Origin of the sequence: Pelosinus fermentans DSM 17108, assembly GCF_000271485.2 — a bacterium.
Lineage (GTDB): Bacteria > Bacillota > Negativicutes > DSM-13327 > DSM-13327 > Pelosinus > Pelosinus fermentans.
Genome location: NZ_AKVN02000001.1, coordinates 2,776,544 through 2,891,886 on the forward strand (window position 1 = coordinate 2,776,544; position 115,343 = coordinate 2,891,886).

Genomic DNA, 115,343 nt, shown 5'->3' on the forward strand with positions numbered 1-115,343 from the left:
CCCCATGACCAGCCTCTGCCATAAACCATTTTAACATCTGGATGCTCTGCAATAAACTTCTTTACAGCCTCCACATATCCTTCTATGCTATTTATATTAAATAGCTGAACTTCGTAAAGCTCTGATAAGGATAAACCAGGTGGATGAATGTGACTATCGATCAAACCAGGCAGTACCATCTTCCCTCCCAAATCAATGATTTGAGTTTTATTACTTATAAAATTCTGCACTTCCTTATCGCTGCCTGTAAACAAAATTGTATTATCCTTAATTGCCACTGCTTGATGTATCTGATCTTGCTCATCAGCGGTATACACTACGCCATTTTTCAATACGATGTCAGCTACCATACAATTAGTCAACTTTATATTCACCTGCCTTTTTTCTGCCCTTTCGCAGCATTTTATATAAAGAAAAAAAAGACTTACCCTATGATAAGTCCCTTTTCAATAGAAAAGATAAAGCCCATAATATCGTCTCTTTGATATGTCCAAACCTGCAGCTCGCAGGTGGGCATCCTAGATATGCTTTTGCCTTCCACTCAATGATGGCTCGGCAGCCAGATATCATTAGATTCCCCAGTTATAAAAGTAGGTTGGACATAAAAAAGATAACGTGCATTTCAGGCATTTTTTTTACTACGATGTATACATAATATCATATGAATCGTACTAGTGCAAAGTCCTTTATAATTTAGTTTTAGGAGCATTTTTCGGTTTAGGAAGGTTAATATACAGGATACGTGCTTATTCTTTAAAATTCGCATTTTTGCGTTTCAATATATGAATTTTTTCTATCCTAAACATTGTGTTCTCTCAATATTTTAAATTGATCAAAAAACATCTGATAATAGACTCCTTCAGTGTGGATTAAGAAATCATGATTACCTTCTTCCACGATTTCACCATGATCAATTACTAAGATATTATTTGCGCCCCGAATGGTATTTAATCGGTGAGCAATGACAAAACTTGTGTGTCCCTGCATTATTTTTAGCAACGCATCCTGTATATGTATTTCGGTACGAGTATCAATGCTGCTTGTAGCCTCATCCAAAATAAGAATCGACGGTTTAGCTAAGATCACTCTTGCAATCGCTAGAAGCTGTCTTTGACCTTGACTTAAATTTGCGCCATTTTCTGATAGCTGAGTTTCATATTGCTTCGGAAGCATTGAAATAAAACGATGTGCATTAGCCATTATTGATGCTTCTTGCACTTCTTCATCAGTTGCATCAGGCTTTCCATATTTTATATTTTCTCTAATTGTACCAGAAAACAAATATGCATCCTGCAGTACAATACCAAAACATCGCCTCAGGCTATCTCTGGTATACTCTCTGACATCAATTCCATCAATTAATATCCTTCCATCAGTTACATCATAAAATCGGGTAACTAGGTTTACAATCGTAGTTTTTCCTGCACCTGTAGGCCCTACAAGCGCAGTACTACTACCTTCTGCCGACAAAAAGCTTACATTTTTCAATACTGAAACATCTGGTCGATAACCAAAACTAACATTTTCAAAAACAACATGCCCTTTAGGATTGTTTAATATTATAGCGTTTGGCAGATCTGCGGTTTCTTCTTTCTCATCAAGAATCTCGAATACTCTCTCTGCACCAGCAACACCAGACTGTAAAAGATTAAATATATTTGCCAAATCATTTAAAGGTCTGGCAAATTGTCTTGAATAGCTTAAAAAACTAGCAATAACACCAATCGTAATTATACTTTTTATTGCTAGAATACCACCTATAACAGCAATCAGAGCAATTCCAAAATTATTAATTACATTCATAAGCGGCATTAAAAATCCTGACCAAATTTGTGCTTTCAAGCCTACTTCACATAATTTCATATTTACATCATCAAATGCTGCAATTACCTTATCCTCACGATTAAACGCCTTTACTAACTGTATGCCTGAAATTGTTTCTTCAATATGACTATTTAATCTCCCGAGTTCTGCCTGCTGCTCTTTGAATAATTCACTTGTTTTATTAGCAATAACACGAGCAAGTAAAATCACCAAACAAGCAGTAAGTAAATTGACTACAGTAAGAAAAGGGCTCAACACAATCATCATCGTCAGAGAACCAATAATCATAATGGAGCCAGATAATAATTGTGTCGTTGACTGAGATATCGTTCCGCTTACATTATCAATATCATTCGATAATCTGCTCATTAATTCTCCATGAGGATGAATGTCAAAAAAGGCAACAGGAAGATGTTGAAGTTTTTTAAATAAAACCCTTCTAATATCTGCAATAATCCGCTGAGACATCCCTGCCATAAGCCATCCCTGTAGAAAAGTCAAAACTCCACTAGTTACATATACAAAAATTAAGGTCATCACCAATATTTCTAATGCATTAAAATCAACAAAGCCATTGGAAGCAGACATCGTATCAATAGAAAGACCTATCAAATAAGGTCCTAATAGAGTAAGTAACGACTCCGCTATTAGAAATAACAAAATATAGGTTAACACATTTTTTTCCTTACCTATGTAATACCATAATCGCTTAAAGGTTGCTAAAAAATTTTTAGGTTTAACAATTGGGCCTCTTCCACGGCGTCCACTCAGACTTCCACGTATTCCTCCCACGTTATCAGAATTCAGTGAATTACGCACTTGCTTCTTACCTTCTGTTTTCTGCTCATCTTTTTGAGACATACCACTACATCTCCTTACCTACTTGTGAGTAAAATATTTCTTGATAAATTTCACAACTTTCCATCAGTTCACGATGCTTGCCAATACCCACAATTTCCCCTTGATCAAGTACTATTATTCTATCTAAATCCACAATGGAGATAATCCGCTGAGCAATAATAAGACAAGTAAGATTTTTGGCATATTGTTTTAAGGCTTCTTTTATTTTCTCTTCTGTAAGCACATCAACAGCACTTGTTGCATCATCTAAAATAAGAATTTCCGGCTTTTTAACAAATGCTCTTGCAATCGCCAGCCGCTGCTTTTGTCCACCAGAAAAATTGACGCCACCCTGCCCAACTTTTGTTTGATACCCTTCAGGTAATGCAATAATAAAGTCGTGTGCTTGCGCAACCCTAGCTGCAGTTTCAATTTCCTCCATCGTAGCATTTTCTTTTCCCCATTTTATATTATCCATAATGGTACCAGTAAATAGTATTGATTTCTGAGGCACAATACCTATTTTCTCTCGTATCCACTTTGGGTTTATGTCCTTCACATCTTCCCCATCAATTTTGATAGAACCAGAAGTTACATCATAAAAACGAGGAATCAACTGAATAAGACTACTCTTGCCTGAACCTGTAGAACCAATGATCCCAATCCGTTCTCCTGGCATACAGGTCATCGTAACATTTTTAATAACTGCCTCTTCCTTCATTTTTCCATAAGAAAAATATACATTTTGAAAATCAATTCTACCTTTAATAACTGTCATCGAACTAGGACAACAATCCCATGTCATCCGATCTTCTTGAGCAAATACCTCACTAATACGCTCTGTTGATGCTTTTGCTCTCACGAACATATTAAAAACCATAGAAATTAACAGCAATGAGAACAACATTTGTGTCATATAATTAATAAATGCAATAATATGGCCTGCCTGCATTTCTCCTAAATGTACATACTTTCCTCCAAACCAGAGCACTGCTGCAATACCAAAATTTACTGTAAGCATAATCCCCGGCCCAAAAATAGAGATCATCCGCATCGCTTTAACAGATTTGAATTGGAGTTCTTGATTTGCTTTATTAAATTTCTCTACTTCATAATCAAATCGATTAAACGCCTTTACAATCCTGACACCAGATAAATATTCTCTCATTACACTATTTAACTGGTCAAGAACCTGTTGAACCTTTATAAAAAAAGGAAAACCAAATTTCATATTAATAAGGATTAATATCCCTACAATCGGAATGACCACTGCCAAGATCAATGCTAATTTAGCATTGAGTTGTATCGCCATAATAAGACTTCCGATGCACAAAAAAGGCCCCTTGATAAAGATTCTCATGAGTCCATTTACAAGATTCTGGATTTGCGTAACATCATTTGTTAAGCGCGTTACCAAAGAAGCTCTATCAAAGTGCTCAATATTTTCAAGAGACAATGTTTGAATTTTTTTATATAAATCCAATCTCAGCTCAGTCCCAAATTTTTGCGAAACAGTACTTGATATAATATTGCGGAAAGACGCTGCAATGGCTCCTAATGCTGTAATAAAGAGCATGAAACCTCCTTTTAAAAGAACATATTCCATATTCTTTCCGGCTATCCCCACATCAATAATTTGCGACATGATCGCCGGCAATATAAGATCACACACCGTCTCACACATTACAAAAAATACAGCCAGAAAAAATTTTTTACCATATTTTCCTGTGTAACGACTAAAAAAGTTCATGCTTTCAATCTCCTTGAAAGTTCCAAATTAATGCTAAAATTATAAGATAAGCAACTATAGTACATTATACACTATATCGTATAGTTGTTAAGAATCGCTGCACTGAGTATTTCAAGATTCTTTTATATTTTTTTCTTTTATTCTATTGACAAGAAGTGTTTTAATGATTAGAATAAGTAACAATATAGTCAAAGGTAATGACTGGGAATAGTAGATGTTTAGAAATTTTCAGAGAGCCGAAGGTTGGTGCGATTCGGTAAATTTTAGGCATTGAACTCACCCATGAGCTGCAGCCCGATAATGTAGGGTGAGCCGGAATTCCACCGTTACAGGGATAGATGGTGTTTGCCATCGAAAAAGGGGGTTCATTTTTGAACCAATTAGGGTGGTACCGCGAGTTAACCTCGTCTCTATTATAGTAGAGACGAGGTTTTTTAGTGTCTAAATCCGGATTAGTCACTAAAAATCTCCATGATTATATAGAATAAACTTAGGAGGTATTTTTAATGAGTAGAAGAGTATTAGTATTGGATACAACCTTACGAGATGGCGAACAAGTGCCTGGTGCAAAACTCAATATATACGAAAAACTTGAAATTGCTCATCAATTAAAAAAATTAAATGTAGATATTATTGAAGCTGGTTTCCCTTCTTCTTCTAAAGGTGACTTTGACTCTGTACAAAGAATTGCCAAGGAAATTATAGATGGTCCGATGATTACGGCTTTGGCAAGAGCTGTTAAAGCAGATCTTGATGCAGTCTATGAAAGTATTAAATATGCGCAAAATCCCCTCATTCATATTGTTTTAGGAACCTCTGCCATTCATGTTGAGAAAAAATTTAATAAATCTAAAGAATCAATTTTAGAAATGGGCATTGACGCCGTACGATATGCAAAGACATTACTTCCTAATGTTCAATACTCTACAGAAGATGCCTCCAGAAGCGATTTTGAATACCTTTGGAAAACGATTGAACAAGTAGTAAAAGCTGGAGCCACCATGATTAATATCCCTGATACGGTTGGATATGCGGTCCCTGAAGAATTTGGCGAACTAATTAATAAAATTAATTATAGATTAAAAAATTTAAATGATAAGGTAATATTAAGTGTACATTGTCACAATGATACAGGTCTTGCTACGGCCAATACCTTAATTGCTGTCAAAAATGGAGCCACTAAAGTAGAATGTACCTTAAATGGTATTGGCGAACGTGCAGGCAATGCAGCATTAGAAGAAGTAGCAGTGGGTCTTAAGCTACGTTCCTCCTATTACAATGCCCACACTAATGTGGTGCTTAAAGAAATAAAAACAACCTCAAAGCTTGTCAGCACTTTAATGGGATTAGATATCCAGGTTAACAAAGCAATTACCGGTGACAATGCTTTTGCTCATTCCTCTGGTATACACCAAGATGGTCTGCTAAAATCTCGTGATGCCTATGAAATTATTAGACCCGAAGATGTTGGCGTGGAAAATATGGAACTCATTCTAACAGCCAGATCGGGAAGACATGCCTTTAAAGATGCTATCAGCAAAATCATACACAAAAACATCGAAAATAAGGACTTCGAAAATCTTTTCAATAATTTTTTGAACCTTGCCGACTTAAAGAAAGAAGTCTATACTCATGATCTCTATTACCTCGTTGACCGCTACTATTTTGAGCAAGGCAATACCCAAGCAGAAGTACACACGGTAAGCGGAAAGTTATATGAACTCGTGGCTTCCCAGGTAATCAGTAATGATATTTTTCCATCTGCAAGTGTACGCTTAAAACGTGGTGAAGAATTTTTTAAAGACAGCGCAGTTGGAGATGGTCCTATTGATGCGCTTTATACAGCCATAAAGAACATTGTAGGTTTTGACATCGAATTAGTGGAATATAAGATCACTAGTGTTTCAAGAGGCAAAGAGGCTCTAGGACGCGTCAATTTACAAATTCGATATAACAATAAAGTCTATTCATCTAAAGCAGTCGACACAGATATTATAAGAGCCAGCGCTTTAGCTTTTCTCAATGGCGTAAACATGATTATCATTGAAGACATTGGTAACGAAAAATAACGCACAATACTTGATAATTTACTATTGCCAAAAGGCATACAACTCCTTCTTCTATTGAAGTAAGAGTTGTATGCCTTTATGGCAATATGATACGGATTATCCATCTTCAGCTACTGGCACCCTTCACAGCCTTCCGAAATCGTCTTCTTACCGTGATTCTTTACCCTAGGCACTGCATAGGAGGCAGGCTTTGATGCAATACTTTCTAGCGTCGCTATATAAAATTCAGGCAATCCCTGCTCTTTTGCCCCTTGAACAATTATATCTAAATACTCGGTGCTAGGCAGCTTAGGTTTTCCCAATCTGGCTTTCTTATAAATACTTGCTTCTCTGACCCTACTTTGCTCATCAAGTACTTCTACCGGATAATGAAAATACTCCCCAGTTCCATCTAACCTAACGTCTTCGCAATTATCTAATTGTTCCCAATCATAAGATTCTAATTGATACAACACTCCCCACACTTCCGATTGAGTATCAGGAATAACAGTTTCTACAGCTCCATCCCAGATAACAGAATTTTCATAAAACCCTATTTTATGCTCCGGTAATCGGGCTATGCAAAGTACACGTGGCTTAGTGCATTTTTGCTTCATTCTTTCAAAATCGAGATTAAACCCATAAGCAAAATAAAGACGACTTGGATTGGTTGTTCCCATATGATTACACCCCTTTTATTTTCTACTCATGATCTGCAGGTTATTTAAGCCGCTATCAGTGCAGCCGAACATCCTTCAGCAGGAAGCATAGCAATAAATAAAAAAGCGCCAAAAACAATACGAATTGTCTTGGAGCGCCATTGCTTCACTACTTTATTCTCTTTTGAGTTCCTTTAGAATATCATATCTCAAAGTAAGAGATATGTCTAATAAAATTTTAATCAATATATAATAATAGCAGCTGCAGTTTTTCTATTTTATGATTTTTGATGAATATATCCTGCTAGCTGCTACAAATCACTTGCAGGAAGATCTCCATTGTACCACCGCAAACCATACCTTCATCAGCAGCAGTATCATCGAGTAACGACAGAATATGAGTAAACGACACCCCCTCATCCAATGCTCGAAGAGCTTGTAACTTAGCTTCTGACTCTGTACAACCACCACCAATCGTACCTAGTATCTTTCCATCAGGATAGACAAGCATCTTGGTGCCAGCTTTACGAGGCGTCGATCCACGAGTATCAATGACCGTGACTAATACAGCCCTACTCTTTTCCTCTTTAACTATACAAATAGCCTTAAAAATTTTCGCATCCATCTTATTCCCTCCTTTTACCGCTAAGCGGTAAGCAGGTAGCATTTCGAGCTGATGCTAATATCTCTGCAACAATACTAAGAGCAATTTCCGCTGGTGTCTGAGCACCAAGGTCAAGACCAATGGGAGCTCGCAGACGTGATAAATTCTCTGCTGCGATACCTTCTTCAGTCAGTTTGTCCCTAATCCCTTTCACCCTTCGTTTACTACCGATCATCCCTAGATACGGTACCGGATAATTAAGTACAGCCCGTAAACATTCTAAATCATAACGATGCCCTCTAGTAACTATGATAATTGCCGAATAATCGTTACTTTCTACGTCTTTTAAAGCAGTTCCAAAGTTTTCACAAATAACTTTTTCTGCATTGGGGAAAGAAAGGGTATTGGCAAACTCTGGACGGTCATCTATTACTGTTACAGCATAACCAATCAGATGCAACAATTCTACTACGGGCTGACTGATGTGTCCACCACCTAGCACTAAAGCACTCAGACGAGTGCACAAACAATCCCAAAAAAGGCGGTAAGCCCCCTCATATTCTATTTCTATGATAGTGGGCCTCTGCCAATTTGCTGTTTCTATCTTATTAACAACCAAAGCTGTAAATTCTTTGTCAATAAGCATTCCTTCAAACTCATTTCCCTTGGATATAGTCAACATTTTTCCTAAGTGAATTGTTTGATCTTTCGGAGTGCCTACTATTGTTATAATTTGCGTCGATTGAAAATGATTGAATTGTTGTAAAATATTTGAGAAATGATCCATATCTTCTCCTTTCCACAAACCTTAGATAAGGCCGACTAAGGGTAATCTTGATTCCTTCATCATATCAACTTACGTAGCAAATAAATCCCCTTAGGGTCTTCGTCACACAAATTGCCATTTTGTACAACCTGCTGCCCTCGCAAAAAAACGTGTAAAGCTTTACCTTTTTGTTGAAACCCTTCATAAGGTGTATAGTCAACTCGCTGTTGCTGGACTTGGGCGCTAATTACTGAGACATCACTTATATCCCATACTACAATATCAGCATCACTGCCTGGTGCTATCGTTCCTTTGCGAGGAAATAGTCCAAAGATTTTTGCTGGCTGAGTTGCAGTTACATTAACAAATGTATTTATACTGATTTTTCCTGGGACAACACCATAAGTATAGAGGAGTCCTAAGCGATTCTCCACTCCTGGAATACCATTTGGGATCATACTAAAGTCATGCAAACCAGCATCTTTCTGTCCATGAAAATTGAAAGAGCAATGATCTGTGGCAACAACATCAAGCATTCCATCATGTAAACCTCGCCAAAGAAAATCCTGATTTTCTTTCTTGCGCAAGGGAGGCGATATTACATATTTGGCGCTTTCAAAATGATCTTTGCTATAATAACTTTCATCCAACAATAAATACTGAGGACATGTCTCAGCATAAACTCGATTACCCCTACATTTTGCCTTCATCACAATTTGCAAAGCATTATTTGAACTTAAATGTACAATATAAACTAACGATTGGGCAGCATGTGCTAAAGCAATAATCCTGTAAACAGCCTCCTCTTCTGCCACAATAGGGCGCGATAGAGGATGATAATAAGGCGTTACATTCCCTTGACTGCGATAACGCTTTACTAAATTGTAGATCATATCCCCGTTTTCACAATGGACACAAACTAGCACGCCGCACTGTTTACTCTTAACTAAGGCTTGAAATAAAATATCATCATCAACCTGCAAAAAATTTTTATAAGCCATATATAATTTAATAGAAGTCACCCCAGCGCTTTGTGATAACCAACCTATTTCCTCAGCTATATCATCATTCCATTCCGTTATAGCCATATGGAAGCCATAATCCACATAACAGTTTCCTTGAGCCTTAGCGTGCCAGTTGGCCAAAGCCGCCTTAAGAGTTTGACCTTTAAATTGAGTTGCATAATCAATAATCGTCGTTGTCCCACCCATGATTGCCCCTTGTGTACCACTGATAAAATCGTCAGCAGTGGCAGTATTGCCTACTGGCAAATCAAAATGTGTATGGACATCAACACCTCCGGGAAGTAAAAGATGCCCTTCTACATCCAAGATTCTATCCTCAGGTAAAATAATTTCCTTGCCGATAGCAACAATTTTTTCACCTTCAATACGAATATCGGCTTTATAGTAATCAACAGCTGTTACAATAGTTCCACCACGCAAAACAATCCCCACAGCAGCGCCTCCATTAAAACTACAGTGATACTCATCTTTTTAGTATCTCTGTAGTCTATCTATTTGTGCAAAACAATTACCAGTTTAACAACTATGGATATATATGTGTACCGGTTTTTCCAGATACCGCTGCTTCCAAAGACTCAGTATTAGTAATAATAGCTTTTTTACCGCCACTTTCCAAGAAATTTATTACAGCTTGAATTTTAGGTAACATACTGCCAGGAGCAAAATGATTTTCTTGAACATATTGCTTCAATTCATGTAAAGTCACTTTCTCCAATGCTCTTTCATCCGCTTTACCATAATTCAGATACACTAAAGGTACACTTGTTGAAATAATAAGTACGTCTGCATTGATTTGTGCTGCCAGCAAGCTGGAAGCGAAATCCTTGTCAATAACTGCATCAATTCCTTTTAATGTGCCATCATCCTGTTGAATAACAGGAATACCACCACCGCCAACTGCTACAAGACAATATCCTTCTACAACCAACTTTCTAATAATATCAATTTCGACAATTTTCTTTGGGAAAGGGGACGCAACAACACGACGATAACCTCTGCCGGCATCACTTACCAACACCCAAGTAGGGTTTTCCGATTTAATCTTTTGAATATGCTCTTCTGTATAAAAAGAGCCAATTGGCTTTATTGGATTTTCAAAAGCCGAATCCTTAGCATCAACAATTACCTGGGTGACAATGGTAACGGCAGACTTATCAATACCTCTTCTATTAAATTCATTATCCATAGCCTGCTGTATCTGATAACCAATAGCACCCTGCGTATCTGCACCGCAGCTTACCAAAGGCACAGGATGCATTCCTGCTGCCTCCGTGGCAATTTCGGATCGCCTTAAAATAAAGCCTACTTGAGGGCCATTACCATGAGTGATGATTACATTGTAGCCTTTTTCCATCATGCCAGTAATACTTCGTGCAGTTTCACAAACAGCATTATACTGATCTTCAATCGTTTGATGGGAATTGTCACTAATCAAAGAATTACCTCCGATGGCTATAACAGCAAGCTTATTCATCCTTATCGGCCACCCATTAAGAGAGTCATAACGGCTTTTGCAGTATGAAGGCGATTCTCAGCTTCATCATATACGATAGAATGAGGACCATCAATCACAGAATCCTCAACTTCATTATTTCGATCAGCAGGCAAAGCATGCATATACATTACAGTTTTATCTGCAGTTTCCATCTTAGCCTCAGTACATTTCCAAGATTTTTGCGCTATAAGTTTATCATCAACAACAGAAACAGCACCAGAAGCAGCAACGCCTGTTTGGTCATTAACCCAATTTCCCCAGTTTTTAGGAATGACAATTTGTGCTCCTTCATAAGCTGCGGCCTCATCATTCGTGACTGTTACAGTACCGCCATATGTAGCAGCATTTTCCTTGGCCTGTTCAATGACCCAATCAGGAAGTTCCCAACCTTTAGGATGAGCCAGCCATACATCCATGCCATAACGAGGGAATGCCAACAATTGTGATACAGGCACAGAAATTGGTTTCTTATGACTTTCCGCATACGCCCAAATGATAGCAACCTTTACACGTTTTAAATCACCAAGTTTTTCTTTCATGGTCATTAAATCCGCTAATGCTTGGAACGGATGGTAGAGGTCACACTGTAGGTTCATGATAGGTTTATGGGACCATTTCGCCATTTCATTCAGATATTTATTACCATAACCCCAGTTGCAATAACGGCAAGCAATAGCATGACCAAAACGAGAAAGGATAATGGCTGTATCTTTCGCACTTTCACCATGTGCAATTTGCATACTGCTAGAATCAAGAAAACCTGCATGCCCACCAAGTTGAGCAAAGCCAGCTTCCATAGAATTCCTAGTGCGAGTTGATTGCTCAAAGAACATTAAAAACATAGATTGATTTGGTAAATAATTCGTAGGAACACCCATAGCAAATTTTTTCTTAAGATCAAATGACACTTCAAGCATAGTATCTACTTCTTCTCTAGTAAAATCTTCCAGGTTGATGAAATGTCTCCCACGAAAAATGGTTTGCATAATAATAATCCCCCTAAATTTTTTATATTTATAGAAAAATGATTTTTAATAAAAAACAAACATTATTTATTTACAAGATTTGCAGTATGAGCAGGCATTTTGGCAGCATATTCGGTAGTATAAATCATGGGAATAACTGCATATACTGCGGCACAATTGACTAATTCTTTCTTCCAAGTTCGCTCATTTGGTGCATGAGCCTGATCTTCATGTCCCGGTCCAAAACCAATACAAGGAATACCATAACGCCCCATAATCGAAACCCCATTGGTTGAGAATGTCCATTTGTCTACTTTAGGTTCTTCTTTAAATAAGCCTTTATAAGAATCAACTACGGCGTGACAAACGGGATGTTCATCTTCAATCAACCATGTTGGGAAATAACACTCAGTAGGATAAACCAAATTCGTATAAGAAGGTCTTTCATATTGATACATTGTAACTTCTGCATTTGCAGCTTTTACAGAAGGAAGATTTTTAATCTGCCCAATTGCATAGTCACCTGTCTCACCCACAGTCAATCGTCTATCTATAGAAATCCAGCAACTATCAGCCACAGCACATCGGGAAGGTGAAGTATGGAATATTTCCGATACTGTCAGGCTGCCTTTACCTAAGAAATCATGGTCCACTAGATTTTCATGAAGAGCTTTCAATTCATTTAGAATTCCAGCCATTTTGTAAATTGCATTATCCCCGCGTTCAGGAGCTGAACCGTGACAGCTTACACCTTTCGTTGCTACTTTGATTTCCATACGCCCTCTTTGCCCTCTGTAAATCTTACCGTCTGTTGGTTCGGTAATCACAACAAATTCTGGTTTCAGCTTATCTTCATTAATGATATATTGCCAGCAAAGTCCATCACAATCTTCTTCTTGCACAGAGCCAACTACCACTAATGTATAGTCCTCTTCCAACTTGAGATCTTTGATGATTTTTCCCGCATACACCATGGAAGCCATACCGCCTTCCTGGTCACTGCCGCCACGGCCAATAATAATTTCGTCATCTTCATAACCTTCATAAGGATCATATTTCCAATTTTCAGGATTGCCAATACCCACAGTATCAATATGAGCATCCATTGCAATCAAATGTGTACCATGACCCATATAACCCAGAATATTTCCCATAGGATCAATTTCTACCCTGTCAAAACCGACTTTTTCCATTTCTTCTTTAATGCGGAGTATCACTTTTTCCTCTTGGCAGCTTTCGCTGGGAATAGCAATCATATCCCTCAAAAACTTACTCATATCAGGTTCATACTTTTTTGCTAATTCTAAGACTTTGTTAAAATCGACTTTCAAAATGTCAGCCCCTCTCTAACTATTTTTATAATATGTATCACTATTTTGGCTACCCTTAATTCTTTATGTAGCAGAATTAGAGGATAGAAATGGCAACGAAGTGATAATACCTTGGAATATGAGCGCCATCTGAACTGCTTCTCGCAAGGAAAGTATCTCTGTGAAGTCTTTCTTCAACGCCATCTCCTTGATTGCAAAATCAGGAGATAAGTGAACCGTAACGAATGGATTTTCAAATACTACGCCATCTTTCGTTACAGAAAGTTTCGACTCTATGCCGTCTGCCCGTCTATAAATGATATTTCCTTGAATGTAAAACGCATTATCTTTCTCTTGTTTAAAATCATTTTCTCTGAGAAACAACCTTGGTTTATCCATATATGGCTTACCATTATGGACACAAAAGGAAGCACAATTGCCGCATTCATTACAAAAATCATCAAGATGAATAATTTGACGATGCTGATTAACAGTAAAACTTTCTTTCCCTACCACCATCAATGTGCCATTTTGACAAGCAAGTGTGGATAAGATTGTTCGTATTGGTGAAATAATGTAGGTGTAATTAGCCCGATTAGGACAGACTTCAACGCACTTATCACAGAAAGTAGAACACTGCATACATCGAGCTGCTTCCTGACGAGCAGCTTCTTCTGTAAAGGTTTGCTCAATAAGGTTGAAACCAATGCGCTCAGCCACTGGAAGCCGATTAGGCATAAGTTGGACTTCTTTTCTGGCGCGAACTTGTTTTACTTTTAAAATATCTGCTTCAGAAAGTATTGTTCCAGGACAAGTCCCTTGTTCAAAAACAATACCAAGCTCTTGGCAAATCGATTCCGCTGCTCGGCGTCCATCCTCACAAGCTTGAATCACAATAGCTGGTCCACGAGTAGCGTCACCACCTGCATATACACCCTTCTTACCTGTTATGCCTGTTTTAGCATTAACAGCAATCCTACCGTTTTTATGTTGAAATACGGAACTACCATTCAGAAAGGTAACATCTGGACTTTGCCCAATTGCGACAATAATAGAATCTGCTTTTATTACAAACTCACTACCTGGAATATGTACTGGATTTCTTCTACCGTCAGTATCGGCTTCACCTAACTGATTACGCAAGCACTCCAGGGCCACCACCTGGCCATCTTTTACAATCACTTGCGTTGGCGTAGCAAGTGCTTCTAATCGGTTGCCTTCTTCAAAGAGTTCTTCCTTCTCCTCATCCGTAGCTGGCATTTCCTGCTTAGTTCGCCGATAAACAACCGTTACTGGTTTACCTGTAATTTGCTGGGCGGTACGAGCTGCATCCATGGCAGTATTGCCACCGCCAATTACCAGAACATTGGAACCTAAATCCGGCTTTTCACCTTTGACTACAAGCTCTAGCAGTTCAAGAGCAGAATAGACACCTTTTGCTTCCATTCCAGGAATGTTCAAACGAGCATCTTTCGAGAAACCACAAGCTACATAAACGGCATCAAAACCATCTTTTAACAACTCCTCTGGAGGGGTAGTAATTGGATGAGAAAGTACTATTTTTACACCCATATCTGTTATACGATCAATATCATTTTGTACTACATCCTGAGGAATCCTAAAAGCTGGAGCTATCGCTGGCATGCCGCCTGCTTTATCCTTCCCTTCATAGATAGTAGTCTGAATACCATTTAATGCTAAGAAAGCTGCTGCTGCCAGCCCTGAAGGTCCTCCACCAATGATTGCTGCCTTTTTGTCAGTCTTAGCTTTTAGCAGTCTATTAACCCTGCCTTTTTCAACAGCAAATCGTTTCAAGGCTCTAATCGCTACTGGTTCATCATAGTTATTCCGAGTACAGCGGGTCTGACAGAGATGAGTACAAATATACCCGTTGATTGCTGGCAGAGGATTACGAGCTAAAATTACCTCCAGAGCCTTATCATATTCGCCATTTGCAATCAGCCAAGCATATTCGGGAACATCTTGGCATACTGCACACTGTTCTATACAGGGAGCTGTTACACAATCAAACATATCAAGATTAGATGAAACTTTAGGTAGATCATATGGATGATAACTTTTTTTATAACGTTTATTTATTAGTGCCTCTGCAGCTGCATTCTCTAAATTAACCATTTTATTGCCAGCAAGTTCCTCTAGAGTTCTCGCGCCACGCTTTGCCATTTCATTTTTCAAGTTCTCTAAATATTGGACAAATCTAGAATAGCCGCCAGGTTTCAGTAAGTCAGAAGCAACCGTTACGCTTTTTGCACCAGAAGCTAAAATATCTGTCAAATTAAAAGCATCTGCTCCTGCAGAATAAGAAACATTTAGATCACCACGAAACTCTTTTAGAATTTCATTATATAGATTCATTGCAATAGGATATAATGCCCGACCTGACATATACATCTCATCACCGGGCAAATTACCCTTGTAATTCTTCATAGCTAATGTATTGGTCAATTTTATTCCAAATATTAATTTTTGCTCAGCAGCAACCTTCTGTAACATTTTGATCAATTCTAACGCACGCTCATATTGCAAGTCATGGGCAAAGACGGCATCGGGAATGTCAATATCCTTATAACCTAAATCATCATGGATAATGCTCATTAACCTTTCTTTACCGAGAAGGGTAGGATTCAGTTTAACGGTGGTATGCATTTTTCTCTCTTCCATTAAATAGCAGGCAATTTTCCCAATTTCATCAGGAGGACAGCCATGCATGGTAGAAAGAGTCACATTATTGGTAAGCTGAGTAGGAATTTCAAGATCTGCGAACTGTGGAAACTGATCTTCAAGAACAGCCTTAATCTGAGCAATTTCTTCCGAGGCGTCTGCCATACGATTCATAAAGCGAGTCATAGCCGGACTTTTTATTCCTTCCAGATTATAACCTACACTCATATTAAAGATAGTACCAACAGGGAGATGTGTAAAACCAAGCATGTTGTGTAAAATATGAATTAATGCCCAAGCTTTTATGTATTCATTAGCAGATTGATCCAGTTTCAATTCCTGAGACCACTCGACGTTATAGCCCTCGTCCTCCATATCAATACAGGGCCTAGAGATTTCTAGCTCATCCATAATCTGAACTGTCTTAAGTTCAATAAAACGCCCACCGGACAGCCAGGTACAAATAATGTTTTGAGTCAATTGCGTATGCGGACCTGCTGCAGTACCAATGGGTGTTGCCAGATAACTTCCAAACATATTTTTAATAGTATAAGGATTCTCTTTGGAAGGAGTGTAGAACAAAGATTGATGTATCCCAAAAATAGACTGCTTTTCCTCAAACTCCTTTAAAATCCATGTTAATATAACTTCAAAGGGCTGAACTTTCATGGTGTGAGACATGTAGCTTTTCCTCCTTGCTCCATTTGAATTTGATAATAAAATAGTACTTACACAATCCTAGACTCCTGTTTTTTTATAATGGTACCAAACTCATTGAAGAAGGCATTTAATAGAATCGCGGCTAAGGTACCTCCAGTAATACCACTATGTAAAACAATTCCTGCCCACTCTGGCAAGGTATGGTAGAAGCTAGGAACAGCTAATGGAATCATACTCACTCCCACACTTACTGCCACAATCAGAGAATTTTTATTCCCTTCATAATCGACTTTTGCTAATGACTTAATACCACTGGCAGCGACCATACCAAACATGACAATTCCAGCACCGCCAAGTACAGGGCTAGGAATAGCAGCTACAAGAGCAGCAGCCTTAGGTAAAAGCCCCAAGACAATCAATATAAGTCCACCAGAGGCAACAACAAAACGACTTTTAATGCCTGTCAAACTTACAAGGCCAACGTTCTGGGCAAATGCAGTATGAGGGAAGGAATTAAATATTCCGCCGATCAATGTGCCAATACCATCTGTCCGAAGTCCCTTGGTTAAATCATTCGGTTGAAGAGGTTTTTTTACAATTTCAGCGATAGCAACGAGATCTCCCGTTGTTTCTGTCATTACTACAAGCATAACTACAGTCATGGCTAAAATGGAGGAAAATTCAAAGGTAGGCACTCCAAAAGCAAAGGGCATTGTCACTCCGATCCAGTTAGCTTGGGATATTTTTGATAAATCTGTTATTCCTAGAGGTATAGCAATGATAGTTCCAAAAATCAGCCCCAGGAGAACAGAAATATTACTTAAAAAACCTTTACAATAACGATTTAATAGCAAAATAAAGGTCAATACCACAAAAGCCAAACAAATATAGGTACCATTTGCATAATTCGGAGCAGAAGGATTACCTCCAGCCGACCAGTTCACGGCAACTGGCAATAAAGAAATACCAATGATGGTGATGATAGTCCCTGTAACAACCTGTGGAAAGAAACGCAGTAGTTTACTAAAATATGGGCTCAGCAGATAGGTTATAATTCCTGCTGCAATGGTTGAGCCAAAAATACTTGTTAAACCATGAGTCTGTCCGATAATAATCATGGGTGTTACCGCAGCAAACGTTACACCTTGCATCAAGGGAAGTTTACTGCCAATATGTCCAAACCCGATACACTGAATAATGGTTGTGATGCCTGCCACAAATAGATCTGCATTAATAAGATAAATAAGTACATCATTTGGTAATTTAAGTGCATTAGCAAGAATCAGAGGAACCGCGACTGCCCCAGCATACATTGCCAAGACATGTTGCAATCCATAGACAAAGGTCTGCCCTAATGGCAATTTTTCATCTACTGGATGACACACGTTTTCTGGCATTTTAATCACCCCATTATTTATTTCACCAACGCCGCTAATAGCAAAATACAATACATTCTTCTGCGATTATAATCTAGACCATAACTTAGAACTTAGCTCCCTTGCTTTACTGCAGATCTCAGTCTCATCCAGACCCACTAGTTTTCTTTCAAGCATAAGGATCTTTCCATTGATAATTGTTGTAACAACCGCTCTGCCTGATATGCCAAATAAAATATGACCATTAACGTTATTTTCGTGTAAGGCAGTGGGCGGATCATAATCTACGATAATGACATCTGCATAACAACCGGGAGCTAATTTGCCAATCGGATGAGAAAAATACTGGCTGCTGATTGCAGGATTATTTTCAAATACCATGATTGGTATTTCCCCCCATGCTACGCTTGGATTACCTTGGTTATGCTTATGTAAGATATTGGCGACTTTATAAGACTCAAACATATCACTGGTGTAACCATCTGTACCCAAACCAACTGTAATGCCTTTTTTCATTAAAGTGAGAACAGGGGAACAGCCTACTGCATTTCCCATATTTGATTCGGGATTATGAACTACATTGGCACCTTTCAACCGTAAAATATCCATTTCACGTTCATCTATATGAACGCAATGTATCGCAAGGGATTTGGGACCAATCATCCCAAACTCAGCCAAACGTTCTACAACTCTTTTGCCATATTTCTTTACTGAATCTACTTGATCAGCAGCGTCTTCAGCCACATGAACATGAAAACCCATTTTTGATTCATCATTTACTTTAGAGCACTTTGCAAGTGTCTCATTACTTAACGTCATGGAGGCATGGAGACCAAACATACCTCTTGTCAAATCATCGTGCTGCTTAGCAGCATAATTGATAAACTCGATATTTTCCTGTATCCCTTGTTCCATAATTTGCTTACCATCTCGGTCGGATACTTCATAGCACAAACAGCTCCGTATGCCGGCAGCCTTAGTGGCCCTCGCCATTTCAAATAAACTCTGCCGTACAGCACCTGGACTAGCATGATGATCAAAAATGGTGGTCGTACCATTTTTGATACAATCAATCAATACAACCATTGCACTATAATAAATATCCTCTAATGTCAAAGCCTTATCTATCCGCCACCATAAACGTTCTAAAATCTCTACAAAATTTTGTGGTGGAGCATCTTTAGATGACATTCCACGAGCAAAAGTACTATATAAATGCATATGAGTATTTATCATTCCAGGCATGATCACTCTGCCTTTAGCATCCATAAATTCAGCATCAGGGTATTTCTGCCGCATCTTTTGAGTCAAGCCAACTTCCATAATCATATTTTCCTGAATTACTACACAACCATCAGCCAAATACGGCTGACACGTATCCCTCGTTATCATTTTGCCATTGCCAACAAGCAGCATGCCTATCCCCTCACTTACTTTTATATTTACTCATCTACAGGAAATTTACCATCCCACACAATATCACGATACTTTTCAGGATCGGTATCGCCTTCTGTACTAAAGAGAAGTACTTTGGAGTTTTCATTAAGACCAAACTCCTTTTTTATCTCTTTCATCTTTTCATTGACCATGATTGTAGCTAGTAATCCAGCTGTAACCGCTCCTGATTCTCCTGAGATAACCTGATCATCTCCCTTTACTGGGTTTCCTAAAATACGCATTCCTCTTGCTGCTACCCAATCAGGACAAGAAACAAAACTATCACTATAATCTCTTAAAACATTCCAACTAATCGTATTGGGTTCACCACAAGCCAAGCCAGCCATAATCGTATTAAGATCGCCTGTGACAGCATGGGGTTGACCATCATTCGCTAGAATGGACTGATATAAGCAATCCGCTTGATCTGATTCAACTATGATTGTTTTCGATCGTTCTTCACCAAATACAGAGGAGAAATATCCTTGTACGGCACCTGCTAACGAACCAACACCGGCTTGAATAAAGATGTGTGTAGGTTTGTCAATTTTCATTTCCTGTAATTGTTCCAAAGCTTCAGCAGCCATGGTACCATATCCCTGCATAATCCAAGCAGGGATTTCCTCATATCCTTCCCATGCAGTATCTTGAACAACTACCCAGCCATTTTTTTTTGCATTTTCAGATGTTAATCGCACAGCATCATCATAATTTAATTCGGTTATATATGCTTCTGCCCCCTCTGCTTTAATGTTGTTAAGTCGTATAATGGAAGACCCTTTAGGCATGTATACTACGGACTTTTGTTTCAATCGGCTCGCAGTCCAAGCCACCCCCCGCCCATGATTTCCGTCGGTTGTCGTAGCAAAAGTAATTTCGCCTAGCTGCTTACGTGTTTCATCCGAAACTAAATTTCTATAATCTAATTGGCTAATATCCTTGCCCAGACATTGTGCTAGATAATTAGCTATGGCAAAAGATCCTCCCAGTACCTTAAAAGCATTTAAGCCAAAACGATAGGATTCATCTTTTACATATACCCCTGCCACTCCTAAATGAGCAGCCAAATTTTTTAAATTACGTAATGGTGTACGACTGTATTCAGGAAAGCTCTTATGAAAGTTTTTAACTTTTTCTATTTCTTTTTGACTCAAAAAATTAGTAGAAACCTTTGCTGTTTTTCCGCACAAATCATTCATAGCCCATTTTATTTTTTGTTCCATATACCTCTGCTCCTTTTCCACTCTTATCCTATACGTATCATGTTGCAAGAAATATGCCAAAATTCAGAAAACAACGTAAATACTTTTTCATATTAAGGCACCCATGGAAAGAAGCAGCTAAATACTTAAGAATGTACATGTAGTACCTAAAACTCGTCAAACAATATAAAATAAATTCCTTCCTATGATATAAGATAATTACTGTTTTTCTTTATCAATATGATATTTTTTATCATATTGATAAATATCGTATTTTACATTTTTTTATTCTCTCACCAACCTCTAATGAGAGCTCTCAAGAGGTATATATCAATTAAAATTTTAAATTTTATTATCATTATGATAATAAAATTCCATATATAAAAAGATTCACTTTGCCAAGGCTCCCTAACACCTTTCCCCTAATAACTCATTCAATTTTCGATATAAGGTAGCAACTCCAATTCCTAACTGTTTTGCAGCTACCTGCTTACCTTTTGTAGTATTGCCATATAAAGCAACAGCCTTCACTATATGATCCCGCTCCACTTCCCGCAAAAGCCGAATATTTTGACCCTCGGCCTGTCCTATATCATTTTTATATTCACGGATATTGCGAGGTAATGTGTCCTCAGTTAGTGTCCCTAATTCGTCTGCCATGTTAATCATAAATTCAATAGTATTTTCTAACTCACGCACATTACCAGGCCAAGGATAATGAATTAGAATATTCATAGTTTGCTGATCGATAGCCTGTACTTTTTTATGAAATAAACCACAGTATTTTTCGATAGTACTAGCTACAACCAATGGGATATCTTCTATTCTTTGCCCAAGAGCCGGTGCTTCTAGTGGAATCACATTCAACCTGTAATATAAATCCTCACGAAACTTATTTTCTTTAATTAAAGCTTTCAAATCCTTATTTGTGGCAGCTATAACCCGAACGTCAAATGATATTAACTGATTAGAACCAATTCGCACTAGCTTTCGCTCTTGTAAGACCCTTAGCAATTTAACCTGTAAGTAAATTGGCATATCACCAACTTCATCTAAGAAAATAACGCCTTTATTAGCAAGTTCAAACTTGCCAATTTTCCCCCGTGGATCAGCCCCAGTAAAAGCCCCTTTTATATAACCAAAGAGTTCACTTTCTAATAAAGTATCAGGTATAGCTCCACAGTTTACAGCAATGAAGGGTTTATCACTTCGATTACTTGTAGCATGAATGGCCCTGGCAATCAATTCTTTACCTGTGCCACTCTGTCCTGTAACAAGTACTGTTGATGTAGAGTCAGCTACCTTGCGTATTTTATTTTTTAGTTGTTTAATTGCTTCTGTTTCACCAATAATATTGTCTAAACTAACCAATTTAGATACATTTGTTAAGCCATAAATATCTGATTTTACACTTTTCATTTCGTCAAAAATAAAAATTTTATCGTAAACTGCTAAACCTGGAGATACGCTTAATAAATTTCCCATTAAGTAGAACTTTTTGTTTGCAATCAGGATTTTATATTCCTCTACTCCTAACATGGAATCACCAGTAGCCTCAATGATAACGTTTTTGTTGATACAAGATGAGGTTAATTGCAATTGCTTTAAAGCACTCTCATTAATTTGAATAATTTGATTACTTTGATTTAAGATCAGTACACCTTTATCTACATTATTAATCACTTGCAGTAATAAATTAGTTATGACTTGATTTCGTTCGTTCTCTCGCTGCTCATAAGCTTTCGCTCCAATAAATCCTGCAATTTGCAGTATGAATAGTTGATAAAAATCTATGTCATCTAATAATCTTTGTTTTTGCTCTTCATCAAAACAAATAAGTCCAATTACCCCAATAATTTCATCATTTAATTTAATAGGAGTACATAACTCCATTTTTTCATCACAGCATCTCTGTTTGGAGCACAGCTTACAAAATATATGTTCACCAGGTTCTTTAATTAATTGGGTTTCACCCGTAGCCAGCACTTGCTGATAAACAAAGCCTTCCTTCGACATATCAACATTTATTTGGTTAATGTATCTTCCTGTACCAGAAATACGAAATAAATTACCATCAACAATCTCCACATCCACTTTAATCACATGAGAGATCATATTTCCATACTGAATTACTACATCCTGAATTTCTTGTAAAATTGTTTTTTTCACAACAGCCTGCCCCCTCTTTTCTCAGTAACTGCTAGAGCTGCTTCCTTGTTGACTATGAGGAAAAAATCCATAGGCAATAAGAATAATTCCACATAGTAATTGCTTCTCCTTATAGTAATTGCTTCTCCTTCAACTAGTCCTAAAGCCTTAATAGCATGGATCTGTCTGCCTTAAAGCAATTTACTACTATAAGAAAAGGACTTGATCTGGAGGAGCTTATACTCTACTTGATCAAGTCCTTTTAGGCTACGAAGCAGATTACGGATGATCGACTTTTTTACCAGCCACATATCTAGCAACAATATCTCGATCCTCGCCAATATAAATAAATTGATGCAGTCTTTCTTCCAAAGAGCGTTGATTCCGATCAACGACATGGTGATTATGAATGACTAATGCATCAAATTCGTATCCTGCCTCAAAGCTGCCTATCTTACCAAAAAAGCTGCCGCCGCCCTTGGTTGCCAGATAAAAAGCTTCTCGCATATTGATAAAATCATCCGTCTTCTGCGTTTCCAGCCATTTCAATTTGGACGCTTGCACAGTTGCTACCATCACCTGCGCTATAGACACCTGGTGTCCGCCTGCGACGTCGGAACCCAATCCAACCGAAACCCCTTGTTGAATAATCCTGCGAATAGGTGCTATCCCGCTGGATAGGTTAGCATTGGAAGATGGACAATGAGCCACATATACATTATTCTTCGCCATTAGTTCTATTTCGGCAGCATCACTATGGACACAGTGCGCCATAATAGTTGGCTGCTGACCGAATAATTCAAATTGATTATAGACGTCTCCATAGTTCTGGCATTTCCGATGCAATTCTCTGACCCAGGTGATCTCAGCAGTATTTTCCGATAAATGGGACTGGACCGGCACCTGATACTTCTTGGCTAGATAAGCCAGTCCCGCCATCAGTTCCGGTGTACAGGAAGGCACAAACCGTGGCGTGACAATCGGCTTTACCAATGCATACCGACTGACAGTGTCTTGCAGAAATTCCTCCGTATCGGCCAATGACTGCTTTGTTGTTTCTATCAATGCCAGCGGAGAATTTCGGTCCATATTGACCTTTCCCACATATCCTCCTAAACCTGCCCTTGCCAGCAGTTCCAGCAATTTAGCCGTAGCCTCTTTATGAATGGTACCAAACAGTACAGCACGCGTGGTCCCCCATCTCCAAAGCTCTACAACAACCGCCTTATAAACTGCTTCTGCATATGCCAAATCCTTAAATTTAGCCTCTGCTGAAAAAGTATATTTTTCCAGCCATGGAAGTAATTCCAGATCAAGTCCTAAACCTCGGTTAACAAATTGCGGTGCATGGGAATGCAAGTCCACAAATCCCGGAATGATCAGATCATCTCCATAATCGATTACAGGCAACCCTGTAAATTCTTCAGAAAGCTCAGCATACGTTCCTTTAACCCACTGTCCTTCAATTATAATATAACTATTTTCCAGAACTGTTAATTGACCAAAACTGGGTGTAAAAATGAAATTCCCTTTTATAATCATCACATCATTACTCATTATTATATTCACTCACCTTTTTTACTTAGAACTGCCAAAAAGTAAAATGTTTCATAAAATCATTACTTCATCCAAAGGTGAATTGCGAAAATAATGGATAAAACATACATTAAGGGATTAATCTCTTTCATTCTGCCAGTAACCACTTTGAGCAGTGTATAAGCAATGAAACCGAAAGCCATGCCTTCCACAATACTAGACGTTAACGGCATTAGAATAATCGTTAAAAACGCCGGCAGCGCATTGGTAAAATCGGTAAAATCAATGTGTACAATTTCACCGATCATTAAAGCTCCCAGAATAATAAGGATGGAGGAAGTAGCAGCCCCTGGAACCAAAGCAGCTAAAGGGGTTATAAAAAGAGTGGCTAAAAATAATATCCCAGTAATAACGGATGCCAAGCCCGATTTTCCTCCAGCCCCAACACCTGCTGCACTTTCCAGGTAAGAAGTCACTGTACAGGACCCCAGAAAGCTTCCCATCATAGCCGCCAATGAACCCGCCAGCAAAGCTTTATTAATATCAGGCAGATTACCGTTTTTGTCGAGTAATTTAGCCTTACCGGAAATAGCAATTAACGTGCCGATGTTATCAAACAAATCCACAATGGTAATTGTAAAAATAATAGATATCAGGCCATATCCAATGGCTGCCATAATGTCCAATTGCCCCATAGTTTCAACCGGCATTGGCGGAATAAAAGAAATTAAATCATTAATGCTTGTCGGCACTTTGGCAACCCCCATAAACATGCCGATTACCGTGGTCGATAAAATGCCAATCAGGAAAGCACCTTTTACCTTGCGTGCCAATAAAACACTGTTTATAATCAGACCAATAATCGCTAAGAGTACCCCAGGTTGTTTTAAACTGCCCAAGGTTACGATGGTGCCCGGGGATGGAACAATAATGCCGGCCCCTTTAAAGCCAATAAAGGCGATAAATAAGCCAAGGCCTACACCGATGGCAGATTTAAGCATGGTAGGGATTGCTTCAATGACCGCCTTGGTGATATTGGTTATGGCCAGTATAAAGAATAACACCCCCGATACAAAAACCGCGCCCAATGCTGTTTGCCAACTTAGGCCCATGCTGCCCACCATAACGAAAGCAAATACAGCGCCCAGGCCTAATCCTGGCCCCATCGCAATGGGTAAATTAGCATAAAGACCAATCAGTAAAGTGGCAAATGCCGTGGAAAGAATGGTAGCCGCCGTAGCGCTGGTGTGGGGCATGCCAGCTGCAGCCAGAAATTGTCCCGGAATGACAAAAATCAGATAGGACATAGCAATAAAGGTAGTTAAACCAGCTAACATTTCAGTCCTTATATCCGTTCCTCTTTGCGGTAATTTAAAATATCGGTTCAAGAAAACTTGTACATTGCCTTGATTTTCCGTTATTTGTGTTTTCAACATGTACTTACGCTCCTTATTTTAAAATATGGCTATTTTCATGCTAGATTTATGAATTACATTAGTACTCTTTAAAATTCACTAACTTCCTTTGCCAAAAGCACAAGTGGGATATCGGCACTCGCCGCAATTGGCACAATAAACCACCATGGGCATCAATTCATCGTGTCATTTTGAAGTCAGATTCCATTGCTTTCTAGAAAATCACGAAGCAAATTCATACAAACAGCTTTTCTGTATTCTGCCGAAATTCTACCTTTGATAGGAATAATTGCCTGATCATACGCTGCCATATACTCTTTCTTAACAACCTTGGCCTCTTTCGTCGTTTTACCGACTAACATTGCATCAATATCTGCCCTTCTGATGATAATATCGCTGACTGCGCCAAATGCAGTCTTACAGTTCACAATCTTACCATCCGCTACATTCAGAATGGCAGCAAAGGAGACTCGAGAAATCGCCAACGCATCCCTGGCCCCCACCTTCTTATAATAATAATTACTGAGATTAATTCGATCTATCAGAATTTCAACAAGTAGTTCATCCGACTGCAAAGCAGTCTTCTTTCTACCCAGATAGAACTCTGCAATCGGAAGAACTCGTTCTCCCCTGCTGCTGACAAGGCATAGTTTAGCATCTGTCGCAAATAAGATCAGTGCACTGTCCCCTTTAGCTGAACCATTGCAGATATTGCCGCCAATCGTAGCCAGGTTTCGGATTGCCGGTGCTGCAATCTGTGCTGCTGCTTCCTTTAAAATAGCAGGTACCAGCTCATTTTCAATAATATCAGTAAAAGTGCATGCAGCACCAATTCGGAGATATTCTGTATCTTCTACAATATTTTTCATCTCAGGTATTCTAGCAAGAAACAAAAATGTTGCATTTTCCTCTGGATCAATCATCAAATCAGTACCCCCGCTGTAAGGAGTTACCGATTCTTTGGCAAGGATCTGCAATGCTTCTTTCAAAGACGTTGCCTGATAGCCATTTACCATAAACCTTCCCCCTCCTTTGCTGCAATACTAATCGCTTGTACGATGGCATTATAACCAGTACATCTGCAAAGGTTGCCGGAAATCCCTTCACGTATCTCTGCCTCCGTCGGGTTTGGATTCTTGGCAAGAATACATTCGGACGCAAGTACCATACCCGGCATACAAAAACCGCACTGTACTGCACTAACCGAGGCATAGGACGTATCAAGGGCTGCAAAACGCTCTGTTTTACGATAACCTTCAATGGTCATAACCGTACAGCCTTCAACATGCCCCATTGCCACCATACAGGAATTAACTAATCTGCCATCAAGAATGACAGAACAGGCACCGCATTCCCCTTCTTTGCAGCCGCACTTTACTCCCGTGCAAGCAAATTCAGTGCGAAGTATATCGAGCAGACGCTCGTTTGCCTTGGCTGTTGATGCAACCTTTTGATCATTAAGAATAAAGTTTATCATCATGTATTCACCCCCTGTAAAATTTTCATAGCATCTTCTGGTGTGAATGGCACCTTATTTAAATTAGCACCAAGAGCATTTTCCATCGCTTCCACATAAGCAGGAGCCGCACCAACCAGAGGAAGTTCACCTGCCCCTTTGGCTCCATAAGGACCATGGGTATATGGATTATTCATCATTTCAGCCACAAGATTTGGCACATCTACCGCCGTAGGAATGATATAATCGCTAAAACTATTATTACGAATAATACCTTTATCGTTATAATCCATCTGCTCCATGGAAGCATAACCAATTCCTTGCAGAAAACCGCCTTCCATCTGTCCCACGACAATATTCATATCAATGGGTACACCCACATCAAAAATACCCCATGCCCCAAGGATTTTTGTCATGGCGGTCAATGTGTCTACTTCCACTTCAATCGCGTTCACCGACCAGGAATACGTTGGATAAGCGTCGCCACTAAAGTTCTTAAGGTTAAAAGGAATTACAAAATCAGGTTCAACAAAATGCTCTTCTATCACTTGTTCTTTTCCATCCTGCCATTCTTTCTTAAGTTTCTCTGCTGCACGCTGCAGCAATCCTCCAACGGTCATTAAAGAGCGGCTGGCTACAGTCGGACCTGAATCAGGCACACGATCAGTATCCGGATTATCAATGTATACCTGATCATAAGAAATACCAAGGGTGTCCGCAACGATTTTACAAAACGTAGTTTTAAGACCTTGGCCGATATCCGAGTTACTAGCGAGAATCTCTACTGTATTATCTGGATTCTTCCTGATCTTGGCCACGGCCTTAATAATGTCTCGTTCACCACTGCCGGTAAAACCACAACCATGAAAGAACATCGATAGACCAATGCCCTTGCGGTACCGTCCAATCTGCTGCTGGTATTGCTTACGCTTAGCACGATAATCAGTCAACTCATCAATCCGCTGAATCATCTCAGGCAGTGGTACATGGAAATGATATTTGCCGCTTGTGGAAGTAGAATCCCCTTGTTTAACCATATATTTTTCTTTCAGCTCCAGAGAATCCAGCCCCATTTCCTTGGCAATATGATCCATAATCATTTCTACAGCAAAGAAGGTTTGTGGCGCACCAAAACCACGGTAAGCACCGCAAGGTACCGTATTTGTCTTAACCGCACGTCCCCCAACACGAAGATTATCAATGCGGTATACACCATTTGCACAAATCAAACCACGCTGCAAAACAACTGCTGAAAGTGTAGTATAGGCACCGCTATTAAAAAGAACATCAATATCCATACCTGTAATTTCACCATTTTTAATCGCTACTTTATAGGTACTAAGAGAAGGATGGCGTTTTGAAGTAAACTCCATATCTTCCCGTCGGTTAAAAATGACCTTAACTGGCTTATTTGCCTTTTTTGCTGCAACTGCGACCTGACAAGCGAGTATCGAAGGGAAGGCTTCCTTGCCGCCGAAACCGCCGCCAGTAACATCTTGGATAATCTGAACGTCTTTTCCCTCACAGCCAATCGCGTTGGCAACTGCACTATGCACATAGTATGGACACTGCATCGAACCACGCACCGTCATGCGGCCATCCTGAGGGTAGGCAATAAGCCCCTGTGTTTCCAGATAAGCCTGTTCCTGATAACCCGTCTGAAATGTTTCAATAAAAACGCGATCCGCTTCCGCTAAAGCCTTATCCATATCTCCTTTTGTATACTTGTAATCAAAGAAAACGGTGTCCGATGTCAGCATATCAAGAACTGGGATTTGCTCTTCATACACTACCACAATCTTATGCAAAATTTTCTCAACAACTTGATTATCCGGACCAACAACCATTAAAATTGGCTCACCTATATACTCTACTGCATCATCGGCATAAACCGGTGTGTCATGAATTATAATTGCAACACGATTTACACCTGTTACGTCGTTTTTATCCACAATCAAATAACCCTCAGGCAATTCAGGAAGAATAATCTTGGTAATACGTGCTTTTGCCTTGGCAGAGTGTAACAGTCTGCCATAAAGCATGCCGCCCATCACATGATCATCTACATAAAGAGCACTACCGTTTATTTTTGCTTCATGGTCTTTCTTCTTTATCGATCCACTGATATTTTCCATAGTTTCCTCCCACACATTTTAGCAATAGACATTTTCAAAAGCGCCAAAACCATACATTACGGTTTTGGCTAACAAATGAATCAGGATGAAATCAAATTCTCCATATAGTCTGCTAGTCGATTGTAATCTTCCTGGGTATCTGCATCTAACATGCAGCCCATATCCTCAACAGGAACAGTTATAATTTGGCTTTCCAGCTGGTGCCATAATTCTCGCAAACCACCCTCGCCAGTAAAAGCAAGGATGCGCTCAATACATTTGAACGAAATCAAGGGCGGGTGTTTTCGGTATCCGTCTATAGTAGGAAAAGCGGCTAAGGCATGCTTTTGTAACATGGCTTCTCTCACTGCAAGAAAAGTACGCGTATGAATGGCTGGCATATCTCCAGGAAGAAGATAAACGGCTTCGCAGGGGCTTGATGCTGAGATGCCAAGCTTAACTGACGTTAACATATCCGTTTCTGCATATTTGTCATTATATTTAAATACTAAACGGGAAGGATCATATGTATTGCGCAGCAATGATTCTACCTCTTCCCCACGATATCCCAATACCATAATGACTTGATTTACACCCGCACGAAACATACTATCCACACTATGTTCAATCATCATTTTTCCTTTTATTTTTAAAAAAGGTTTAAACACTTTCATACGGCTGGATAAACCAGCAGCCAGTAGAATACCATTGGTTTTCAATAAAATGTCACCTTCTCCACTTCGAACATTACTGCCATCTTTTCTTTTACAGCTGTTTGCGTTTTACTTCTTATAAAAGGTATCTTGTAATGGCAGCTGCGTACGGAATTTGCTGTCTAACCGATAATAAGCATGAGAACAAGCTGGAGCCGTCGGAATCAAACATAATTCTCCGCAGCCTTTTGCTCCATAGGTTTCAGGAATTTTGCCCTTCCCCTGCACTAGAATGGTTTCCAATTCAGGAGCTTCCGTTGCTCTCATAAGGCCTAATGTGCCAAGTTTGGTCTTTGGATAACCACATTCCACTTTAAACTCTTCCGTCATCGCATAACCCAATCCCATGATGATGCCGCCTTCAATTTGACCTTCTACAGACTGGATATTAACAGGTGTCCCCACATCATAGGCCGCCACTACTTTTTCAACTTTTCCCTCTTTATTCAGGACAACAACCTGTGCTCCATAACTATAACTAACATGACTGATGGGATTGTCTTTAAAAGCCCCCATTGGATCCGTCTTGACAGAATACTCTCCAGAAAATTCCCGACCTTCCAAATCCGCCAATGTTAATCCTTTATCCATTTCTGCTTTCAATTTTTCGGATCCTCGTCTAACCGCTTCACCAGTTACTACCGTTTGCCGGGAAGCTGTACTTGTTCCTGAGTTAGGTGTTCGTATCGTATCGGCTCTTTCGTGTACGATGCAGGAAGGATCTAAGCCCGTTGTTTCGCACAACACCGTCACACACATGGTTCCAAGACCCTGCCCCATACAAGCTGCCGAAGTTCGAATGTGAACCTTGCCTTGTTCAATGGATAAAATACAGCGCCCAATGTCCTTCTTGCCTACACCCGTGCCGCTATTTTTAAATGCTATAGCAATCCCTGCATATGGGTTGGATTCATATACATCCTTAACTGCTTCCAAACATTCTGCCATGGCGACACTTTCATCGGCAATCTGTCCATTAGGGAGCACCTGCCCGGGCCTTATTGCATTGCGGTAACGTATTTCCCACGGGGAAATACCCGCCATTTCTGCCAATAAGTTAATATTATTTTCCGTAGCAAAGCAGCTTTGTGTTACACCAAAACCCCGGAATGCTCCAGCAACCACATTATTGGTATAAACAGACATGCCAAAAATGTCAATATTCTGATAATTATAGGGACCAGCAGCATGAGTACAGGCACGATGCAATACAGGTCCTCCCAGGGATGCATAGGCACCTGTATCTGCAATAATAACCGCTTTCATGCCTGTTAAATAACCATTTTCATCACAAGCTGTCGTAAATTCCATTTCCATGGCATGACGCTTAACATGATAGTCCAGACTTTCCTGCCGTGAAAATTTTACTTTAACTGGCTTTTTTGTGTACCATGCCATTAATGCGGCAAGATGTTGAACACTCATATCTTCCTTACCGCCAAATCCACCTCCCACCAATTGAGTCTGACAATGTACTTTTTCCAGAGGGATCTGAAGCATCAATGCAATTTCACGCTGTTCATCATACACAGACTGAGCACCAGAATATAAGAAAATGCCGTCTTCTCCTTCTGGCATGGCAATGGCACATTCCGGTTCCATGAAACCATGTTCTTGAAATGGTGTTTTATATTTTCTAGTTACGACATATTTAGAATTTTTAATGGCTTCATCCGCATTGCCTCGTTGAAGAATCGCACGACTCATAACATTTCCATCCGCATGGATCAGAGGAGCATCTGCCTTTAGCCCATCAGTGGGACAGGTAATCGGTGTTAACTCTGTGTAATCAACTTCTACCAAGTTACAGACTTCATCTAATTTTTCTTTATGATAGGTTGCTACCAATGCCAATGAATCCCCTATATATCTAGTTGTTTGCCCCTCAGCAATCATTACGTCCCAATCTTGCTTGGCATGACCGATCACATTATGGGGAACATCCTTCGCCAATAAAATTTTTACACAGTCTGGGTGCACTTCTGCCTTACTAATATCTATTTTGTTAACGATCGCTCTTGGATATCGGGACCGAACTGTTTTTGCATAAATCATGCCGGGTAATTTAAGATCATCGACAAAAATACCAGTTCCATTTACTTTTTCTGCTACATCAATGCGCTTAAATTTCTGGGCCACCTTTAATTCACTTGAAGAAATGGGAAGGGGCAGCTCATTCCTGAAATATGCCGCTGCCAATAAAATGGCTTCTTCTATTTTTTTATAACCGGTACAACGGCAAAGGTTTCCTCTAATTGCTTTCTTTACCTCTGAAATCGTTGGATTTAGGTTAACATTCAATAATGCCTTTGCAGAAATAATCATACCTGGAATACAAAATCCACATTGAACTGCACCTGCTTCGCCAAAAGAATGTTCATAAACAGCCTTTTCCCGTTCGCTTAATCCTTCTACTGTTACAATTTGTTTGCCTACAAATTTTGAAACTTTTTGCACACAGGCTTTCACTGCTTTTCCATCCACTAACACAGTACATGTTCCACAGGCTCCTTCACTGCAGCCATCTTTTGCAGAAGTAATTTGCAAATCCTCTCTTAAAAAAACCAATAAAGGTTTGTCAATTTGGGAAACTACCTCTTTACCATTGATATGCAGGGTAAACATAAATAACCTCCTATTCTATAACAATTCAACGATTTATTGTTAAATTTATTATAAAATGGAAGTTATTTTTCATCAAATTCTTTATCAAAAGAACTTGCTTCCTATTCAGTTCCAACTGCTAAAATAATCGGTCAAATTCGCTTTTTGCATATTGACGTACATTGTGTTCAAATTCCTGATATTTTTCCAAAAAATCAATACCCTCTTTAGTCAAATATGTTTTTCCGCCCTTGCTGCCGCCATGTTTTCTTTCCACCACGGCATAACCTAACTCTTGTTCTAATTCATTTAGCATGTTCCATGCTTTACTATACGACAAAGCAATATGTCTGCAAGCGCTTCGTACCGAGTGTGTATCCTGAATCAAAATCAAGAGCAGCTTTGTTCTTGAATTAAAAAACAGCGCTTCTTTTTCAATACTAATCCTAACAAAAGGATGTAGAATCTGATGATTATGTTTTTTTAAAAGTTGATCTAATCGACCAATAGCATCCGTATCATGAAGGATGCCCTCATCTTCTATCGCTATCCATTTCCTTTCCACTCCAATACTTTGAATGGCTCCCCGCATTCCCAGATTCCCCTCATACTTTAGAATTCCAGGAATCAATTCAGAAGATACCAATAGAGGATGACCAGCTTTTCCATGATAAGATGGAGAAATTAACTTTTCACCACGTTCCATCATTCTTTGAATCGTATCGGGCGTAAATAAGGAAATATTTACTGGATTGAAGATTACCTGATCACATTTATTCTGTAAAAACTCAAGTCCGATTTTTGCAGAATCAAACATTTGTGAATTTTCATACTGTGAATTTCGCAAAAATATGACCCCATAATCTGCTAAATCATGTTCAATTTCTTCAGCTCTATGCCCTGTTATAACTACAATAGGCGAAATTCCTACTTGCTGAAAGGTTAATACAATTCTTTTTACTATTGTAATAGAGCCAATCTTCAATAGCGGATCTAGTTCGTTTCTTACTGATGCCTTTCCTGCTGCAACAATTATGCCACCTGTTGTTTTGTTTTCCTTTTGTTCATACTTAAGCGACTTACTCTGTCCAGGTAGTGTCAAATTTGACACCTCCCTTTTTTAAACTCTCATGAAAACGTGCGTAATATAAAAGTCTAATAAAATTTTGACTTTATTCTATTCTATTTTGTGATACTATAGTACTAGTACCTTGACCGCATTAAATTTTGGTTTATCTTGAGGATCGTTTTCCGCCCTAACCTCAAATCTAATCCGGTCAAGGTACTAGAATATATTTGTTACTAAGGTGGTAAATAAAATGGATATTAAAAATGCATATTGGTTTTTATTTCATGATGATGAGCTTTTAGTCAAAGAAGTGGAAGGAATCAGTACGATCCTTTCAAGTTCTGATATAGAATTATTAAGACTTAATCCCATCAACATCCAGTGTATTGGTACTCTTCATGAACAAGAATGCTTTATTGCTCACTTAGATGATGAGACAATACCGGAAGATTTCTTTTGGAAAAAAGTGCGTCCTTTATATGGAAATATGGAAGACGAATGTTTTGGGTATGCTTGCCGCGCGCTTCATATCATAAACTGGATGAAAACCAGTAAATTTTGCGGTTGCTGCGGAACTCCCATGAAGGTATCCCAGCAAGAACTTGCCATGCAATGTTCAAGCTGCGGTCATATTGTCTACCCCCGCATATCTCCGGCTATTATTGTAGCAGTTACAAGAGATGATCAAATCCTTCTAGCACGTTCCAATCGATTCCCGCCTAACCGTTATAGCGTTATTGCAGGTTTTGTGGAGCCAGGTGAATCACTAGAAGATTGTGTTCAACGAGAACTAAAAGAAGAGGTCGGAGTTGAAGTACATTCTATCCGTTATTTTGGAAACCAACCGTGGCCTTTTCCCGATTCTTTGATGATTGCCTTTACAGCTCAATGTTCAACAGAAAAAATAACCATTGATAACCAAGAAATTGTAGAAGCCGGCTGGTTTTCTGCTCATAACCTTCCCGATATTCCGGATAAATTAAGTGTAGCAAGACGACTCATTGACTGGTTCGTAGAAAAACAAACAGTGATTCACACCTAACCTGACGCCGATTTAAAGTCCCCTGCCTTCACTCCTTTCGTGCAATCATTTCAATTTCAACTTTTGCATTAAGAGGTAATTCAGCTACACCAATGGTTGTCCTTGCAGGATAGGGTGTTTCAAACTGCTTTTCATACACTTCATTCATAGCAGTAAAGTCACTCATATCCGTTAAAAATACATTCACTTTCACAACATGTTCCGGCGTTAAGTTCGCAGCGGACAACACATGAAATAAATTTATAAAGCATTGTTTGGCCTGCGCTCCAATATCACCATCCACCAACTTTCCCGTCTTGGAATCAATGGGAGTCTGTCCGGATAAATACACCATTTCACCACATTCAACAGCATGAGAGTAAGGACCAACTGAAACGGCGCCTGCAGCGCTAAAGGCTTTTCTTTTCGTCATACTATTTGCAACTCTCCTTTTTGTAATCTATGTACTTTGTGACTTATACATTTCAAGTTCCACTATGATGATAAAAATCCTTTAGTCTTAAAAAAAACAGTACGTCTATTTTATTTTTTTCACAAAATACCTCTTTAAGTAGCTTGTATTGGACTCCAAGTCCATATGCTAATCTTAATGAGGTATTCTATTTATCCACGACTCTTAATTTTTTTCATTTTCTACATGAAGAAGTATCAACACAATAATTATAACATCGAAACGCAATGAGAATAATTACCCAAATTACATTATCAGATCTACAGAATCCCATGCTGCATTCCTCCTACAACCAGATATACTGATACAATATCTTATGTTTGATCTCCTCATTAGGTCATTGATTTTATGCAAGCTATGCACTATCATCCGTGTAAAAACTCGGCTTGCCTCAAATACAAATCGCTGTCAACGTCTCTGCTATCCAATTCCAAGAAAAGCATTTTCTTTCTACTCTGCAAGAAATCTTAAGAAATTATAATATGAATCCCGCTTACCTGGAACTTGAATTAACAGAGGGAATATTAATGAGAGATGCCAATACTGCAACCAGAGAACTCCATTTATTAAAAGAACTGGGTGTAAAATTATCCATCGATGATTTCGGTACCGGATATTCAAGTTTACAATATTTAAGCCAGTTCCCTATTGATAAACTTAAAATTGACCAAACTTTTATTCGAGCAATGGCTACACATGCTTTTCAAGTCTTGCAATTGTAGAATCAATTGTCTCTCTTGCTGAAAAACTACATATTAAAGTAATTGCTGAAGGTGTTGAAAATAACGAGGAGATAAAGATTTTACAAACATGCGGCTGTACTGAAATACAGGGATATTATTTTTCAAAGCCGTTATCTGCTGACAAATTCTTCGAATGGTATTATACTAGATAATAAAAACATAGGTGACGAAAATTATTATAAAGAGAAAACCATAGCATCATTGCCATGGTTTTCTCTTATGACTGAATCTAATACGAATTCATAAATTTTCTTTTAAAATCTACATTATCAAAGCACAAGGAGTTAATATATATGTACAATATAATCAAAACGATTCTATCTTCCCTGCAGCAAAAATGGCCTGGATTGTATATTTTAATTGGATTCTTGATTAGTGGGTTCATGTTGGCAGAATTTGCTGAATTGGCATGGAAAACGTTATTTGTACGCCAAATGGATCTTTTTGATCAGCTAATCATTGCTCTTGTCCGTTATTATGCCAATCATAATCTTGACATAATCATGATTCATATTACAACGCTAGGTTCAGCTCCTTTCTACGGAGCATTATCAGTATTGATTCTGATCGGTCTTGCTTTTTTTCGAAAATGGCTGGAGGCTTCTGCATTAACCATTTGTCTGCTAGGCGGCGGACTGCTTAATTATTTATTAAAACATCTCTTTGTACGTGCTAGACCTGATATGTTCCATGTTATTAAAGAAACAGGGTATAGTTTCCCCAGTGGGCATGCCATGGTTTCACTATGCTTTTATGGTATGCTTGCATATTTGATCAGCCTTAAGATCTCCTCATGGACTTGGCGATTTATATTATTTATAACAACAGCCATCTTTATTGTAATTATTGGAATCAGTCGCATCTATTTAGGAGTACATTATCCCACAGATGTATTAGCAGGATACGCTGCAGGTTCTACCTGGCTATTTTTTTGTATATCCTTACTTATGTGGTGGGAACACAAAAATAATACATAATCAAGTCTGCTTACTATAAATCGATTGATTTATACATATAAACCATTTCTATCTGTTTCCTTTTATAGCTATTCTGGGTTTGCATTTTATGGAAAAATGATATAAAATCCAAATGAGCTATTATTAAAATATTGTATATGAAAAGAGAGGAAGTTCGTGGTTACCAGACGTCAATTTTTATTCGGTTGTGCAGGCACTTTGGCCGCCCTCTCTGGAGCATCATTTGCTTCAGAATACAAAAAAATTAATAAAAGCATACCTATTTTACTATATCATAGAGTGGGTTACCAATTAGATAATTATACCGTTAGCCCTGCACGGTTTGAAGACGATATGAGAACACTAAACAGAGAAGGCTACACCTGCTTATCCCTCGCACAAGTTAAACAATATCTACAGTCTAGCCGATCTACACCCCTACCAGATAAATCCATCCTCATCACACTGGATGATGGTTATCTAGATAATTACATCAATGTCTTTCCAATTCTTCAACAATATAATATGAAGGCTAGTTTTTACATCATTACAGGCATGATTGGAGAAGATGATCGATTGACAGCTTCTCAAATACGAGAAATGCAAGCAGCAGGTATGGATTTTGGCTCCCACACTGTCACTCACCGATTCCTTAGTGATTTAACTCCTGCAGAAATGAAAATAGAGTTAACCAAATCTAAATTTACCTTAGAGCAACTTTTAGGAAAGGGTATAGACTTTATCGCTTATCCTGGCGGCAGCTATAATCCTCAAACACTTACCATTGCTAAGGAAGCCGGATATGAAGCAGGTCTTTCAACCCACTATGGCTATGAAATGTTTCATAGTCCGTTTGAAATGAAAAGGATTCCGCTTTTTCATTATGATCGGTCTATTACGTACGTAATGCTGCGCAAAGGTCTCCTTCCGACCTTACTTCAATAGATTGGCCTTTTGCTATCAAAATCGTTCCACTAATGAGGGAAAGAGTAGCTTACCTTTAGTAAAATCAATTTTAACCGATGCAGCCTGCTATCATTTTTCTAAATGATAGCAGGCTGCACTGCTAGGTTTACGAAATATCTATATTTTTTACAAATTAAGTAATTTCCAGAAGGAGTTCATCTATAAAATGTGTAATATTTAATAGTATTGGGTCTTAATTGATGAAATAAATATACGTTTCAAATCAATATTCATATAATTCTGAAATATGATTTAACAATAAAATCCATAGTTTTACATACTGCTACTTAAGGAGCTAATGCATGAAGGCACAGACGCTACAGCACCAAATTAAATTATGGACAGTTTTGCTTATTGTTGTTCCAAGCTTACTGATCATGACGATTTATACGGTTGGTCAAATTTCACTAGCTAAACAACAAAATCTAGAATTAATTGAGCAGCGAGTACATGCTCAAAAGCGATTAATTGATTACTGGCTGGAAGAGAGAACTGAAAATATTCGTGACCTAAGCCGGACAGAAGCTTTTCGAACTTTAGACGAGTCACAAATGGAACGTGCTCTATACTTTAAGCAGCAGCTTGATAATTATTTTGATTCATTTTCATACATTGATAAAAAAGGTTTTTTTAAAATTTCTACTTTCACTTTAGAGCAGCGCAATTCTCCTGCAACCGACAATCCCTATTTTGAAGCGGCGAAGGCAAGAAAATCATATGTATCAAATGTAGTTATTGACCCGAATAGTGGTCAGCCCATAATTAATATTTCTTCCCCGATCTATGATTATAATGGAGATTTCCAAGGGCTAATACTTGGATCAATCAAAATCGTAACATTAGAAAAACTCTTACGTGAGAATTGGATTGGTCAAACAGGAGAAATCTTTTTGATTAACCGAGAAGGCACCATGCTTACCGATCCACGACACCTTAATTTGCAAGTAGACAAAGACATGGCCAGAGATGCAGCGAAAACGAATTTTAAACTCACAGAAAATACCTTTCGCTCTATAGCACCTGGCGAGTCAAGTACAACAACTTGGATTGATTATTTAGGAAATAAGGTTCTAGGTGCTTACTTAGACGTACCTGAACGAGGCTGGACGCTAATCGGCAAGATCAACGAAGACGAGGTTCTATCCCCTATTTATAAACAACTGGCAATGATGGCTAGTGCTACAGTCATGTTAATATTACTAATTCTCCCCCTGGCTAAGAAGATAACCAATCAGATTAAATTACCCATTGACTGGTTGATTCAGCAATCGAATCAAGTAGCAACTGAGAACTATCAACTAGTTGCTCAATATAACGCCTCAAAAAATATGCCCTATGAATTAGACATCTTATGCGAAACATTCTTCAATATGAGTCACAAAATAAAAAACACCGTGAGGCTGCTGAAAAAAAATGAAGCGAAACTAGGAAATCATATGCTGGAAATACAAGAAATTAATGCTACCCTGGAAGAAGAAATGATGGAACGGCAAGCAGCCCAAGCTGCACTCGTTAATCTAAACACTGACCTGGAAAACAAAATTAATGAGCGAACACAAGATTTACAAGATATGAATGCAGCTCTCGAAGAAGAAATCATGGAGCGTCAAGCAGCCCAAGAAGCTTTGAATGAAAAAAACCAAGTCATCAAGAACATTGCTTATTCTGATAGTCTCACCGGCTTACCCAACCGCGCACTTTTAAACAAGCGTCTAAAGAAAGAAATGGAAAGAACTCGCTGTGGTGAATCAGTTGGCGCTGTCTTGTTCATTGATTTAGACGATTTAAAAATGGTAAACGATACTTTTGGCCATACATATGGTGATGCCCTAATCACCATGGCCGGAAAACGGATCGTGGAAACCGTTAGTGATCATGGTTTTGTTGGCCGCATTGGCGGAGATGAATTCATGGTTATTTTATCTGGTGAACATGATCGTAAAAATATCATTCATAGCGCTGACATGATTGTTGAAGCTTTCAATCAGGATATGGAAGCCCTTGGAATTCGCTTTCATACATCTGCCAGCGTTGGCATTGCTGTATATCCTGCTGATGGAGACACAACAGAGGAAATTTTCAAAAATGCAGACAACGCGATGTATGCAGCCAAAAAAGCAGGGAAAAACTGTTGGCGCTTCTACGAAACAACAATGCAAATAGAAGCCTATGACAAAATCCTGCTCATCAATAGTTTGCGTCATGCAATCGAGAATCAAGAGCTATCATTGCATTATCAGCCACAGGTAGACATGAACGGCTGCACGGTAGGATTTGAAGCACTACTTCGGTGGAATAGCCCAGAACATGGTGCAATATCACCAGCCCGCTTTATTCCCCTAGCTGAGCAAAACGGTCTCATACAAAAAATCGGAAATTGGGTTCTCAAAGAAGCAAGTCATTTCGCACGTAGATTAGTCGATAAAGGATGGGGGCATATTCATGTTGCCGTTAATGTATCTCCCTACCAATTATGTGCCGATGACTTTATCGATGTAGTAAGAGAAGCACTCGTTAACGCAGGGATTGAACCTAACCAGCTGGAAATTGAAATAACTGAAAATGCATTAATCGAATCATTAGAAGATAGTACTCATATTCTTGAAAAAATTCAAGCAATGGGAATACGTTTGTCCCTGGATGATTTCGGTACCGGCTACTCTTCCCTAACCTATCTTCAGCGCTTACCAGTAAAGACCTTAAAAATTGATAAAGCTTTCATCGATATGATATTAACGAATAAAGCACAAAAAGCCATTATTCGAACGATCATAGACATGGCTCACATTATGAAGATGAACGTGATTGCTGAAGGTGTAGAAACCCAAATACAAATTGCATATTTAGCAAAATGTCATTGCGATCTTTTGCAAGGATATATAATCAGCCCTCCAGTACCAGAAGTTGAAGCGATCGATTTTCTGTCTTACTGTAAACAATAAAAAAAGCTGCCCTCTTGTGATTACTTCAATTATGAAATAAACAAGGGGCAGTTTTTTACTATACAATAGTAGAGATATTTAATCAATTTGCGCAATGAGGAAACGTTTCGGCAGTTATAAGAGATAATTTTAATTGTTCAATTTAATAGACTTTAGTATAATCATTGATATAAACAATGATTGGGCGTGAGGATAATGGAGCTTCGGCATTTAGAATATTTTATGGCCATGTATCAAGAACTTCATTTTACAAAAGCAGCTGAAAAATTAAATATTTCTCAACCTACTTTAAGTCAGCAAATTCGTATTTTAGAAAGTGAAGTAGGCTCTCCCCTCTTCGATCGAATTGGCAAAAAGGTTTTCGTTACCAAAGCGGGTGATATTCTCTATCATCATTGCCTGCAAATTTTTGGAGAATTAAAACAAGCACACACTGCGATTGAAGAATTAGAAGGATTAAAGCGAGGTCATCTTGTTGTTGGCTGTTCTGGAAGTCATGTGCTAATCTCTTCTGTTGTAAAATTTCATACCCGCTACCCTGGTGTCAAAATATCCATTGTGCAACTATCAACAGAAGAAATAAAAGATCAATTACTAACAAATGAATTGGATATTGGCATTGCCTTTCTTCCCTTAGATGATCTTCTACTACAAAACCTTCATCTCTATACCGAAGAATTGTGTATTGCAGTGCACAAAGACAATCCACTTGCCAAGAACTCAAACATAGCTTTGGAAGTACTAAAATCCATCCCCATTGTTTTACTCCCTCCAAAATATATCATCAGACAATTTATTGATCAAGCTACAGAAAAACTCGGTTTTCTATTCAATCCTATGATAGAAATAATGCCTTTTGAGCATTTATTAGAAATTGTAGGCCGTGATATTGCAGTAACAATTCTTCCTCGTTCTTATATTAATAGTTTTGGAAATGACAATATAATCTCCATTCCCATTGATGACCCTCACATGAAAAAATCCATGGGCGTTATCTATCGAAAAGACATCATTATTCCTGCAGCCACGGATAGATTTATAGAAGAATTAATACTTGGATTCAGGAATTTCCATTTCTAACAAATTCCAAAATGCCTCTTCCCCTTTCAGCAAAGCTATGATAAGATAAACAAATATTTATTTTTTGCAGAGGATGACGATATTGAAAAACATAACAAACAACCGCCGCATATACCTGCTACTGATCCTAGTTGTGATTCTCTGGGGGGTTAATGTGGTATCTATCAAGTATCTCACTCACTTTTTTCCACCATTAGCATTAGCTCCAATACGCTTATTTCTGGCAAGCGCCCTACTACTGCCCCTTGCGTGGCGACAACATGGCTATAAGAAACTATCGAGCAGAGAATGGATTCCTATTGTTGGTGTTTCAATGTTCTGTATTTTTCTTCATCAAATAGCGCTCACCACAGGATTGACCGCTACCAGCGGAATACACGGGGTTCTTATCCTGGGACTCAATCCTTTATTCACAACTATGTTTGCTAGCTTGCTGTTAAAAGAAAAATTTACCTGGGCAAAGGGAATTGCAATACTATTCGGATTCAGCGGTTTACTATTAGTTGTTTCCGGCAGCTCACAAGGCGATTCTACCCTGCTTGGCGACGGAATTATGTTTATTGCAACCATCACCTTTGTCATAGGATCTTTATTGGTGAAAAAAGCTACTTTGTTTGTCCCTCCCTTAATCGTTACCGCCTATAGTCACAGCTTAGCCGCCATTGGTTTACTGTTCTTGGGTCTCTTTGTAAATCCGATATGGAACTATCCTAGTGCTTACGACTTCTGGCCGATTGCAGTTTTACTATTTTCCAGTTTCTTTAGTACGGCATTAGGAGCATTATGGTGGAATACAGCAATACAGCAAGTAGGTGCTTCTACATCCTCCCTCTTCCAAAATGGCTCCCCTATAATAGGAGTACTTGCATCAGCTATTTTCCTGGGAGAACAGCTATATTGGTATCACTTTGTGGCTCTTTTACTTGTAATCTTAGGAGTCAGCTTAGGCACAGGAGCCATTCGTATTCCAGCCCGTTTACTACTGTTAGGCAGCAAACTTCGCCATTAAGAAAATATGTCACTAGAAAGAAGAGCTTACGCTATCGCGGTTAGCCCTTCTTTTTTATTTATTATTGCCCGAGTTAATTTTCTAGCATGCTGCAGTCATTAATTTTATAATATACATAGAGGTGATGGAATGAAAAAACTAGGTGATTTTCTTATTTCGCCAGATGGAAGTACCGAGATTGTCATGGGTAATACGGCTATCGTCCGTGGAATGATTGAATCAGGTGTTAGAGTTGTCACATCCTATCCTGGATCCCCCACACCAGAAATTGCTGCAGCCATAACAGCAATTCCCAAAGACAAAAACCCTCTTTATTTTGAGTTTTCCACCAATGAAAAGGTCGCTACAGAAGTTGCCTTTGGTGCTTCTATCAATGGGCATCTATCAACCGTCTTTTTCAAAAGTGTAGGACTAAACGTCGCTGCGGACACCTTTGTTCAGTTAGGACATATGGAGATAATCGGCGGCATGGTGATTATACTAGGTGACGACCCAGGAGCTAATTCATCGCAAAACGAACAAGATAATCGTCATTACGCCCGCCTTGCCTATGTTCCTATGTTAGAACCATCAACCCCCACTGAATCCTATACTATGTTTAAAAAAGCCGCTCAACTATCCATAGAGCGTTGTATGCCAGTGATTCTAAGAATGACTACCCATGTCTGTCACGCAAAAGAAAAAGTTACCTTTTCCTCGTGGACGCCCTTGCCCCTTGATCATTCATCCCGCTTTAATGTAGACAATGGTCCCTACATACCATTAACTACAAAGCTGGTCCTGCCTTTAAAACGGCGAGCCTTAGAAAAATTAGCTCAATTTGCTGCCGATGCAGACACCTCCTCTCTAAACACTGTTATTAACAATAATAACCCTCTTTATGGAATCATAACTATGGGAGCACCCTTTCAATCCTTACAAGATGTATTAGAGGAAGCAGCGCTAAAGCCCGATATCCTAAAACTAGGTATCATTCATCCTCTGCCGAAGCAGCTAGTTGCCGATTTTCTTCGCCAGCACAAGGAAGTCAAAATCGTAGAAGAATTGGATGACTTTATCGAACAGCAAGTGAAGGCACTCGCCTATGATATGGATATCTCTACGAAAATAATCGGGAAACAGGACTATGAAGAATGGCTGAATGAATATACTCCTGAAAAAGTATATACAATTCTTCAAAAAGTATGGCCTCACTTACTCCCGAATAAAAAGCCGCCTACCCCTCTTTTGCACTGGTCCCCCAGGCCAGCACAGCTATGCCCAGGGTGCGGGCATCGTTCCGCATTTCATGCTATCAAGCAGGCTCTTGATCCAAATGATATTACGGTTGCTGATATCGGCTGCCACACCCTTGGTATTATGGAACCTTATAATATGGGGCAAGTACTATTGTGCATGGGGCATAGCAGTGGTACTGCTGCCGGTCTTTCCCTCTTTAATAACAGCCGTAAGGTAGTTGCATTCCTGGGAGATTCCACCTTCTTTCACGCTGGTTTACCGGGAATTATTAATGCAGTTTTTAATCATCATAACTTCACTCTGATTCTCTTGGACAACGGAACTACCGCTATGACTGGTCACCAGAGTCATCCTGGTGTCGGTTACAATGTTAATGGTTCAACAGAAAAAATCCCAATACGACGTGTATTAGACGGTATTGGGATTACGAATATTCGTGAAATCGATGCCTATGCACAAGGGCAGTTAACAGAAGCAGTCAAAGCAGCCCTTACTGAAAAAGGATTTAAAGTAATCATAGCCAAACACCCCTGCATGCTAAAAGCAATGAGAGAGCGTAGTGCCGCAGGGAAACCACTGCCTCCCTCTGTAGAAATTACAACCGACTGCAATCAAAACTATACCTGTGTGAGTACTTTCGCATGTCCGACTTTTCAGCGTAACGAAGACGGAAGTATCATTGTCCATAAGGATCTCTGTATTGGTGACGGTTCCTGCAAACAAACCTGTCCCACAAAGGCCATCCTTCATAAACGTCCAAAAAAGGAGGACAATAGCTGATGCCTGACATAAAGATGGATATATATATTATTGGAGTCGGCGGACAAGGCATTGGCCTATTGAGTGAAGTAATAATCAGAGCCGCTGACTATGCCGGATTTCCGGTGCGCGGAACCGATACCCATGGTCTTGCCCAACGCGGCGGTACCGTATCATCCTGTGTTCGTATCGGCTCACATGCTCATTCTTCTCTTATTCAGACAGGATGTGCTGATATGGTTATTGCATTGGAAAAAACTGAAGCCTTACGCGGTCTTTACTCCCATCTAAGAGATGGTGGAACACTGATATATTACGATACCCAGTGGCAGCCTCTGCTGGTCAGACTGAAAAAAGAATGTCTTTTAAAATCAGAAGATATCAGCGCTGTATGTCAATGCCGCAACATACTGGAATACCAGATAGCACCTACAAAATTAAGTAACCCTAAAATGCAAAACATTGCCCTTCTTGCTAGTATTGCAAAACACAGTAAAATTCCTGGTATAACCCCACTCCACTATGAATTAGCCCTCAATGATCTTCTGGAAGGAAATAAACTAGAGAACAATCTCTCCCTTTTCCGCTCCCTAATAGCAGCATTATGAAAAAATCGGCTTGCAGTACCCCAAAAGGGTGCTGCAAGCCGATTACATGCAGTTATTCTTCTCTTGATTTGTATTAAGCACTGGCTCCTACTGTGGTAGTATAAATTTTCTCTAACAAGGTAAGAGCACCTCGATATCCCACATAAGATCTTGAAAGCACTACTTCATAGGATGCAGGAAATCCAACTTCTATAATCGCTCCCTTTAATTCTTTTGCTAAATCTCGTTCCCACGTTGTACCAAATATTTTTCCTCTAAATGTTTCGCTGTCTGAAGACCTAGCCAAGGTGAGAGTACTAGATTGAATTGGGCTTTGGGAATGTCCTTCCATTCTGTCACGCCCTTGGATTCCTGTCCAAAAAGTATATTGACGTTAAGACCAATCCCCTCTAATATCCGCTTAATCTCAGTGAGGTCACCACGCCAAAATGTATTGTGGTAAGGAAGCAGGGACCAAACGTTTACAGAACCTTGCTTCTTTGGACCATCATAATCCCCTACATATTGATCAATGATGGCTCTCGTCACCAGCTCATGCCCCGTAAAATTGTTTCCTTTAAATCCCCCTGTTTCCGCATAAACAATCGAAATACCTTGATCCTGAAATTCTCGAACGATAGAACCCACATCATCGCCAACTAAATCAGAAATACAACCAGTTAGTACAACAAATAAATCTGCATCGAGAATTTTGATCGAGGCTTTGATGAGTTCACGCAACCGATTTCCCCCTCAAAACACCACATCTAATTCTCTAGAATTTGTGCTGGGTACGACTGCACCGCCTCCATATCCGCCCCCTGAAAACCATTATAGAAAGCAAGATTCATAAACTGTTTGTCTGCACATCCAGGACCACAATGAGCAATCGGAATCACTCCTGGAATAGCAGAAGCACTATGCATGGCTGCTATAGCGCAAACATAGCGAATTTGTTGAATCGAATTCGTTTTATGTGAAACTTCAAGATTAGACATATGAATGTTCCTCCTTATTGCCTGGTTTGCTTTCCTTTGCCAAAACAAAAGGATCTTTCTGATCCAGCCACCATATGACTTCCTCCTATTTATTTGCTCTTTTAGCAAGTTGACCGATACAGTTTTTATAATTACCATCATGATTCCTATAGTAACAAAAAGAGGCGAAACTTCTTTTGGTCAGTTCCACTAGAAAATCAATATGCATTTAAATTATTATACTTAATATAATCTTACCGTAAAAAAATGTCAATAGTTTATTTTAACCTTTGCTGCAAAAGCTACTTGATGGTTTGTAATTGATCTATTATTATTTTAAATCTTGTAAAAAACTAGTACCGTATTCCGGCATTTTCACCTGAAAATTCTCTGCAATGGTTGCACCAACATCTGCAAAAGATGTTCGTAGAGGCAGTTCCTTGCCCTTAGCAAAACGAGGAGAATACGCAAGCAAGGGCACGTACTCCCGCGTGTGATCAGTGCCATGATAGGTCGGATCATTCCCATGATCGGCGGTAATAATCAACAAATCTGCATTTGTCATCTTCGCAAAAACTTCTGGTAAACGAGCGTCATACTCTTCTAATGCTTTGCCATATCCTTTAGGATCACGGCGATGTCCGAAAGAAGCATCAAAATCCACTAAATTTAAAAAACTAATTCCAGTAAACTCTTTGCCCAAAATCTCAATCCACTTATCCATACCATCCATATTAGATACGGTATGAATCGATTCTGTAACTCCCTCACCATTATAAATGTCAGATATCTTTCCCAGGGCAATCACATCAAAGTCTGCATCCTTCAACTCATTCATCACAGTCCGGCCAAAAGGCTTTAATGCATAATCATGACGATTAGCAGTACGAGTAAAATTACCTGGCTCTCCCACAAATGGACGAGCAATGATACGCCCTAACTTATAAGGTTCTTCTAGAGTAATTTCTCTGCAAAATGCACAAATCTCATACAATTCCTTCACTGGAATAATATCTTCATGTGCGGCAATTTGCAGCACGGAATCAGCAGACGTATAAACAATAAGCGCCCCTGTTTTCACATGCTCCTCACCTAGCTCCTGAATGATTTGAGTTCCGCTTGCAGGCTTATTGGCAATGACTTTCCGTCCTGTTTTTTCTTCAATTTGGCGAATCAATTCATCAGGGAAGCCATTGGGAAATACACGAAAGGGTTTGGCGGTATAAAGTCCCATGAGTTCCCAATGTCCCGCCATGGTATCCTTTCCTTTTGATAATTCCTGCATTTTTGTATAATAAGCAAGTGAATGATCTACAGGTTCAATGCCTTGAATGTTCCTAATATTAGAAAGACCGAGTTTACCCATATTTGGCATATCAAGACCTTCGCATGCTTTAGCAATATGCCCTAAAGTATCTACATTAACATCACCAAAATCTGCTGCATCAGGCGCTTCTCCAATACCAACAGAGTCCATCACAACTAAATGAATTCGTTTAAAACTTGTTGTAAGCATATTTTCCTCCTGATCATATATTCTCTAAGATCATTCATATCATGATGAAAGTAAAACATATAATAGTACTATTCATATATTTATCAGAATATAAAACCTTCAACATATTATCTAAAAATTCCTCCTTTTTTTGACAAGGCAGCAACCATCGACTGCACGTAAACTATGAAATATCATTTTTATCCTTTCCCTCTTTTGCTTTTTGCAGCTCTTCCTGTTCAATCCCCAGCTCTCTTGCCGCTTCAAACTGCAAACGATTAACGAAAGGTCTTTTTTCTGCTAACCTTTTCTGGTACATACTTTGACCTGCATAAATTCCAGAGAATAAAACAACTAATAGTACTCCTGCTAACAGGCCAGCCCCTTGTCCAGGAACTAAGGGCATACTAGAGATAACCAGAAGAATGCTGATGAATGCCAGCCAAGAAGTAATCGGATATCCTGGGAGCTGACATTTTCCTTCAGGTGGGCAATCATTGCCTCTTCGCAATTTATGATGAGTGGCAACAATTACTGCATAGGAAAAGAGCAATGCGAAACCACCGGAACTGACTAAAAAAAGATATACTTGCTGAGGCAGCATAAAGCCAAGCCCAAGCCCTGCAAGCATCGCAACCCCAGAGAAGAGGATTCCACGATATGGTACATTGCCCTCATCCTTGATCCATGAGGGAGCATGGCCTTCATCGGCTAATGAACGAATCATCCGACCTAGCCCAAACATAGCAGCTAACATAGTAGAAAGTATGGCTGTCACCAATACAATTCCAATTGCATTTCCTGCCCAGCCCAAGTTCCATCTGAGTAAAGCTAAAGCCATAGGGCTTTCCTCAGCCGTCAAAACATTCGTTGGCACTAAGGGGAGTAATACAAGAATGGCAACGACATACAATCCCACTAATCCGAAGACCGTATATGTGATGGCTCGCGGCACAACCCTAACGGGATCAGTCGTTTCTGATGCCGCCAAGCCAATAATCTCGAAACCAGCATATGTAAACATCACAATGAGCATACTTCCAGCAATGCCCCATATACCCGTCGGAAACAACGGTTCATTTGCTATTGCTCCCAACCCTATAGGTTCAATTCCTGGCATAAAGCCGCCAATCAAAGCCACTCCCAATGTAATAAAACCAATGATAGCAAATAGTTTGACTGCTGCTAACCCACTCTCCAGCTTACTAAGCTGATTGGCTCCTAATAAGTTGAGCAGTGATACCCCGATAATGATGACAGCCCCTAATAACGGCAGAGAAATATTAGGAAGCCATCTACGCAAGATGATCGATACAGCAGTAGCTTCGCTGGACATAGCTAAGACCAAACCGCTCCAATATACCCAGCCAACAACAAACCCTGCTCCAGGACCAAATGCTTTTTGCGCAAAAGTTCGAAAAGAGCCAGGTGCCGGATCAGCTACTGTCATTTCAGATAAAGCAAACAGTATAACATAAACAATGGCACCTCCCAATAGATAAGAGATAATAATTCCTGGTCCCGCTGTACGAATTGCTACTGCAGATCCTAAGAAAAATGATCCCCCAATCACAGTTCCAAGTGCCATCATGGCTAATTGCCAAGCTGATAATCCATTTTCTCTTTTTTCCAAATTCAGACCTCCTAATTCGTAAAGAACATATCACATTATCAGTATCTCCCTCACCCATTTAAGTTATGAACTTTATATGAAAAATTTCATAATCAAAATAACTCTTATGGTGGCGAGCAATATATTCATACTAAAATGAAATAGTATGATAAATTTTTCAACTTCTTGTGATTCTTATGAGTCATAATCAATATAATAATAGAAAAACATAGGAGGTGCTTTATGGATATTGTCAAAAACATATTAGAAGCCAGTCACTTTGCTCATGAATTCATTTATCACAATCAACCTCTGCTTACTGCTCAGGAAGGTGCTGATTACTTTAAAATTGACACTGGTCAAACTGCACCTACCCTAATTATTAAAACGGATAATAATTTTTTTGCCCTTATTATTTCAGGTAGTTCCAGACGTATTAAATTAGAAGAACTCTCTTTTCTTTTAGGCTGTAAAAAAACTAGGATGGCAAACCGGGAAGAAGTTAAAGAACAAACAGGTTTCGATGCAGGGAATCTTCCGCTGATCGGCATACCACTCCCCCACATTTTAGATAAACAGCTGTTTTCCTATCCTTGCGTCTATGGCGGTTCGGGCCAATTAAATCGAACCCTGAAAATTACACCTCTTGCCTTAACAAAACTGAATACGGTGATTGCAATTACAACCGTGTTCAGATAAATAATCACCTCTGTGGTGATTCCATCGAAACAAAAAACTACTCACATTTTTTTAACATGAGTAGTTTTTGTCATCTTACTGCTTCACAAGAGCCAGCTTCAGCGATTCGCCATTAATATTTACATCCGTATACTCCCTTGCTTCATCAAATATAATTTCCACAGCCAGGGTTTCACTTATAATGTAGTCTTTATACTGCTTTACAACGTCTTCCAGAAGAGCATTTCCCGTCATATAGATCTTAATTTTATCCATGACTTCAAACGAACTGTCCTTTCTCATATTCTGGAGCTTACTAATTATTTCTCTGGCATATCCTTCAATTCGTAACGTTTCAGAGATATGGGTGTCGAGAACAACACCAACGTCACCTTCCCCTGCGAAGGCAAAGCCTTCCAAACCACTCATGGTAACCAATAAATTTTCAGCATTCAATTCAATAGGCGTACCATCAATTTCGATTACAATAGACTGGCCACTTGCGATTTTCAATGCTAGCTCCATTTGATCCATATCTGAAATTGCTTTTCTGATCCCAGGTATAAATCTACCGTGGGTTTTGCCTAGTACAGGTGAATTTGGTTTTACATTATAACTTACATAGTCGGACATATTAGCATTGACTTCTACGTCTTTAAGATTCAATTCTTCCTTAATGATAGCAATGTAATAGTCAGGCAATTCCTTGGTGCTCAGCAGCATTTTGGAAAGAGGCTGCCTATTTTTTATATTCGCCAGATTTCTCGCGCTCCGCCCAAGACCGCAAATCTTGTAAGTCAATTCCATCTCTTTTTCCAGCTGCTTATCAACAAGCTTTTCATCGTATTCAGGCCACCTGCACAAATGAACACTCTCTGGCGCCTTTTCATCAAGCTGTACTACAAGGTTTTGATAAATTTCTTCTGTTATAAAAGGGACAAAAGGTGCTGCAACAATTACCAGATTTTTGAGCACGGTGTGTAGCGTTAGATAGGCATGGATCTTATCATCAATCATATCCATCGCCCAGTAACGAGCTCGATTTCTTCTTACATACCAGTTTGACAGTTCATCGGTAAACTCTTGGATAAGCTCTGCGGCTTTCGTTATATCATAGGCTTCCAAATTTTCGTCCACTTTATGGATCATGGTATTTAACTTGGATATAATCCACTTATCCATGACATGACTGCTTGTTTTTTCTTGGTACTTGGCAGGGTCAAACTGGTCAATCTGTGCATATAGCACGTAGAAAGAATATACATTCCACAAAGTATTCAAAAATTTGCGCTGCACTTCAATTACTGCATCTTCATAAAACCGTGAAGGAAGCCAAGGAGCACTGGCAGTATAAAAATACCATCGCAATGCATCAGCACCTTGATTTTCTAAGACTGTAAACGGACTTAGAACATTCCCTTTATGCTTTGACATCTTAATGCCGTTCTTATCCAGTACATGCCCAAGAACAATACAATTTTCAAAGGAACTCTTATCAAATATGGCCGTAGATATGGCAATCAGGGTATAAAACCAACCTCTCGTCTGGTCCACAGCCTCTGATATAAATTGTGCAGGGAAGTTTTGCTCAAACAATTCTTTATTTTCAAAAGGATAATGATGCTGCGCAAAAGGCATAGAACCGGAATCATACCAGCAATCAATTACCTCACTCACTCTTTTCATTTCTTTACCACAAACGCTGCATTGCAGCAGCACATGATCGATATAGGGCTTGTGAAGCTCAATATCGTCAGATACCTGGATTGCTTTTTCCTTTAATTCGGCAATACTGCCAATACAATCCCGATGCCCGCAATCGCATTCCCAGATGGGTAAAGGAGTACCCCAGTAGCGTTCCCGGCTTAGCCCCCAATCGATAACATTCTCCAGAAAATTACCAAAGCGGCCTTTTTTCACATTGTCAGGATACCAATGAATCGTATCATTATTCTCTAGAAGTTTATCTCTTTGAGAAGACATCCTTACAAACCATGAATCCCGTGGATAATATAACAGCGGTGTATCACAGCGCCAGCAAAATGGGTAGGAATGAAGATACTTTTCTGCTTTGTAGAGAATACCTCTCTCCTTCATGGTCTCAATAATTTTTTCATCGGCTTTTTTAACAAACATTCCCTGCCATGGAGTAACTTCTTCTACAAAATTTCCCTGAACATCCACCAAATTAACCAAGGGAAGATCATATTTCTGCCCTGCCCGGTTATCATCTTCACCGTAAGCAGGTGCAATATGAACCACCCCTGTACCATCGCTGAGTGTTACAAAATCTCCATGAATAACATAATAAGCTTTTTTCTCTGGAGTAACAAACGAGAACATAGGCTCGTATTTCTGATCAAGAAGCTCTTCACCTTTAAACTCCCTAACGATCTCATACTCACCTTCAATCCTGCTAAGCAAATCCTTGGCAAGAATCAAATGCTCTTCTTGATTGATAATTTCTACATAGTCATATTTCCGGTTAACAGCAAGAGCTACGTTACTTGGCAATGTCCAAGGAGTTGTCGTCCACACCAGAATAGAAGCATTTCCGTTCTTCAGTCTGAATTTAACATAAGCAGAACTGTCTTTCACATCTTTGTAGCCTTGGGCAACTTCATGAGAAGACAAAGAAGTGCCGCATCTTGGACAATAAGGGACAATCTTATGTCCTTTGTATAACAATTCTTTATCCCAAAGCTGTTTCAAAGACCACCATACCGATTCAATATACTCATTTTGATACGTAACGTAAGGATTATCCATATCAATCCAGTATGCTACCCGCTCAGACATATCCTTCCACTGACTGGCATACGTGAATACGCTATCCTTACACTTCTTTATAAAGTTTTCCACACCATATTTTTCAATTTCTGGCTTGCCGGATATACCCAAGGTTTTCTCAACCTCCAATTCCACGGGAAGACCATGGGTATCCCACCCTGCCTTACGTAGAACCTTATACCCTTTCATGACCTTGTAACGAGGAATCAAATCCTTAATGACCCGGGTTACGACATGACCAATGTGAGGAGCACCATTAGCCGTTGGCGGTCCATCATAAAAGGTGAAATATTCATTGCCCTCATTCATTTGGAAATTTTTTCGGATAACATCTTTTTCATTCCAAAGAGTAAGAATGGATTTTTCCATTGCTACAAAATCATTTTTAGGATCAACCTTTTTATACATAGTAAAAACTCCTTTTGTCAATATACTATAAAAAAACTCCGCCCTGTTCAGGACGAAGTTTCATCTTCGTTATACCACCTTTTAACAATCCATTCAGGTACTGCCATACCCTATCCTTTAACGCAGGATTACGAATTGACTTACTAAGAAGGTTCAGTCATCAGCTCTCAGGTGATTTTCTTCTGATTATCCTGGCAGGTTCTCAGCACTCCCTACTCTCTGTACATTCAACATCATGAATACTCTTCCTGATCATAGCTTTTTAAGTATCTATTAAAATCTTACTAAGAGTATACGTCCTGATTTTTATAATGTCAATAGTCATATAATCAACCGTACACCGCCTAATTCAGCAGAACTATATTTGAACTCCTCTGCACTAGCTTTTACACTAATCATATTCTTAGTCCCTATTATAGCACTTATCACACCGTAGTATCCACGGCACCATTTCCAGAACCGTTTCACTATTCTTTTGTATTTCTAAAAAAAATGGTTATAATACGGAATATAATGAAACGCTATAAATGAACAATTATAAATAGGTTACTAAAAATAATCCAAATGACACTTAAGGAGGTACAGCATGATGGAAGAACCTAAAAACCCCTCAACAACTGAGCAGGAAAAAGAACAAAGCAGCGAGCCTTCTGTTGAATCCAGCGATACAAAAACAAAACAAACCGTTCCTACTCTTTATCCTGACATAGAGTTCATCAACAGAACGTTACCATGACAGAATACTCTATGTGATCAAAAAAAAATAAGTGGAGAAAGCCTAAAAAGGCTTTCTCCACTTATTTTTTTTGATTTTACTTTTCTCTTTGGCTTAATAGTCTCTGGTAGATAATAATCAAATCATCTAATTGCTGGCTTATTCGAATGACTTCTGCGTCTACCAGGCATTGTTTTCCTCCCATCTCATTTAATTGCCGGCGTGTTCGTTCAATTTTTTCAACTATTTCACCAATTCTCATCTTTATCCCCCCTTTCCTTGTTAAATTTATCAAGAAAATGAGGGGATTTGTTTATTTTTCGACATAAAAATTACTTATTTTTTACATTTCTCTATCTTTCGATAGAGGCAATTGAGGAAAAAGCACATTATGATATAATTATTGCAATAAATAGGTTAAAAATGTAAAATTAGAAAAAGATTGGAGTAATGTATATGGCAATATGGAAAATAAAAATGGACTCTAGAGATTTCGAACAGTATCGTAAAAAACTAGTGAACCGAGGCTTTATTCCTACCAATTACTTCTCTGCTAATGGCTTTAACATAAAAAAGATGAGAGAACTTGCTTTAGCCGGAAAGATGGACGCTATGCAATGTGTTGTCGGAAACTCCATCAGGTGGTATTATTGCGAAGATCAAGCTGAGTTAGCTCGCCTCAGAGGAGAACTCTCATAAGAGCAACATCTTTTTCCCCTAGATATTGAAAAGGCTGCCTGATTAAGACAGCCTTTTCAATATCGTCTTATGCATATTACTCCGAATCACAATCTCCTATCACTAAAGGGAGTTCCCCTTCCATTGCCAATCTAAGACGATTCTCAACCTCATACCAATTAATTAATTTCAACCATTCTTTCACGTATTCCTCGCGGTTATATTGATAATCAAGATAATACGCATGCTCCCACACATCAATTACCAAAATAGGAATTGATCCCCATTGAGTAAGATTCTGATGCTTTTCTGCAGTAAGCATCTCCAAGTGGCTCCATGCCGGATTCCACACGAGTATTCCCCAACCGGATGCTTCTACTTTAATAGCTGCATTGACAAACTGATCGAGAAAAGCATCAAAGCTGCCAAAGTATTTAACAATTTCTTTGACCGTACATCGTCCTGGCTCACTTTCAAACCCTGGCGGTGCCATAATCGTCCAGTAAACACTATGCAAGATATGTCCAGAACCGTTAAATGCCAGCTCATTTTCCCAATATTTTATAAATGTAAAATTTTCTTTTTTTCTTGCATCTACTAAAGCTAATTCAGCCCTATTAAGACCATCTACATAGGACTTGTGATGATGATCATGATGATACCGAAGTGTTGTGGAGCTAATAATTGGCTCTAAGGCATCATATGGGTAGGGCAATGGGGGCAACTTATGTTTCCCCGCCGGAGTATACGCACGCAAATCTGTGTCAGACACGATTTTCAACCTCCCATTCAATCTCTTACCGCTGTGTCGTATTATATTTCTACAACGAGAGGTGGGTGACAAAAATCAGTTGAAAATCTCCATATTTTTATTTTCGACCAGCATTTGACGATCAACCGCTTGCGGCGGTTCCTCAAACCATCCATATTTAATCATCAGGTTTGCTCCATCCTCTGCGAAAAGAGCTACTTCTGCCATTAATCTAGCATAGTCAATTGCCAAATCATAACATTGGCTTGTCGAAATCGCTAAGCCATAATTACCTATGCCCATCTGTATTAAGGCTGAAACATGAAATAACATTAATTTTTCTGAAAAGGGCGACTGCGTTACTGTCGTAATTAAAGGTTCCATCGATGATCCTCCAGCCAAATCATCCGCACCTAGTCTTTTTGTAAATAATTCGATATGTTTTTGCGCAATTTCTTTACCTCTTAAAAAATGAGACCGAATATCAGGCGAAGAGGCTATTTGCCAAAAACCTGTTATCACTGCTTTTCCCATAATATTAGTTTGAATGTTCATAAAGACATGCATAATCTCTACAGCTGTCAAAGGGCGGCTTACTTTAAATACATTCCCTAAAAAAGCTTGCTGCTTTGCAAATTCCACATGCTTACTGGCTGGAATATATGGAGATCTAGCATAAATCCCCTTTTCTAACATCAGTTTAACAACTCTTTCGTTAAGCTCGATCGACTCATGCAATGTCTGCGTGTAAAATTCTCTGATGTCCTGACGAGAAGCTGTGCTTAATGCCAATCCATAAGCAGCCAGTCCCACTCGGGACATATTATTGAGATAATGCAATGTAAAAATGTCAGCAAACAGTCTTTCCGCATTGGTATCTACATCTTCATTCGTAAATCCTACAGGACTAGCAAACTGTTCATTTTGGTACGTGCTGCGGATCCATGCGACATGATTTTGCGATAAAGATAAAGCAAACTCCAACAATGGACGAATTTTTTCATCCTCAACCTTTGCTAAAAAATATTTCAATACACACTTTGCTAAACTGTCACTTTGATACTGAGTCCACATAATTGCAATTTCTGCAGAGGTTAAACGGATATGGCTGATGTTAGACATATATACACCCCATTTTTTTACTTATTATAACCCTCGCTCTTTATTATTAATTATTTATTTTAAAAAAATAATTAAAGGGGTTACACATCTTCTATATGATGAGGTGAAGGTAGACTGCATGTCCTAATAGAGATTAACAAACAACCTGTGGTACTTTTTTAAAAAGACTTACAAATAGATCGACAACCAATGGATGATAATCAAGTCCTTTGCCGCTTCGTATTCGGTCAATTGCCTCCGTCGGAGTAAGAGAATTCCTTTGATAAATACCACTTGTTACTCGATCAAATACATTTGCTACGCTGACAATACATGCATTAATATTGATTGTATCCTCTTTGATTCCATAAGGATACCCACCACCTGAATATTTTTCATGATGTTGCTGAACCGTTAAATAAATACCCAAAGGTAATTTATCCGCTGCCAATAAATCAGCTCCAATGCGGGGGTGCTGCTGATAAAGCATCTCCTGCCCATCATCCATTCTTGAAACCTCTCTTAAAACATCTGGTGGTAATAACATTTTTCCTATATCATGAAGTAATGCGCCTATAGAAACCTCCTGTAATGACGCTTGGGGAAGCTGCATTTTTTCTGCAATCGCAACCGATAGAATGGCAACATTTATAGAATGGGAATATGTCGCACTCTGTCCTTGGGATAATGCTTTAAGATTGTTTCCTAAAAAAGAGTCATTTCGCATCTCCTTTAACAGAATATTCAAGTACTTAGATGCATTCATTACACTTTCTAAATTGAAGTTTTCAAATTTTTTATCGATCTTCTCAGGAACCTTAAACGGACTATTACTATCATTAACAGGTAAATGCTGCAATGTGTCCACAGTTTTACCCGCATTTTCTTCAGATAGGCGAAACGAAATTCTTCTATTTTTAAGTTTCTGGATCATATTATCAGTCATAGGCGCACCTTCTACTAATAACAATCGACCAAATTTATCGGTAACATTATGAGCAAGATAACCTACAATATATATCTTAGGTTCTGTATTATCATACATAACGATTTCCCCCATTATCCCCTTATATTGGAACTTTACAAAATTCCTTGAATAATTTATAATCCATAATTCATATTTAACTCAATTGTAAACATTTAACCGATTTGCAGGATGCAATAATGATACAAAAAGGAGTGATTTTAAAGAATAACTTTATCCTCATGAAAATTCCATAATTAGAAAATCTTTCTAACGCTTACTATCATAGTTATTATATAAGTTAATTTTGGCACCGTCAATGCCTTTAATAAACTTTTGAGTTATTTTTAACACTTTTCCATAGAATATACAGTATAAAAGGAGTTGAAAAACGATGCCTAATTTCAAAGACCAAATTAATCAATTATGGGAAGAAGCAAAAGACCGCGACTACCAAACGACTCAAGAGGACTTCGCAAATCTATTAGGAGCAACCAAAAATCAACTAAAAGGCTGGTTACGCGGGTCCGGCGAACCTAACACTGAGTTGATTAAAAAGATTGCACAAGTTTGCAACGTTTCAGTAGATTGGTTAGTAGGAAATTATGAAACCAATGTCACAGTCTCGCACTCTTATGATGAAAAAATTAAGAACCTTCCGCCTGAAATGAAACGCATAATCGATTTTATCATTACCTCTCACGTGAAATCATAAGCCTATTTACATTTCCTCAGCTTGAAACTTTTACAATATCAGATGATTGGGCAACTATATCATTGCGCTGATCATCTACAGATATTGGCTTATTTTATGTTAAAATTATATCTCTTTATCACCCGACAATGAGAAGGTATACCCTAATAGGCATCCTCTCAATTGTTAGGGTATTTTTTTAGTCAAGCCATTTTGCATTGCCTGGTTTATTTATATCGGACGGTTATGTACCGTATTCGCTGGATCATCATACCATTCAAAATAACGTTCTGCACATTCGCGTCCAGATTGAATGAGAGCCTTTTTCTTTTCATCACTTAAATGGAACTCAGTCGTTTTCACATGCAGTGTATTGATATAAATCGTTCTATGCCAATCATCGCTGTGCAGGTGCTGATTTTGTTGACTCTCCATATAAATATCAACAAGACTCTTTGTAAACTCAATCAAATCTTTTATTTCTTTTCTGGCAGGATCAACCAGCTCGCGAAACATAGCAATTTCACGGCCAGAGTCCAAACGAAATCCAAGAGTCTCTTTATTAAATACATACAGACCTGCAGCTTCATCATATTCTTTTAATTGTTCATTAAATTGCTTATAATATTCCGGTTCGTTAGAATGCTCATAGACATATTTTTCTCGATCGAATAATTTAATAGGATAATTATCAAGAACTCCACCATCTACATATATATCATTGTACTCACCTCTTTTTGCTGCAAAGAGCAATGGGATCGACATCGATATACGGACAGCATCTGCTACACAAAGATCAGGAGTATGTTCCACGGAGAAAACTTGCGATCGCTTGGTGGAAAGGTTTGTGCCAATAAAAAACATCTCTCTGAATTCCAATTCCTTTCCTGCTTCAAAAATCTCTTTAAAAGTGGCATCAGGATTCCCAGTTTTGATTTGAATCAGATTGCCTATCCAATTTCGAAAATAATCTCCTTTATACCAGCCGAATTCTTTAAATAATCTCGTCGTATCAAATGCTACCCCTAAAGAATCATCTAGGAATCTTGTAAAATCTAAGCTTAGTAGAATATCTTCAATTTCTTTGAAACTAAAATTCAAACCAATCAAAAGGCCCATAATAGCGCCTGCTGATGCACCACCGACTCGTTCAATTTTCGGCAGAATTTCTCTCTCCTGCAATACGCTAAGAGCTCCAATATACGCGATTCCTTTCACGCCTCCCCCTTCAAAAATAAAATTACGGAACGGATAATCCAAAACAACACCTCCTTCAATATATCTAGCATATTAAATGGATAGAGTATATATGCTTACAAATTTCAGCCAATTCTATAGCAGAAAAAAGAGAGCGAATTCAAGTAAGAATTCGCTCTCTTCTCTCTAACAAGTACTGATATAGAAGAATAATTGTTATCGTGCTGCTAAAAAACTTTTTTTAGCAAAGTCAGTAAATTCACCAATGACCATATCCACACCCTCCAGCTGCCGTAGACGACTATGAGCTTCCTGAGGGCCAATAGCTATAATTTGACCAATATTAGCTCGCCTGGCGGCTTCAATGCCTGCATCTGCATCTTCAAAAACAATGCATTGCTCTGGAGACAATCTTAGGTTTTGAGCCGATTTTAAATAAATTTCAGGAAACGGTTTTCCTGGAAGCAAACCATCATCATATACCACTTTATCAAAATCAAACCACTTCTCTAGATGAAATACCTCAAAGTAGAAATTAACATTATTAATTTCTGACCCGGTAGCAATCGTGCAGGCAATACGATTTTCAACCAAATAATCAAGTAAATCAATGGCGCCCGGTGCCAATTTAACATTCTCAGCATCTTTACGGCATAAGTCACGATATATCACTTCTTTTTCCTGACTTAGCGCCTCTCCTTCTTCATCCGAAAGCTGCTTACCAGCTAAATACGACATGGTAACTTTGTTAGGTCTGCCTAAAACAAAAGTAGCCATTTCATGATCGCTGACTGGGTATCCTCTCAATTTTTCAGCCATAGCAATCCAGGCACTGGTTTGCTTATCAGTATCCCAAAACAACGTTCCATTAAAATCAAAAATTACTCCCGAGTACTTTTTAGACATTAACTTTCCCCCATTTTCCTAGTATAATCTCCGATAAATCAGCCACACAATCCAGCCAAAAGTCTTCATTATCGTAATCCTATTCTACTTTATTTAACATTATAGAACAAAACTCCTGCAAACTCTCTCACCAGAGTTAACATAAGCACACACTTATAACAGCTAAGCTATAATAAGAAGGGACTGTGCTGAAACAAACGTTTCGTCACAGTCCACATGTCATTTTCGCCTTAAAAGCATTAAAGACTAGCAGCGGTAATAATTTGCCTGCCGTCAATATCGTGCAGCTCAACTTGACAGAATCCTGCTGTATTCAGCCAAATCGTGTATTGCTTCATAGTCCAAGTGCCGCCTGTTTTTGTATTTGCCAGCATATTCACAGCAAAAAGCTCCGCCATGGGACTAATGCCTCTAACAAAATCCAGAATGGCGATACGCCCCCCTTTGCGCAAGGCAGCATGCACTCGCTGAAATAAGAGGAGGTTTTCTTCCTCTCCATAAATATGAGAGATATTTCCTAGAAAAACCAAATCAAAATGACCTGAGAAAACCTCTTTGGTAAAATCACCTGACACAAAATTAATCTTTTCCCCCGGAAGCAGCATTGACTCCATCAAGGCGCATACTTCGGGTATATCTTGAACCGTAACATCGGCACCCGCGAATGCAAATGGCCGGGCATAGTTCAAAGGGCCTCCGCCCAAATCAAGAACTTTCGCTTCTTCCGGCAGCCCCGCTAAACAAATCCTCACCAACGGCTCAGCCATTCGTTTGGCACCTTTCTTCATGGCACTCATGAAACCTTTTATATCCTGCTGGTCACGTTCTTTGTCGGGCGGCTGCCCAGTCTTTAGGATTTCAGGAAGATGAGTCCATGCCTTAATCACATTAAAAGTATGGATGAGTGAATAACCAAGATAATGCTCCGCATCTTCATTGAAAAATAAGTCATTAGCCTCTGGGGTTAAGGTTAATGTTTTACCAGTTTGCACTACATATCCCAAGGAAATAAGCGCTTCCATTATCGTCCAAAGAGCGCGGCGATCCATGGATAACCCTTGGACCAACTCATCCAGACTGGCAGGTTTCTCCCGTAACGCATCGAAGACTCCTGCCTTCAAGGCCGCACCTGCCACCAGTAATTCCTGAGGAGCCATCGGGTTTTTCAAATTAGGCATACTCGTTCCTCCTTACCTGTATCGTAATTTTTCATCTTCATATTCTTTACTCATTTCCCATGAAAAAACCTCTTTTACCGCGATTAGCATTTTAAAATTCGGGAAAACTATTGTCAATCGTTGAATAAAAGGGAGGTGTATCATTTGCCTATTGAAAAAGTATATCAACAATGGAATGGAAAAAGCACCAATGGCAAGGTTGAATCCAGTAATAATTTCCTTTCCAAGGAAGCAACGAAAAATTCGACAGCAGAAATGGAATGTACAGTAGGAATTGATACGTTTTCCGCCGCTGATTTACAAAATGACTTGGAAGATTAGCAGCCAGTATGAAATCTACAGCAGTTAATAGACTCACAATACAATGATATGCTCTCCTAACGGTAGAATGGTTCAAAAAACTTACTACCGTTAGGAGAGCATTCCATTTCAAATTTAGTATGGCATGTTTTTTCCTAAATATAAACCTGCTAAAAAAATAGTGAATAGTGCTACGATGTGAATGACGAACCAAAACCAATTTCCAAAGCGAAAAGCCTGAATAGGCAATGGCTTGCGCAAATGGGCCGGTATCATTTTCCCGCCAATCCATTCCATAAGAATAAAAAATGCCCACCAAGACGTATAAGAGTCCCAAAAATCCCATTCATAATCATAGCTTATTAAATTGGTTTTATTCATTAATACAGTCTCATAGAATACTCCTGTATTAATAATTACCCCATAAAAAGAGATCTTGTGAACCCACTCGATCGGACTATACCGTACACCTAGTAATACAAGAAAGGAAAAGGCTGTTAAAATCGAAAATATGGGAACCTTCAAAATGGGCAGAAAGATATAAGGAAATGTATAGAACTTAACCTCTACAAAGAGTAAGCAAATCAGATTACCCAGTAATCCGGCAATCAGATATAAAAGACCATACCGCTTCCAATCCAGCCGCAGAATAAGATAACTGCCGATTATTGCAATAACACTGCTTGCTATCGATATATACATCTCCTTGCTATTATCTAAAAATTCCATTACCAAATCTCCTTATGCAAAAGTACACTATAATGACTATTATGTACAGCAAAGGAAAATTTAGTCAGAACAAATACATTGGTTATGCAGTGAACACGTGACTCACAAAATCGATGCCCTGGTAAACTAACTGTTATTTTCTCCGCAGGGCATTATAAATCTTCGCTGATTCACTGGCAATAAAATTGCTGGAGTAGGTATGATCGGCTGTAGTTGTAAAAAAGCTGATCAGGATTGGATCATTACCATCCTGAATTACTCCCACATCGCAGAGTACTTCATCCAGTTCACCAACTTTATGAAATACTGGAGTCTGCATGTAGCGCGGGATTTCATCATTATAAATCGTATTAGCCAGCTCATACTTCAACTGCCCATTTTTGCTTTTATTCAGAAACTTGCCCGTATAGATCTTTTCGAAAACTTTTCCCATTTCGTAGGGCGTTGTTACACTATGATATTGGTATTTCTGAAAAGCATCTTTATTATGAATTTGGGTCTTGCGCAGTTTAAGATCCTTGACTGTCTTAGTAAGAACATCCTGGTTATTTGTATCCATCTCATTTAATAATTCCTGAAATGCGTTATTGTCACTCACCGTCATCATCAGCTCTATCTGCTGATCATACTGGCTGGCCTTGGCTGATCCGGCCTGAGGATACAAATATTTGTAGGTAGCTAAGGCAACTACCAATTTACTGGTTGAAGCTGTTGGAAATATTTCGTCCTGGTTAAATTCGATAGTACGACCAGTATTTAAATTTTTGGCAAAGACTCCGACTCGTCCATCAAACTGTTTTAAGTCGTTTTTTATTTCCCGTTCCAGTGAGGAAGCTGCCAGTACATGAGCAGTAAAAACCGTCAGCAAAGCAAGCAGCATAGTAACTTTTTTTATCACATAACCACCTCGTCAAAATAATTTGGTCTTTTAGGAACATTCATATACTCTTTCCTATGTATTCTATTTTCTATCTACATTAGTATAGAACAAAACTATGACCAAATTATGACATTCAACTGGCAGTTTTTAAAAACAATTTGGTGTTAGCTAACGAAAACACCAATAGGGCTGTCCAGATTAAGGCAAATGATACAGCATGAACGGTGGTAAATGGCTCATGGTACAAGAAAATTCCTAATAGCAGTGAAATGGTAGGCGCTACATATTGAACAAAGCCAAGCATCGTTAATGATAGCCGGTTCGCACTATTCGCAAATAACAATAATGGGATCGGCGTCACTATGCCGCCTCCGATTAAAAATAAAGAAGTAAGGGACAAACTTTCAAAACTTCCAAGTCCATAATAATGTAAAGATAACAGATATAAAAAGGCAAAGGGGGCTATGATCAATGTCTCCAACGTAATGCTTGTAATCGGCGATAGAACAGCCCTTTTTTTGCATAAGCCGTACAAGCCAAATGAAAGTGCTAAACCGATTGCAACCCAGGGGACACTTCCAAAGTGCATTGTCATGTAAAAAACACCGCTGGCTGCTAATATAACAGCAATTCCCTGCCCCAAAGACAGCCTTTCTCTAAAAAATAAAATACCAAGCAGAATACTAACCAATGGGCTAATGTAATAACCTAAACTGGTCTCAATTACTCGGTTATCATTGACTGCCCACACAAAAATAGACCAATTGAGAGTAATCAAGATCGTTCCCATTCCCAATGCAAACAATTGAGCAGGAGCAGCAAGCAACTGATTGATTTCTTCATATAACTGTTTCTTTCGATTCATAAGAATCACCACCGTCAGCATGAACAGAAGAGACCAAAGAATGCGATGGGCTATAACCTCTTGCGCCGACACGTTAGAAACCAATTTCCAATAGATCGGCAATATCCCCCAGAGAAAGTATGCACCAATCGCCGAGGTGAGTCCGCTTTTTAGATTTTCATTTTGTTCCATATTCATTACCCCAATTCTTTCGTAAAAACTTCCCACAGTAAAAAATTGATTTTACAAACGAAATTATGATATAATTCAATCGGACAAATTGTCCTTAGTGAATTATATCGGACAAACTGTCCGATTGTCAATAAGAATATACATCGATTTCATTTCAAGGAGAATGCTAAAATGAATAAAACACTTGGCGCTCCCCAGCTCTCTAAAGATGAGATCATTCGGCGGCGAATTTTAGAATCAGCACGAATGCTCTTTATCGAACAAGGTGTTGAGAGCGTAAACATGCATCAGATTGCAAAAATGGCTGAAGTTGGTCAAGCAAGCTTATACCGTCGTTACACGGAAAAGGGCGATATTTGTATGGATATCGTCCTAGAAGAGTGCCAGCCTTTATTTGATGAAGTCAAAGAGTATCTTGATCAATCTGCCCAAATTCCCATTTTGGATCGACTCTATCAAGTAATCATAAAGTTTGTGACTTTTACGGAAGCGAAGGTTCCCTGGTTATGCAGCGTCAGCCGAGCTACACCAGGCTATCGCCCCCTGCAATCGCCTCTCTATCAATCCATGCGAAATACTTGCAGGGAATTGCTGAATGAGGCCGTAGAGCGAGGAGAAGTTGCAGAGGTAGATGTTTTCTATACCGTAGAGGTATTACTGGCAGCACTCCACAACATTGATTTTCATATCCGGGATCAAGGATTCTCGACTAAGCAAATTCTGCTAGGATTGCATCGAATCTTTATTGAAGGGTTGAAAAAACAGAATTGATAAATCCTGCTGATAACGAGTGCCTTATCGATTCAGAAAAGGGAACGAATTCATTTAAGAATTCGTTCCCTTTCTGCTAGGCCTTACCTATATAAAGATTCCTTATTGATTCACCTGACGTACGACGTCAATGACACTGCCATCCCGATATTCTACCACTGCGACAATGCGGTCGCTTGTTGTTAGTTTTTGCGGCACTCCAGCGATCTTCTCAGCCATCGCTTTTAAGTCTTGAATCTCTTTTACCGGTAAACCCGCTGCCAATAATTGCTGCAGCAACTCTGGACGCTGGGGATTGACGGCCACACCTCGTTCCGTTACTAATACATCAATGGTTTCCCCAGGAGTAGTGGCCGTGAGCACCTGCTCCACAATAATAGGCAGGCGGCCTCGCAGCAGATTGGCAACGACAATCGTTACCTTGGCTCCAGCGGCGGCATCAGCATGACCGCCAGACCCACCCATGATCACACCATCGGAACCCGTGACTACATTCACATGAAAATCAACAGCGATTTCCGTAGCTCCCAGCACTACCACATCCAGCTTATTGACAGCACATCCCGCATTAAAAGGACTGGCATAAAAATTTGCGCTTACTTCCAGATGATTGGGATTCGTTTTAATGGAGCGGATGGCTTCTAAATCAAAACCCTGTACATCAATGAGCTTTTTAAAAAATCCTTTTTCCAGCATATCCACCATATAACCCGTAATACCACCCAAAGCAAAACTGCCTACGATGTGCTCCTGCTCCATCCTCTGTCGGACGAAATGAGCAACCGCTAAGGATACGCCGCCAGCCCCTGTCTGGAAAGAGAAGCCGTTTTTCAGTAATCCCGCAGCCTCAATGACTTTTGCTGCCATAGCAGCAATCTTAAGACCTACAGGGTCCTTAGTGATTTTCGTGGTGCCGGAAACAATGCCTTGGGGATCACCTGCACAATCCACCTTCACCACATAATCGACTAGGCATTGGGGTATGGAGATGGGCGCTAACGGATACTCTGCGATGTAGTCTGTAACGGCTACCACATGATCTGCATATTCCGCATCGGGAAAAGCATACCCTAAAGAACCGCAAGCTGCAGGTCCCTGCACGCCATTGAGGTTTCCATACTCATCAGCAGCGGGAGCAGCGATAAATGCTACATCAATCAGCAGCTGACCACATTCGATGGCTCGTGCTCTGCCCCCATGGGTTCTAAGTACAACAGCTCGAAAATCCCTTTTCTGCATGTCTCCTTTTGCGGGACAATGTTCCTGCCCCAATCACTTCTTACACCTATTTATCTTTCAAAATCTCCTGAACAAAATCATGTAAGTTTCCTTCTACAAACAGATATCCGGGTATTTCGGCCCCCTTTGCTGCATCAATATCTCGCTGCATGTCGCCGACCAAGAACGATCCCTTAAGATCAACCGGCCATTCCAGACATGCTTGCTCAATGAGCCCCGGTAAAGGCTTACGACAATTGCAAATGGAGGAGTACTTCTCCATCGTCCCTTCTGGATGATGGGGGCAGACATAAAAAGAGTGAATAATCGCTCCCTGCCTTTCTGCCTCTTGTGCCATAAACTCATGAAAATCATATACTGCTTCTTCTGTAAAAAAGCCTCGGGCAATACCGCTTTGGTTGGTAACCACAAATACCAAATACCCCGCTTGGTTCAGCATCCGAATTGCCTCAATCGCCCCGGGCATCCAGGTCATTTCTCTTGGTTTACAAATATATCCTCGATCCACATTTAATACACCATCGCGATCAAAAAATACCGCTGGTTTTTTATTCACGCCTTCACTCTCCCATCTTAAAAAATCCCAACTACTACTGACTAGCATCTAAGAAAACTCCCTCCCATCATCAATTCCCCTCTTGAGAGGGGTGCCCAAAGGGCGGGGTGTGTTAGATTTAGTTGAGCAGCTTACTAGTTAACCCTTGCAAATTAAAGCATTGCACATATCGATCAATGGAATTTTTGATCTTATCCAGTATATAGCGATTCCCATCGATTCCTAATGTCTTCATGTTTGCAAACAGTGTTGTGATTTCTCTCTTCACTTCTTCATTCTCATAGGTATAATGACCGCAAATTTCACATATGGTTTCGGTCAATTCTTCCTCTGCTAAAATTGCTTCCACAGACAAATGTACGTCATCACCAATCACCCATTTCTTCCATCGACCGCTGTTCACAGCTTCTTCCGACATCACCCGCTTTAAATTTGACGGATGCTCCAATCTGCCATTTTCAACTTCCTTCTCTTCTAAGCGAACCAGTTCCAAGTACGCTTTTGTTTCGATATAACCAAACTCCGGAGCTACATTCATAGCGGTAATGTGCAAAGAAGGATGGTCGAGGATAATATAGTCCTCCAGATAGTCCCCGTTATGCTCTTTCAAACCGACTTCATATTTTTTAGCAGTATCCGCTAAGAGCTTTGAGCTATTATAGCTAAACTCTCCCACATTTTTCGTCAATCGGGTCAATGTACCTGTCTGTCCCACGATAAATACAGGACTGGGAAGTCCTCTCTTAGACAGCTTGGTAGTCAGCTGTCGGATGAATAACTCATAATTCTCCTGACTCGTCAGCCCTCCATTCGTCTCCTCGGTGCCCACTTCATAACCGATTTCCGGCAACTGCCGAAGCTTTCTTTCATTCTCCACATATGCAATGAGCTCTATGGTTCTGTTGATTACAACATCCATCGCAATGGATTTTCCCATCACATAAGGATCTTTGGTAGGATCAATATGCAGCAGATCAAAATTGTGAATTAAATCTTCCAGATAAGACCTTTTTGCCAATTCCATCGCAGCGGCTTCGGACAGATGACTGTTGCGCTCATTATCGCGCTGCCAAGGTCCACCATGGTCCCTGCACAAATAGTAGAGACCTGTAAAATCCACCTCTTTAGCAATCTCTTCAATAGCCTCTTTAAATCCTTGCTGATCCCAATTGCAGACATAACCTCCACCCAATTCTTTGGCATCCACTTGGTTGCGACTGGCGATAAACAGGATGGGAAAATCCTTTTCCTTTGCTAATTCCAGGGATGCGACTATCAAATTTCTGGACATAGGCCCGATGCCTAACAAGGTAGTCCGAAAGCCTGTCTCTTCCAAGGTAAAAATCTTATCAATCACTTCTCGTATATTCATTTTATTCATTGTAATAATCTCCTCCATTACACCATTTATAACGCACTTGTAGTCATTGCGAGTACGAAGCAATCCCCTCATGCCTGCCTAGCGTATTCTTTGCTGACATCTACTTTTAAGGAATTCACCAGCAATGCCGTAACCACAGTCCCGACAACAATCCCCAATATATAAAACAGTGGATTATCAACCACAGGCAATACAATCGGACCACCATGGGGCGCATGATCTGCTACCTTACCTAATGCTCCAATAACGGCCCCCACTGCCGATCCGGTCATAATAGAAGGCAACACTCGCAAGGGATCTGCGGCAGCAAAGGGAATGGCTCCTTCGGTAATGCCAATCATCCCCATAGCCAAGGCTGCTTTTCCAGCTTCTAACTCTTCCTCGCTATATTTCCTTCTCGCTAGTAAAGTGGCAAGCCCCATCCCTAAGGGAGGCGTACATATGGCAATACCAATCGGTCCCATGACGGTATACACCCCTTCTGCCATTAGTCCAAAAGCAAACATGCAGGCAGTTTTGTTGACAGGACCACCCATATCAAAAGCAATCATAAGACCAGTAATAATAGCAATCACTACAGCCCCTTGCTGGCTGATACTTTTCAATCCATCGGTAATTCCGCCCATAACGGAAGCAATGGGTTGTCCCAGTAAATAAATATAAGTAAGACCGACGAGTAAGGAACTCAAAATGGGAATCACAAAAATCGGCATAACAGGACGCAAGTAACTAGGAACCTTCCATCCCTTGATCCATTTCACGATATAGCCGGCAAATAGCCCCATGACAATCGCTCCCAGAAAACCTGCTTTATACGGACTGTCTGCTATCGGCTGGTTTGCCAGATAGCCGCCGATCATTCCGGGGACAACTCCCGGCTTCCCCGCAAGGCTATAGGCAATATAGCCCGCCAAAATCGGAATCATCAAGGTAAAGCCTGCCACACCGATGTTCAATATGTGATTTGCTAAGACACTCGTGACCTCCATACCTTTGGCTCCCGGTGTCCCCGTTGCTAACGCTCCGGCAATACAAATACCACCCACCACAACGGATGGAATCATATAGGAAACCCCTGTCATCAGATGGTTTTTCACTTTCTTTAGTTCATCCATTACCAATTCGCTCATACCTCTTCCCCCTTCTTTTCTGCTTTCTCGATCACAGCAACCGGATTCTCAATCGCCTTGCCAACTTCCACCATGATGCTTGGCTTACCATGAAACCGTTCTTCCCCTTCTACGTTCACACCCACGGCAAAAATAACAACATTAGCTTCTGCCACATCCTGCATTGACAGCTCATTCTCAATTCCCATCGCTCCTTGGGTTTCAATCTTGATATCATGCCCCCTAGTCATTGCAGCTTTCTCCAAGGCAGCCTGAGCCATATACGTATGGGCAATCCCCGTTGGACATGCACATACACTAATCATTTTCAAAGCACTTCCCCCTTTCACTTCTAGATTCGAACCATCCAATTCCCCTCTTGAGAGGGATGCCTTCAGGCGGGGTGTGTCACGTCCCCCTCCCTATAACCCCATCTCTCCGAATATTGTGACTATTCCTGCTGCACTTGTAGCCTGTACTAACCTTTCCCTATAAGAATCATTCATCAGACCCCTACTGATATTCGCTAAGATTTTCAAATGCAAATCATTCGCTCTCTCCTCTGGTACGCCAATGAGGAAAATAAGTCTGACTTCCTGATCGGTCCTGCTATCCCAGCTAAAGGCTTCTTGGCTTTTGGCAAAAGCGATAAAGGGCTCCTTCACATAGCTGCTTTTGCCATGAGGAATCGCGATACCATAGCCGATGGCAGTAGAAAATAACTCTTCCCGCGCAAGAACTGCCTGCATATAGCCTGCAACATCACTGACACGACCAAGTTCCCCTGCTTTTCGGGCTAAAGTTTTAATGATTTCGTCTTTGTTCTTCGACGTTACATTTAATTCGATAAGTGATTCATGGATGATCATTTTTCGCCCCCATTCCATTTTTTAATACAACTATGATCAGACCTACAGTCCCATTTCTTTAAATAGTTCCACCACTTCCGCTGCATCGGAAGTCTGCAGGAACCGCCTCCTAAAGGACTCATTCGTGAGACCGCCACTCATATGGGTTAACATTTGAAAATCGAAATCATCATCCTGCTCTTCTGGTATGCCAATAAGAAAAATGAGTCTCGCTTCATGATCGACTCGATGATCCCAAGTAAATGCTTCCTCACTTCTGGCAAAAGCGATGAAAGGAGTCAGGACATAGCGACCTTTGCCGTAGGGAATGGCAATGCCATAGCCGAAGGCAATAGGCAAAGATTCATCCAGAGCAAAGACATCTTTCAGATAGCCTTCTACTTCACTGATACAACTAAGCTCCTTCGCCTTATGGGCTAGGGTTTCGATAATTTCCATTTTGCTTTTAGACTTCATATGGAGTTCGATAAGTGATTCGTGAATGATCATTTGCTTTCAATCCTCCAGCGATAGTTAATATTCTAAAAAAAACATTTTAAAGATTTTCCAGAAAAATAGATTTAGTATTTTCTTTTCGCTATACTATAGATAACTGCAACAGGAATTTTTTTACTTCTAGTCTCCTTTCACTTGCAAAATTGCTCATGCAATATCATTGGCTCGTACTTTCAAAACTCGCAGACTTTATGTATTGAGTTGAAAAGATTGTCCCATTATAAAAGAACCTTCTCAGTCTCTAAGCCGTCACTTTTTAGTCACCTCGTTTTTTATTATACATTGCCGTCACCTAGCCGTCAATAAACCATAACAAATTATTTTGCTATATATTAAAGTTGTCACTATGACTATATGGAGGGATTGAAGTGCCGTCAAAGATGCCTAAGTTTACACTTCGTATCAATCAAGAAAGTCTAGAAAAACTTCGATATATTGCAGATAATAATTTTCGAACCGTTAACAAAGAATTAGAGATGCTCATCAAGAACCATATTTCTACATATGAAAAAGAGCATGGCACCATTAAAGTTGAAGTACCTTAATATGTCTTGCTCTTAATTTTCCACAAAAAAAATTTTATGATTACACTAAAATAAACATAAAAATGCTCTTAATCCTGAACAAAAGGATTAAGAGCATTTTACGTCTATGGGTCTTACTTATATAATAATTTGTGCAAGTCCGAGGAAAATATATTTTTTTTGGAATCTGAAGGCAACAATACATCCTACGCAAACCACCCTCTATCCTCCAGATACTTCTCAATTTCTTTGAAATTTTCAAAAGGGACAAATTCTTGTTGTTCCTTACTAAGTAATTCCTTTAAATCCTTTTTGGCAAAAGCAATGTCAGCTTCTTTGGCTGCTCCTAAATCTGGCTCGCTGTCTCCGGCAAAAAATACCGTTTCAAACTCTTTTTTCAATTCTTCTATAACTTTGGCTTTATTAATACCAAAAATCTCAGAAAAATAAGGACTCGTTTCATCGGGAGTCACTACAATGCCCCCATCTTTATATGCTCCGTTCATGGAAATAACCGTCACACCTTCAATCTGTCGATGAGCGAGCAATCGATTAATATAATACGTTGTACCAGCGCTTAAGATATAAAATTCCCCGCCTGCCTCTTGTACTCTACGAATAAAATCTACCGCATATTCATCCAAAGGTATACGATGAATTTCAGTCAGAATCTCTTCCTCATTTCTTCCTATTGATCCCAATATTTTATTTAGAAACTCTACATTAATCTTCTTCGTTTTTTTCCAATCTTCATAAAACGGTCTTCCCCAATCCTGTAAATAGGTATCTATAATGATATGGTAAAAATCCTTTTCTGTTAATGTTCCGTCAAAATCTGATACAAACGCAAATGTTTTCAAGATTGATTCCTCCGTAGTAGCTTGGGCTATTGCTATATTTTTGCTGCTTTTTCACGTTAGTGATTGAAGTATACCATATAAAACGTAACAGCAGTATCTCATATTTCGACACTTATTTCAATTTTTTCTTTATGGTGGATGTCATCAATTACTCATTCTATGCTTTTAATTAGCTCAATCATTTTGTTGACGTCAACAAAATGATCCACACGCTATAACTTACTAATGATTATATATAGCAAAAGACACAGCACCATTCCACTGATGGATATAAGCTGTGCCTTCCTTATCATCGCTAAATCGGCTTCTGATTATATTTTGATGCGGATAATTCATTAATCATAGTTGCTGCAGCCATTCCTTCATTGTAAAGTTCTATTACTTGGTTTTATTTTTCCAGCGGAACCTTACTCAAATCCAATTCTCCCTTGAATGCCCGTTGACTGAGGGAGCTGTAGAGGTTTTCCAATTCGGTGAGGTTTTGGGTGTATTTTGCTTTGAGTACTTCGGCTTTTTCAACGATCGCGGCGAATTGATGTTGGAGTGGGAGCGAAGGAATCATAATTTTCATCTTTTTAATATCGTCAAAATTAAAGTTATCTGCTGTTGTTGCTCTTACCTTCTTGAGCATTATTTTTTCATTGCTAATAAAGAAATATAACAAATATGAAGCTATAACAACTTTAGAAGTAAATGCTTTGATATCTTGATTAATGGTTACATCAACAGTATTAATTGCAACTGGAAGTTTATTTTTTAAAATCCCACTCCTGACAACCATCAAAACAGAGCCCTTTGGTATAAGACTAGTAGAACTATTTATTATTGCTTCTTGAGTAATCTTATCGATAGAACTGCACACATAAAGTGATTTCATATCTTTTGGCGATACCCATGGAATATTTCCTGTAAAATATTCTGGTTTTGCTTTACTAGGAGTACCTCCACCCTTAAATTTACATATTTCTTCGATTGTCTTTACTACATTTGTAGATTTGTTTTTTTGGAGGTCACCAAACATCTCCAGAAAAGTACTTTTCAATAGCTCATCCAACACCTTGATGCTCTCTTTGCGTTTGACAATCAGCTTTTCCGCTTGGATAAGAACGGCAGCAATGCGAATTTGATCCTCATATACTGGCAAATTAAAGTGTATTTTATCCAAATTACTTCTAGAAATTCTCTTACGCGTAGTACCTGTCGTATAGGAGATTATTTTATTTCGAAAATCAGAACTATTAACAAGGTATTTTAGATACTCGTTTGAAATTTCTTTTGAATTAGGTCTCAATATACCAATATCGACAACCGTAACACACTCCCTTTCATCTCCAGGGAAAATACATGTTCTTCCAAGAGGGGCTGGCATTCGTGCAATTAATAGATCTCCTTTTTGCAAAAATGTACACTTAAGTTCGAGTGCCTTTTTCTTTGTTAAAAATCGATGTGATTTATTTAAAAATATCCCATCCCCAATATCTGCCAATTGAATGAGACGAACTTCTCCGTTTGGGTCTTGGTCTTTACTTTCAATCCAATCACCATCAATGAACAAACCCGCTTCATCAGTAACATTACTTAATGTTATATTTTTCATCATCATTCTAGCATACCTTCAAGCTCAGCCAACTCCTGATTAATCTCACCCTCCATCGTCTTAAGCTTGGCAAGAATCACATCTGGTTTCTCATATACAACCTCTTCAAATACATCCTCTTTATACTTACTCATCGAGAGATCATAGTTTTCTGTAACAATCTCACCTTTAAGCACAAAGAAAAACTTCTCTTTGCGATCACTTTCTTTCCTCTGATCCCGCTTTTTAAACTGCGCTACAATATCCTGTAGATCGCCATACCCTTCCTGTTTTGTCCGTTTGTCGTCAAGGCTATAACCGTCGCTTTGCATATCGTAAAACCAGACCTTCTCCGTTTCGCCACCTTTAGTAAAGATTAAAATAGCAGTACTGACTCCGGCGTACGGTTTAAATACTCCACTAGGCATAGCAATAACAGCCTTAAGTTCACATTTCTCAACAAGTATTTTTCTTGCTTCGACAAAAGCTTTACCGCTGCCGAATAAAACGCCCTGGGGCACAATCACACCTGCAGTGCCACCCATTTTAAGCAAATTATAAATATTTTCTACAAACAAAAGTTCAGTTTTGGTGGTTCCGAGTTTGAAAGCTTCATTGATATCCCCTTTGTCGATACTGCCAGTAAAGGGTGGATTCGCCATAATAATTTGATATTTATTGGACTCGGTAAAGCCTTTACTCAAAGTATCTTTGTAATCAATATGGGGAGTGTCCACGCCGTGCATCATCAAGTTCATCAGACCCAATCGCACCATGGTCACATCGATATCATAGCCATACAAGCTGTCATTAAGAATATCACTCACCTTTTTATTCAAGAGACCGCTCACCGAATTGCGAATAAAACCATCTTCGTCGGGCTGAATATTCTTCTTGTTTTTATCAAGCTGGGTCACCATATACTGATAAGCACCCAATAAAAAGCCGCCCGTTCCGCAGGCGGGATCAGCGATCAGGTTGCCCAATTTCGGCTCTACCAGTTCTGCAATAAGCTTGATGATATGCCTAGGTGTTCTAAACTGTCCATTTTTGCCTGCTGAGGCAATTTCGGAGAGAAGCATTTCATAGACATCCCCTTGAAGGTCCTGAAATGCCTGTCCGCCTTCGTTGGCATCTTTTTCAATCTCCGCAAATATCTCTTCGATGGTAGATATGGCTTCTACCAACAAGGCAGGCTTAGGGATAATAAAAACCGCATTCTGCATATGATGAGTAAAGGGCGATTCATCTCCATTAAGCATTTTCAGGAAGGGGAATACTTTCATCTGCACATGAGAAAGCATTTCTTCGGCTGGCATTTGTTTAAAATGACTCCAACGAAGAGTCTGTTTATCTACTTTTTGTTCGGTACCGGAAAGCTTAATCTTTCCATCAAACTTAGAGGTGTACTTTTCACCTGTGAAGTCAGCATCCGCTATTCGTTTCAGATCAAGATCATCCAGTTGCTTCATAAATAGGAGATAGGTAATTTGTTCAATGGCGGTGAGAGGATTGGAAATACCACCGCTCCAAAATTTATCCCATAGTTGATTAATTTTACTTTTAAGTGCTGCGTTATTTTGTAACAAGTTATGCTGCCACCTTTTTTGTTAATTCTAAGATTTCGTTAATTTCTGCAGGGGTAAACAAGCCACGGATTCCTTGTGGGTGCAATACTGTAAAAGGTGATTCTATCAAATCGCGCTTTTGCACAGTCTCTTTTTCCATTATAAATTCTTTCAATAGATTCAAAAAATCCAATTGCCGGGAACTTAGATTGGTATGGCTAAGAATAAATTGTTCAAATGCTCTAGTGACTGTTTCCGGGAAGCTTTCCAATACTTCTAGGCCCAAGATATGCCTAATGAACTGAATGAACTTTGCTTTTCGATTTTTATACACATTTTTAAGTAAATCCTCCGTAATATGAGGATGCTCGTCGTGTAACATGGCGGCAAGTTCCTGTGCCTCATCTTCGGTAATCTCTTTGCCCTCTTTGATCTTCTGCAAAATCGGGTTTCGTTCTGTAAGTTCCGTAATGAGCTTTTCTACCATTTCACGGTACTTAGAAACACTCACCGCTGAATGTTCCGGCCCAAACTCTACCATTTCTTTTGTTTTCAGTAAATCGGTAAAGTCAAACTTAGCAGGTCCTAAAGATTGAATATCACCATCACGATATTTCATTAATGTAGATAACTTTTCGGCAAGTTCATCAAACGTTTCATCCGTTGCCCTTGCCCAATAGTGATTGGTTTGAGCAAGCTTAATAATCGACTCTTCTCTTGCAACAATATTGACTGAAAGGGGAAGTTCACCAATCAGCTCGACAATATTATCCTTTAAGGTTTCAAATTTTTCTTTTTTATCTGCCAACTTCGCCAAGGACGCTTCAAGCAAATCTTTCTGAAATCGCATGGCCTTAAAATCGGTTTGGGAAACCGTTCTAAAAAGCGGTTTTATGGTAACACGTAAAAATTCAATCTTATCATGAGTCAATCTTGTCCAGAAATTATCATCTTCAAGTTTTTGCAATTCTGTGGCTGACTCTTGAATCACCACCGAGTTTTGCGGGAGTTCCTGAATCTGTTTTCTAAGCTTACTAATCTCTTTTTCGGCAATGGCGTGATTATGCGTGTCAATTGCCTTTTCTATTTTATCAAGCCGTATGCCGATAAAGCGCACTGGGAGCGGAATTTGAACTGTTGCTTCCTTGCCTTTAGGATTGAGCTTAAAATATGCAAAGTTATCCCAACAATCCAAAATAAGGAACTTATCTTTAACCGTGCACCATGGTTTTATTTTATGTGGTTCTAAAAGCCTCGTACCACGGCCAATCATTTGCCAGAACTTGGTATAAGAATAGACAGGCTTCGCGAAAACAAGATTCACTAGTTCTCTAATATCAATACCTGTATCCAACATATCAACACTAAGGGCAATACGCGGCATATCGTTGTTTTTAAACTGATCTAGAAGTCCGCCCTTGCCATAGACCCTTGAATCCTCTGAGATAAGCACCTTAGCCAGTTCACCGTTGTATTCAGGGTACAAAGAATCAAATATTTGTTCAATCCGCCGGGCATGAGACTTAGAAAAACAAAAGAATATCGTCTTCCCAGGTAATACACCATTTGTATCTTTAATCGACTCTTCCATGAACTCTTTGACAATGAGCGCATTTGTCCCCTTATTGATAACAGTTCTTTCCAGTTCGGAGCCTTCAAAATTAATCTCTTCTATCTCTTTTCCTTCAAGAATTAATCTTTTTTGATCTTCCAGAGAGATTGTTCGCTTGCTAATGCCCTCATCCTGAAACTTGGTATGTATTTTCATTACCTGAAAATTGCACAAGTAAGGCGGTATATTATTCACCGCTTCTTCATATGTGTAAGCAAACGTTGGAAGACCATTTTCGCAATTAAAAAGCTTGAAAGTATTGTGATCTATGATATCTGTCGGCGTTGCGGTTAGTCCGAGGCTAATCGCTTTGAAATAGTCAAGTACTTCTCCATAGGTATTATATATGGAGCGGTGGCTTTCATCAATTACAATTAGATCAAAGAAGTGAGGTGAAAGAGTGTTTTCCTCTTCCCTGATAATATTGAGCATCGTGGGGTAAGTTGAAATATAGATACGACGATCTTTTGCAATGAGCTTTTCGCCGTCTTTTGGCCATCGGGGTTCATTTGGTAAGTGTTCGTTGAAAGCTTCTAGCCCCTGCTGCCGTAAAGCAATCCTGTCCACTAGAAATAACACCCTTTGTGCATGGCCTGCACGCATGAGTGCATCCACAAGGGCAATACATGTTCTTGTTTTACCAGTCCCTGTGGCCATCACTAGAAGAAAGTTTCGTTGTTTCCTTTCAATTCCCTCCATAATCGAACGGATTGCTCGTATCTGATAGTCCCTACCCGCAATTTCTGTATTTATTAATTCATCAGCCAGAGGTTTTCTATGTTCTCGAATATATTGAAACCGTTCTAAATCATCTCGTGTTGGATAACCTAGTATCTTTCGAGGGGGATAATTCTCTAAGTCCCAGAAGTAAATTTCGAGACCGTTCGTATAAAAGCAGAAAGGAAGTTTGCCACCACGTTGTTTTTGAATATTATAGCAATACTGTTTTGCCTGTTCCCGGCCAATTCCAGGATCTTTAGAAGTCTTTTTCGCCTCGACAACTGCAAGAGGCTTTGCATCTCTACCCAATAAAACATAATCACTATATTGATGACCTTCATAAGGAGTTCGCGCCTCTGCCACACCCTCTGGGAGGGGCACAGAAATATCAAATTCTTTAGAAACCTGAGTAAAATTATTGACATCCCAACCTGCTGTATATAGTTTTGCATCAATTAGTTCTTTTCGTGTTTCTGCTTCCGTTTTCATCGTTTCTCCTATCTTAGAGTAACACACAAAGACAAGTACATGTGTTATCCCAACTCATTTATGATAGTATATTATTTATGACACGATAAACCCAAGGGATAGGCGTCCTATGTAACAGTAACACTTTCCCTTACGGGACAATTATCCAGAATATTTTATAATTCACCTTCGTCCATTGAATTTCCTTGTTTTCTTACAAAAAAATACAACGCCTTTCTCTAAGCGTTGTATTTTTGTATCTTTAAAAGCATATATGTCCTTCAGCTGCCCCATATTTCAAAATGAGCAGCACTTCCAGAACTTCTAATATAATGATTTGATGCTCCTAAAACTTCTTGAATTTTCTCCGGCATCGGGATTGTCTTACTAATAGAAGGTTGAACGATAATAATTCTACCCACCAGAGGTTTATTCTGTTTTAGTGAATCCAAAAAGCCTTTATGATCTCCACTAAGAAACTTGCACTTGTTAGACTTTCTTCGCTGAGCAATTTTATTAATTAGAGTTCCTTTATTCTTCAACCATATCAAGCATTTAACAGCTTGTCCAGCTACCTCATAGACATCTGACACGCTGGAGACACCAAGGGACGTTCCTTTTTTGTCAACTTCTTGCTATTGGAGACACCAAGGGACGTTCCTTTTTTGTCAACTTCTTGCTATCACACCACGAGATATTCCGGTGGCTCGCTCAATTTGACGAATAGATAATCCTTCTTTTTCTTTTAATTGCCTAAGTAAAGTATCACGCTCTGCTTTAGACCAAGCTGCGATTTCATGGGGTTCGCTTCCTTCTGTACATCGTAATATTTTGCGACGAATTTCTTCTTCAGATGGATTGATCTTTCCTGACACATCAAAATGGTCATTTGCGCTAACTTGGTGTAATCGCAGCCATTCATCTTTGCCTAACAGTCCCAAAGAAAAATCTGTATCTGTCAATGTCCCACCATGCACATAGTCCCGATAACTGCTAAATCTATATTCCTCCAACGTTCCGACTATTCCTGCCTTGATAGGGTTTTGGTGTATATAACGTATTAATGGAATAAAGTATTCGTCGACTTCAACTGGTTGGCTTTTATATCGACTGGCAATTAATGCACCATTTCTTTCATATTTTCGATTAAAATACATTGCATATTTTGTTAAGAGCCGTTTCATGACTAGAGAAATATCACCCATTTTACTTTCCTTGATCAATAAATGAACATGATTGCTCATTAAACAATATGCATGTAACTCAAATGCCGTCTCCGTCTTTAATCGTCGCAAACTTTCGAGAAAATATAAAAAATCGATTTCGTCCTCAAATAAATGCTGCCGATTTATGCCACGAAAGACTATATGATAAAAACCTGTAGCGCTTAGTCCCCTCGCTTGTCTGGCCATTTTTACCACCTCATTTCCATTCTATCATGTTTATGACAAAAAAGGAACGTCCCTAACCGTTCCATTTACATCGCAATGTTTGCAGCAAATTTCTTCTCCCGATCGATTGATCCTTCGCAATTTAAGTTCCTGTTCTTTATCATCGATATAACGTTATAATGTAAATATTCAGGGAGGTCATTCTATTATGAGTATCAGTGTGATTAATTCGTATGGTAACCCGATCACCATTACGAATGATAATTCTCAAAATACGAGTTCTAATACAAAGGCAGCTGTTGATCTCATTGGCCCAAGCTATCGATTAGATCAGTCGACCATAGATAATTTAGAGAAAAAAATGATGGAAGCAAAAGAAAATGCAGATGCGGATCGTAGTGCCAATCAAGTTAGAAACGAACTCTTCTATATGACAGCTAAAAATAACCTGCCACAAGGACCAAATATGGCAACCATAAACTCTGACTATATTAACTCCATTGACCAGCGTGGACTTACTATCCAAAACATAGATGATATGATCCTTAATGCTACAGCCCTGCATGACAAAATTGATCAAACCTATACAGATGCTGCTGAAAAACAAGCAGATTTCACACGGCTGGATAAGAGCTTACAACAAGCAAAAAACAATTATTCGAATATTGCTGATGAGTTGAAAAATGTATTTAATTACTATCAGATTGATTTTGATGCCGAGACCTATAGAAACAAATTAATGGATTTATTTAATAACGAAACCTCCAAAATAGAAGCCGTGAAGGCAACCTATCAGGAAGAATGGAGTAAATTTACTTCCACAGATATTAGTAGTGAGGATAAACAGCAACTGCAGCAATTCTTTAGAGAGCAGCTGCAAAGTTCTGAGTCAACAATACCGACAGATGCAGCAAATATTGAAGATTTATCATTACAGGAAATGAGCCTTATGCTAAAAACAGTTTCAAACGCCTATGACATGATACATAAAGGCATAACCAGTACTGTTACAGATCGGACTGCGGTGGCCACCTGGGGACTGGCCAAGGCAGAAGTAAGCGTCTTCGCAAATTCCTTCTTTAGCGACAGCATCAAGGATAAAATGCTAACGAGTGTTGATTATGCAATTACAGAAGAATCTGCTCAGTGGGATACACGGATGAAGCAATTAGGAGAGAGCATGAAACAGTATCGATCCGATCCCACTATTACTAATTCTATTGATGATGCAGGTCATAATGCAATCTACGAAAAATTTTATAATATTAGCAGTAATAGTACTGCAAATAGCTTTAGCGATAAAATAGCAAATGCAGTAGCCAGTATGAATTTTTACAACGAGAATAATGATACGTTTTTAGAAGCGGCTCGTGCCAATTGGAATACATTGATTGATTCATTACCGCTACAAGAACAATCCAATTACCAATGGATATAATCATTGAATAGCTTTTAAGGTACAGGAAATCCCCCCTAGCTGCTCACCATGTTATTGTGAGCAATGCCCCTAAAATGATATAGAAGAAGCATGGGACAGGTTGTTGATCCCTATTTCACTACTATGCCAAATCCACAGAAAAGTCGCTCATAATCTATAAATAAGATAGATTATGAGCGGCTTTTCTCTTTCCCTTGTCATATTTTTGTCAAAGTTTTGTAATATAGTAATATCAGACTGAGATTGAGGAGATGTTACATATGAAAAAAGTATCTTGCTTAGCACTACTCACCTGCTTCCTTGTCACCTTATCAGGAACCGCTTTTGCTTGGAGTGACCGTTCCGAGGGCCGCCCAGCACAAAATCCCTCCAGCCTGTCCGTATGGCATGATCGAAATGACGAGTTTCATGTGAAAACAACTAACTTTCGTAAGCAGCATGTATTTTCTGGCGTTATTCGTACAGACGGACGCTTTTACGGCATTGATGAGAGAAATCTGGAAAATGGTGATTATGTTAAAGTAGACCGTGACCGTAACACGATTCGCTTCCGTTTCACAGGACGCGGGATTGATGGATTAGATTTCAAAATAAGAGGAGGAGATACCTTAACTTTTGATATCAATAAAGACGGTCGTGACATGGCGACCAATCAAATATTCATCGGCAAAAATGGCTGGCATCCTAAAGACAATAAGTTTACCTTACGATAATAACGAATTCATTCCTAGCGGGCGTTGCATGCGCTCGCTTTTTTTGCTGTGCTTTTGTATATTATAACACCAGCTTTTTTGATATATTAGTTAACACCACTTTTTTTGCCCGCAATGATGTCTCTAGCTTCATCTCCAACATAAATCACTTCGGACTCTTTCAGTTTGTGAGTTTTTAGAAATCTTTTAATATCCTCATTCTTGCCAAACATATTGTTTGAACAAATATCTGATTATGTTGAAGACATTCTCTTATATTCTGCTCCGAGTTGGTTGAGACAATTGCGAGCTGAAAGCCGCAGCTGCTCAATTCCTCCAACAATTCCTTAATACCATCAAACAAACTAAGGTTCTTTCTGGAGTGCTTATATCGTTTATAAATATCCAATGCTAGAAGTGGAAATTTATATAATTAAAATCTAGAAATTTAGACCTTTCCATAATCGATAATCCTTGACTTACTAAAGGTTCCGAAGTAACCAATTGAAGAATTATTTTCCACACCCCTTTGTTCTGCTGATTCTATCTATCCTTTTTCTCTCCGATTTTAGCCAATATTAATCTTTCCAGAGCTGCTAAAGGAGGTGATAACCACTTGTCACGATGAAAAAGCACCTGAGCTTGAATTGGAATGTCCTGCCCCTTCCAAGCAAGGCTAATGATTTCACCACGTTTTATTTCTTCTTCTACAACAATTTTAGGTAGAAGGGATACGCCTAGGCCGTTTTTTATACACTGCTTAATAGATTCAAGACTACATGTTAACGGCTATGCCATTTGGTATGCCAGTGACAGCATTGGTAGGCGCACATTACCTTGGTAGTATTTTTGCTTGGACGTCATCTGGTATACATTTGGCAGCTGCGGGGCTTCTACTGATTGCCATTACACTTAATTATAGGGGTATTGATCTTTCTGGTCATACACAAGTTTTTGTAGTTTCTGCCATTCTTTTCATTCTCACATTTGCTGTTTGGTCTGCTGTTCCCCACGTACAGATATCAGCGTTTACACCTTTTCTACCACATGGTTGGTTTCCTGTAGGTGAAGCAATGACTCTTTTGTTCTTTGCTTTCATGGGTTGGGAAATGATTGGAAATTTGGCTGAAGAGTTCAAGAACCCAGTACGGGATATCCCTCTGAGTTTGGGAGTAGCCGTATTATTGACTAATCTATTATACTTCGCTGTTGCCCTCGTCACTATAGGAACAGATGTCTACCATTCTGGAAATCCTGTTACAGCAATGGTAACATTGGTAGCATATCGCTGGGGTGATATGGCAGGTACACTGGTAGCACTATTGGGGTTTGTTGTGTGTTATTGTCCTGTTCATACTTTTATCGCTGGTTTTTCCCGCCTTGTATATGCACAAACGCGAGATGGCCATTTCCCCCAATATTGGGGCCAACTACATCCACGCTTCCAAACTCCCCACATCGCATTACTTGCCTTCGTGCCAATTTACTTCGTCATTCTTTTATTTAGTTATGAACTTTCTTGGAATCTAGAATCATTAATTAGTATTCCTTGCGTCAACTTTCTTGTTGTATATATGCTTGGAATGGTAGCTGTGGCTCGTACCCTTCCCAATAAGCTTGGCAAGATCTCAGCCTGGATCAGCGCAATTCTATCAGGAAGTATATATTTATTTGCAGGTTGGTTTGCATTTTTTCCTATAGTTGTATCACTATTGACCATCTGCCAACAGCGCTGGAGTAAAACGAAACGTGCATTTTGATGCAAATGATCACTGCTGCTACCACTGCCAATTGTAGTCCGGCCGAAACCTCAGCCAACTCTTGACTTGAAGAAGCAATTTCCTGCATCGATGCCGACTGCTCTTCGGTCGCAGCCAAAACACTTTGCACTTTCACAGCATTTTCCTTGCTGCGTTCCTTTTATGGTACTAAAGAAACGTCCCTAACTTTCCAAATTCATACCATACAAATCAGGACATACAGGGACGTTCTTTTTTTGTCAACTTCTTGCTATCACACCACGAGATATTCCGGTGGCTCGCTCAATTTGGCGAATGAATAGTCCTTCTTTTTCTTTCAATTGCCTAAGTAAAGCATCACGCTCTGTTTTGGGCCAAGCTGCGATTTCATGAGGTTCGCTTCCTTTTGTACATCACAATATTTTGCGGCGAATTTCTTCTTCAGATAGATTGATCCTTCCTGACACGTCAAAATGGTTATTTAATTAACGATAAAAATATGTTACGCGATCTGCAAAAAGAACTTAATTCTATAAGACGGGACTGGAGAATAAAGCATACAATTATTCTCCAGTCCTGTTTACTGCATATCTAATTAAAAAAGCCTATTGATGCAATAGATATATTCAATTTCTCTTTTGAGTAAGAGAAGGGTATCATTAAGAAAGAGAAAAGGCCAGACAGGTGATCAATTGTCAGGAAGCAACTATTATACTACAATAAGTACAAAGTGAAAATCGGGGATGTGGCAATTGGATGGATATACGGTTATTACAAACTTTTCTCTTAGTTGCAAAAATAGGCAATGTAACACAAGCGGCAGAACAGCTCAATTTTAGTCAGCCAACGGTAACAGCTCAAATACGAGCACTGGAAGAACATTTCGAGGTACTCTTGTTTGAAAGGGTCGGTAAAAAACTATATATAACAGAAGCAGGTTTACGTCTTATTGCTTATGCAGAGAAGCTATTGTTATTGTATGGAGAAGCGCGAGCAACAGTACAGGAATTTTCCCATGACAGAACGATTAAGGTAGGTCTTGGTACTGCTGTGGCAGCGCATACACTATCACCCATCTTGCGAGAGTTCCAAGAGCGGGTTCCCAATGTATCAGTTAGTATTGAACATTGTTTCAATATACCGATTACCGTTAAAGGTATCTTAGATAATAGCTTTGATTTAGCTCTGGTTCATGACAAGATCTCGAACAGCAGAATTCTGCAGTTTAATGTTGTAGCCGAGAAATTGTTATGGGTTACTCATGCGAGTCTTCTAGATACATATGGCGATACTCTGCGGCAGCAACCTTTTATTGCCTTAAAACAAGGCAGTGTCTATCGGGAAAAATATAATCCATACTTACGGCAAAATGCAGTCATACCTATTTTAGAATATAGCGATTCTGAGGCAGTCAGACAGGCTGTTTTGAATGGGCTAGGTATTGGTGTACTGCCAGAAGTGCTGGTTCGATCTCATATAGAAGATGGGACCCTTCATGAATTTTGTGATGCACCAAAGTTAGAGATTGATTTTTCGGTAATATTTCATAAAGATAAGACCTTTACGTTGGCAATGCGTACGTTATTAATGGCAATTGCCGAGCATGCCAATATTAATGGTGGTTTATCAGAGTATGTATCATCTATGTAGCATGGGTGCATAGAGGAAAGGTAAAAAACGAATGAATAAAAGTTGTGACAGTAAAGTAATGACAAAGGGTAAGAATATCTTATTTGCAGGATGTCTCGCTCATCTGGTACATGATGGATTAAGCGACATGCTATACATTTTTTTCCCAATCTGGCAAGTTCAGTTCTCCTTAACTTTTGCTGAAATTGGTCTTCTAAAAACATTGTTTTCTGGCTCCTTGGCAGGATTTCAAGTACCAGCAGGTTTTCTCGCTTCCCGTATGGGCGAAGTTAAATTGCTGCTCCTTGGAACGCTTCTCACCAGTGCTGCCATTTTCCTGCTCGGCTGGGCAGCAGCACCAATGGTTGTTGGTTGTTTATTAGTAATTGGCGGTTTAGGCTCAAGCACTCAGCATCCCTTATCGTCTTCCTTAATATCGAGTGCATATCCTGATAAAACTGAACGCAGAACCGCTCTTAGTACGTTTAACGTGGCTGGAGACTTTGGTAAATTACTATTACCGGCCATGACCGCCCTGCTAATTGCCCAATATAACTGGATGACTGCAAGCCGCTTCTTAGGCATGCTTGGTATGATGAGTGTAGTTGTCATTTTTCTAATGACTAAAAACATGGGGCAGCCCTCTTCAACGAATGAGGAAAAACCAGAGACAGCAGCACTTGGCTGTTTTGCTTGGAAGGGAAATCAGTCCTTTTGGTCTTTGTCGATGATCGGAGTGATTGATAGTGCAACTCGGATGGGATTTCTTACTTTCTTTCCATTTTTATTGCAAGAAAAAGGTGCACAGGTTAGTTTGGTTGGTTTCGCATTGTCTCTTGTGTTTGCAGGAGGTGCAGCTGGTAAATATATATGTGGAAAATTGGCTACGAAATTTGGTATATTGCGAACGGTAGTGACCACGGAGATGATTACAACCTTGTGTATTTTAGGTATACTGTTTCTTCCCTTAGAGCCTGTCCTTCTGCTTTCACCTCTTCTGGGCGTTGCATTAAATGGTACTTCATCGGTATTGTACGGCAGTGTTCCGGAATTGGTTTCTGATGAACAATGCAAGCAGGCATTTGCTATTTTTTATACAGCAACCATTGGTTCAGGAGCGATATCTCCTTTTCTTTACGGATTAGCAAGTGATATCGTTGGGATAAAGATCGCTGTGATACTGATTGCTTTCGTTGTTCTTCTGACTCTTCCATTAACATTACGCCTTAGAGGAAAATTTGCTTAAAGACAAGATGAATAAGACATCCTCTTGATTTCCTCATACATTTCTCTGCCGCCATTATGATGTATCCAATAATATAAATCGTTGGATGGACGTTCTCGCCAAGTGTCAGTGGTCAGCATTTCGATGAGACTTTTTTCTAAAAACTGCTCATGATTGCCTTTGAGTACTATTGCCCCCTTCTTCTGCAAAGCTTCACAAGTTGCAAGACAATCTAAATTTTCATTTCCCCGGTCAATTAGGTCCCCACACACAATAAGTAGATCTTGCTCCGAATTGTATTTTGTTTTTCCTAATAAATCTAAGAATCTCTTGTTTTGCCCATGTAAGTCTGACGTGGCTAAGATGCGATCAACAGTTTTCATTACTACACCTCACATCGCTATATTATACCTACATTCAGTTTTTCTACTATGAATTGCGCAGAAAAAGCAACAGCCTGTTTAGTGATATTTTCGCAAAGGTGTGGAGGGTTATCTGGGCTGAACCCTTGGGTTCGTAGTTCATTACATAATAGACTGCCGAATCGCGCTTGAAACTTACGACAAAATTCATGACATATGGCTGAGATGTTTTCTTTATTTATATTTCTATAGCTCCCGTAGCTTCCGATAAACAGTAATGCTCCCTCAACTAAACCGCACTGAGAGCCGAATCTGCCAGCATTCAATCCAAATGCGGCTTCTATGACCTGCGGATGTAGAGTAGGATAAAACAATTCAGATAAAATTTTTAATGTTGTCACTGCACAACTAAGATCTTCGTCCCAATAATAGTCATGCACTCTTACATTTATTAATTCCTGCAACTAAAATTCACCTCCAGCTTTCCAGTTCTGGACTTAAATAATCTAAATCGTTTTTCCGTTTTTATACAAACCCATATATCTTACATTTCAACTTCTTTCATTGATTTTCCTTGTTTTTAGGAGTGTTATGTTTTTCATCAAAATAAAAAAACTGCCTACCATAAGGTAGACAGTTCAATCAGATTACATATAATCGTCGATTATTTTGTTATCTATGGTTGATTTTGCTAAAACAGTCTCTGCAGTACACTGGACGATCTCCGCTTGGGCGAAAAGGTACTTGAGTGGTGATACCACACTCTGCACAAACAGCCTCATGCATTTCACGCTGTTGATAGTTATTGCCGCGGCCTCCGTTATTGGCTTGTTTACGGGCAGTTCTGCATTCAGGACATCTTCCTGGTTCGTTAGTGAATCCTTTTTCGGCATAAAAATCTTGTTCTGATGCTGAAAAAATAAATTCAACGCCACAATCCTTGCATGTTAATGTTTTGTCTTGATTCATATGATAGCCTCCTCGAATAGATAAGAAAACAACAAGCTACTATGTAATAAGGACCATAATGATTGATGATATAAAGATTATAATCAAAATCCAATTACTCATTGCCTTCCCTTGTAAATAACAATACTTATAGATAATAATGTTATTATTTATAAGTGTAGTACTAATTTTTTTTAATGTCAAGCCTGGGGGTTAAAATTCAACTCTTTTATTACAACTCTTCCATTTCTCAACAATTGGAATGTCTGCCGGGGCAATTTATCATATTTCTTTTAAGCTCCTAGATCGACTGCGAAATACTTAAAATTTCATGGGAGTTATGAACGATATAGTTTGGCTGTTCCTTTTTCGCATTATCAATCTGATCGTATCCCCAACTTACCCAAATTATCTTAACACCACTTTTTTTGCCCGCAATAATGTCTCTAACCTCGTCCCCAACATAAATCACTTCAGAATCTTTCAGTTTGTGTTTTTTTATAAATCTTTTAATATCTTCATTCTTGCCAAACATATTGTTAGAAGAAATAATTTCATTAATAAAGTCAATCTGATTATGCTCAAGGCATTCTCTTATATTCTGCTCCGAATTTGTTGAAACAATTGCTAGCTGAAAGCCACAGGCATTTAATTCTTCCAATAATGCCTTAATTCCATCAAACAAGAAAAGATCCTTTATGGAGTGTTTATATAGTTTGTAAATATCCAACGCTAAAAGTGGAAATTTGTATATTTTAAAATCAAGAAATTTAGCTTTTTCCGTAATAGATAACCCTTTTATATGTGCAATATCCTTATGCTCTATCTTCTTTGCTTCATACTTGCCTGCAAGCTGATTATACACTTCGATAACGATATTCAGTGAATCTACCAAAGTACCATCAAAGTCAAATAGTACGTACTTTACCATATGTCGCCTCCTTTTTAAATTGGTTAATTCATATTCACTACTATGTCAAAGTAAAAGAGAAGATACTCAAAAAAATCATTCATTAGCTGCCACATACCATTTGCAGCAGCACTTTTGGCTTTTCTAACTCATATACCTGGGGTTCAAGCCGTTTCAATTCTTCTGGTACCCATCCCTGTTCTTTAGCAAGTTCGGCCAATGCCTCATCTATGGTTGCTGCCACTACAACCGCAATTGCATCCGTATAGAAGTCTTGATGCACATTAGGTTCGTTGATCATACTCCAACTATGAAATTTTCGATTATGCCGCCATACAAATACTTTCATGCCGCCCCTCCGATGCCAGTTTTATTTTCTAGTTCACCTTTGCTCACTGTTTTTCCTTGTTTTCTATTCTTTAGCCAAAAACTACAATGCCTTATAGTAGTGACAGCGTTATCGGCACCCATAAAAAGGAGAGAACGCCCTTGTCAAAATGACCAGGAACGCTCTCTCTTTTTTTGCGGTGAACTGGCGCAGTATGCTAGAAAGTCAACGCTGCAATTGCGGTGAAAAACAGTCATCCTGCAAACAGAGCTCCGGCGGTAAAAGGTCAGCTACTAGTTGTATGGTTGTCCATTTCCTCATTTGCAGCTCCATTTTGAAGATTGATTTCCTGCTGCTCAGCTGGCGCATCCTCGGCCCCTGACTCAGCAGCCAGTAACATCATCAATTCAGCTTCGGACACAGTGGAAAACATGCCAGAAATCAATTTTTCTCTCATGCTTCAAACCTCCCTTGCTGTGCTATGCTGCCAGTTACCGCATGATTAGTTATTGACCTAGGGCGAACTTCTTATGCACTGCATTTTCAGGAAATCGCATATCTACTTTTATAATTTCTTCATTATAACCCATCCCATTTGGATAGGTCTTTTACGCCATAACGTTTTTCCGCTTTGTCAAATCGTGAAAGGATGTCAATAAAATAATTCATATCACTACCTTCTCCTTTGATCTGTCTCCATTCACTTATAACCCATGTTTCTCCTTCCCGTTCTAATCCAATATTAGATTGATAAGGAGCAATGTTCCTTCCTATCGTCCCAGGCTTTATCAATTCTGCCGAATACAATACTACCGCTCTGAGTTTTTCATCATCATAAGACACATTTTCCAATCCTTGCAGCGTGTAGCTTTTCACGGAGACAAAATTGGCCAGTAATTGCTCATCAGACAAATGCCGCAAACCTGGGTTGAGTTCTTTAATCGCCTTAACATCTTTATTGGTTATAGCAGTAAAGAAAGGTACCAATGCTCGAATCATTTCTCTTTCTTCTGCTCCTATAATCGCCCCATCTTTAGCAATGAGCGGCTGGGAAGTAATTTGATATGGGGCCTGCTGACTTGATACGCAGTTTATTGAAAAAAAGGTGACAAGTAAAAAAGTAATACCTAATAAATATTTTTTTATCATGATGACCATCTCCTAATATCGTAATTTTAAAAATTTTCGAGGGTCGGGACTTAACAGTATCTACCCCTTTCTTGCACGCAAAAAAAGAAACTGAGGTTTCTGAGTGAGGTGATTTTTTATTTACTTCATTTGTCAATTTTGCGCCTCCCAACCTATGCTGGTATGTAAGCCAGTTATCATCTAGTATAACCTAATTTTGTCCATATATTGAATTCGCGAGTATTTTAGCAAACCCCTGCCAAATTATGCCTAGCAATATAAAAATGTGCTATGGAGTAAAACAATCGCGCGTGAGCTACTATTTCCTGAATAAGGAATTCCCACTGAAGAGATACTAGGTGTATGTGGATGATGGGAGGGCTAGTTTTTGAGCAATCAAGTGATAGTATGGTCTATGTTAATTCTGCCTTGGTTAACTCTTTTCTTCATGCCCAGAGAGGACATTAAAAGGTGGATGCCGGCAGCCTTGTTTGTAATGGTAACAAATACGATCATCGTTGACGTAGGCGTTACCTGGAAGATATGGGAAACCCGTGAAAACATTTATCCCCTTAACGAAATAATAAGTTTTGTGTATGGTGCATTACCAATTGGCTCGATGTGGATTCTCAAATATACCTATGGACGGTTTTGGTTATATGCAGTTGCTCAGATTATCGGCAGCTTAGTACTGATCCTTTTCGTACAGCCTTTGCTGCACCGCCGAGGAATATTCGTGTGGATTGACGAAAATGCTCTTGCTGGAATCGGAGCATTTACAACGACACTGGTACAATTAATTCTCGTTTATATCTATCAAATGTGGCAGGAGAGTGTATTCGCAGCAGCTAAACCGCTGGATCCGAATGAACCTGATAACGATCCGTAGTCTCTGAATGCATAGGAAGACCGCTTGCCCCATCTCCAATGATTGCCAATCGTCATTATTTTGTCACATTTATATACTATTCTAAAGATAGTATTTCAAGTAAATTCCAAAAGAAAGGAGTTTATCATAAATGCAGCCCATCATTAAAATATCTCCCATACGAAGAATAGATGCTGCCGATCTTCAAATCTCTCGCCAAAATCAAATGACTGATATGCAAAAAAACAGCAGCTATAGCAAACGTAATTTCGGCTCAAAAACTGCACAACAAAAAACAGATGTTGTTGAAATTAGTGATCAAGGTTTACGCGCATTACAGCAGCAGGAGTACTTAGCCCCTCCTGGGCAAAGCAGTACCTATCCCTTGTCATATGCTAGCCGTTTAATTGCAAACTACGAAAAATAATATATTTCTATCAGGAATGCCAAAAACCGAACGTCCTGCAAGTTCTCTGTTGAGTTCTTGCAGGACGTTCGGTTTTTGATTGCAAATGGTACCTTCTTTAAAAGCTGCTATACCAATCATCTAAGCTTCCATCATCCTCAACGGTAACTTTATCATTACCCGAAGGATATTTAAAAAACAATAATTTAAGCCCCGCTTTTGACTTTTGTGCATAGGTAATTCCTTGATGAATTAAATAAAAGTCTCCTTGTTTAACGAAGGTTTCTTCTTGCGTCTTTACGTTGATATACTTGCTTTCCCCTGCTAATACGTAGATATACTCGGTTGTTGTTGTATGATAGTGCGGTTTTTCAATGGTATATTCTGTATATTCTGTAATGCCGGCTTCCACATGCGGATCTCGTAAATATTCCAGTTCTTGAGGCAAGGCTAATTCACCTACCAGGTATTGGCGCTTTGAACTGCCTAGTGCTGATTGGATATTTTCGCCGCTTATTACTTCGATTTTTTTCATCTTCTCACCTTATCCTTACTGTCCTGTTAAATTGACAATATTTGAGATAAATTGTACATTTCCTGATCAAATATTTTTCTTTTCATAAGCGCTTCCATAATATCTATATTGATCAAGTGATTGTCTTTTATACCAATGGCACGATTGGATTTCCCCTCAATCAATAGATTAACAGCCATAGCTCCCATTCGGCTTGCTAGTATTCGATCAACAGCGGTGGGCACTCCGCCTCGCTGAAGATAACCGAGTACCGTAACTCTTGATTCAATACCAGTAGTATTCAATATTTCTTTTTGTAACTCTGCCGCAGATCCTCTGCCTTCAGCCAACATAATAATATTATGAGCTTTCCCGCGCTTCCTGCCTTGCAGCATTTTCTCACAAATTTTCTTCACTTCATATTGTTCTTCTGGAACTAAGATACTTTCCGCCCCTCCGGCAAGACCTGCGTAAAGAGCGATATCCCCGCAGTGCCTTCCCATCACTTCAATAATGGTTACTTTCTCATGAGACATGGATGTATCTCTAATTTTGCTGATGGAATCGAGCACTGTATTAACTGCTGTATCGAAACCAATTGTATAATCGGTGTATGCTAAATCGTTATCAATGGTACCGGGAATTCCCATTACCTTGATATTGCCACGACCAAGTTGATTGACTCCCTGAAAAGAACCATCTCCACCGATTACGATGAGACCATCAATTTCATTTTTCTCTAATATCCCGATTGCTTTATTGATACCAGCTTCTGTTTTCATTTCTTCACATCTGGAAGTTTTAAGAATCGTTCCGCCTCGGTGAATGATATCACCAACCGATGCTATATGCATTTCTTTTATTTCACCATGTAAAAGGCCTGTATAACCTCTTTGGATTCCAAAGACTTTGAGATCATGATAAATTCCGGTTCTTACTATGGCTCGAATGGCTGCATTCATACCTGGGGCATCTCCGCCGCTGGTCAGCACTCCTATCTTTTTCATGATTCCGATCTCCTTTTTTAACACTACAGTTTCATTTTTTTTACGCTAGTTGCTTTTCAATACCTTCTTGGTTACTGCAACAACATTTTCTGTAGTGAAACCAAATTTATTAAATAATGTTTTCGCTGGCGCTGATGCCCCAAAACCTTTCATGGTTACATAGGCACCATCAAGTCCAACATACTTGCCCCAACCAAAATCGCTGGCTGCTTCTACTGCAACTCTCCCTCTCACGGCTTTGGGCAGCACGCTTTCTTTATATTCGTCTGACTGCTCCTCAAAAACATCTACAGATGGCATACTTACGACTCTTACATCAATATTTTCTTTCGCTAATTCTACTTTGGCATTCACTGCCAATTCCACTTCTGATCCGCTTGCTATAATAATTCCATCTGGCACTGCTTTATTGGAATCGGCCAGGACATATCCACCTTTTAAAGCTTCTTTGCTTGCCCCTTTTAGCTGTGGCAGATTTTGCCTTGATAACACCAAAGCAGTCGGCGTTTTTGCCGATGTAATGGCATAGTACCATGCAGCACATGTTTCGGTTGCATCTGCTGGTCTGAACACGGTGAAATTCGGCATTGCTCTCAGCATGGCTAATTGTTCGATTGGTTCATGGGTGGGACCATCTTCACCAACACCGATGCTGTCATGCGTCAAAACATATGTAACAGGCAGTTCCATCAGTGATGCCAATCTTGCCATTGGTTTTACATAGTCACTAAATACAAAGAAAGTCCCAACAAACGTTTTCAGTCCTCCATGCAATGCAAGACCATTACCAATTGCTGCCATTCCGAGTTCTCTTACACCATAGTGAATATTTCTGCCGCTGTAGTTCGTTTTTGAAAAATCTCCGGCATCTTTCATATGTGTTTTATTGGAAGGCGCAAGATCGGCACTGCCGCCAATAAAGTTTGGCAATATATCTTTAATGCGGTTGATCATAACTCCAGACAGGTTTCGCGTTGCGTCTGGCTTGTCAGCATAAGCCCAGAACTCTTCTTTATTAAGAAGATCTGTTAATGCATTGGTATCGAAATATTGCTGCCAAAGAGTTTTCATCTCAGGGTATTTTTCACTATAGGCCAAAAACAGCTTATTCCAAGTTGTTTCATCCTCTGCTTTTTTTTCTGCAATCTTTTTGTAATGATGGTAAACTGCATCAGGGACATAAAACGCATCTTGTTTTTCCCATCCGAGATTTTCTTTTAAAGCTGCAACATTTTCTATACCTAAGGGTTCGCCATGTGCACTTGCTTTGCATTGTTTTGCCGGGCAGCCATAGCCAATCTGTGTTTTTACTATGATAAATGATGGTTTATTGGTTTCGGCTTTTGCCTCTTGAATTGCCTTTCCAATTGCCTCAAGATCATTTCCATCCTCTACTATGATAGTCTGGAAACCAAATGCCTGCATTCTTTTTTCTACATCTTCTGTGAAAGCAATATCCGTGCTTCCTTCTATGGTAATGTTGTTGCTATCGTAAAATACAATCAGCTTACTTAGACTCAAGGTTCCTGCCAATGATAGCACTTCTGAGGTGATTCCTTCCATCATGCATCCATCACCGCCTAGTACATAGGTATAATGATCTACGATAGGAAATCCCTCTTTATTAAATATGGAAGAAAGATGGGCTTCTGCCATTGCCATACCTACGGACATACCCATACCAGCGCCAAGTGGCCCGGTTGTAGCTTCCACTCCTACGGTATGACCATATTCCGGATGACCTGGAGTCAGCGAATCCTCTTGCCGAAATTGCGCTAGATCTTCAATTGACAAATTACCATAGCCAAATAAATGTAATAGCGAATAGAGTAATGCAGATCCATGACCGGCTGATAAAACAAAGCGGTCTCGATTTACCCATTTCGGATTTTTAGGATTGTGTTTCATGTGATTTGCCCATAATTCATAAGCCATGGCTGCGCAGCCAAGGGGCAGTCCAGGATGACCGGAATTCGCTTTTTGTACAGAATCTGCCGCTAGAATTCGAATTGCATTTACTGACATTTCTTCTATTTTACCCATTTGTTTCTCTCCTTTTACATACTGTTTTTTTGTAATTAGTAGTTTTACAATAAAAGCTGATATGAAAAATCATATCAGCTTTTATTGTAACTCTTAATCGATAAATATTCTACTTGTTATATATCGCATCTTGTTCTTTACGAAGTTTGTAGATCAGTGTTGTTTGATCTAATTCCACCATATCCAACGTTAAAAGCTGACCTTTTTTCGCATCTTTTAACATGCGAGTCTTGTTCGATACCAAACCGTAAGGAACATAACCTTTAGCATCAGATTCTGCAGCACTGGCAATCGAGCCATAGGTTGTGTAACAACCAATACCATCAATGTATTGACCCGCTTTCAAATCTGTTTTTGCAACAGTAATGCATTCACTCACAAGACCATCGATAGGCACGATCGTAGATTCACCATCAATTACAGCTTTCGCAACGGTTAATGGAGTTTCTAAGTTACACAAATGATATGGACGATACAAAATCCATAATGGACCATTACCCATACTGTGATAGCGCATTTGATAGGCGATTTCTTCATTTTCAGTAGAAACAGCAACAAATACTCCTGGGGCAATGCCATTTACATATTCAACAACACCATGTTTATTTAAGATACCGCCATCTTGTTTGAGTCTATATAAGTCCGGCAATTCTTTCACAGTCGCTGCAACACCATGTCCGCCGATTACATCTGGAATCAACCCGGTAGCATTTGACATAGCCGTCATTTCTACCATCGTTTTTGTACCATCTTTGAAAGAGCAGAGCATTTTAGGACTCATCTTACGTCGAGTTGCTTCTTCCAGTACACTATCCGGATTGCAGGCATAGTCAAGTTTATTGTTTTTGCCTTTTCCCATAACTTTAACATCCATACCCATTGCTTTGGCAAAACAATATAATTCCATAACAGCGCCAGGCTCATCACCAGCCGAACCAGTATAAATAACGCCTTGTTGTGCCGCTAACCGTTTCAGATAGGGTCCAATAACAACGTCTGTTTCCACATTCAGCATGACCACATGTTTACCATTTCTCATGGCATCCGTTGCCACTTTCGCACCTACATCGGGAACGCCCGTAGCATCAATTGCACATTCTACCAAATTAGCTTGAGAAATGAGGTCTGCATTGACAGTCGCAACATATTTTCCAGCTTCTATCCATTTATTTGCATCTGCAAGAGTATCAACAATAGCAATTTGATCGTCTTTTATGCCGGCATAATGAAAGGCATGTACAGCATTTTCAACATTAATATCGGATACGATGGACGGCATGATGCCTTGCATCAATACCATTTGCGTCACCATACCTCTTCCCATTTGTCCTGCTCCTACAATACCTGTACGAATGATTTTTCCTTCTTGTTGGCGTTTAATTAGTTTCTGATTCATATTTAACATAGTAGAGCTCCTTTTAGTATTATTATTTTAAAATTCACAACAAGTTAAATAGTTCAGCTTCCTGTAAAATTTAATCGTTAAAAAATTTCAATGATACCACCTAGGGTAATATCTTCTGGGATTAATTCTTCCCCTTCCAGCATAATGCAGCCGGGACGTTCGGGTTCTGTACCACCTTTAAAGCTAAAGGTACAATGACCAAGTTCTTTTAAGGTATGGGGCGCTTCAGAACCAATTGCCGTTATCGTAAATGCCTTATCACAAATAATTACGGTATCGCCTACCGCCAACTCTGTAAGGAGTGGGGCAGGTTTGTGTAAAACCGCAATTTCTTGCAATTCCAGTGGTGCTCCTTCATTAAAAATGATAATAAAATTCAAGTCTTTATCACTAAGAAACTCAAAAGCACCTGTTCCCCAGCCAGTAATCGCAGAATGATATTTCATTTGTTTTCCCCCTTCTGATTTGCTTAATACATACCAAAGCTGAATAAATACGCAATAATAACTGATAAAGGTCCGGTGATGATGCGTGAATATAACACTGCAGGAACACCAAGTTCAATGGTTTCAGGCTCAGCTTCCCCGAGGCTTAATCCTACGGGAACAAAGTCTCCACCTACCTGTGCATTAATTGCGAATAAAGCAGGTAATGCATATTGCACCGGAATATGGCCTAAACCAATTTCAACCCCCAGCAAGGTTCCCACAACTTGTGCAATAACTGCACCTGGACCAATAACTGGTGATATAAAAGGCAGGGAGCACACAACGGAAATGACCAGCATCCCTGGCAGTGTACTTGCCAATGGCGAAATAGTAGTCGCAATCAGGGTTCCAATACCAGATACTTTAATAATCCCAATGATCATACTTACAAATGCCATAAATGGTAAAATACTCTTTATGACCATATCAATGGTATCTCGGCCTGCCTGATAGAATTTATTTACGACTCCGCCAACACCAATCCCAAGACGGGTAATAATATTCTTCTTTTTCCCAGCATTCATTGCTGCCAGTTCGGCTCTTGCCTGGGCTTTTGTTTTTGGCTCAGCATTAGCTGTTTTTTGCTCAACAGCAGTTCCTTCTTTGCTTGTTAAGACAGCGCCTTCAGCAGCATATGCCAGTGTTTTTTCGGTGACTGCTGATACATATAAATTTTCGGTAATAAACTGAGCCAGTGGTCCTACTTTCCCAACGGGCGTTAAATTTACCGTAAAGACTTTCTTTTTTGGGTAAACGCCACAACGCGCTGTCCCCCCGCAATCCACAACGGCAACCAACATTTCATGATCCGGGACCGATGTCACAAATCCGTCAATCGCTTCACAACCTGTCATTTCCGCTATTTTAGCTGCCACTGGATGAATACCGCCACCAGTAACGCTCACAATTTTATTGCAGGTATCGGTTGGCATGATCGTTAAAGGACCACCCCAGCCGCCGTTTCCTTTTGAAATGGTAATGGATTTATACATAAAATCATTCCTCTCTACAATTTATAATCAAACAGTGCAGTAATCTTTATTGCTCTCTTGCTTTCATTGCAGCATAAATCTTTTCTGTCACAAAACCACGTATTAAGATAACAATGATTCCAACCAGAAAATATCTGACAGCTAAAGAACCTAACGGATAACCAAGAGCTGTAACCCCTGCAGCTATCCCCATATAAACAAATAATTCACCGCCATTAGCATGAGGGAATAATCCCGTTACCGGATGCAGAAAACTTACTGTTGCATCATAAAAAGCAGGTTTATGCTTTTCTTCTACAAAACGTCCAAAACTATAGCACATGGGATTTCCTAAAAATAAAACAGATAATATCGGCAGTATCGTATAACGGGTAATAATATTGGTTGTCGCTTTTTGTGCCAACCTCTGAACACGTTCTTCACCGATTAATTTGATAACAGCACTCACTGCCGTCATCAGAACAACGATTAGCGGAATAATCCCAATTACCCATCCTGCAAAGGTATCTGCTCCCGCTTTAAAAAGCTCCATAAAACCATTGGCCAATTCAGCTATTAATTCCATATTCTGCTCCTCCATTTTGTATTTTTTTATTTTTTAAATCTTTTACATATAGGGTTAATCTTAATAAGGCTATTTTATATTTCTATAGGATTCAATCTGAAATTCAAAGCATCCAATGCCTGAATATGTGCTTTATATGCTTTCTGTTTCTTCTCTGGCAGCTCTTCATATTCTGCTCGCAGTTGGTAAATGCTTTTACCAATTATCCCGCGAACTTCTTTAAATCCATTAAAAACAGTATATCCCTCCATTATTTCACCCGCTGTAATGATTCCCTTACTATTACAAGCAATAACAACGATATTTCCAGGTCTAAATCTGCCTTTTTTGCTGCCAATACCAACATTGCCCATTTTGTGCAATCTTCGAACTGCTTTTTTATATTGCTGAACTTGTATATAAGTGCCAATTGCTTGAACAACCATAAGAATGATCAAGCCCAAAAATAAGTTGCTCGAATCCATTGCAAATTACCTCCTATTCTCTATCAATCACATCTCAATTAAAGCATTTGCACAATCAAGATCAGTAATCAATATATTTAAGAACCCGCCTTTAATCGCACCCATTACGGCTTGTGCTTTCTGGCTGCCGCCCGCAATACCAATCCTCTTTTGTACTTTTTTCAATTGTTCAATTGGCATGCCGGCTACTCTGTCGTTAAACTCTTTGAAGTTTTCTGTACTGCCGGATTGATCAAAAAATTGTAGTGAAATATCACCAACTGCACCCGCTGCAACAAAGCTATCCAATACTTCTCCATCAATATAACCAGTAGTCATCAGTGTTGAACCGCCTCGTTCCGGTATGCCGATTCCCATAATGACAGTACCAACATTCCGATACAGATTAAAAATGCTTCTCACCGACTTTTCTTGAAGGAATCCTTCTAATACGGTTACATTTGAAAAAATTGCGGGAGAGAAAAATTGTACACAATCGCCGCCAAATAATTTTGCAAATTCACCAGCAATGTAGTTGGAGTGAATATCCAATCTACTTTCACCAATACCACCAACAATAGGTACAAAGGTACACCGGATGGCTTCTTCAATATTGCGTTTTGCTCTAATTACATTTTGCAGCGTCATTCCCATAGAAACCCCTACAATGTCACCATCTTCTAAGGTTCTGGACAGAAAGTTTATTGTTTCTTCTCCTAAGCTGCTGCTAATTCTTTCTGTACCCGTTTCAATCGGACTTGATTCCACTACAATAACTTCCTTAAGACCAAATTTCTTCTCTAATTCTCGTTCTAGTTTTCCAAATGTTAAATTGTAGGGATTATTGACCTCAATCTTTACAATGCCTAGCTCTCGGCCTAATTTAATCATCCTTGAAACGGACGGCCTGGAAATATTCAGTTGCTCACAAATTTCCTGCTGGCTTATATTATCATCATAGTAAAGGCTGCAGCACTTAAAAATGAGCCTTGTGTCATCAATAATTTTTTTGATAGAAACCACCCCCGCTTTGCCTCTAATGGCCTTTTCTATGGGTTTACTATTTGTCTTTACAGTTCATTATTATACATTAGGAGCACCATTTTATCAATATCTCACAAATAGAACGTACGTAAAAGTGTTGCAGTTCAAAATCATATTTTTACATCTGTTCAATAAAAACAGGACCACCCGTCTTAAGGGTGATCCTGTTTTTTTTCAACTTACATTTTTGCTCTCAATTTCCTGCAGCCTATACAATTCGTAATAACTGCCTTTTTGGGCCAGCAATTCAAGGTGCGATCCTTGTTCAATGATCTTTCCCTGTTCCATTACAATAATGGTATCACAGTCACGTATTGTCGTTAGTCGATGAGCGATCATGATTAATGTTCGTCCTGCTGCCATTTGTCCAAGATTCGCTTTTATACTATTTTCTGATTCATTGTCTAATGCACTGGTAGCCTCATCAAAAATAAGAATTCTAGGATCTGTAAGCAATGCCCGGGCAATGGCGATGCGTTGTTTTTGCCCTCCTGATAAGGTAGCACCTCGTTCCCCTACAATCGTGTTATACCCATTGGGCATCTCATTGGCAAATTCATCTACTCCTGCAATCTGTGCCACCTTCTGTATTTCTTCCATACTCGCATCCATTTTAGCTAATGCAATGTTATCTTTAATACTCCCATTGAACAGATAGGTTTCTTGCAGCACTACCCCTACCTGTCTTCTCAGCCAAGCAGGTTCTACTTGAGCCATATCCACACCATCAATTAGTATTCTGCCTGTTTCCGGCACATACAGCCTTTGAATGATTTTCGTCAAGGTACTTTTACCTGATCCCGACCGACCAACAATACCAATACTGGCACCAGCCTCTATTTTCAGATTGATTTGGCTAAGTATCTCATTTGTATCTTCCCGGTACCGGAAAGTGACTCGATCTAATATAATTTCTCCACGAATCGTTGATAGTGTGGTTCGATTTGGATCAAAAATAGGTTCTGATTTTTCACTCATAATATCATCAAGCTGATTGATCGATACTCTTGTCTGTTGGAAGTTCTGCCAAAGATCAACTAATCGCAGTACCGGAGAAACTACAAAACTGGAATACATTTGAAAAGCAATCAATTCTCCAACCGTTAGCCGATTCTCCATGACTTGATTGATGCCAACCCACAGTATGCTAATCATGCAAAGCTGCTGAATTAACGCTGCAGCATTATGACCAATATTGTTTATATTCGCAGTGACAAAAACTGATTTAATATATCTCGATAACATTTCATCCCACTTTTGAATGAAATATTTTTCTACGGCCAAGGATTTTACAGTTTGGATTCCCGTAATGGCTTCTATCATAAAGGTTTGGTTTGCAGTCTCAAGTTTAAATTTCTCTTTTAATTTCCTTCGAAACAAAGGGGTCAAGATTAAATTAAGGATGATATAAAGCCCTAAAGCTGCTAATGTTATTCCGGTAAGAGAACCGCTATACGTAAACATGATGGCAAGATAAATTACTGAAAATACACTGTCGAGAACCGCAGTAAAAGCAGATCCGACAATAAACCCCCGTATCGTATCCAACTCTCGAATGCGAGATACAATCTCACCAACTTTATATTTTTCGAAAAACCGTATTGGCAATGCCATAACATGATGAAAGATTCTTGCACTGAGCGTAACATCAATTTTACTTACGTGGTGGTTCAGCATACAACTTCTTAACCCATTAATCCATGCTTCAAATATGCAAAGGATTAACATGCCTACAATGAATATATTGAGGGTACTCAGACCGTGATGCACTAAAACCTTATTGATAATTACTTGGGTAAATAAAGGGCTCACAAGTCCAAATAGCTGTAACACTAATGAAAGCAGCAGTACTTTACCAAAAGCTTTTTTGTACTGCATAATGATCGGGAGAAACCAGGCTAATCCAAATTTGGGCTCTTCTTTTTCGATATAGCTAGGCTGCTTCGCAATCAGAATGATTTTGCCACTCCATTGTTCTAAGAAAACACTTTCTGCAATGCTTACTGGATGGTTTTTGTAAGGGTCAAAGACAATTGTGTTTTCACGATCTCGATTCAGTATGATTATGTAACAGCCATTTTTTAAGATCCCAATTGCAGGCAAAGGGAATGATGCTTTACCTTTTTTATTACTGTAATCTGTAAAATGAGCTTTTAGTCCCATTTCTTTCGCTGTTCGGATAAGAGTTGTTAAATCCATCCCTTCATTGCCTATGATGTGAGCACGACGTATTTGTTTTTCATCGGCTGCAATGCCAATCATTTGGGCTATCATTAGTAAGCATTTTAATGCTGAATCAACAAAAATATTATCTTGTAGTTTCACTTCTTCTTGCATATTTTGTTTAGCCATATCCTATCTCTCTCTCAAAGATTCGCTTTTGTATTTTTTAAATGGCTCTAAGAAAAATTCATAGATTTGCTTTTGCCGCGTTTTAATTTCAGCATTGACCACCATACCACTATTGAAACGCGTTTCTTGGTTGTTCACAACCACATGGTCTCTATCCATTTGCAAAATGACTCGATATACATTGCCCTTTTCCCGATCTTCTACTGCATTTGGGCTAATCGTAACGACAACAGCAGGAATCGTACCATATTTTTGAAAATTAAAGGATTCTATCTTCACCTCAGCAGATTGTCCCTTCTGTATAAATCCAATATCTTTATTTGCCACCCAGGCCTCAACTTCTAAGCTGACTTTATCAGGCACTACCTCCAGCAATACCTGGGCAGGCGTCACAATGCCTCCAATTGTATGCACTGCTAAATTGCTTATATACCCGTCATCTGGTGCCACAATGGTTGCTAAACGATTCTTTTCTTCTGCTTTTTTCAATGCTTCATTGCAATAGAAACGTTTTTGTCTTGCCTCAACCAGCTTTGTGTCAACCTCCACATTTTTTTCTGCTACAACCCGTGCTAAAGAGGCCTGGCTTTTTGATAATAAGGATTCTTGTGCCTTGATTATCGATTCTTGTTCTGCTAAATTCTGCTCAACTTCTTCTCGTTTACTTTGCTGGTCTATCAAGGTAAATTTTGATATTGCATTTTCATTTACTAGCTGTTCTAGTTTACTTTCTTTTTCTTTGGCAAGCTGATGCAGCTTTGTTAGTTTATTCTTCTCCACTTGAGCACTCAGCAAATTTTGCTGATATTGCTGCACCATATGCCGGGCTTCTTCGAATCTTGTCTGATATGCAAAATTACGACTGTTATAGAGATTGATTTGCGCTTGTCTATCGTTTTCTTCTGCTTCGAGTATTGCATGGGGCAGAAAGGATCGATTTTCTTTTTCGGCGGTCAGGCGCTCTACTTCAAGCTGGGCATTAATGGCTTCCCTTTTCACCTTAGCTAAATCATCTGCAGAATATGTAGTATCTAATTCTAATAACAAATCTCCCTTTTGTACTTTTTGTCCATCTACAACATGAATCTTTTTAATGATCCCCTTATCTTCCGCTTGAAGCACTCTAACATAGCCATTAGGAATAATTTTTCCTGGCGCTATTGCGACTTCGTTTACACTGCCAAATGTCACCCACAGCAATGCAATAACTGCTAAGATGAAAAATGTCCATAATACCGTTCTGCTGCCATAGGATGGCGGCGATTCAACGATTTCCAAAGCTGCAGGTAAAAATTCAGCTTCCTTACTTTTAAATCTTTCGATATTCTTAATTTTTACTCTTTCATAAAATTCTTTTACCTTTTCTGGAAGATTCTTTAACTCTTCCTTATTCTTCATATATCCGTACATTTTATTAAGCATGGCAGTCTCCTTGCTGTTGATAGAGATTATAATATATGCCTCTGTCCTTTATGAGTTTGTCATGTGTCCCTTGTTCTATAATTTGACCTTTCTCCATGACAATAATTGCGTCACACTCTTTGACATTTGCCAGACGGTGAGCAACGATGATCATTGTACGTCCAGCTGCGATCTGTGCAAGATTTCCCATGATGATCCGCTCGGAATGATAATCTAATGCGCTGGTAGCTTCATCAAATATTACAATCTTAGGATTGGAAATTAATGCCCGGGCAATCGCAATTCGCTGGCGCTGACCACCAGATAATGCAGCACCCCGTTCTCCGACAATCGTATCATATCCTTCAGGAAGTTCGAGAATAAAGTCATGAGCACCCGCAAGCTTAGCAATCCGATTGATCTCTTCCATGCTTGCACCTTGACGGGCAAGAGCTATATTGTCTCGCACACTGCCATTAAACAGATAGTTGTCTTGCATCACCACACCAATTTGCTGTCTTAACCAAGCTGGATCAGCTTGAGCTATATCCACACCATCAATCAAAACCCGACCTGCTTCAGGAATATATAATCGTTGAATGATTTTGGTTAATGTGCTTTTCCCGGAGCCCGATCGCCCTACGATACCGATCTTCATCCCTGGTTTTATGTGTAGATTGATTTTTCGCAGTACTTCATCATTCTCAATGTAGTACCTAAAGGTTATATTTTCAAGTTTTATTTCGCCTTTGATTTCTGATAATCGAATTGCATCTGGCAAACAAGTTGGTTCTGGTACTGCATTTAATATATCTCCGATTCTTGTAACAGCCAGCTTTGTCTGCTGAAAAGATTGCCACATTCCTACTAAGCGCAATAAAGGTGCACCAGCCTGATTGGCCATCATTTGGAAAGCAATAAACTGACCGATTGTTACCGCTCCATCAATTACCATAAATCCGCCAAACCAGATCAGTAAGTAGGCAACTAGTTTTTGTGTAAGGCTTCCCCCATTATTTAATACAACGCTGAACTGTGCTTTATCCAGATTAGTACTAACGCTTTTGGCTAATAATCTTTCCCATTTAAACTTAAATTGCGGCTCCACTGCCAGAGACTTTACAGTATGAATGCCCGTTATCGCTTCAACAACAAACGCATTGTTTTCTGCACTGGCATTCCAAGAGTCCTGCAGTCTTTTCTGATACATTGGCGTTCCTACTATATTGATTGCCAATTGAATGGGTATGGCAGCAATAGCGATTAAAGTCAAAGGTGCACTATAATAAAACATTACAGCAAAAAATACGGCAGAAAAACCCAAGTCAATCAGCACCGTCATGGCGGTACCAGTTAAAAATTCGCGAATATTATTTAAAGCAGATACTCTCATCAGAGTATCCCCAACCCGTCTTTTTTCAAAGAATTGTATAGGTAGATGCATCAGAAGACGGAACATTCTAGTACCTAAGATTACATCTATTTTATTTGTGGTATGGGTAAATAAATATGTCCTAATCAGGTTCATTACGGTTTGGAATAGGACTACAAACACCATCCCCACAACGAGTATATTTAAAGTGACGGTTCCGTGATTAATAATTACTTTATCAATGATTACCTGTGTGCATAAAGGCACTGCTAGTCCAAATAATTGAAAAAAGAATGCGGCTCCCAAAATCTCTATGAAGTAACGCTTATATCGGACTACAACAGGTATAAACCAAATTAAATTAAATTGTCTGCTGATGTCCTTTATATTAAAGGAGCGCTTACATATAATAGCTTGACCTGTCCAACTAAGGAGGAATTCTTCTAAGGGCATTACGATGGAATGTCCATGCCTTGGAGAAAACAATGCTACTTTCTTTGCATTATTTTCCCCAATCACTACATAATCCCCGTTGTTCATAATCCCAATTGCAGGAGCCGTAATTGCAGAAAGTCCCCTTTTCCCTGCTTTTACTACTTTTGCTTTCAGATTTATCTTCTTTGCAGCTTTTATTAAGTCCTTTGGTTCAAAGAGATCATCGCCAATCCCATACTCTTTTGTCAGTTTTTCTTCGTCAATTGGCATTCCAAAGCCTTTTGCTATTACTGCCAAACAAATCTTCCCGGTGTTCATATATGCTAAATTTTCTTTTTCTGTAATTATTTTTTCTTCCATAGATACTCCTTTCTTCGGATTCAAAACATGTCCTATTTCCAACTTTTAGTCACATTCTCACTTATTTTAGAAGTTTTAGTAAAATAAGTAACATATACGTATAGATTTTGTCACATATTTAGTATCCTGGCAAGGCTTTCAAACAACAAGAGGACTAAAGTAACACTTTATTTTGTATAACAAAAAAATTGCTACTCCCAGCACAGTACTGAAAGGCAGCAATCTATTCTAAAGACGATATGATAATGCTCATTAACGAATGTTCGCTAATCATAAGCTTGTCATAAATCTGTCATATTTTTCTTATATTATAACAATAGAAAACCAAAATTGGAAAAATCTAAGAATCATAACAATAATCCCCAACTATAAAATAAATCGATTAATGAGGTGATCATATGAAAATAACAGCAACAGCATCGTATCTTAAAGTAGAGATCGCTGACAAAGAAACAATCATTCAAGGAAAAATGCTTACAGACGGATTCATTGCCTTTAGCGATACCATGAATTATTGGGAACCGCCATATGCAGATATCAAAATTAATGAGAATATAAAAACGGAACTTATAAACTGCCTAATGAAAGAAACTCAGAATTCTAATTTTAGAATCATCTTCACCAAAGAATCAAATTAGTACCTTCTGGATTTTTAATCACCATGCTCCGTCTTCTCACCCGTCTTAAGAGCCTCTCCTGCAGAGCTATCGAGTTGAATTTCATTACGATCATCATTTCGGTGAAACACATTGCTTTGATCAAACTCTGCCATGTCTCCTTTGATACAACCATCTAGCTGGATATTTCTGTAGGGACTATCCCAACCCCCAGATGAAATTTCTTCAATTTTTGCTACGATCTTATTATCGATATCTGTAATAACTTTCTCAACACTTTTCATTTCTGGTGATACATATTTATTATATAAATCAGTGACGGCTTTCACTACCGATCCAACTATACTGCCACGTTCAAACCAACTTTGAACATTGCCAATTTCACGGGTATCACAGATATCCTCTAGTGAATCATTTACAAAATAGCGATTCATATTTCCTAAATAAACAGCCCCTCCTGCAATCCCCCCTTTAGTATCAGTATTAATATCTAACATACTCCCAACTGATTCTATAGCAATTTCCCTTCCTAGGACTGACTTGTAATCACTGCTAGGGTTCTCTGCTCCAAAGCCGCCATTCACACTATTATCTAAGAGCTCTAATCCAAAACCGCCGCTAAAGCTGCTATTGGAAGTCTCTGCTCCAAAACTTCTATTAGAATCTTTTTCAGAACTATCATGACTCATTTATTCTTACCCCCATTCATTTAGTTCTTTCTTTAATAAAAGTAAAATTCCTATCTATGTTCTATTTACCATTAAATATCAAAATCCTGCAATAAAAATACAATAATTGTAATTTTATTGCATATTTTTTACTTAAGATAGAGTTTTATTTAAAAAGACCGGATACTGCTGACAGTATCCGGTCTTTTTACTGTTTTTTTAATCCCTATCCCTCTTGCTTTTATATGAGAGACAATTCCACCTAGAATATTGGACGCCTGATTACATCAATAATGGTTCCATCCCGATATTCTACAACTCCAACAATCTCATCAGTGACTTCAATCGGTTCTGGTTTCCCGCATAATCCATAAGCAATATCTTTAAGATCATAAATCGACATAATGGGAAGACCCGAATGTTTTAAATTATCAATTACGTCTAATCTTTTAGGGTTAATGGCAATTCCTCGCTCTGTAACAATAGCATCCACTGTTTCACCAGGGGTTACTACCGTCTGAACAGCATCCTTAACCATGGGCAAACGACCACGGAGCAGCGGTGCTACCACAATGGTTAGTTTTGCTCCTGCTGCAGTGTCGCAGTGACCACCGGAAGCACCCATTATCACTCCGTTTGAATCGGTAATCACATTGACATTAAAATCAACGTCAACTTCGGTTGCACTTAATATCACAGCGTCAAGATTATTAACAATCGCTCCACTATTATGAGGGTTTGCATAGTAAGAGGCTGACATCTCTAAATGGTTGCTATTTTTCTTGATGGATTCAATCGCTGGAATGTCAAAATCCTGCACATCAAACATCATTTTGAATAATCCTTCTTCCATCATTTCAGCAAAAACACCTGTCATGCCGCCAACTCCAAAGCTGCCGGTAATTCCTCGTTCTAGCATTTTTGTTTTGATAAACCGGCCAACAGCCATGGAAGCGCCACCGCTGCCAAGCTGCATGGAAAAATCCTGCTGCAAGTAGCCTGAGTAGTCCATCACATCGGCAGCATATTTGGCAATGAGCAATTCTTTTGGGTCTTTCGTATAACGAAGGGCGCCTGAAGCGATCCCTGCTGGGTCACCAATACTGTCAACTACAACAATATAATCGACCTGGGTTTGAGGTATGCTAATGGGAAACAGTGGATGGGCCATGAGATTATCTGTAATGGCTACAACTTGATCGGCATAGGCCGCATCTTGTATTGCATATCCAAGAGAACCGCAGGCTGATTGCCCTTGAATACCGTTAATGTTGCCGTAGCGATCGCAGGCCGGAGCACCAAGGAAAGCTACATCAATGTGAATGGCGCCACTTTCAATGGCCTGCGCCCGACCGCCATGGGAGCGAATATGCAACGGTTTTTTCAAATGTCCTTCTGTTAAGAATCGTCCCATTTTTCCTCTGGCACCACTTGTTTCGATTGCGGTAATGACCCCCTGCTCAATGTAGGGAATGATGGCGTCATTGACCGTATTAAGTGAGCTTGGGGAAAGGGTAATATCACGAATCCCCTTTTTTGCAATTGCTTCAACAACACGATTTAGGATTCGATCTCCATTGCGAAAATGGTGATGAAACGAAATGGTCATGCCGTCTTTCAGGCCTACGGCATCAATGGCAGTTTCAATGGATGCTAAGAGTTTATCCCCACGTGGCAGGCATGTATTTAAAGCTGGCCCTGCAGTCCGTCCAACAGGTTTACGGGCAAATGCACCGCCAAAACCAGTCACTTTCCCTAGTCCAGGTATATAATCAGGAATTTCTCTTCCGATGGAGTTTTTCATTTTTATTTGCCTCCTTTCCCGGCAGTAGCTTTCGCATAAGCCAAGGTTCGTTCTGCCCTTGCTACAATCGGCAGATCAATCATTTTTCCGTTTAGTGAGATAACCCCCGATTTTTTTTCAAGGGCTTCTTGATAAGCGGCAAGAACTCTTTGGGCATGGTCAATTTCTTTCGCCGTAGGCGCAAAGAAATCATGAACAACACTGACTTGACGTGGATTTACTACGGATTTACCATCAAAGCCCATTTCTTTAATGAGTTCGAGTTCATTTTTAAATCCTTCTTCATCATTAATATCAGAGAAAACCGTATCAATACATTGAATGCCCGCTTCCCGAGCTGCCAGTACCAATTGTCCTCTGGCCGCCAGTAACTCCCGACCCAATTTACTGCGTGTGGTTTTTAAGTTGGCAATAAAATCTTCTGCACCAATGGCTAATGCCACCATTCGGGGACTGGCTGATGCGATTTCATAGGCTAATCGTAATCCTTTGGGAGTTTCAACAGCCGCCATCATTTTTATAGATCCCGCAGGAAAGTTATTTTTTTGTTCTGCTTCGCTGATGAATTCATCAATTTGGCGGATTTCATCTGGCCCTTGGCACATGGGTAAACGAATGAGATCCGGTTTTGCCGGCAGGATTCGTTTTAGATCATCCCAGCCAAAGGGTGTGCTAATGTGATTGATTCGAACAGCTACTTCTGTACCATAATTCATTTCGGATATCGCTTGAAATACAAGATTTCTTGCGGAATCTTTCTCCGTAATCGCTACGGCGTCTTCACAGTCTAGAATGATCGTATCAGCGCCATAAATTCCGGCATTTTGGAGCATTCCTGGATTGTTACCAGGAACAAACATCATGCTTCTTCTCAGCTTTTCCATTGTATCCTCCTCACTCTCCTGCTCTTTGTAATGCAGTTATTACCCGGGCCTTTATTGTACAATCTAATGCGCCTCTGTCAGTAGCATTCACCTGGACATCTTCAATTCCGTGGCTAGCAAGTGTCTCCGTTATAAGATTGTTGATATGCTTTCCATATTGCTGCATTGTAGGACTGACTAGTTCTACTTGTATCCCCGTTCCAGCATCTGCTGGTGCCAGAGTAATAAGGATATCACTTGATTCTACTGTCCCTGCTTGGGCTAATTTAAGTAATTTACTCATAAATACCCCCCATTTCTGTTTGTTCATACAATAAAAATTAAAGATTAAATAAGAGAATCATTCTATAATCTAGCGCAATCTTTCGACAATTTCACACTATATAGAAGTATCGTCTCTAGTCTTATGTTATCATATATTATCAAAGAATTCTCAATAATCAGAGTTTCGTTTATTTTGTTTATTTAGTTTTTTTAGTTCACCATCTTTACAATAGAGATTAGCCGATAATACAAAAAGACCAATCCATCTATCCAGAAAAATAGATAAACATGAAATTTTGCTATAAAATTTCATGTTTATTATTTCTCTTAAATTAGACCATAGTATTCATAACTTATAGATTTATATCCGTACTTACTAACGTGAAGCGGTGGATTGGCCTACCTACTGAAATATACGACAAATCCATCTGCAATTGTCCTTTATCGACTAAATACTCCAGGTAACGTCTACATGTTACCCGTGAAATTCCCACACCAGAAGAAAGTTCTTCAGCCGAGATCGGCTCTTTACACGCAAGTAAATAATTAGTAATCATAGTCAGCGTTTGCGTATGAAGATTCTTAGGCATTGCTTTTTTTTCGTTCTGAATTGAAACAGCTAACAGATTGTCAATATCACTTTGTTCAAGATTTGTCTTCTGCAGTATCGTTTGCTTTTGTCGTCTGTAATTTTCAAGAATCAATCGATAACGATCAAACTTAAAAGGTTTTGTTATATAGGCAATTACGCCTTGCCGCAATACTCTACTAACAGTATCAGAATCATCGGCAGCAGTAATCATTATTACATCAATGTTTTTGTCTTCCCTCCGAATGAGTGATAGAAGGTCTACTCCATTGATTTCTGGCAAATAAATATCAAGAATGACCAAATCTATATCTATTTCGTTAATCTTCTCTAATGCATCTTTACCATTTCGGGCAATACAACTAACACAAAACCCTTCAACAGCTTCCGTATAATTCTTGTTAATCTCCGCAACCATAGGGTCGTCTTCTACAATTAAGACCTTGATTTTTTTCATACTCATCACCTTCCTACTAATAGGGTAACCATACGATAAAAAACTCTACTCCACCTTTAGGCAGATTGCGATGAAATATCTCACCAGCCACTAGATTTAGTTTGTCCACAATTAACGCAAGACCTAACCCGCTATTTCCTTTCTTAGTCGTAAATCCGCGTTTAACAGTTATAGGTCCCTTTCAGATTGTAAAGAACTAAATGAATAACCTATGAATAGTACAGTACATTCATCATATTAAATCATTATACATCATTTTAATTAATAAAATAATTAGAAATCAGAAAATATCTTATTATTACTTTTAAGATTTTTATAACCAAAATGAACAAAAAGATATCCCTGCCGATTAATGTGTTATCCTATTAACGAAATATACTAAAAATTCAGGAGGAAAAAACATGTTAGCATTTATTGGTTTTCTCATGGTAATCGTTATTATCTATTTGTTAATGCAATCAAAAGCAACACCAGCCCCCATATTCATCCTTGTGCCCTTAGTTGCTGCCGCCGCTGTCGGCTCATCCTTTGTAGAGGTATCAAAATATGTTAAAGACGGTGTGGCTGTTACGATGCCTATTGCTGTCTTATTTATGTTTTCTATTATCTACTTTGCGTTAATGTCTGATGCAGGGATGTTTGACCCTCTTATTAACTTTTTAGTTAAGAAAGCAGGAAATAATGTTGTAGCAATCACAGTAGCAACTGGTATTATCGCCACAATTGCCCATCTCGACGGCTCCTTGGCAGCTACCTTGTTGGTAACTGTACCAGCGATGCTGCCTTTGTACAAAAAACTTAATATCAGACCATTGATAATGCTCGTCATTATCGGATCGGCTATGAGTATCATGAATCTGGTTCCCTGGGGCGGACCTGTTGCCAGAGTAGCCGCTATTACTAAAGTAGACATCAATCAGTTATGGCATACCTTAATTCCCCTTCAGGTGGTGGGAATGATCATCGTTCTTGCCTTTGCTGCTTTCTTAGGAGTACTAGAGAAAAGACGCGGTGCTGGTATGCAAGCACTTGACGTAAATGCCGCTGCTCTTACCGCTGAGGAGCAAGAGCAAAATGCTGCTAAATCCGCCAAGGCAGAAGCTCTAAAACGTCCTAAACTAGTGGTGTTCAATGTTTTCTTGACAATCGGTGTTATTGCTTTAATGATGTTCACTAAGATTCCATTATATGCAGCATTCATGTTTGGATTGGCAATTGCCTTACTTGTAAATTACCCTAATGTTAAGGAACAAAGCGCCCGGCTCAAGGCTCATGCTGGAGAAGCATTATCTATGGCCACCATCTTATTGGCATCCGGCGTATTTTTAGGAGTCATTTCTGGTGCTAAAATGCTCGATGGTATGGCGATCGCCTTCATCTCGATCATTCCTCCTTTCTTAGGACCATATTTACATCTTATCATGGGAGTATTTGCAGTACCGATTGGCATGTTACTCGGAACAGATTCTTATTTCTTTGGCTTACTTCCAGTTGCTATGAGCGTAGGAAGTAAGTATGGCATTGACCCGGTAAATATGGCTAACGCAATGTTGATTGGTAAAAACTATGGGGTTCTTGTTACTCCTCATGCAGCAACAACCTTCCTGGCAATCGGACTTGCTGGCGTAGAATTAAAAGAGCATCTAAAGTATTGTATGCCATTATTGTGGGGACTTAGTCTCGTATCACTCTTTGCAGCAATTCTATTAGGTATTGTTAAAATCTAATAATCATAGTAAAAAGCACTACTCTTCATTGTTTATTCTACAATGGAGGGTAGTGCTTTTTTTCTGCTAAGGAATTAAGATCAATTAATTCTCGCTGCCGTCTTAGCCCTTATTTCTTCAGGATCAACGATTATTCTGGCAACACCTGTTTTTATCGCCGCTTGTGCTACAGCTGCTGCCACGGCTGGAGCAACACGTTTATCAAAAACATCGGGAACAACATAATCTTCCCGCAATTCTTCTTCTGCTATTAACCCGGAAATGGCATACACCGCTGCTAGTTTCATTTCTTCATTAATTTGGCGGGCCCTGACATCTATGGCTCCACGAAAAACTCCAGGAAAGACAGTAACATTATTCACTTGATTCGGAGAATCCGAACGCCCCGTACCCGCTACTTTTACCCCAGCAGCTTTAGCATCTTTATAGCTAATTTCCGGCTCTGGATTACACAAGGAAAATACGATAGAATTTGCATTCATACTCTGAACAATTTCCGTCGTAAAGGAACCAGGCTGGGATACTCCGATCAGCACATCTGCGCCTTTGGCAATATCTGCTATACCGCCTTTCTCTTTCTTTAAGTTGGTTTTAGGCAACAGTGCAGCTTGAATCCGATTCACTCGGGACATCTCCATTCCCTCATACATAGCACCTTTGGAGTTCATCATAACGACATGCCCCACACCAGCATTGAGTAAGAGTTGTACAATCGCAGTACCAGCCGCACCAGCACCATTGACAACAACTTTGACATCGGACAATTGTTTTTTTACCAGTCTCAGTGCACCAATAGTAGCTGATACTGCAGCAATAGCTGTACCATGCTGGTCATCATGAAACACTGGTATATCCATTTCTTTTTTTAGAGCATCTTCAATATCATAGCATTTAGGAGAAGAAATATCTTCTAAATTAATTCCTGCAAAATTAGGCTGCAGCATCCGAACCGTTTTGATAAATTCATCTGCATCCTTCGTATCAATGGATAAAGGAATTGCATCCACATCCGCAAAGGTTTTATATAGTACAGCTTTTCCTTCCATTACAGGTATAGCTGCCTCTGGACCAATATCCCCAAGTCCTAATACCCTAGTTCCATCCGTAATCACTGCCACCATGTTCCCCCTACAGGTGTATTCAAAGGATAGATCTTTCTCACGGTGGATCTCCATACAGGGTTCTGCTACTCCTGGTGTATATGCCAGACTAAGATCATAACCATCTCTTATGGGGGCCTTAGCTACCACACCCAGTTTACCATTATTCTTTCGATGATATTGTAGTGCCTCATCACGTAAACTCATATCTATCTCTCCTTCTAACTCAATAAACCAGCAATGACTTCATCCACATTATACGGTTTATTAGAATAGAAAGATAATATCGAATATTCATTACATGATAACTTTTAGTTATCGATATCATTCTCGATCGCTATATATATTTCTACTTTCAACAATGCTGCTGCATTTAATGAAAAAGAAAGTCGCCCATTAGGAACGACTTTCTTTTCAGGATTTTAAAGAGAACGGGAAGAGTACCATATTCTATAAATTGAATAAGGCCATAATTGAGTTACCTGCAGTATACACTACTAATAATCCAGCAATGAATACAATCGGATTTTCTTTCCATTCGCAATTATTCAAATCAAACACCTCTTTTACCATTTACTACTATTAACAATGCCATGGTTATGGCAATTTAAAGTACATGCACAATACAGTACCTAACGTGATAGCACCAACACAAAATGACCCGTATAAAATATCTAACAGCATCTAAGTCCTCCTCTATTAAGATAAAAGCAATTACAATTCAATATACTATCAAATCATTACTGTAAAAATATGTAATCCCATGGTAAATTATTAACTTTATTTATTGACAAATTTCGTGCTAAATCTAATTTAATCGCAATTATTATTTTTCTTCATTGACCCATCGTTTTGTTTCATTTTGATTTCTAGATCCTCAAATATTCTATGATGCAATACAAAAAAAGCCACTCATTATGAGTGACTTTTCTATATTATTTATCTACTCTATTCAAAGTGCTGCATCCTGGCGCATGTATTTAACGTTAGGGTTGTATTATGTGATTGACTTAGTACGCTCTTTTTTAGAGACAACGATTCTTTGCAGTACAATAAACAAACAGAGTAGAAATGCAACAGCAATTTTAGTCCACCAGGAACTTAGTGTGCCCTGGAACATGATTAGTGTTTGGATTACTCCTTGGATCAAAACTCCAAAAAGCGTTCCTGTGACAAATCCGACTCCGCCTGTTAAAGGTGTTCCACCGATAACAGCAGATGCGATCGCATCCATTTCTAATCCCATGGCATGTAGTCCATAGCCTGAAAGCATATAAAAACTAAACACAACCCCTGACAGGGCAGAGCAAAATCCACTTAGACCATACACCAGCACTTTTGTCCTGCCAACTGGCAGTCCCATCAGCATTGCCGATTGTGCATTGCCGCCAATAGCATATACGGCACGCCCAAATCTAGTATAATTGCTAAGATATAAT

General features: G+C 39.2%; 106 protein-coding genes, 1 other RNA gene, 2 pseudogenes and 2 other annotated features (2 of these 111 running past the window's edge). Of the genes and pseudogenes, 27 read left to right on the forward strand and 82 right to left on the reverse strand.

The features are described 5' to 3' along the window. The 4 genes from FR7_RS12880 to FR7_RS12895 all read right to left on the reverse strand — a co-directional run. On the reverse strand, positions 1-350 hold the beginning of the coding sequence (locus tag FR7_RS12880; RefSeq protein ID WP_007940921.1) for an amidohydrolase. It extends 1,336 nt beyond the left edge of the window; only the first 350 of its 1,686 coding nucleotides appear in the window; the start codon lies at positions 348-350; the stop codon falls past the left edge of the window. A gap of 108 nt (positions 351-458) precedes the next feature. Beyond that, positions 459-632, reverse strand: a non-coding RNA gene (ssrS, locus tag FR7_RS12885) — 6S RNA. A gap of 166 nt (positions 633-798) precedes the next feature. Beyond that, positions 799-2,685: an ABC transporter ATP-binding protein gene (locus FR7_RS12890; protein WP_007934953.1), complete on the reverse strand. Its 1,887-nt coding sequence runs from the start codon at positions 2,683-2,685 to the stop codon at positions 799-801. Between the two features lie 4 nt (positions 2,686-2,689). Then, on the reverse strand, positions 2,690-4,414 hold the full coding sequence (locus tag FR7_RS12895) for an ABC transporter ATP-binding protein (RefSeq protein WP_007934954.1): 1,725 nt from the start codon (positions 4,412-4,414) through the stop codon (positions 2,690-2,692). A 188-nt stretch (positions 4,415-4,602) separates the two neighbouring features. After that, positions 4,603-4,829, forward strand: a binding site (T-box leader). A gap of 91 nt (positions 4,830-4,920) precedes the next feature. Here FR7_RS12895 and FR7_RS12900 point away from each other — a divergent pair. Next, on the forward strand, positions 4,921-6,483 hold the full coding sequence (locus FR7_RS12900; protein WP_007951014.1) for a 2-isopropylmalate synthase: 1,563 nt from the start codon (positions 4,921-4,923) through the stop codon (positions 6,481-6,483). A 110-nt stretch (positions 6,484-6,593) separates the two neighbouring features. Here FR7_RS12900 and FR7_RS12905 read toward each other — a convergent pair whose 3' ends face one another. From FR7_RS12905 to FR7_RS13000, 20 genes are all read right to left on the reverse strand, one after another. Further along, positions 6,594-7,142, reverse strand: coding sequence for a gamma-glutamylcyclotransferase family protein (locus tag FR7_RS12905; RefSeq protein ID WP_007934958.1), 549 nt, complete (start codon positions 7,140-7,142; stop codon positions 6,594-6,596). Between the two features lie 283 nt (positions 7,143-7,425). Next, positions 7,426-7,746 (reverse strand): XdhC family protein, encoded by a 321-nt coding sequence (locus tag FR7_RS12910; protein ID WP_007934960.1) that lies wholly within the window; start codon positions 7,744-7,746, stop codon positions 7,426-7,428. 1 nt (position 7,747) lies between these two features. Beyond that, a complete protein-coding gene (locus FR7_RS12915) occupies positions 7,748-8,512 on the reverse strand; it encodes an XdhC family protein (RefSeq protein WP_007934962.1) in 765 nt (254 codons plus the stop codon). 59 nt (positions 8,513-8,571) lie between these two features. Beyond that, on the reverse strand, positions 8,572-9,948 hold the full coding sequence (hydA, locus tag FR7_RS12920) for a dihydropyrimidinase (protein WP_007934964.1): 1,377 nt from the start codon (positions 9,946-9,948) through the stop codon (positions 8,572-8,574). Positions 9,949-10,039: 91 nt separating this feature from the next. Further along, positions 10,040-10,990 (reverse strand): carbamate kinase, encoded by a 951-nt coding sequence (gene arcC, locus FR7_RS12925; RefSeq protein ID WP_007934966.1) that lies wholly within the window; start codon positions 10,988-10,990, stop codon positions 10,040-10,042. Between the two features lie 2 nt (positions 10,991-10,992). After that, a complete protein-coding gene (locus tag FR7_RS12930; RefSeq protein ID WP_007934967.1) occupies positions 10,993-11,997 on the reverse strand; it encodes an ornithine carbamoyltransferase in 1,005 nt (334 codons plus the stop codon). A 62-nt stretch (positions 11,998-12,059) separates the two neighbouring features. Further along, positions 12,060-13,307: a YgeY family selenium metabolism-linked hydrolase gene (locus tag FR7_RS12935; RefSeq protein ID WP_007934969.1), complete on the reverse strand. Its 1,248-nt coding sequence runs from the start codon at positions 13,305-13,307 to the stop codon at positions 12,060-12,062. Positions 13,308-13,370: 63 nt separating this feature from the next. Further along, positions 13,371-16,649 carry a putative selenate reductase subunit YgfK gene (gene ygfK, locus FR7_RS12940; protein WP_007934971.1) on the reverse strand — a complete coding sequence of 1,093 codons (3,279 nt, stop codon included), beginning with the start codon at positions 16,647-16,649 and terminating at the stop codon, positions 13,371-13,373. A gap of 47 nt (positions 16,650-16,696) precedes the next feature. Further along, a complete protein-coding gene (locus tag FR7_RS12945) occupies positions 16,697-18,076 on the reverse strand; it encodes a nucleobase:cation symporter-2 family protein (protein ID WP_007934973.1) in 1,380 nt (459 codons plus the stop codon). 15 nt (positions 18,077-18,091) lie between these two features. Beyond that, positions 18,092-19,420 (reverse strand): putative aminohydrolase SsnA, encoded by a 1,329-nt coding sequence (gene ssnA / locus FR7_RS12950; protein WP_007934975.1) that lies wholly within the window; start codon positions 19,418-19,420, stop codon positions 18,092-18,094. A gap of 26 nt (positions 19,421-19,446) precedes the next feature. Continuing rightward, entirely contained in the window at positions 19,447-20,664 is a 1,218-nt protein-coding gene (dpaL, locus tag FR7_RS12955) for a diaminopropionate ammonia-lyase (RefSeq protein ID WP_007934978.1), read from the reverse strand. Positions 20,665-21,051: 387 nt separating this feature from the next. Then, the gene (locus tag FR7_RS12960) at positions 21,052-22,812 is read right to left on the reverse strand and encodes a sigma 54-interacting transcriptional regulator (RefSeq protein WP_007934980.1); all 1,761 of its coding nucleotides are present in this window, start codon (positions 22,810-22,812) and stop codon (positions 21,052-21,054) included. Between the two features lie 258 nt (positions 22,813-23,070). Further along, positions 23,071-24,348 (reverse strand): amidohydrolase family protein, encoded by a 1,278-nt coding sequence (locus FR7_RS12965; RefSeq protein ID WP_017531271.1) that lies wholly within the window; start codon positions 24,346-24,348, stop codon positions 23,071-23,073. Between the two features lie 62 nt (positions 24,349-24,410). Next, on the reverse strand, positions 24,411-25,763 hold the full coding sequence (locus FR7_RS12970; protein ID WP_007934984.1) for an NCS2 family permease: 1,353 nt from the start codon (positions 25,761-25,763) through the stop codon (positions 24,411-24,413). A 176-nt stretch (positions 25,764-25,939) separates the two neighbouring features. Continuing rightward, positions 25,940-26,758, reverse strand: coding sequence for an FAD binding domain-containing protein (locus FR7_RS12975; RefSeq protein ID WP_007934987.1), 819 nt, complete (start codon positions 26,756-26,758; stop codon positions 25,940-25,942). Continuing rightward, positions 26,752-27,222, reverse strand: a complete 471-nt coding sequence (locus FR7_RS12980) for a (2Fe-2S)-binding protein (protein WP_007934988.1) — start codon at positions 27,220-27,222, stop codon at positions 26,752-26,754. The genes FR7_RS12975 and FR7_RS12980 overlap by 7 nt, the downstream gene beginning before the upstream one ends. Next, complete coding sequence (locus tag FR7_RS12985) at positions 27,219-29,333, reverse strand: xanthine dehydrogenase family protein molybdopterin-binding subunit (protein ID WP_007934990.1); 2,115 nt, start codon at positions 29,331-29,333, stop codon at positions 27,219-27,221. The genes FR7_RS12980 and FR7_RS12985 overlap by 4 nt, the downstream gene beginning before the upstream one ends. Before the next feature lie 80 nt (positions 29,334-29,413). Continuing rightward, entirely contained in the window at positions 29,414-30,031 is a 618-nt protein-coding gene (locus FR7_RS12990; protein WP_007935000.1) for a nucleotidyltransferase family protein, read from the reverse strand. 63 nt (positions 30,032-30,094) lie between these two features. Beyond that, positions 30,095-32,650 carry a selenium-dependent xanthine dehydrogenase gene (gene xdh / locus FR7_RS12995; RefSeq protein WP_007935002.1) on the reverse strand — a complete coding sequence of 852 codons (2,556 nt, stop codon included), beginning with the start codon at positions 32,648-32,650 and terminating at the stop codon, positions 30,095-30,097. A gap of 118 nt (positions 32,651-32,768) precedes the next feature. After that, entirely contained in the window at positions 32,769-33,731 is a 963-nt protein-coding gene (locus FR7_RS13000) for an NTP transferase domain-containing protein (protein WP_007935004.1), read from the reverse strand. Positions 33,732-33,948: 217 nt separating this feature from the next. On the opposite strand from FR7_RS13000, the gene nudC reads away from it, so the two are divergent. After that, positions 33,949-34,740 (forward strand): NAD(+) diphosphatase, encoded by a 792-nt coding sequence (gene nudC / locus FR7_RS13005; protein WP_007935006.1) that lies wholly within the window; start codon positions 33,949-33,951, stop codon positions 34,738-34,740. Positions 34,741-34,768: 28 nt separating this feature from the next. On the opposite strand, the gene FR7_RS13010 is transcribed toward nudC, so the two are convergent. Beyond that, positions 34,769-35,152: a RidA family protein gene (locus tag FR7_RS13010; RefSeq protein ID WP_007935008.1), complete on the reverse strand. Its 384-nt coding sequence runs from the start codon at positions 35,150-35,152 to the stop codon at positions 34,769-34,771. 425 nt (positions 35,153-35,577) lie between these two features. On the opposite strand from FR7_RS13010, the gene FR7_RS23235 reads away from it, so the two are divergent. The 9 genes from FR7_RS23235 to FR7_RS13050 all read left to right on the forward strand — a co-directional run bounded on the left by FR7_RS23235 (position 35,578) and on the right by FR7_RS13050 (position 45,493). After that, positions 35,578-35,913, forward strand: a complete 336-nt coding sequence (locus FR7_RS23235) for an EAL domain-containing protein (protein WP_100214613.1) — start codon at positions 35,578-35,580, stop codon at positions 35,911-35,913. A gap of 41 nt (positions 35,914-35,954) precedes the next feature. After that, positions 35,955-36,086 (forward strand): EAL domain-containing protein, encoded by a 132-nt coding sequence (locus tag FR7_RS24620; RefSeq protein WP_420191787.1) that lies wholly within the window; start codon positions 35,955-35,957, stop codon positions 36,084-36,086. Positions 36,087-36,227: 141 nt separating this feature from the next. Continuing rightward, positions 36,228-36,911 (forward strand): phosphatase PAP2 family protein, encoded by a 684-nt coding sequence (locus FR7_RS13020; protein ID WP_007935012.1) that lies wholly within the window; start codon positions 36,228-36,230, stop codon positions 36,909-36,911. A 156-nt stretch (positions 36,912-37,067) separates the two neighbouring features. Then, entirely contained in the window at positions 37,068-37,835 is a 768-nt protein-coding gene (locus FR7_RS13025; protein ID WP_007935015.1) for a polysaccharide deacetylase family protein, read from the forward strand. Between the two features lie 323 nt (positions 37,836-38,158). Beyond that, entirely contained in the window at positions 38,159-40,798 is a 2,640-nt protein-coding gene (locus FR7_RS13030) for a bifunctional diguanylate cyclase/phosphodiesterase (RefSeq protein WP_007935016.1), read from the forward strand. 195 nt (positions 40,799-40,993) lie between these two features. Continuing rightward, positions 40,994-41,878, forward strand: coding sequence for a LysR family transcriptional regulator (locus FR7_RS13035; RefSeq protein ID WP_007935017.1), 885 nt, complete (start codon positions 40,994-40,996; stop codon positions 41,876-41,878). Between the two features lie 73 nt (positions 41,879-41,951). Beyond that, positions 41,952-42,887 (forward strand): DMT family transporter, encoded by a 936-nt coding sequence (locus FR7_RS13040; protein ID WP_255348794.1) that lies wholly within the window; start codon positions 41,952-41,954, stop codon positions 42,885-42,887. A gap of 129 nt (positions 42,888-43,016) precedes the next feature. Then, a complete protein-coding gene (locus tag FR7_RS13045; protein ID WP_007935019.1) occupies positions 43,017-44,906 on the forward strand; it encodes a thiamine pyrophosphate-dependent enzyme in 1,890 nt (629 codons plus the stop codon). Then, positions 44,906-45,493, forward strand: coding sequence for a 2-oxoacid:acceptor oxidoreductase family protein (locus FR7_RS13050; RefSeq protein WP_007935020.1), 588 nt, complete (start codon positions 44,906-44,908; stop codon positions 45,491-45,493). The genes FR7_RS13045 and FR7_RS13050 overlap by 1 nt, the downstream gene beginning before the upstream one ends. Positions 45,494-45,566: 73 nt before the next feature. Here FR7_RS13050 and FR7_RS24045 read toward each other — a convergent pair whose 3' ends face one another. From FR7_RS24045 to FR7_RS13070, 5 genes are all read right to left on the reverse strand, one after another. After that, complete coding sequence (locus FR7_RS24045; protein ID WP_237714857.1) at positions 45,567-45,824, reverse strand: nitrogenase component 1; 258 nt, start codon at positions 45,822-45,824, stop codon at positions 45,567-45,569. Beyond that, entirely contained in the window at positions 45,710-46,213 is a 504-nt protein-coding gene (locus FR7_RS24050) for a nitrogenase component 1 (protein ID WP_007935022.1), read from the reverse strand. The genes FR7_RS24045 and FR7_RS24050 overlap by 115 nt, the downstream gene beginning before the upstream one ends. A 26-nt stretch (positions 46,214-46,239) precedes the next feature. Further along, complete coding sequence (locus tag FR7_RS24055; RefSeq protein ID WP_007935025.1) at positions 46,240-46,470, reverse strand: hypothetical protein; 231 nt, start codon at positions 46,468-46,470, stop codon at positions 46,240-46,242. A gap of 310 nt (positions 46,471-46,780) precedes the next feature. Then, positions 46,781-47,965: a phosphopentomutase gene (gene deoB, locus FR7_RS13065; RefSeq protein ID WP_007935027.1), complete on the reverse strand. Its 1,185-nt coding sequence runs from the start codon at positions 47,963-47,965 to the stop codon at positions 46,781-46,783. 163 nt (positions 47,966-48,128) lie between these two features. After that, positions 48,129-49,577, reverse strand: coding sequence for an amino acid permease (locus FR7_RS13070; RefSeq protein ID WP_007935029.1), 1,449 nt, complete (start codon positions 49,575-49,577; stop codon positions 48,129-48,131). Between the two features lie 222 nt (positions 49,578-49,799). Between FR7_RS13070 and FR7_RS13075 the strand changes: the two genes are divergently transcribed. Beyond that, the gene (locus FR7_RS13075; protein WP_007935031.1) at positions 49,800-50,255 is read left to right on the forward strand and encodes an aminoacyl-tRNA deacylase; all 456 of its coding nucleotides are present in this window, start codon (positions 49,800-49,802) and stop codon (positions 50,253-50,255) included. A gap of 75 nt (positions 50,256-50,330) precedes the next feature. Here the strand turns inward: FR7_RS13075 and ileS are convergent, their stop codons facing one another. Further along, positions 50,331-53,432 (reverse strand): isoleucine--tRNA ligase, encoded by a 3,102-nt coding sequence (gene ileS, locus FR7_RS13080; RefSeq protein ID WP_007935033.1) that lies wholly within the window; start codon positions 53,430-53,432, stop codon positions 50,331-50,333. A 45-nt stretch (positions 53,433-53,477) separates the two neighbouring features. Further along, positions 53,478-53,697, reverse strand: a binding site (T-box leader). A 321-nt stretch (positions 53,698-54,018) separates the two neighbouring features. Here ileS and FR7_RS23880 point away from each other — a divergent pair. After that, the gene (locus tag FR7_RS23880; protein WP_007935035.1) at positions 54,019-54,168 is read left to right on the forward strand and encodes a hypothetical protein; all 150 of its coding nucleotides are present in this window, start codon (positions 54,019-54,021) and stop codon (positions 54,166-54,168) included. A gap of 76 nt (positions 54,169-54,244) precedes the next feature. Here the strand turns inward: FR7_RS23880 and FR7_RS13085 are convergent, their stop codons facing one another. Continuing rightward, the gene (locus FR7_RS13085; protein ID WP_007935037.1) at positions 54,245-54,409 is read right to left on the reverse strand and encodes an aspartyl-phosphate phosphatase Spo0E family protein; all 165 of its coding nucleotides are present in this window, start codon (positions 54,407-54,409) and stop codon (positions 54,245-54,247) included. A 194-nt stretch (positions 54,410-54,603) separates the two neighbouring features. On the opposite strand from FR7_RS13085, the gene FR7_RS13090 reads away from it, so the two are divergent. After that, positions 54,604-54,846 (forward strand): hypothetical protein, encoded by a 243-nt coding sequence (locus FR7_RS13090; RefSeq protein ID WP_007935038.1) that lies wholly within the window; start codon positions 54,604-54,606, stop codon positions 54,844-54,846. Positions 54,847-54,922: 76 nt separating this feature from the next. Here the strand turns inward: FR7_RS13090 and FR7_RS13095 are convergent, their stop codons facing one another. The 3 genes from FR7_RS13095 to FR7_RS13105 all read right to left on the reverse strand — a co-directional run bounded on the left by FR7_RS13095 (position 54,923) and on the right by FR7_RS13105 (position 57,722). Beyond that, positions 54,923-55,597 carry a superoxide dismutase gene (locus tag FR7_RS13095; protein WP_007935040.1) on the reverse strand — a complete coding sequence of 225 codons (675 nt, stop codon included), beginning with the start codon at positions 55,595-55,597 and terminating at the stop codon, positions 54,923-54,925. 75 nt (positions 55,598-55,672) lie between these two features. Next, complete coding sequence (locus FR7_RS13100) at positions 55,673-56,698, reverse strand: DUF3231 family protein (protein ID WP_007935042.1); 1,026 nt, start codon at positions 56,696-56,698, stop codon at positions 55,673-55,675. A 133-nt stretch (positions 56,699-56,831) separates the two neighbouring features. Next, complete coding sequence (locus FR7_RS13105; protein ID WP_007935044.1) at positions 56,832-57,722, reverse strand: HD-GYP domain-containing protein; 891 nt, start codon at positions 57,720-57,722, stop codon at positions 56,832-56,834. 313 nt (positions 57,723-58,035) lie between these two features. Here FR7_RS13105 and FR7_RS13110 point away from each other — a divergent pair, with 313 nt between their 5' ends. Then, positions 58,036-58,356, forward strand: coding sequence for a helix-turn-helix domain-containing protein (locus FR7_RS13110; RefSeq protein WP_007935046.1), 321 nt, complete (start codon positions 58,036-58,038; stop codon positions 58,354-58,356). A gap of 210 nt (positions 58,357-58,566) precedes the next feature. Here the strand turns inward: FR7_RS13110 and FR7_RS13115 are convergent, their stop codons facing one another. From FR7_RS13115 to FR7_RS13125, 3 genes are all read right to left on the reverse strand, one after another. Next, positions 58,567-59,595, reverse strand: coding sequence for a patatin-like phospholipase family protein (locus FR7_RS13115; RefSeq protein WP_007935048.1), 1,029 nt, complete (start codon positions 59,593-59,595; stop codon positions 58,567-58,569). Between the two features lie 153 nt (positions 59,596-59,748). Next, positions 59,749-60,438 (reverse strand): HAD family hydrolase, encoded by a 690-nt coding sequence (locus FR7_RS13120; protein ID WP_007935049.1) that lies wholly within the window; start codon positions 60,436-60,438, stop codon positions 59,749-59,751. 239 nt (positions 60,439-60,677) lie between these two features. Further along, the gene (locus FR7_RS13125) at positions 60,678-61,616 is read right to left on the reverse strand and encodes a methyltransferase (RefSeq protein WP_007935051.1); all 939 of its coding nucleotides are present in this window, start codon (positions 61,614-61,616) and stop codon (positions 60,678-60,680) included. 135 nt (positions 61,617-61,751) lie between these two features. Between FR7_RS13125 and FR7_RS23885 the strand changes: the two genes are divergently transcribed. Then, positions 61,752-61,937, forward strand: a complete 186-nt coding sequence (locus tag FR7_RS23885; RefSeq protein WP_237714861.1) for a hypothetical protein — start codon at positions 61,752-61,754, stop codon at positions 61,935-61,937. A gap of 114 nt (positions 61,938-62,051) precedes the next feature. Here FR7_RS23885 and FR7_RS13130 read toward each other — a convergent pair whose 3' ends face one another. The 3 genes from FR7_RS13130 to rarD form a co-directional block, all read right to left on the reverse strand. Next, the gene (locus tag FR7_RS13130; RefSeq protein ID WP_007935054.1) at positions 62,052-62,645 is read right to left on the reverse strand and encodes a CBO0543 family protein; all 594 of its coding nucleotides are present in this window, start codon (positions 62,643-62,645) and stop codon (positions 62,052-62,054) included. A 133-nt stretch (positions 62,646-62,778) separates the two neighbouring features. Then, complete coding sequence (locus FR7_RS13135; protein ID WP_007935056.1) at positions 62,779-63,543, reverse strand: serine hydrolase; 765 nt, start codon at positions 63,541-63,543, stop codon at positions 62,779-62,781. A gap of 115 nt (positions 63,544-63,658) precedes the next feature. Beyond that, positions 63,659-64,561, reverse strand: coding sequence for an EamA family transporter RarD (rarD, locus tag FR7_RS13140; protein WP_017531268.1), 903 nt, complete (start codon positions 64,559-64,561; stop codon positions 63,659-63,661). 171 nt (positions 64,562-64,732) lie between these two features. Between rarD and FR7_RS13145 the strand changes: the two genes are divergently transcribed. Further along, positions 64,733-65,332, forward strand: a complete 600-nt coding sequence (locus FR7_RS13145) for a TetR/AcrR family transcriptional regulator (RefSeq protein WP_007935059.1) — start codon at positions 64,733-64,735, stop codon at positions 65,330-65,332. 102 nt (positions 65,333-65,434) lie between these two features. Here FR7_RS13145 and citF (FR7_RS13150) read toward each other — a convergent pair. From citF (FR7_RS13150) to FR7_RS13180, 7 genes and pseudogenes are all read right to left on the reverse strand, one after another. Next, positions 65,435-66,553, reverse strand: a pseudogene (gene citF, locus FR7_RS13150) (citrate lyase subunit alpha); the annotation flags it as partial. A gap of 64 nt (positions 66,554-66,617) precedes the next feature. Then, on the reverse strand, positions 66,618-67,175 hold the full coding sequence (locus tag FR7_RS13155) for a D-glycero-alpha-D-manno-heptose-1,7-bisphosphate 7-phosphatase (protein ID WP_007935063.1): 558 nt from the start codon (positions 67,173-67,175) through the stop codon (positions 66,618-66,620). A gap of 70 nt (positions 67,176-67,245) precedes the next feature. Then, positions 67,246-68,508, reverse strand: a complete 1,263-nt coding sequence (locus tag FR7_RS13160) for a class II D-tagatose-bisphosphate aldolase non-catalytic subunit (RefSeq protein ID WP_007945987.1) — start codon at positions 68,506-68,508, stop codon at positions 67,246-67,248. Between the two features lie 68 nt (positions 68,509-68,576). Next, complete coding sequence (locus tag FR7_RS13165) at positions 68,577-69,638, reverse strand: PTS fructose transporter subunit IIC (protein WP_007935067.1); 1,062 nt, start codon at positions 69,636-69,638, stop codon at positions 68,577-68,579. Then, positions 69,635-69,943, reverse strand: a complete 309-nt coding sequence (locus FR7_RS13170) for a PTS fructose transporter subunit IIB (protein ID WP_216095145.1) — start codon at positions 69,941-69,943, stop codon at positions 69,635-69,637. Before FR7_RS13170 ends, FR7_RS13165 begins: the two co-directional genes overlap by 4 nt. A 96-nt stretch (positions 69,944-70,039) precedes the next feature. Continuing rightward, positions 70,040-70,486, reverse strand: a complete 447-nt coding sequence (locus FR7_RS13175; protein ID WP_007935070.1) for a PTS sugar transporter subunit IIA — start codon at positions 70,484-70,486, stop codon at positions 70,040-70,042. Positions 70,487-70,528: 42 nt separating this feature from the next. Further along, a complete protein-coding gene (locus FR7_RS13180) occupies positions 70,529-70,975 on the reverse strand; it encodes a PTS sugar transporter subunit IIA (RefSeq protein WP_007935071.1) in 447 nt (148 codons plus the stop codon). 374 nt (positions 70,976-71,349) lie between these two features. On the opposite strand from FR7_RS13180, the gene FR7_RS13185 reads away from it, so the two are divergent. After that, on the forward strand, positions 71,350-71,526 hold the full coding sequence (locus FR7_RS13185) for an Arc family DNA-binding protein (RefSeq protein WP_007935072.1): 177 nt from the start codon (positions 71,350-71,352) through the stop codon (positions 71,524-71,526). Between the two features lie 185 nt (positions 71,527-71,711). Here the strand turns inward: FR7_RS13185 and FR7_RS13190 are convergent, their stop codons facing one another. The 6 genes from FR7_RS13190 to FR7_RS13215 all read right to left on the reverse strand — a co-directional run bounded on the left by FR7_RS13190 (position 71,712) and on the right by FR7_RS13215 (position 79,721). Then, on the reverse strand, positions 71,712-72,365 hold the full coding sequence (locus FR7_RS13190) for an MtnX-like HAD-IB family phosphatase (protein ID WP_007935073.1): 654 nt from the start codon (positions 72,363-72,365) through the stop codon (positions 71,712-71,714). Positions 72,366-72,753: 388 nt separating this feature from the next. Beyond that, positions 72,754-73,968: a restriction endonuclease subunit S gene (locus tag FR7_RS13195; RefSeq protein WP_007935074.1), complete on the reverse strand. Its 1,215-nt coding sequence runs from the start codon at positions 73,966-73,968 to the stop codon at positions 72,754-72,756. Then, positions 73,965-75,530, reverse strand: coding sequence for a type I restriction-modification system subunit M (locus FR7_RS13200; RefSeq protein ID WP_007935075.1), 1,566 nt, complete (start codon positions 75,528-75,530; stop codon positions 73,965-73,967). Before FR7_RS13200 ends, FR7_RS13195 begins: the two co-directional genes overlap by 4 nt. 1 nt (position 75,531) lies before the next feature. Beyond that, entirely contained in the window at positions 75,532-78,330 is a 2,799-nt protein-coding gene (locus FR7_RS13205) for a type I restriction endonuclease subunit R (protein WP_007935076.1), read from the reverse strand. Between the two features lie 260 nt (positions 78,331-78,590). Then, the gene (locus tag FR7_RS13210; protein WP_017531266.1) at positions 78,591-78,902 is read right to left on the reverse strand and encodes a hypothetical protein; all 312 of its coding nucleotides are present in this window, start codon (positions 78,900-78,902) and stop codon (positions 78,591-78,593) included. 75 nt (positions 78,903-78,977) lie between these two features. Next, positions 78,978-79,721, reverse strand: a complete 744-nt coding sequence (locus tag FR7_RS13215; protein WP_007935082.1) for a transposase — start codon at positions 79,719-79,721, stop codon at positions 78,978-78,980. A 187-nt stretch (positions 79,722-79,908) separates the two neighbouring features. Here FR7_RS13215 and FR7_RS13220 point away from each other — a divergent pair, with 187 nt between their 5' ends. Together FR7_RS13220 and FR7_RS13225 are read left to right on the forward strand one after the other, a co-directional pair. Continuing rightward, the gene (locus FR7_RS13220) at positions 79,909-81,138 is read left to right on the forward strand and encodes a hypothetical protein (protein WP_007935084.1); all 1,230 of its coding nucleotides are present in this window, start codon (positions 79,909-79,911) and stop codon (positions 81,136-81,138) included. Positions 81,139-81,398: 260 nt separating this feature from the next. After that, positions 81,399-81,851: a hypothetical protein gene (locus FR7_RS13225; RefSeq protein WP_007935085.1), complete on the forward strand. Its 453-nt coding sequence runs from the start codon at positions 81,399-81,401 to the stop codon at positions 81,849-81,851. Positions 81,852-81,937: 86 nt separating this feature from the next. Here FR7_RS13225 and FR7_RS24585 read toward each other — a convergent pair. Beyond that, positions 81,938-82,239, reverse strand: a pseudogene (locus tag FR7_RS24585) (HAD-IA family hydrolase). A gap of 134 nt (positions 82,240-82,373) precedes the next feature. After that, complete coding sequence (locus FR7_RS23250; protein ID WP_338061469.1) at positions 82,374-82,595, reverse strand: LysR substrate-binding domain-containing protein; 222 nt, start codon at positions 82,593-82,595, stop codon at positions 82,374-82,376. Positions 82,596-82,609: 14 nt separating this feature from the next. Here FR7_RS23250 and FR7_RS13230 point away from each other — a divergent pair, with 14 nt between their 5' ends. The 3 genes from FR7_RS13230 to FR7_RS13240 all read left to right on the forward strand — a co-directional run bounded on the left by FR7_RS13230 (position 82,610) and on the right by FR7_RS13240 (position 86,444). Continuing rightward, positions 82,610-83,590: an APC family permease gene (locus tag FR7_RS13230; RefSeq protein WP_007951028.1), complete on the forward strand. Its 981-nt coding sequence runs from the start codon at positions 82,610-82,612 to the stop codon at positions 83,588-83,590. Between the two features lie 735 nt (positions 83,591-84,325). Then, positions 84,326-85,219: a LysR family transcriptional regulator gene (locus FR7_RS13235; protein ID WP_007935095.1), complete on the forward strand. Its 894-nt coding sequence runs from the start codon at positions 84,326-84,328 to the stop codon at positions 85,217-85,219. A gap of 31 nt (positions 85,220-85,250) precedes the next feature. Beyond that, positions 85,251-86,444, forward strand: a complete 1,194-nt coding sequence (locus FR7_RS13240; RefSeq protein WP_007935097.1) for an MFS transporter — start codon at positions 85,251-85,253, stop codon at positions 86,442-86,444. Here the strand turns inward: FR7_RS13240 and FR7_RS13245 are convergent. The 7 genes from FR7_RS13245 to FR7_RS13270 all read right to left on the reverse strand — a co-directional run bounded on the left by FR7_RS13245 (position 86,441) and on the right by FR7_RS13270 (position 90,120). Then, entirely contained in the window at positions 86,441-86,806 is a 366-nt protein-coding gene (locus tag FR7_RS13245) for a metallophosphoesterase (RefSeq protein ID WP_007935098.1), read from the reverse strand. The two genes, FR7_RS13240 and FR7_RS13245, sit on opposite strands and share 4 nt — an antisense overlap. 17 nt (positions 86,807-86,823) lie before the next feature. Next, the gene (locus tag FR7_RS13250; protein ID WP_007935101.1) at positions 86,824-87,249 is read right to left on the reverse strand and encodes a C-GCAxxG-C-C family protein; all 426 of its coding nucleotides are present in this window, start codon (positions 87,247-87,249) and stop codon (positions 86,824-86,826) included. Positions 87,250-87,457: 208 nt separating this feature from the next. Continuing rightward, entirely contained in the window at positions 87,458-87,754 is a 297-nt protein-coding gene (locus FR7_RS13255) for a zinc-ribbon domain containing protein (protein ID WP_007935103.1), read from the reverse strand. A gap of 280 nt (positions 87,755-88,034) precedes the next feature. Beyond that, positions 88,035-88,664, reverse strand: a complete 630-nt coding sequence (locus tag FR7_RS13260; protein ID WP_007935105.1) for an HAD-IA family hydrolase — start codon at positions 88,662-88,664, stop codon at positions 88,035-88,037. A gap of 82 nt (positions 88,665-88,746) precedes the next feature. Continuing rightward, positions 88,747-88,992, reverse strand: coding sequence for a hypothetical protein (locus tag FR7_RS13265; RefSeq protein WP_007935107.1), 246 nt, complete (start codon positions 88,990-88,992; stop codon positions 88,747-88,749). 265 nt (positions 88,993-89,257) lie between these two features. Next, the gene (locus FR7_RS23890) at positions 89,258-89,428 is read right to left on the reverse strand and encodes a hypothetical protein (protein ID WP_007935109.1); all 171 of its coding nucleotides are present in this window, start codon (positions 89,426-89,428) and stop codon (positions 89,258-89,260) included. A 122-nt stretch (positions 89,429-89,550) separates the two neighbouring features. Further along, positions 89,551-90,120, reverse strand: a complete 570-nt coding sequence (locus FR7_RS13270; RefSeq protein WP_007935111.1) for a hypothetical protein — start codon at positions 90,118-90,120, stop codon at positions 89,551-89,553. A 367-nt stretch (positions 90,121-90,487) separates the two neighbouring features. On the opposite strand from FR7_RS13270, the gene FR7_RS13275 reads away from it, so the two are divergent. Continuing rightward, positions 90,488-90,988 carry a hypothetical protein gene (locus FR7_RS13275; protein ID WP_007935112.1) on the forward strand — a complete coding sequence of 167 codons (501 nt, stop codon included), beginning with the start codon at positions 90,488-90,490 and terminating at the stop codon, positions 90,986-90,988. A gap of 130 nt (positions 90,989-91,118) precedes the next feature. After that, on the forward strand, positions 91,119-91,394 hold the full coding sequence (locus tag FR7_RS13280; protein WP_007935113.1) for a hypothetical protein: 276 nt from the start codon (positions 91,119-91,121) through the stop codon (positions 91,392-91,394). Between the two features lie 97 nt (positions 91,395-91,491). On the opposite strand, the gene FR7_RS13285 is transcribed toward FR7_RS13280, so the two are convergent. From FR7_RS13285 to FR7_RS13340, 12 genes are all read right to left on the reverse strand, one after another. Continuing rightward, a complete protein-coding gene (locus FR7_RS13285) occupies positions 91,492-91,908 on the reverse strand; it encodes a cupin domain-containing protein (RefSeq protein ID WP_007935115.1) in 417 nt (138 codons plus the stop codon). 26 nt (positions 91,909-91,934) lie between these two features. Further along, positions 91,935-92,894 (reverse strand): 6-phosphofructokinase, encoded by a 960-nt coding sequence (pfkA, locus tag FR7_RS13290; RefSeq protein ID WP_007935116.1) that lies wholly within the window; start codon positions 92,892-92,894, stop codon positions 91,935-91,937. A gap of 45 nt (positions 92,895-92,939) precedes the next feature. After that, positions 92,940-94,937 carry a transketolase gene (gene tkt / locus FR7_RS13295; protein WP_007935117.1) on the reverse strand — a complete coding sequence of 666 codons (1,998 nt, stop codon included), beginning with the start codon at positions 94,935-94,937 and terminating at the stop codon, positions 92,940-92,942. 109 nt (positions 94,938-95,046) lie between these two features. Next, the gene (locus tag FR7_RS13300; RefSeq protein ID WP_007935119.1) at positions 95,047-96,342 is read right to left on the reverse strand and encodes an NAD(P)H-dependent oxidoreductase; all 1,296 of its coding nucleotides are present in this window, start codon (positions 96,340-96,342) and stop codon (positions 95,047-95,049) included. A gap of 77 nt (positions 96,343-96,419) precedes the next feature. Then, positions 96,420-96,788: a PTS glucitol/sorbitol transporter subunit IIA gene (locus tag FR7_RS13305; RefSeq protein WP_007935122.1), complete on the reverse strand. Its 369-nt coding sequence runs from the start codon at positions 96,786-96,788 to the stop codon at positions 96,420-96,422. Positions 96,789-96,811: 23 nt separating this feature from the next. After that, positions 96,812-97,822 (reverse strand): PTS glucitol/sorbitol transporter subunit IIB, encoded by a 1,011-nt coding sequence (gene srlE / locus FR7_RS13310; RefSeq protein WP_007935124.1) that lies wholly within the window; start codon positions 97,820-97,822, stop codon positions 96,812-96,814. A 46-nt stretch (positions 97,823-97,868) separates the two neighbouring features. Then, positions 97,869-98,387, reverse strand: a complete 519-nt coding sequence (gene srlA, locus FR7_RS13315; protein WP_007935126.1) for a PTS glucitol/sorbitol transporter subunit IIC — start codon at positions 98,385-98,387, stop codon at positions 97,869-97,871. Positions 98,388-98,461: 74 nt separating this feature from the next. Then, the gene (locus tag FR7_RS13320; protein WP_007935128.1) at positions 98,462-98,851 is read right to left on the reverse strand and encodes a transcriptional regulator GutM; all 390 of its coding nucleotides are present in this window, start codon (positions 98,849-98,851) and stop codon (positions 98,462-98,464) included. 27 nt (positions 98,852-98,878) lie between these two features. Beyond that, positions 98,879-99,853: a sugar-binding transcriptional regulator gene (locus FR7_RS13325; RefSeq protein ID WP_007935129.1), complete on the reverse strand. Its 975-nt coding sequence runs from the start codon at positions 99,851-99,853 to the stop codon at positions 98,879-98,881. Between the two features lie 195 nt (positions 99,854-100,048). Continuing rightward, entirely contained in the window at positions 100,049-102,226 is a 2,178-nt protein-coding gene (locus FR7_RS13330) for a peptidase domain-containing ABC transporter (RefSeq protein WP_007935131.1), read from the reverse strand. A gap of 3 nt (positions 102,227-102,229) precedes the next feature. Further along, entirely contained in the window at positions 102,230-103,648 is a 1,419-nt protein-coding gene (locus FR7_RS13335) for an HlyD family type I secretion periplasmic adaptor subunit (protein WP_007935133.1), read from the reverse strand. Then, a complete protein-coding gene (locus tag FR7_RS13340; protein WP_007935134.1) occupies positions 103,641-105,794 on the reverse strand; it encodes a peptidase domain-containing ABC transporter in 2,154 nt (717 codons plus the stop codon). Before FR7_RS13340 ends, FR7_RS13335 begins: the two co-directional genes overlap by 8 nt. A gap of 398 nt (positions 105,795-106,192) precedes the next feature. Here FR7_RS13340 and FR7_RS13345 point away from each other — a divergent pair, with 398 nt between their 5' ends. Further along, on the forward strand, positions 106,193-106,432 hold the full coding sequence (locus tag FR7_RS13345; protein ID WP_007935135.1) for an Imm74 family immunity protein: 240 nt from the start codon (positions 106,193-106,195) through the stop codon (positions 106,430-106,432). Positions 106,433-106,446: 14 nt separating this feature from the next. Here the strand turns inward: FR7_RS13345 and FR7_RS13350 are convergent, their stop codons facing one another. From FR7_RS13350 to FR7_RS13370, 5 genes are all read right to left on the reverse strand, one after another. Beyond that, positions 106,447-107,100, reverse strand: coding sequence for a hypothetical protein (locus FR7_RS13350; protein WP_007935136.1), 654 nt, complete (start codon positions 107,098-107,100; stop codon positions 106,447-106,449). Positions 107,101-107,341: 241 nt separating this feature from the next. Beyond that, positions 107,342-108,883, reverse strand: coding sequence for a citrate lyase subunit alpha (citF, locus tag FR7_RS13355; RefSeq protein ID WP_007935142.1), 1,542 nt, complete (start codon positions 108,881-108,883; stop codon positions 107,342-107,344). 2 nt (positions 108,884-108,885) lie between these two features. Beyond that, entirely contained in the window at positions 108,886-109,767 is an 882-nt protein-coding gene (locus FR7_RS13360) for an aldolase/citrate lyase family protein (protein ID WP_007935144.1), read from the reverse strand. Between the two features lie 10 nt (positions 109,768-109,777). Continuing rightward, positions 109,778-110,050 carry a citrate lyase acyl carrier protein gene (gene citD / locus FR7_RS13365; protein ID WP_007935151.1) on the reverse strand — a complete coding sequence of 91 codons (273 nt, stop codon included), beginning with the start codon at positions 110,048-110,050 and terminating at the stop codon, positions 109,778-109,780. Between the two features lie 334 nt (positions 110,051-110,384). Then, on the reverse strand, positions 110,385-111,077 hold the full coding sequence (locus FR7_RS13370) for a response regulator (protein ID WP_017531264.1): 693 nt from the start codon (positions 111,075-111,077) through the stop codon (positions 110,385-110,387). A gap of 401 nt (positions 111,078-111,478) precedes the next feature. Between FR7_RS13370 and FR7_RS13375 the strand changes: the two genes are divergently transcribed. Further along, positions 111,479-112,804, forward strand: coding sequence for a CitMHS family transporter (locus tag FR7_RS13375; protein ID WP_007935166.1), 1,326 nt, complete (start codon positions 111,479-111,481; stop codon positions 112,802-112,804). Between the two features lie 80 nt (positions 112,805-112,884). Here FR7_RS13375 and FR7_RS13380 read toward each other — a convergent pair whose 3' ends face one another. After that, positions 112,885-114,111 (reverse strand): NAD(P)-dependent malic enzyme, encoded by a 1,227-nt coding sequence (locus tag FR7_RS13380; RefSeq protein WP_007935168.1) that lies wholly within the window; start codon positions 114,109-114,111, stop codon positions 112,885-112,887. A 790-nt stretch (positions 114,112-114,901) separates the two neighbouring features. Beyond that, positions 114,902-115,343, reverse strand: partial view of a galactofuranose ABC transporter, permease protein YjfF gene (yjfF, locus tag FR7_RS13385; protein WP_007935170.1) — the 3' end only. Its footprint extends 542 nt past the window's final position; the window shows 442 of its 984 coding nt (coding positions 543-984); its start codon lies off the right edge, out of view — the gene reads right to left on this strand; its stop codon occupies positions 114,902-114,904.

Excerpts from the sequence above, each read along its gene's own strand:
- FR7_RS12890 (WP_007934953.1), bottom strand. The coding sequence starts at position 2,685 with ATGTCTCAAAAAGATGAGCAGAAAACAGAAGGTAAGAAGCAAGTGCGT.
- FR7_RS12895 (WP_007934954.1), bottom strand. The coding sequence starts at position 4,414 with ATGAACTTTTTTAGTCGTTACACAGGAAAATATGGTAAAAAATTTTTT.
- FR7_RS12900 (WP_007951014.1), top strand. The coding sequence starts at position 4,921 with ATGAGTAGAAGAGTATTAGTATTGGATACAACCTTACGAGATGGCGAA.
- FR7_RS12905 (WP_007934958.1), bottom strand. The coding sequence starts at position 7,142 with ATGGGAACAACCAATCCAAGTCGTCTTTATTTTGCTTATGGGTTTAAT.
- FR7_RS12910 (WP_007934960.1), bottom strand. The coding sequence starts at position 7,746 with ATGGATGCGAAAATTTTTAAGGCTATTTGTATAGTTAAAGAGGAAAAG.
- FR7_RS12915 (WP_007934962.1), bottom strand. The coding sequence starts at position 8,512 with ATGGATCATTTCTCAAATATTTTACAACAATTCAATCATTTTCAATCG.
- arcC (WP_007934966.1), bottom strand. The coding sequence starts at position 10,990 with ATGAATAAGCTTGCTGTTATAGCCATCGGAGGTAATTCTTTGATTAGT.
- FR7_RS12930 (WP_007934967.1), bottom strand. The coding sequence starts at position 11,997 with ATGCAAACCATTTTTCGTGGGAGACATTTCATCAACCTGGAAGATTTT.
- ygfK (WP_007934971.1), bottom strand. The coding sequence starts at position 16,649 with ATGTCTCACACCATGAAAGTTCAGCCCTTTGAAGTTATATTAACATGG.
- ssnA (WP_007934975.1), bottom strand. The coding sequence starts at position 19,420 with ATGCTGCTTGTTGGCAATGGCAAAATGATAACGAGGGATACGTGTCAG.
- dpaL (WP_007934978.1), bottom strand. The coding sequence starts at position 20,664 with ATGGAACAAAAAATAAAATGGGCTATGAATGATTTGTGCGGAAAAACA.
- FR7_RS12965 (WP_017531271.1), bottom strand. The coding sequence starts at position 24,348 with ATGAGTAATGATGTGATGATTATAAAAGGGAATTTCATTTTTACACCC.
- FR7_RS12970 (WP_007934984.1), bottom strand. The coding sequence starts at position 25,763 with ATGTTGAAAACACAAATAACGGAAAATCAAGGCAATGTACAAGTTTTC.
- FR7_RS12975 (WP_007934987.1), bottom strand. The coding sequence starts at position 26,758 with ATGGTAAATGGCTATCAGGCAACGTCTTTGAAAGAAGCATTGCAGATC.
- FR7_RS12980 (WP_007934988.1), bottom strand. The coding sequence starts at position 27,222 with ATGATGATAAACTTTATTCTTAATGATCAAAAGGTTGCATCAACAGCC.
- FR7_RS12985 (WP_007934990.1), bottom strand. The coding sequence starts at position 29,333 with ATGGAAAATATCAGTGGATCGATAAAGAAGAAAGACCATGAAGCAAAA.
- xdh (WP_007935002.1), bottom strand. The coding sequence starts at position 32,650 with ATGTTTACCCTGCATATCAATGGTAAAGAGGTAGTTTCCCAAATTGAC.
- nudC (WP_007935006.1), top strand. The coding sequence starts at position 33,949 with ATGGATATTAAAAATGCATATTGGTTTTTATTTCATGATGATGAGCTT.
- FR7_RS13010 (WP_007935008.1), bottom strand. The coding sequence starts at position 35,152 with ATGACGAAAAGAAAAGCCTTTAGCGCTGCAGGCGCCGTTTCAGTTGGT.
- FR7_RS13020 (WP_007935012.1), top strand. The coding sequence starts at position 36,228 with ATGTACAATATAATCAAAACGATTCTATCTTCCCTGCAGCAAAAATGG.
- FR7_RS13030 (WP_007935016.1), top strand. The coding sequence starts at position 38,159 with ATGAAGGCACAGACGCTACAGCACCAAATTAAATTATGGACAGTTTTG.
- FR7_RS13035 (WP_007935017.1), top strand. The coding sequence starts at position 40,994 with ATGGAGCTTCGGCATTTAGAATATTTTATGGCCATGTATCAAGAACTT.
- FR7_RS13040 (WP_255348794.1), top strand. The coding sequence starts at position 41,952 with ATGACGATATTGAAAAACATAACAAACAACCGCCGCATATACCTGCTA.
- FR7_RS13045 (WP_007935019.1), top strand. The coding sequence starts at position 43,017 with ATGAAAAAACTAGGTGATTTTCTTATTTCGCCAGATGGAAGTACCGAG.
- FR7_RS13050 (WP_007935020.1), top strand. The coding sequence starts at position 44,906 with ATGCCTGACATAAAGATGGATATATATATTATTGGAGTCGGCGGACAA.
- FR7_RS24045 (WP_237714857.1), bottom strand. The coding sequence starts at position 45,824 with ATGGAAGGACATTCCCAAAGCCCAATTCAATCTAGTACTCTCACCTTG.
- FR7_RS24055 (WP_007935025.1), bottom strand. The coding sequence starts at position 46,470 with ATGTCTAATCTTGAAGTTTCACATAAAACGAATTCGATTCAACAAATT.
- deoB (WP_007935027.1), bottom strand. The coding sequence starts at position 47,965 with ATGCTTACAACAAGTTTTAAACGAATTCATTTAGTTGTGATGGACTCT.
- FR7_RS13075 (WP_007935031.1), top strand. The coding sequence starts at position 49,800 with ATGGATATTGTCAAAAACATATTAGAAGCCAGTCACTTTGCTCATGAA.
- ileS (WP_007935033.1), bottom strand. The coding sequence starts at position 53,432 with ATGTATAAAAAGGTTGATCCTAAAAATGATTTTGTAGCAATGGAAAAA.
- FR7_RS23880 (WP_007935035.1), top strand. The coding sequence starts at position 54,019 with ATGATGGAAGAACCTAAAAACCCCTCAACAACTGAGCAGGAAAAAGAA.
- FR7_RS13085 (WP_007935037.1), bottom strand. The coding sequence starts at position 54,409 with ATGAGAATTGGTGAAATAGTTGAAAAAATTGAACGAACACGCCGGCAA.
- FR7_RS13090 (WP_007935038.1), top strand. The coding sequence starts at position 54,604 with ATGGCAATATGGAAAATAAAAATGGACTCTAGAGATTTCGAACAGTAT.
- FR7_RS13100 (WP_007935042.1), bottom strand. The coding sequence starts at position 56,698 with ATGTCTAACATCAGCCATATCCGTTTAACCTCTGCAGAAATTGCAATT.
- FR7_RS13105 (WP_007935044.1), bottom strand. The coding sequence starts at position 57,722 with ATGTATGATAATACAGAACCTAAGATATATATTGTAGGTTATCTTGCT.
- FR7_RS13110 (WP_007935046.1), top strand. The coding sequence starts at position 58,036 with ATGCCTAATTTCAAAGACCAAATTAATCAATTATGGGAAGAAGCAAAA.
- FR7_RS13120 (WP_007935049.1), bottom strand. The coding sequence starts at position 60,438 with ATGTCTAAAAAGTACTCGGGAGTAATTTTTGATTTTAATGGAACGTTG.
- FR7_RS13125 (WP_007935051.1), bottom strand. The coding sequence starts at position 61,616 with ATGCCTAATTTGAAAAACCCGATGGCTCCTCAGGAATTACTGGTGGCA.
- FR7_RS13130 (WP_007935054.1), bottom strand. The coding sequence starts at position 62,645 with ATGGAATTTTTAGATAATAGCAAGGAGATGTATATATCGATAGCAAGC.
- rarD (WP_017531268.1), bottom strand. The coding sequence starts at position 64,561 with ATGGAACAAAATGAAAATCTAAAAAGCGGACTCACCTCGGCGATTGGT.
- FR7_RS13145 (WP_007935059.1), top strand. The coding sequence starts at position 64,733 with ATGAATAAAACACTTGGCGCTCCCCAGCTCTCTAAAGATGAGATCATT.
- FR7_RS13155 (WP_007935063.1), bottom strand. The coding sequence starts at position 67,175 with ATGCTAGTCAGTAGTAGTTGGGATTTTTTAAGATGGGAGAGTGAAGGC.
- FR7_RS13160 (WP_007945987.1), bottom strand. The coding sequence starts at position 68,508 with ATGAATAAAATGAATATACGAGAAGTGATTGATAAGATTTTTACCTTG.
- FR7_RS13165 (WP_007935067.1), bottom strand. The coding sequence starts at position 69,638 with ATGAGCGAATTGGTAATGGATGAACTAAAGAAAGTGAAAAACCATCTG.
- FR7_RS13170 (WP_216095145.1), bottom strand. The coding sequence starts at position 69,943 with ATGATTAGTGTATGTGCATGTCCAACGGGGATTGCCCATACGTATATG.
- FR7_RS13175 (WP_007935070.1), bottom strand. The coding sequence starts at position 70,486 with ATGATCATCCATGAATCACTTATCGAATTAAATGTAACGTCGAAGAAC.
- FR7_RS13180 (WP_007935071.1), bottom strand. The coding sequence starts at position 70,975 with ATGATCATTCACGAATCACTTATCGAACTCCATATGAAGTCTAAAAGC.
- FR7_RS13195 (WP_007935074.1), bottom strand. The coding sequence starts at position 73,968 with ATGATGATGAAAAATATAACATTAAGTAATGTTACTGATGAAGCGGGT.
- FR7_RS13205 (WP_007935076.1), bottom strand. The coding sequence starts at position 78,330 with ATGAAAACGGAAGCAGAAACACGAAAAGAACTAATTGATGCAAAACTA.
- FR7_RS13215 (WP_007935082.1), bottom strand. The coding sequence starts at position 79,721 with ATGGCCAGACAAGCGAGGGGACTAAGCGCTACAGGTTTTTATCATATA.
- FR7_RS13220 (WP_007935084.1), top strand. The coding sequence starts at position 79,909 with ATGAGTATCAGTGTGATTAATTCGTATGGTAACCCGATCACCATTACG.
- FR7_RS13225 (WP_007935085.1), top strand. The coding sequence starts at position 81,399 with ATGAAAAAAGTATCTTGCTTAGCACTACTCACCTGCTTCCTTGTCACC.
- FR7_RS13230 (WP_007951028.1), top strand. The coding sequence starts at position 82,610 with ATGTTAACGGCTATGCCATTTGGTATGCCAGTGACAGCATTGGTAGGC.
- FR7_RS13235 (WP_007935095.1), top strand. The coding sequence starts at position 84,326 with ATGGATATACGGTTATTACAAACTTTTCTCTTAGTTGCAAAAATAGGC.
- FR7_RS13240 (WP_007935097.1), top strand. The coding sequence starts at position 85,251 with ATGAATAAAAGTTGTGACAGTAAAGTAATGACAAAGGGTAAGAATATC.
- FR7_RS13245 (WP_007935098.1), bottom strand. The coding sequence starts at position 86,806 with ATGAAAACTGTTGATCGCATCTTAGCCACGTCAGACTTACATGGGCAA.
- FR7_RS13255 (WP_007935103.1), bottom strand. The coding sequence starts at position 87,754 with ATGAATCAAGACAAAACATTAACATGCAAGGATTGTGGCGTTGAATTT.
- FR7_RS13260 (WP_007935105.1), bottom strand. The coding sequence starts at position 88,664 with ATGGTAAAGTACGTACTATTTGACTTTGATGGTACTTTGGTAGATTCA.
- FR7_RS13265 (WP_007935107.1), bottom strand. The coding sequence starts at position 88,992 with ATGAAAGTATTTGTATGGCGGCATAATCGAAAATTTCATAGTTGGAGT.
- FR7_RS23890 (WP_007935109.1), bottom strand. The coding sequence starts at position 89,428 with ATGAGAGAAAAATTGATTTCTGGCATGTTTTCCACTGTGTCCGAAGCT.
- FR7_RS13270 (WP_007935111.1), bottom strand. The coding sequence starts at position 90,120 with ATGATAAAAAAATATTTATTAGGTATTACTTTTTTACTTGTCACCTTT.
- FR7_RS13280 (WP_007935113.1), top strand. The coding sequence starts at position 91,119 with ATGCAGCCCATCATTAAAATATCTCCCATACGAAGAATAGATGCTGCC.
- FR7_RS13285 (WP_007935115.1), bottom strand. The coding sequence starts at position 91,908 with ATGAAAAAAATCGAAGTAATAAGCGGCGAAAATATCCAATCAGCACTA.
- pfkA (WP_007935116.1), bottom strand. The coding sequence starts at position 92,894 with ATGAAAAAGATAGGAGTGCTGACCAGCGGCGGAGATGCCCCAGGTATG.
- tkt (WP_007935117.1), bottom strand. The coding sequence starts at position 94,937 with ATGGGTAAAATAGAAGAAATGTCAGTAAATGCAATTCGAATTCTAGCG.
- FR7_RS13300 (WP_007935119.1), bottom strand. The coding sequence starts at position 96,342 with ATGTTAAATATGAATCAGAAACTAATTAAACGCCAACAAGAAGGAAAA.
- FR7_RS13305 (WP_007935122.1), bottom strand. The coding sequence starts at position 96,788 with ATGAAATATCATTCTGCGATTACTGGCTGGGGAACAGGTGCTTTTGAG.
- srlE (WP_007935124.1), bottom strand. The coding sequence starts at position 97,822 with ATGTATAAATCCATTACCATTTCAAAAGGAAACGGCGGCTGGGGTGGT.
- srlA (WP_007935126.1), bottom strand. The coding sequence starts at position 98,387 with ATGGAATTAATAGCTGAATTGGCCAATGGTTTTATGGAGCTTTTTAAA.
- FR7_RS13320 (WP_007935128.1), bottom strand. The coding sequence starts at position 98,851 with ATGGATTCGAGCAACTTATTTTTGGGCTTGATCATTCTTATGGTTGTT.
- FR7_RS13330 (WP_007935131.1), bottom strand. The coding sequence starts at position 102,226 with ATGGCTAAACAAAATATGCAAGAAGAAGTGAAACTACAAGATAATATT.
- FR7_RS13335 (WP_007935133.1), bottom strand. The coding sequence starts at position 103,648 with ATGCTTAATAAAATGTACGGATATATGAAGAATAAGGAAGAGTTAAAG.
- FR7_RS13340 (WP_007935134.1), bottom strand. The coding sequence starts at position 105,794 with ATGGAAGAAAAAATAATTACAGAAAAAGAAAATTTAGCATATATGAAC.
- FR7_RS13345 (WP_007935135.1), top strand. The coding sequence starts at position 106,193 with ATGAAAATAACAGCAACAGCATCGTATCTTAAAGTAGAGATCGCTGAC.
- FR7_RS13350 (WP_007935136.1), bottom strand. The coding sequence starts at position 107,100 with ATGAGTCATGATAGTTCTGAAAAAGATTCTAATAGAAGTTTTGGAGCA.
- citF (WP_007935142.1), bottom strand. The coding sequence starts at position 108,883 with ATGAAAAACTCCATCGGAAGAGAAATTCCTGATTATATACCTGGACTA.
- FR7_RS13360 (WP_007935144.1), bottom strand. The coding sequence starts at position 109,767 with ATGGAAAAGCTGAGAAGAAGCATGATGTTTGTTCCTGGTAACAATCCA.
- citD (WP_007935151.1), bottom strand. The coding sequence starts at position 110,050 with ATGAGTAAATTACTTAAATTAGCCCAAGCAGGGACAGTAGAATCAAGT.
- FR7_RS13370 (WP_017531264.1), bottom strand. The coding sequence starts at position 111,077 with ATGAAAAAAATCAAGGTCTTAATTGTAGAAGACGACCCTATGGTTGCG.
- FR7_RS13375 (WP_007935166.1), top strand. The coding sequence starts at position 111,479 with ATGTTAGCATTTATTGGTTTTCTCATGGTAATCGTTATTATCTATTTG.
- FR7_RS13380 (WP_007935168.1), bottom strand. The coding sequence starts at position 114,111 with ATGAGTTTACGTGATGAGGCACTACAATATCATCGAAAGAATAATGGT.